The sequence below is a fragment of the Xylocopilactobacillus apis genome, from assembly GCF_033095965.1.
In the GTDB taxonomy this organism is placed as follows: domain Bacteria; phylum Bacillota; class Bacilli; order Lactobacillales; family Lactobacillaceae; genus Xylocopilactobacillus; species Xylocopilactobacillus apis.
Genome location: NZ_AP026801.1, coordinates 2,190,686 through 2,271,855, shown reverse-complemented (window position 1 = coordinate 2,271,855; position 81,170 = coordinate 2,190,686). Strand labels below are relative to the sequence as shown.

53 protein-coding genes and 1 pseudogene (1 of these 54 cut by a window edge) are annotated in these 81,170 nt (G+C 37.4%); 37 read left to right on the top strand and 17 right to left on the bottom strand.

Features of this window, described 5'->3' with window-relative positions; translation table 11 throughout:
* Positions 1 to 753: 753 nt before the first annotated feature.
* Positions 754 to 1,452 carry a response regulator transcription factor gene (locus R8749_RS10720; protein WP_317696728.1) on the bottom strand — a complete coding sequence of 233 codons (699 nt, stop codon included), beginning with the start codon at positions 1,450 to 1,452 and terminating at the stop codon, positions 754 to 756.
* Positions 1,453 to 1,537: 85 nt separating this feature from the next.
* On the opposite strand from R8749_RS10720, the gene R8749_RS10715 reads away from it, so the two are divergent.
* The 8 genes from R8749_RS10715 (at position 1,538) to R8749_RS10680 (ending at position 8,609) form a co-directional block, all read left to right on the top strand.
* The gene (locus R8749_RS10715; protein WP_317696726.1) at positions 1,538 to 2,143 is read left to right on the top strand and encodes a histidine phosphatase family protein; all 606 of its coding nucleotides are present in this window, start codon (positions 1,538 to 1,540) and stop codon (positions 2,141 to 2,143) included.
* 237 nt (positions 2,144 to 2,380) lie between these two features.
* Positions 2,381 to 2,521, top strand: coding sequence for a 50S ribosomal protein L34 (gene rpmH, locus R8749_RS10710; protein WP_317696724.1), 141 nt, complete (start codon positions 2,381 to 2,383; stop codon positions 2,519 to 2,521).
* Positions 2,522 to 2,576: 55 nt separating this feature from the next.
* Positions 2,577 to 2,942, top strand: coding sequence for a ribonuclease P protein component (gene rnpA / locus R8749_RS10705; protein WP_317696722.1), 366 nt, complete (start codon positions 2,577 to 2,579; stop codon positions 2,940 to 2,942).
* Positions 2,942 to 3,808 (top strand): membrane protein insertase YidC, encoded by an 867-nt coding sequence (yidC, locus tag R8749_RS10700; RefSeq protein WP_317696720.1) that lies wholly within the window; start codon positions 2,942 to 2,944, stop codon positions 3,806 to 3,808. Before rnpA ends, yidC begins: the two co-directional genes overlap by 1 nt.
* A gap of 33 nt (positions 3,809 to 3,841) precedes the next feature.
* A complete protein-coding gene (locus R8749_RS10695; protein ID WP_317696719.1) occupies positions 3,842 to 4,543 on the top strand; it encodes a Jag N-terminal domain-containing protein in 702 nt (233 codons plus the stop codon).
* A 107-nt stretch (positions 4,544 to 4,650) separates the two neighbouring features.
* Positions 4,651 to 6,018, top strand: coding sequence for a tRNA uridine-5-carboxymethylaminomethyl(34) synthesis GTPase MnmE (gene mnmE, locus R8749_RS10690; RefSeq protein ID WP_317696716.1), 1,368 nt, complete (start codon positions 4,651 to 4,653; stop codon positions 6,016 to 6,018).
* Positions 6,019 to 7,902 carry a tRNA uridine-5-carboxymethylaminomethyl(34) synthesis enzyme MnmG gene (gene mnmG, locus R8749_RS10685; protein WP_317696713.1) on the top strand — a complete coding sequence of 628 codons (1,884 nt, stop codon included), beginning with the start codon at positions 6,019 to 6,021 and terminating at the stop codon, positions 7,900 to 7,902.
* Positions 7,903 to 7,904: 2 nt separating this feature from the next.
* Entirely contained in the window at positions 7,905 to 8,609 is a 705-nt protein-coding gene (locus R8749_RS10680; RefSeq protein WP_317696711.1) for a DUF1003 domain-containing protein, read from the top strand.
* A gap of 101 nt (positions 8,610 to 8,710) precedes the next feature.
* Here the strand turns inward: R8749_RS10680 and R8749_RS10675 are convergent, their stop codons facing one another.
* Positions 8,711 to 9,640 (bottom strand): alpha/beta hydrolase, encoded by a 930-nt coding sequence (locus R8749_RS10675; protein ID WP_317696709.1) that lies wholly within the window; start codon positions 9,638 to 9,640, stop codon positions 8,711 to 8,713.
* A 106-nt stretch (positions 9,641 to 9,746) separates the two neighbouring features.
* On the opposite strand from R8749_RS10675, the gene R8749_RS10670 reads away from it, so the two are divergent.
* Positions 9,747 to 11,087 carry a replication-associated recombination protein A gene (locus R8749_RS10670; protein WP_317696707.1) on the top strand — a complete coding sequence of 447 codons (1,341 nt, stop codon included), beginning with the start codon at positions 9,747 to 9,749 and terminating at the stop codon, positions 11,085 to 11,087.
* A gap of 36 nt (positions 11,088 to 11,123) precedes the next feature.
* On the opposite strand, the gene R8749_RS10665 is transcribed toward R8749_RS10670, so the two are convergent.
* Together R8749_RS10665 and R8749_RS10660 are read right to left on the bottom strand one after the other, a co-directional pair.
* Complete coding sequence (locus R8749_RS10665) at positions 11,124 to 11,567, bottom strand: Hsp20/alpha crystallin family protein (RefSeq protein ID WP_317696705.1); 444 nt, start codon at positions 11,565 to 11,567, stop codon at positions 11,124 to 11,126.
* Between the two features lie 77 nt (positions 11,568 to 11,644).
* A complete protein-coding gene (locus tag R8749_RS10660; RefSeq protein ID WP_317696703.1) occupies positions 11,645 to 11,983 on the bottom strand; it encodes a hypothetical protein in 339 nt (112 codons plus the stop codon).
* Positions 11,984 to 12,036: 53 nt separating this feature from the next.
* Here R8749_RS10660 and R8749_RS10655 point away from each other — a divergent pair, with 53 nt between their 5' ends.
* The 12 genes from R8749_RS10655 to R8749_RS10605 all read left to right on the top strand — a co-directional run bounded on the left by R8749_RS10655 (position 12,037) and on the right by R8749_RS10605 (position 37,454).
* Positions 12,037 to 12,549, top strand: a complete 513-nt coding sequence (locus tag R8749_RS10655) for a hypothetical protein (protein ID WP_317696701.1) — start codon at positions 12,037 to 12,039, stop codon at positions 12,547 to 12,549.
* The gene (locus tag R8749_RS10650) at positions 12,542 to 13,381 is read left to right on the top strand and encodes an ATP-binding cassette domain-containing protein (protein WP_317696699.1); all 840 of its coding nucleotides are present in this window, start codon (positions 12,542 to 12,544) and stop codon (positions 13,379 to 13,381) included. Before R8749_RS10655 ends, R8749_RS10650 begins: the two co-directional genes overlap by 8 nt.
* 48 nt (positions 13,382 to 13,429) lie before the next feature.
* Complete coding sequence (locus tag R8749_RS10645; RefSeq protein WP_317696697.1) at positions 13,430 to 14,560, top strand: hypothetical protein; 1,131 nt, start codon at positions 13,430 to 13,432, stop codon at positions 14,558 to 14,560.
* The gene (locus tag R8749_RS10890; protein WP_425613199.1) at positions 14,554 to 15,462 is read left to right on the top strand and encodes a DNA/RNA non-specific endonuclease; all 909 of its coding nucleotides are present in this window, start codon (positions 14,554 to 14,556) and stop codon (positions 15,460 to 15,462) included. Before R8749_RS10645 ends, R8749_RS10890 begins: the two co-directional genes overlap by 7 nt.
* Before the next feature lie 1,424 nt (positions 15,463 to 16,886).
* Entirely contained in the window at positions 16,887 to 17,576 is a 690-nt protein-coding gene (locus R8749_RS10635; protein ID WP_317696695.1) for a 2,3-diphosphoglycerate-dependent phosphoglycerate mutase, read from the top strand.
* Between the two features lie 64 nt (positions 17,577 to 17,640).
* Positions 17,641 to 18,888, top strand: coding sequence for a tyrosine--tRNA ligase (tyrS, locus tag R8749_RS10630; protein ID WP_317698563.1), 1,248 nt, complete (start codon positions 17,641 to 17,643; stop codon positions 18,886 to 18,888).
* 265 nt (positions 18,889 to 19,153) lie between these two features.
* Positions 19,154 to 22,231 carry an immunoglobulin-like domain-containing protein gene (locus R8749_RS10625; RefSeq protein WP_317696693.1) on the top strand — a complete coding sequence of 1,026 codons (3,078 nt, stop codon included), beginning with the start codon at positions 19,154 to 19,156 and terminating at the stop codon, positions 22,229 to 22,231.
* A gap of 15 nt (positions 22,232 to 22,246) precedes the next feature.
* Positions 22,247 to 25,162 (top strand): immunoglobulin-like domain-containing protein, encoded by a 2,916-nt coding sequence (locus tag R8749_RS10620; protein ID WP_317696691.1) that lies wholly within the window; start codon positions 22,247 to 22,249, stop codon positions 25,160 to 25,162.
* Positions 25,163 to 25,287: 125 nt separating this feature from the next.
* A complete protein-coding gene (locus R8749_RS10615; protein WP_317696689.1) occupies positions 25,288 to 29,088 on the top strand; it encodes an immunoglobulin-like domain-containing protein in 3,801 nt (1,266 codons plus the stop codon).
* A gap of 539 nt (positions 29,089 to 29,627) precedes the next feature.
* Positions 29,628 to 30,227: a transposase gene (locus tag R8749_RS10610; RefSeq protein WP_317696686.1), complete on the top strand. Its 600-nt coding sequence runs from the start codon at positions 29,628 to 29,630 to the stop codon at positions 30,225 to 30,227.
* An 8-nt stretch (positions 30,228 to 30,235) separates the two neighbouring features.
* A complete protein-coding gene (locus tag R8749_RS10885) occupies positions 30,236 to 30,469 on the top strand; it encodes a transposase (RefSeq protein WP_425613233.1) in 234 nt (77 codons plus the stop codon).
* A 385-nt stretch (positions 30,470 to 30,854) separates the two neighbouring features.
* Positions 30,855 to 37,454, top strand: coding sequence for a bacterial Ig-like domain-containing protein (locus R8749_RS10605; RefSeq protein ID WP_317696684.1), 6,600 nt, complete (start codon positions 30,855 to 30,857; stop codon positions 37,452 to 37,454).
* A 217-nt stretch (positions 37,455 to 37,671) separates the two neighbouring features.
* Here R8749_RS10605 and R8749_RS10600 read toward each other — a convergent pair whose 3' ends face one another.
* Positions 37,672 to 37,848, bottom strand: coding sequence for a transposase domain-containing protein (locus tag R8749_RS10600; RefSeq protein WP_317696682.1), 177 nt, complete (start codon positions 37,846 to 37,848; stop codon positions 37,672 to 37,674).
* Between the two features lie 154 nt (positions 37,849 to 38,002).
* On the opposite strand from R8749_RS10600, the gene R8749_RS10595 reads away from it, so the two are divergent.
* Together R8749_RS10595 and istB are read left to right on the top strand one after the other, a co-directional pair.
* On the top strand, positions 38,003 to 39,436 hold the full coding sequence (locus R8749_RS10595) for an IS21 family transposase (protein WP_317696680.1): 1,434 nt from the start codon (positions 38,003 to 38,005) through the stop codon (positions 39,434 to 39,436).
* Positions 39,423 to 40,178, top strand: coding sequence for an IS21-like element helper ATPase IstB (gene istB, locus R8749_RS10590; RefSeq protein WP_317696678.1), 756 nt, complete (start codon positions 39,423 to 39,425; stop codon positions 40,176 to 40,178). The genes R8749_RS10595 and istB overlap by 14 nt, the downstream gene beginning before the upstream one ends.
* A gap of 410 nt (positions 40,179 to 40,588) precedes the next feature.
* On the opposite strand, the gene tnpB is transcribed toward istB, so the two are convergent.
* The 4 genes from tnpB to R8749_RS10875 form a co-directional block, all read right to left on the bottom strand.
* The gene (gene tnpB, locus R8749_RS10585) at positions 40,589 to 40,945 is read right to left on the bottom strand and encodes an IS66 family insertion sequence element accessory protein TnpB (RefSeq protein WP_317696676.1); all 357 of its coding nucleotides are present in this window, start codon (positions 40,943 to 40,945) and stop codon (positions 40,589 to 40,591) included.
* Positions 40,946 to 41,169: 224 nt separating this feature from the next.
* Complete coding sequence (locus tag R8749_RS10580; RefSeq protein WP_317696674.1) at positions 41,170 to 48,927, bottom strand: lectin-like domain-containing protein; 7,758 nt, start codon at positions 48,925 to 48,927, stop codon at positions 41,170 to 41,172.
* Positions 48,928 to 49,098: 171 nt separating this feature from the next.
* On the bottom strand, positions 49,099 to 49,722 hold the full coding sequence (locus R8749_RS10880; protein WP_425613198.1) for a glycosyltransferase family 2 protein: 624 nt from the start codon (positions 49,720 to 49,722) through the stop codon (positions 49,099 to 49,101).
* Complete coding sequence (locus R8749_RS10875) at positions 49,701 to 50,384, bottom strand: glycosyltransferase family 2 protein (RefSeq protein WP_425613197.1); 684 nt, start codon at positions 50,382 to 50,384, stop codon at positions 49,701 to 49,703. The genes R8749_RS10880 and R8749_RS10875 overlap by 22 nt, the downstream gene beginning before the upstream one ends.
* A 213-nt stretch (positions 50,385 to 50,597) precedes the next feature.
* Here R8749_RS10875 and R8749_RS10570 point away from each other — a divergent pair, with 213 nt between their 5' ends.
* From R8749_RS10570 to R8749_RS10545, 6 genes are all read left to right on the top strand, one after another.
* Positions 50,598 to 54,842 (top strand): immunoglobulin-like domain-containing protein, encoded by a 4,245-nt coding sequence (locus tag R8749_RS10570; RefSeq protein ID WP_317696672.1) that lies wholly within the window; start codon positions 50,598 to 50,600, stop codon positions 54,840 to 54,842.
* Between the two features lie 17 nt (positions 54,843 to 54,859).
* The gene (locus R8749_RS10565) at positions 54,860 to 55,051 is read left to right on the top strand and encodes a hypothetical protein (RefSeq protein ID WP_317696669.1); all 192 of its coding nucleotides are present in this window, start codon (positions 54,860 to 54,862) and stop codon (positions 55,049 to 55,051) included.
* A 274-nt stretch (positions 55,052 to 55,325) separates the two neighbouring features.
* Positions 55,326 to 59,816 (top strand): immunoglobulin-like domain-containing protein, encoded by a 4,491-nt coding sequence (locus R8749_RS10560; protein ID WP_317696667.1) that lies wholly within the window; start codon positions 55,326 to 55,328, stop codon positions 59,814 to 59,816.
* Between the two features lie 160 nt (positions 59,817 to 59,976).
* Entirely contained in the window at positions 59,977 to 60,303 is a 327-nt protein-coding gene (locus tag R8749_RS10555) for a helix-turn-helix domain-containing protein (protein WP_317696665.1), read from the top strand.
* Between the two features lie 23 nt (positions 60,304 to 60,326).
* On the top strand, positions 60,327 to 61,232 hold the full coding sequence (locus tag R8749_RS10550; RefSeq protein ID WP_317696662.1) for an IS3 family transposase: 906 nt from the start codon (positions 60,327 to 60,329) through the stop codon (positions 61,230 to 61,232).
* Between the two features lie 823 nt (positions 61,233 to 62,055).
* Complete coding sequence (locus R8749_RS10545) at positions 62,056 to 67,359, top strand: immunoglobulin-like domain-containing protein (protein WP_317696660.1); 5,304 nt, start codon at positions 62,056 to 62,058, stop codon at positions 67,357 to 67,359.
* Between the two features lie 548 nt (positions 67,360 to 67,907).
* On the opposite strand, the gene R8749_RS10540 is transcribed toward R8749_RS10545, so the two are convergent.
* Both R8749_RS10540 and R8749_RS10535 read right to left on the bottom strand, forming a co-directional pair.
* Complete coding sequence (locus tag R8749_RS10540; protein ID WP_317696594.1) at positions 67,908 to 68,366, bottom strand: DUF4411 family protein; 459 nt, start codon at positions 68,364 to 68,366, stop codon at positions 67,908 to 67,910.
* A gap of 7 nt (positions 68,367 to 68,373) precedes the next feature.
* Positions 68,374 to 69,549 (bottom strand): ImmA/IrrE family metallo-endopeptidase, encoded by a 1,176-nt coding sequence (locus tag R8749_RS10535; RefSeq protein ID WP_317696657.1) that lies wholly within the window; start codon positions 69,547 to 69,549, stop codon positions 68,374 to 68,376.
* Positions 69,550 to 69,668: 119 nt separating this feature from the next.
* On the opposite strand from R8749_RS10535, the gene R8749_RS10530 reads away from it, so the two are divergent.
* The 5 genes and pseudogenes from R8749_RS10530 to R8749_RS10510 all read left to right on the top strand — a co-directional run.
* Positions 69,669 to 70,676: an alpha-L-fucosidase gene (locus R8749_RS10530; RefSeq protein ID WP_317696591.1), complete on the top strand. Its 1,008-nt coding sequence runs from the start codon at positions 69,669 to 69,671 to the stop codon at positions 70,674 to 70,676.
* A 182-nt stretch (positions 70,677 to 70,858) separates the two neighbouring features.
* Positions 70,859 to 71,122 (top strand): hypothetical protein, encoded by a 264-nt coding sequence (locus R8749_RS10525; RefSeq protein ID WP_317696590.1) that lies wholly within the window; start codon positions 70,859 to 70,861, stop codon positions 71,120 to 71,122.
* Positions 71,115 to 71,624 (top strand): helix-turn-helix transcriptional regulator, encoded by a 510-nt coding sequence (locus R8749_RS10520; protein ID WP_317696654.1) that lies wholly within the window; start codon positions 71,115 to 71,117, stop codon positions 71,622 to 71,624. The genes R8749_RS10525 and R8749_RS10520 overlap by 8 nt, the downstream gene beginning before the upstream one ends.
* A gap of 74 nt (positions 71,625 to 71,698) precedes the next feature.
* The gene (locus tag R8749_RS10515; protein WP_317696651.1) at positions 71,699 to 72,211 is read left to right on the top strand and encodes an ImmA/IrrE family metallo-endopeptidase; all 513 of its coding nucleotides are present in this window, start codon (positions 71,699 to 71,701) and stop codon (positions 72,209 to 72,211) included.
* A gap of 108 nt (positions 72,212 to 72,319) precedes the next feature.
* A pseudogene (locus tag R8749_RS10510) lies at positions 72,320 to 72,583 on the top strand (family 1 glycosylhydrolase); the annotation flags it as partial.
* A 416-nt stretch (positions 72,584 to 72,999) separates the two neighbouring features.
* Here the strand turns inward: R8749_RS10510 and R8749_RS10505 are convergent.
* From R8749_RS10505 to R8749_RS10495, 3 genes are all read right to left on the bottom strand, one after another.
* Positions 73,000 to 73,650 carry a Panacea domain-containing protein gene (locus R8749_RS10505; protein ID WP_317696588.1) on the bottom strand — a complete coding sequence of 217 codons (651 nt, stop codon included), beginning with the start codon at positions 73,648 to 73,650 and terminating at the stop codon, positions 73,000 to 73,002.
* 194 nt (positions 73,651 to 73,844) lie between these two features.
* On the bottom strand, positions 73,845 to 74,336 hold the full coding sequence (locus tag R8749_RS10500) for a UTRA domain-containing protein (protein ID WP_317696586.1): 492 nt from the start codon (positions 74,334 to 74,336) through the stop codon (positions 73,845 to 73,847).
* Positions 74,337 to 74,425: 89 nt separating this feature from the next.
* The gene (locus tag R8749_RS10495) at positions 74,426 to 74,551 is read right to left on the bottom strand and encodes a hypothetical protein (protein ID WP_317696584.1); all 126 of its coding nucleotides are present in this window, start codon (positions 74,549 to 74,551) and stop codon (positions 74,426 to 74,428) included.
* A gap of 523 nt (positions 74,552 to 75,074) precedes the next feature.
* On the opposite strand from R8749_RS10495, the gene R8749_RS10490 reads away from it, so the two are divergent.
* On the top strand, positions 75,075 to 76,094 hold the full coding sequence (locus R8749_RS10490; RefSeq protein WP_317696582.1) for a hypothetical protein: 1,020 nt from the start codon (positions 75,075 to 75,077) through the stop codon (positions 76,092 to 76,094).
* A gap of 4 nt (positions 76,095 to 76,098) precedes the next feature.
* Here the strand turns inward: R8749_RS10490 and R8749_RS10485 are convergent, their stop codons facing one another.
* The 3 genes from R8749_RS10485 to R8749_RS10475 all read right to left on the bottom strand — a co-directional run bounded on the left by R8749_RS10485 (position 76,099) and on the right by R8749_RS10475 (position 80,011).
* Entirely contained in the window at positions 76,099 to 77,502 is a 1,404-nt protein-coding gene (locus R8749_RS10485) for a glycoside hydrolase family 1 protein (RefSeq protein WP_317696579.1), read from the bottom strand.
* Positions 77,502 to 79,388, bottom strand: coding sequence for a beta-glucoside-specific PTS transporter subunit IIABC (locus R8749_RS10480; RefSeq protein WP_317696577.1), 1,887 nt, complete (start codon positions 79,386 to 79,388; stop codon positions 77,502 to 77,504). Before R8749_RS10480 ends, R8749_RS10485 begins: the two co-directional genes overlap by 1 nt.
* A 152-nt stretch (positions 79,389 to 79,540) precedes the next feature.
* Positions 79,541 to 80,011 carry a hypothetical protein gene (locus R8749_RS10475; RefSeq protein ID WP_317696575.1) on the bottom strand — a complete coding sequence of 157 codons (471 nt, stop codon included), beginning with the start codon at positions 80,009 to 80,011 and terminating at the stop codon, positions 79,541 to 79,543.
* Positions 80,012 to 80,320: 309 nt separating this feature from the next.
* Between R8749_RS10475 and R8749_RS10470 the strand changes: the two genes are divergently transcribed.
* Together R8749_RS10470 and R8749_RS10465 are read left to right on the top strand one after the other, a co-directional pair.
* A complete protein-coding gene (locus R8749_RS10470) occupies positions 80,321 to 80,668 on the top strand; it encodes a hypothetical protein (protein WP_317696573.1) in 348 nt (115 codons plus the stop codon).
* A gap of 251 nt (positions 80,669 to 80,919) precedes the next feature.
* Positions 80,920 to 81,170, top strand: partial view of a hypothetical protein gene (locus tag R8749_RS10465; protein ID WP_317696571.1) — the 5' portion only. The gene runs 160 nt beyond the window's last position; the window shows 251 of its 411 coding nt (coding positions 1-251); the start codon lies at positions 80,920 to 80,922; the stop codon falls past the right edge of the window.

Here is an 81,170-nt window from a genome sequence, read left to right as displayed (position 1 = left end):
AAATCTACCCCTAATTTTAATGTGGATCAAAAAGCTGATTAGGATTGCTTACTAAAAAGCTACTAGAATCATTTTAATGTCCTGATATTTAAAGTCAAAAGAACATTAGTGCGAAACTTATCCACAGTAGCCTGTGGATATTCCTCAGAAAACCACAAGTTAAACAGAAAAGTTATCCACAAGCTCTCGAAAATTGTGAATGTTACAATTTTATTTCAATTATCAACAGGTTAAAAATTATAAATAAACCCTTGATTTATCAAGGGTTTATCAGATTTTTAAAAACTTTTTTCAACAGGTGGAAAACTTTTATCCACTCATGTGCAAATGTGGATAAATGTGGAAAACTTTGGGAATAACTTTGAAAAGTCGCGGGATTTCTAATTTTTTATGCACAGCTTTTCCACAGGGAAAAAGGTGAATTCTCGTTTTAAGTTGTGGATAACTAAAAAATCCTGCTGAAATTTTACTCAGCAGGATTTTGAATAAACAAAAAACCGATACGACGATTGCATCGGTTTTCAATTAGGGGAGAAATTATGAAAAATTCATGTAGTAGTTAGCTAAATTTCAACTAATCTTTGCTACATTATTACAGTGTAGCTGTTATTCATGAAGAAATTTATCCTATTTTTACTAAACTTTTTCGATTAAATGAACAAGTTTAGCCATAGAAAGTTTCTTACAACTAATCGTTGCTACAGTTATGTATTGTATACTACATCTACTAATAACACAACCTTTTATGAAAAATTATCCAGATATTTTGTACCCGACACCCCAAACAGTTTCAATGATTTTTTTGTTGCCGGTTTGCGCTTCAATTTTGTCTCGCAAATGAGACACATGAACCATAACAGTCTTCGGAGACAGCACCGTATCTTCTTTCCAGACCCGTTTGAAAATTTCCTCGGCTGAAAAAACACGATTTAAATTAGAAGCTAAAAGATACAAAATATCAAATTCCATGGCAGTTAAAGCAATTGATTTACCCTCAGGTGTTTTAACCGTATGTGAATCATAATTAATAATCAGTGAACCAATATCAATGACGTCAGGCTGTTCTTCGGTGACTTGATTTTCTGAACGCCGAATTAAAGATTTCACCCGCGCCATTACTTCTAAAGGATTAAAGGGTTTTGAAACGTAATCGTCAGCTCCAATGATTAAACCTTTAATTTTATCACGGTCAGCCGAACGGGCAGATACGACGAGGATCGGAATATTGCTGTCCTTACGGATTTGATGGATTACCTCCGTACCATCAACTTCCGGGAGCATCATATCAAGAATCATGAGGCTCGCTTCGGGATTTGTCTTCACTTTGTCAATTGCGTCTTGTCCATTTGAAACTGGAATAGTCGCATATCCTTCACGTTTGGCGTATATTTGTAATAGTTCCAGAATTTCTGGATCATCGTCAACGATGATTAAAGTTTGTTTTTCACTCATAATATAACTAACTATACAAAATTTTAATCCAAAAAAAAAGCGTTGACGTTATAATTAAGATATTTGTAAATTTTGAGGAAATAAGATGACAGAATTTTATTTTGTACGTCATGGTCAAACCTTTGCTAATGCTAAAGGTTTAAAACAAGGCACCATCGATGATGAAGAAACACATTTAAACGCAATTGGCCGCCAGCAGGTAAGAGAAGTTAGAGAACAATTTGATTTTTCTTTTGCCAATCGTTTTATTATCAGTCCCTTAACAAGAACCCGCCAGACAGCTGATATTTTAAATGTTGAGCTGCAGCTGCCGGTTGCAACAGACGAGCGGCTCTTAGAAATTTCTTACGGTTCTTGGGATGGGAAAAATAATAATGAGCTTCGTGCTCAATATCCCGATGTTTTCAATCCAGAGTTTAATGATGTAACTCCTGACTATGTGAAATATGCGACAGACGGTGAAACATTCGATTCAGTTATAAAAAGAGTCGGTGAGTTTATGGCTGATATTTCTTCTAAAGATCCAGATGATAAAATTATTGTTGTGACTCACGGATTTACAATTAAAGCAGCAGCAATTAATGCTTTAAATTTAAAAGATCCGATGGTGATCCCAGAGCCCGATAATCTTAGCGTGACCTTGATTAAAGTTATTAATCAGCATGCCTATCTTTACTATTATAATCGATGAAAAATTATCGGCGCTCTTCCACTTCTTGGATTGTTTTATTTTTACTTTTAATGGTGGGAATTGGTTTTTTTAGACCAAAACAAAGACTCGCCCAAGTATTAATAATGGGGGTTATGATCCTAATTCTAGGTGGGATTATTTATCGACTTTTAAAAGAAAAATAGGATAGTTATTGCGAATACACCATAAAAAGTGTAAAATCAAGTATTATTGTGAGTCTAATTAGGAGGTATAGAAATGACAACTAAAAGAACTTATCAGCCAAAGAAGAAGCACCGTGCTCGCGTTCATGGATTTATGAAGAGAATGCATACCGCAAACGGTCGTAAAGTTTTAGCACGTCGGCGCGCAAAGGGCCGTAAAGCTTTGGCAGCATAATGAAGCCACTGGATTGCAGTGGTTTTTTTAATCAGAAAGACGACTATTCGCAACAATGGCATTAAAAAAATCATATCGTATAAAAAGAGAAAATGAATTTCAATTGGTTTATGCATCGCAGAATAGTGTCGCTAATCGTTATTTTGTCGTTTATCGGATTGTAAAAGAAGGTCAATCACATTTTCGGGCAGGAATCTCTGTTGGTAAGAAAATTTCGAAGCTTTCAGTAGATCGAAATCGGATTAAAAGATACATTACTCAGGCATTATTTAATCATAGAGATGAACTGCCCAAAGAGATAGATTTCATCATTATTGCTCGAAAAAAGACGATTGAGCTTGATTCGTTTGGAGTCGAAAAGAATTTAATCCATTGTTTGAATTTAGCTCACCTGATCAGTCAGCAAGAGGAGACTAGTTAATGTTACATGCGATCAACTATTTTTGGGAACGCCGGAAAAAATTATTAGTTCCGCTATTCTTAGTCGGAATGGTTATTTTTCTGACGGCTTGTTCAACGAAGCCAATTACTAGTTCCAGTACTAATTTTTGGGATCGCTATATTGTTTATAATTTTTCACTGTTAGTAGTTTGGCTGTCTAAATTATTTGGCGGCAACTACGGAGTCGGGATCATTGTCTTTACCGTTTTGATTAACCTTTTGGTTGCACCACTTAGAATTTGGCAGACGAAGATGACGAATAAGCAGATGGAACTGCAGCCGGAAATCGATGCTCTGAAGAAGAAATATCCGGGAACGGACACGGAGTCTCGTCAAGCACTCCAAGAAGAAACGCAGAAGATTTATTCAGCTCATAATATTAATCCGATGGCTGGTTGTCTTCCGTTAGTGGTTCAGCTTCCGTTTATCTATGCGCTGGCTCAGGCAATTTATCGAACGCCGACTCTGCAGCAGGGAACATTTCTTTGGATGAAGCTTTCTAAGCCTGATCCGTACTACATCTTACCAATTTTGGCAGCGGTATTTACCTTAATTACAACCTGGCTTTCATCTTATGCTCAGCCGACGATGAATACAACTAATAAAATGATGATGCTGGTCATGCCTTTGATCATCTTTTTCTCAGCGATGAATTTATCTTCAGCAATTTCAGTTTACTGGGTTGCCGGAAATCTCTTCATGGTCTTCCAGACGTTGATTTTCCAGAATCCGTTTAAGATTCGAAAAGCCCGTCGGGATAAAGAATTGAAGCGAAAGAGACTTGAACGGGAGTTAGAGAAAGCTAAACGCGGCAAGGGCAAGTATCGCCACGGAAAGAAGAAGTAAAACAAACTCGGATTAAACGGGGGAGGTTTTGTTTTGGAAAATAATATTTATCATGGAAAAGATATTGAGGATGCAATTTCAGCTGCCTGCAGCAAACTCGGAGTTGATCGAACGGAGATTCACGTTGAAGTTGTTGATCCGGGTAAACGCGGCTTCTTAGGTTTCGGGCGCAAAGAAGCGACCATTAAGGTCAGCTTTTTAAAAGATTTAGTTGCTTCGATTGAAGATCCCGATCAGATTGATGATGAATTAACTAAACGTCCTTTTACTGAACAAGATGAGAAATCTGTTCAAGTCATTAAAAAGATGCTTGAAGACTTATTTGAAGAAGCGGGAATTATCGCAAGTGTTTCTTTTAGAGTTGAAGATGATCAGATCGTTTTTAAAATCGATAGTGAGGACTATAAGGGTCTAATTATTGGCAAAAAAGGAAAGACGATTAATTCTCTGCAGTCGATTGCGCAGACAATTTACTTTCATAATGCCGAGAATCGCTACTATATCGTTTTAGATATTGATGATTACCGCAGCGTTAGAGATGCTCAGATTATGACTTGGCTGGATCAGGCAATTAATTCAGTGCGGACGAGCGGGAAAAGCTATCGTTTTTCGCCGATGATTGCGGTTGAACGCAAGGTAATTATTAAGCGGCTCAGTCATTTAGATGATATTAGTTTTCGGGTGCGGGGAACTTTTCCGCGCAAATATATAGAAATTTCAAAGCGAGCCGCCTAGGCGGTTGACAATTAACAATTAATCAGTAACATATTTACTTAAGTAGTCAAAGTGCTTATCGATACACCACCAGTGTGCGTTGAGCGCTTTTTTTGTTGAGGTAAAAAATGAATTTTATGAATGATACAATTGCTGCAATCTCTACTCCTACCGGCCTAGGGGCAATTTCGATTGTCCGCTTATCAGGGGATAACGCGATCGAGGCAGTAATGGAACACTTTAAGGGGACCGATTTAAATCAGGTTCCGACTCATACCATTAATTATGGTCATATCTGTGATGCAGATGAGGTCATAGATGAGGTAATGGTTACAATTATGCGGGCTCCTAAAACATACACGAAAGAAGATATCGTGGAGATTAATTGTCACGGTGGTCCTTACGTAACACAAAAAGTTTTGAGTACAATTTTAGGCAGTAAAGTTCGCATGGCAGAACCCGGTGAGTTTACAAAAAGAGCATTTTTAAACGGACGGATCGACTTAACGGAAGCCGAAGCAGTGATGGATTTAATCAATTCGAAAACTACGCTGCAGGAAAATGCAGCCGTTGAAATGGTAGATGGGGCTTTTTCCCGAATGATTAAAGATCTGCGGGAACAAATGATCCAGGTGATCGCAAATGCTGAGGTAAACATCGATTATCCCGAATACGATGAAGAAGAGCTGACGCGCCAGAAAATGCAAAAAACAACCGAATCGGTTTTAAATCAGCTGCAGGAAGTAATTGATTACAGCGAGCACGGACAGGTTTTGAAATCTGGGATTAAGACGGCAATTATTGGAGCTCCTAATGTGGGTAAATCAAGCCTGCTTAATATGTTGTACCGAGGGAACCGCGCGATTGTGACTTCAATTCCGGGCACTACCCGCGATACTTTAGAAGAAGAGATCACAATCGGACAGTTAGTCCTTGATCTAATTGACACTGCAGGGATTCACCACACTGATGATTTAATTGAAAAGCTAGGCATTGAGAAGAGCCATCAGATGATCACCCGCGCCGATTTAGTTCTCTTGGTACTCGATGGTTCAAGACAATTGTCGGCTGAAGAAGTGCAGCTGATTAATGATACCAAGGATAAGCAGAGGATCGTCATTATCAATAAAACCGATCTCCCGCAAAAGATTGACCTAAGTCAGACGAATTTAGCACAAGAAGAAATTTTAAAAATTTCAGCTTTAAACGGGATTGGTTTTAAAGAACTCAAAGAACAGATTGAATCGATGTTTTTAGCCGGCATTGAAAATTCCAACGGTGAAGTATTACTTGCAAACGCTCGGCAGTTAGGTCTTTTAAATAAGACCCAGGAAGCATTACAGAGTGTATTAACAGGATTAGCCGATGATGTGCCACTTGATTTGGTTCTGATTGATTTTAACGAAGCATGGAAAAGTTTAGGTGAAATCATTGGGGAAAATGCACCCGATGAGTTAGTTAATGAATTATTTAGTAGATTTTGTTTAGGTAAATAGATGGAAAATATAAATAGCGATTTTCAAACAATCGTCGTCGGAGCAGGTCATGCCGGATGCGAGGCAGCTTTAGCAAGTGCCCGGATGGGTGTCAAGACGATGCTTTTAACAATTAATCTGGATATGGTGGCTTTTATGCCATGCAATCCTTCAATTGGAGGTCCCGCTAAAGGTACGGTAGTGCGGGAAATTGATGCATTGGGCGGAGAGATGGGGAAAACCATTGATAAGACCTATATCCAAATGCGAATGTTAAACGTGGGAAAAGGACCGGCAGTTAGAGCGCTTAGAGCACAAGCTGATAAAGAACTTTACCATCAGCAGATGAAAGAAACCTTAGAGAATACACCAAATTTGATTTTAAAGCAGGGGATGGCGGATCAGCTTATAGTTGAAGACAATGTCTGTAAAGGCATTGTTACGAGTACTGGCGTTAAGTACTATGCAAATGCAGTAATTTTGGCATGTGGAACGGCTGCCCGCGGTGAAATTTATATTGGTGAATTAAAGTACTCTTCGGGACCAAATAATTCAATTCCTTCAATTAAGTTAATGGAGTATCTAGAAGAGCTTGGTTTTGAAATGAAGAGGTTTAAAACGGGTACGCCGCCACGAGTCAATGCGAAGACGGTTAACTTTTCTGAAACGACTGAACAAAAAGGTGATGAGAAACCTAATCATTTTAGTTATACGACGCCGGATGCGATGTATCTGCAGAATCAAATCTCCTGCTGGATGACTTACACGAATAATACAACTCATGATATTATAAGACGCAATCTTGATCGTTCACCGATTTATTCTGGTACTATTTCGGGAGTTGGGCCACGTTATTGTCCATCGATTGAAACTAAGGTTGTTCGTTTTGCAGATAAGGATCGCCACCAACTTTTTATCGAACCTGAGGGTCGACATAATAACGAATATTATGTTGGTGACTTTTCAACATCAATGCCAGAAGATATTCAATTAAAAATGCTGCACTCAGTTAAGGGGTTAGAAAAAGCTCAAATGCTGCGACCGGGTTATGCAATTGAATATGATGTCATTGACCCTTGGCAGTTAAAGCACACCTTAGAAACAAAGCTGATTAAGAACTTGTATAGTGCCGGTCAAACTAATGGAACTTCGGGTTACGAGGAAGCAGCGGGTCAAGGTTTAATTGCGGGAATTAATGCTGCACTTTCTATTCAAGGTAAAAAACCATTTACTTTGTTGCGATCTGAAGCCTACATTGGAGTTTTAATTGATGATTTAGTTACCAAAGGAACTAATGAGCCTTATCGACTTTTAACTTCAAGAGCCGAGTATCGGCTGATTTTGCGTCATGATAATGCAGATTTACGATTAACACCTTATGGCTATCAATTAGGGCTCATTGATGAAGAACGTTATGAAATATTTAAGGACCATGAAAATCGAATCAACAAGGAAATAAATCGGTTAAAGGAAAACTATATTAATCCAAATCCTGAAATCAATGAATACTTAAAGAAGAAAGGTTTTTCCGATTTAACTGATCGAATTTCTGCCTTTAATTTATTAAAAAGGCAGCATACGAAGTACGCAGATTTAGCTCAATTTATTGGTGAATCACCGAATGAGATAACTGATAAAGAGATTGAGCAAATTGAGATTCAAGCGAAGTACGATGGGTATATTAAGAAAGAAGATGTCCTAATTAGTCGCTTAAAACGGATGGAAAATAAAAAAATCCCTGGTAATATTAATTACGAGGATTTATCTGGGTTAGCAACAGAAGCAAAGCAAAAGTTAGAGAAAGTAAGACCTACAACCTTAGCACAAGCTCAAAGAATTAGTGGGGTTAATCCTGCTGACTTAGCAATTTTATCAGTCTATGTTTCAAAGGGAAGGAAAGAATAATTATGGAAAAAATGGAAGTTTGTCTCGTTGACGGAAGTCGGCATCAATACGATCGAGGCTCTTATTTTTGGAACGTTAGGTCGGGAGTGCAGAACAGAATTAGACGAGATTATCCGAAAGTGCGAAATAACGATTTTATCTGCTATGAACATTTACTTCCATATCAAATTGAGACAATTCAAGCAATGATGAATGCTGATGAGAAACAAATGAATAAGATCAATCGCAAGCTTACCCGAACGATGGAAGACCAGGATTACCAAGTTACAGATGTTAATGAAACCCTTAAAGAAACTCAAACTTTTGGTCAGAAAATTGCTGATCAAGTGGCGGAAGTTGCTGGTAGTTGGGGGTTTATTATTTTTTATCTAGTGGTTTTATTTGCGTGGATTAGTATCAATGGGCTTCACTTATTTGGGATTAGTTTTGATCCATATCCATTTATTTTGCTTAACTTATTTCTTAGCTGTGTAGCAGCTCTGCAGGCACCAGTCATTATGATGAGTCAAAACCGAGCAGCATATCGCGATCGAATGAGCTCAGAAAATGATTATCACATTAATTTAAAAACCGAAGAAGAATTAAGAATTCTTCATGCGAAGATTGATCATTTAATGCAGCACCAATTTGAGCATAATATTGAAGTTCAAACGATGATTTTTGAGATTTTATCAGAGATGAGAATCTCAGCAAATGAAAAAAAGTGATTATTTCCTGGGAAATATTCAACCGTTTTCATAGTCGCACCAATAAGATAATATAAAATAATTATATAAGTTATAAAATAAAATGTTTCATGTGAAACATTTCAATTCATTGTTGATTTTATAAAATCAGCTACTTGTTTGTGATACTCTCTTGGATCGATACAAAAGGCCATCGTATGACCTGCATTTGGAACGATCCATATTTTTTTCTTACCGGGTATTGCATTATAATTTTTATAAGCCATATAAGTAGGAACATACTCGTCTTTTGCTCCGTGAATAATAAAAATTGGTAATGTTGACTTTTTAAGTTGTTTAACGCTATTTACAACATCAAAAGAAAATCCATTTTTTATTTTGTTAATTGAACTCATAATTTTTAAAATTGGTTTTACGGGTAACTTAGTTTGTTTATGAGCAAGATATTCAAATTCTTCATTAAGAGAAGAGTAACCACAATCGGCAATAATTCCTTTAACCTGAGTAGGCAACTTTTCACCTGCAAGCATTAAAACATTTGCACCACCCATTGATACTCCTAAGACATAAATTTGTGATTTAGGTCCAATTCGATGAAGGACCATATTAATCCAGGCTAGAAGGTCATAATGATCTAACCACCCAAAACTGATATAATTATCACAGCTATCTCCGTGACCTCGGCTATCGGGCATTAACACATTGAAGCCCATGTGATGAAACATGTGAGCTTGATTTGCCATAGTAATATTGTTTCCTTTGTAACCGTGTGAAATGATGACCGTGAATTTACTTGGGTTTTTGGCGGGAAGCCAGATAGCATTAAGCTTATGGTGATTAGTTTTTGATTTTAGTTGCCAATGTTCACGATTTGGTTGAGATTCAAGCCAGTCAAGATAATAGTAATAATCTTCAGCGTAACCAATAATATCTTTACCTGGTTCAGGAACAATGTCAGATCGTTTGAAAGCATAAGAATATAAAAGACGTGAAAGTAGATAAATAGAACTTGTCGTAATGATTGGAGCAGCTAATAGTAATTTTTTCTTCAAGTGTTGTTCTCCTTTTATTTAAATTAAAGAAAATCATATCTGATTTAAGGTAAAAAGTCTACGATGTTTCACGTGAAACATTTTGTAATTAATGAAAGATAATATAATGGAAGAAACTGGAAATTTATTTGCGCCAAAAGAACCTGAAGAGCCTCTAGCTGCAAGACTACGTCCAAGAAATTTTGATGAATTTGTTGGACAAGGAAACATTGTTTCCCAAGGAGCATTTGTTAGGAATTTAATTGAAAAGGACGAATTGACGTCGCTAATATTTTTTGGACCTGCTGGAACCGGGAAGACCACATTAGCTTCGATAATTGCTAGAATGACAAAAGCGAAATTTATAAGTATTTCAGCGGTCTCAAGTGGGTTGAAAGACCTAAAGGATATTGAAGAGAATGCCAAGAGGCTTAAGGCCGAAGGTAAGAAGACAATTCTTTTTATCGACGAAATCCATCGATTTAATAAAGCTCAACAAGACGCATTACTTCCTATTATAGAAGATGGAACAGTGATCTTAATTGGAGCGACGACTGAGAATCCATCTTTTGAATTAAATAGTGCACTTCTATCACGAAGTAAAGTTGTTGTATTTCAATTGTTAAATGATCAAGAGATAGAGACAATTTTAAAACGAGCCATTACAAGTTCTAGAGGGTATGGGGATCAAAACTTCACATTAACTGAAGATCAATTGAAACTTTTAGCAGGTGCTGCTAATGGTGATGCAAGAACCGCCCTTAATCTGATCGAAATGATATACATTAACGCAGAAAGAGTCGATGATAAGGTAGTTGTTAGTGACGATCTTTTTAACCAAATTATTAGTGGACGCCAACTAAGATATGATAAAGGTGGAGAAGAGTTCTACAATTTGATTTCAGCTTTACATAAGTCCATGCGTAATAGTGATGATGACTCAGCTCTTTACTGGCTTGCTCGATTACTTGAAGGTGGAGCTGATCCCTTGTATGTTGGTAGAAGAATTGTTAGATTTGCTTCAGAAGACATTGGTTTAGCGGATAGCAATGCCTTAAATGTCGCAATTAATGCTTTTCAGGCTTGTAAATATATTGGAATGCCAGAGTGCAATGTACATTTAGCTCATGCAGTAGTCTACTGCAGTTTAAGTCCAAAGTCTAACGCAATCGAAACGGCTTATAACGAAGCTAAAAGTGATGCCTTAAATCACTTCAATGATCCGGTGCCTTTACAGATTAGAAATGCTCCAACTAAGCTGATGAAAGAAATGGATTATGGGAAAGGTTATAAGTATGCTCATAACTATAAAGATAAGCTGACCAACTTGGATACTTGGCCAGAAACATTAGAACGAAAAGAGTACTATCGACCAGATGGCGATAACCAAGAGAAGTATTTTAAAGAACGAAAAGAAATGATTAAAGAGTGGCATCGAAAACATGATGTTTCACGTGAAACAAAATAAAAACCCCTCAGGTTTTATACCTCAGGGGCTTTATTTTTATTTAATTTCGATTCGTTTTGTATTCTTAGATTCTGCTGAAACTTTCGGTAAAGTGATATGAAGAACACCATCTTTATATTCAGCAGCAATTTTTTCTGGATTAATATCAGGGAAAGTATAGATTCTTTGAAAAGATCCAAACTTACGTTCTGAATGAATCAATCTTCCTTCTTTATCTTTCTCTTCATTAGTCTTTTCGTTGTGATAGGAAACTTTTAATTCATCGTTATGATAATCAATATTAATCTTATTCTTGTCTACGCCAGGGATATCAACAGCAACTTCATACTTATCTTTGCTTTCCTTAACATCAGTTAACATGTTAGTTAAAGTACGATGAGCAGGGAAATTGCGAGAGAATAAATCCCAATCATCATTAAAAAACGGATCTGCCGGAAAACCAAACCAATCATTATTTCTATTTGCTATTTCATTTGCCATTTTTAAAAACCCCTTTCTAACTTTTTACAATTACATTATAATCCTTTTAGCACTCATGTCAAGAGAGTGCTAAAAATTTATTTCCTGGGAAATATTTTTTTGACCCCAAAGTTAGATTTTAAAAATTCTGTAAGGTACAAAACTATCTCATCTGAATCTAGAGAAAGATCAATTTGAGCAGTTTCACCTATAAAAGTTATTTCGACAAATCCAAGAAATAAATTAGAAGATCGGTCGGCGACCCCATAAAATAATTTTTGATTGGCCATGACCAATCTCATTTGCTGATTTATAAATTTGGCTGTTTCAGATGCCGAACCAATTTTTAAAATAATATCTTTTAGAGGAAAAGCAGTGAGCCAATCCATTTTATAGTGTTCGGTTAATAGCGGGTGATATTTTTCGAAAGATTTCATTGATGCCTCCTGGTTTTATTAATTATAGAACATACTTGCCAACTGGTGGGTAATTGAATTATGATTCAAGTATGAAAAAAGAAGAAATAAAAAACCTCTATGAGGAGCTCGTTAAGGATCGCGAAGCTTATGAAGATAATTTAAAAAAGTATCCAGTAGAAAAGATTGAAACATTTATCAACGATTTAGGCATATTTGAAAAGCCGGTTGGAGAAATCATGATGATGAGTCAAGATGATTATTCACAAGATTTAAGTGACAATCGTTTTTCATTTGATTTTTCAGGACACAGAATGGATAAGCTGATGGATCGAATTATTATCAATCATACAGATGGATCGGTTAATGAGGGCAAAATTAATTTAACATACAGCCATGAAGATCCGTATGAAAGTGGTCAGTATAATGTCAAAACTGATTTCAATATCATTCAATACGGAATGGCAATTTTATCTGCCTTGTCAGAAATTGTTGAACCAGAGAAAATTGTTGAAGTTTTATCACCTGATGCAACGGTAAGTTTGATGTTAGCTTGTAAGGCAATTAAGGAAACGGGTCGTGGCTAATTTTTATTTAAAAGCCGTTGACCTCAAAAAAGATCTCAAAAAGGAGGTCCTTTTTTCTGGAGTCAGTCTTGAGGTTCAAGTTAAGAATTGGATTTTGATTACTGGAACATCTGGAAGTGGAAAAACGACTTTATTAAGAATGTTGTTTGGCGAAGCAAAATCTGATTTTGGATATATCGAAGTTAAGAAGCATCTTCGCCGGTTGAAAATTGAACATGATTTTATTCAACACAAAAAAACAATTGAGCAAAATCTCGAATCACTCGGACATAAGTTGGGAATGAAAGGAGATAATTTAAAAAATAGAATTATCGAACTGAGTGAGAAATTTGGTTTTCAAAAATATTTAAAAGAAAATGTTGGAACTCTTTCAGATAGTATTCGTCAACTAGGAGTTTTAGCTCAGGGATTTTTAGCGCCAATCGATTTATTAGCTTTTGATGAACCGTTAATTTTTCTAACCCAAAAAGAAATCCAAGCTTTCTTAAAAGAGGAACAAAATTTTCATGAAATAGGAACGGCAATTATAAATGTAGCAGCAAATGGTCGATCGTTTAAAAAAGATGCAACTAAGATTTATGAACTATCACATTCTAATTTGAAATTAGTCCACGATTCCGATTTTACAGATTTGGTTCGACCTCATTTGATTTTTGAACGAAGTGAATATGCGGAAGAAATTCCACAGTTTCTTTTGAGCAATGTTTGGGTGGTTAAAAATGATGCTCATCAACTTGAACTAATTGCCAAACCAGAAGAAGTAAATGAATTGACTTTGGAATTAATCAAACGCGGGTACACAATTAAATATTTACGAGAAGAAATAATTTAGCCAGCAAGATGTTGGCTTTTTTAGTTGGGGGGAGTCTATAATTAGAGTATGGAAAACTTAACAAAAGATCTATCAAAATTAAAATGGGGTCAGCATTATACTTCTGTTGAAAGTTTCTTTTCAATAATTTCAACATCGAAAATTAGACTGACGCGTTCGGAATTTTTAAACGATCCAACTGATACCAAAATTTCTAATATTTTTATTTCCAAATTTACCAAAGTTCATCGGGAAGAAATTGAAAAGATGGTTAAACAAATTGGGGGAGAGGAAGCAAATGTTGTCGAAGCAATTTATCATAAAGCACCGATTGAAAAATATCTGCGGTTTATTTTAAATCACGTCAACATTTACGTGATGGCATTAACTAGAGATGTCGATGCAATTCCCATGTGGAATTATTATGGCCGCGGAGGAATGGAATTATCTTTGGACATTCCCGGTTTTGTAAAAGATCTATCATCTTCTTTGGATCAAAATGGGAGAGCCTTAATTGGGTTGACCGATGTGACTTATGTTAATGAAAAAATGGATCTCACTAATATGGAATTACCCGAACGGTTAGGAAATTTCTTTTTAAGAACAGCTAATGAAAAAGATATTTTTAGTAAACATGAAGAGTTTTTAAAAAGGAATAATTTCGATACTTCAGTTTTTGATTTGACGAATGTCGGACAATATACGACTTACTTCATCAATAGTTATATTTATAGTTTGCGTTATTTAGCGTTGAACGTTAAATCTATTGATTCAGAGATGGATGCTGAGACAATTTTTCGCACGGTCTATAATAATGATCTTTACATTAAAGAGAAGTACGCTTGGAAATCAGATGTCTTGCTTTTCTTTTTAATGCTTTCAGCTGCTTTAAAAAATGATTCATATAATTTTGAACGTGAGATTCGAATTGTTTATTTTAACCCGAGTCTTGATTCAACTGATATTCTGACAAACAAATATGATGTAAAGATGCTGCAGGGTCAGCAATATATTCGTCCGTATATTGAACTGCCGATTCCCCACATCGCAGAAAATATTCATCGCATAACTTTATCTCCGCAGACGGAAAATTTGCCAATCGATCATCACGCTTATTTAGATGTCATTCAAGATTTTCTTCGACAGCATGATTTTGAAAAAATCAAGGTCGACTTTTCAAAGAGGAAGATTAGATGGTAAAGAAGTTTTTTCAGTCCGCCATTTTGGTGCTTGGATTATTTTTGGTCGGCTGCAGCGATACACAGATTTCGGCTCCCCAGACAAAAAGTTCTGAAACATATTCTAGTAAAAGTTCAAAACCAGTTGATCAGACCTATCAAGATTTACAGAAGTTAAATTATTCAAACGAACAGCAAATTACTGTTAACAATAATGAGCCTGGATTTACGGCAAGTGAATTAAAAGTTCAAACGCCTTGGCAGAAATATTCTGACTTAGATCGTTTGAATCGGGCGGTTGATGCAGAGGCACTTTTGAATAAATCTTTAATGCCAACTACCAAACGTGAACCGTTGGTTTGGAATCCGACCGGTTGGCACAACAAGAAAATGCCGAACGGAACTTTCCTTTACAATAGAAGTCATTTGATTGGTTATCAGTTTACCGGGCAAAACAATAACCCGAAAAATTTGATCACAGGAACAGTTAGTCTCAACAACCCGGAAATGTTAAATAATGAAGATACGGTTGCAGCTTATCTCAAAGAAAGTAGCGATCATTATGTTAGATATTCAGTACGACCGGTTTATCGAGGTGATGAATTGGTCCCCCGAGGAGTTTGGATGCGGGCTCAATCGTTGACCGATGATCGAATTCATTTTAATCTTTATATTTTTAATATTCAGGATGGGATGAAGATCGATTATCAAACAGGTTATAGTCAAGTTGTTGGTGAGCAGAATCAGCAGCCAGAAGTGCAGACCAATCAAAAAATCTGGGGTAATAAACGTTCGAAGGTTTATCATGTTCCTGGCCAAAGAACCTATGAAAGTGGTCAGAAGCAGGGGAATCCGAATAATCGAGTGTGGTTTAATTCAGAACAAGAAGCTCAGAATGCTGGATACCGAAGAGCAAAAAATTAACCCTCGCAGCTTGAAATTTGCTAGAGAGTTTTCAAGATAATAAAAAAAGCTAATCGTAAAGATTAGCTAAGCTGTTCTTCCAAACCACGATTGAAGTCATCGAGAATCGTAGTCTCGGTGGCTTCTTTTCAATTGCAAGTGGTATTAGGAAGATCATTACCCCTCAATTATTTAACTACGGAGGTGAGTGATCATGAAGAATTTGAAACAGAGGAACTTGGGCTTTGGACTTAGCGTCCATTATCGCAGCAGTCGGATTCTTAGTTATAAGAATCGCTAAGGCTTACGCGACAATCAAAAAAGCTAATCCAAAGGATTAGCTGAACAAGTTCTTCCAAACCACGATTGAAGTCATCGATAAAGCCCTCTCGATGACTTCTTTTCAATTACAGGAATTATTCTAACATGTGAGATAAAATCTTGCAACTGGATTGAAAAAAGAACGTTTGTACGATAAAATTATGTAATCGTGGAATTTGGAAGATCATCACCTCTCAATTTAAGAAAACTACGGAGGTGAGTGATCATGAAGAATTTGAAACGGAGGAACTTGGACTTTGGACTTAGCGTCCATTATCGTAGCAGTCGGATTCTTAGTAATAAGAGTCGCTAAGGCTTATGCGATAATAAAAAAAGCTAATCGTAAAGATTAGCTAGACAAGTTCTTCCAAACCACGATTGAAGTCATCGAGAGTTGCAGTCTCGATGGCTTCTTTTCAATTACAGGAAACATTTTAACATGTGGAATAAATTTTTGCAACTGAATTGGAAAAGAACAACAACAAAGAACTTGGGCTTTGGACCTAGCGTCCATTATCGCAGCAGTCGGATTCTTAGTTATAAGAGTCGCTAAGGCTTACGCGATAATAAAAAAAGCTAATCGTAAAGATTAGCTAAGCCGTTCTTCCAAACCACGATTGAAGTCATCGAGAATCGTAGTCTCGGTGGCTTCTTTTCAATTACAGGAATTATTCTAACATGTGAGATAAAATCTTGCAACTGGATTGAAAAAAGAACGTTTGTACGATAAAATTATGTAATCGTGGAATTTGGAAGATCATCACCTCTCAATTTAAGAAAACTACGGAGGTGAGTGATCATGAAGAATTTGAAACGGAGGAACTTGGGCTGGGAACAGCATTGATTATCGTAGCGGTCGGCTTTCTAGTTGATAGAATTGCCAAAGCATACGTACTAATCAAAAAAGCTAATCCAAAGGATTAGCTACAAAAGTTCTTCCAAACCACGATTGAAGTCATCGAGAGTCGTATTCTCGGTGGCCTCTTTTCAATTACAGGAAATATTCTAACATGTGAGGTGCATTTCTGCAACTTCTTCCAAACCTAAATTAGTTTCCAAAAACTTCCCTTTTTGGTGTATGATTTTTAATGTATTAACACTATTAATGAAGGAGTTTATTTTTTATGTCGAAATTAGTTTTAATTCGCCACGGCCAGAGCCAATGGAACTTGGAAAATCTATTCACTGGCTGGTGGGACGTTGATCTTTCAGATCAGGGTGTAAAAGAAGCTAAGCATGCAGGTGAATTGTTAAAAGAATCAGGAATTCAATTCGACCAAGCTTACACTTCAGTTTTAACTCGGGCAATCAGAACTTTACATTTTGCTCTTGAAGGTGCTGGTCAAGTATGGGTACCTGAGACTAAATCTTGGCGCTTAAACGAACGTCACTACGGTGATTTACAAGGCCAAAACAAGAAAGAAGCCGCTGAAAAATGGGGGGACGAACAAGTCCACATCTGGCGTCGTTCATATGATGTATTGCCTCCATTACAGCCAACAGATGCTAAGTACTCAATCGCGCATGATCGCCGTTATGCAGATCTCGATCCAAAACAAGTACCACAGGGTGAGAACTTAAAGATTTGTTTGGAACGTGTAATGCCATTCTGGGAAGATCATATCGCACCTGACCTTCTTAAAGGCAAAAACGTTATTATTGCTGCTCACGGTAACTCACTGCGTGCTTTGACTAAGTATCTGGAAAACATTTCAGACGAAGATATTTTAAATCTTGAAATTGGAACGGGTCAGCCAATCGTTTACGACCTCGATCAAGATCTTAAAGTAACACACAAAGAATTACTTAAGTAATTAGTCAGAACTCCGGTGACGGAGTTCTTTTTGGCAGAAAGGAGTTCAAGTGGCTGACAATATAATGGATGAACTTGAGTGGCGGGGAGCCGTCAATCAAGTCAGTGATGCCGAAGAACTAAAGAAGATTACCAGTGAGCGTAAAATCTCCCTCTATGAAGGAGTTGATCCGACTGGTCCGTCGCTGCACATTGGACATTTAGTGTCGCTCATGATTCTAAAAAGATTCCAGCAGTATGGACATAAGCCATTTATTGTAATCGGCGGCGGAACGGGATCAATTGGCGATCCTTCCGGGCGCAGTACCGAGCGAGTGCTTCAAAGCATGGACGTAATCCAGAAGAACGCCGAATCTCTCAATAAGCAGTTTGAGAAATTCTTCGGAAAAGATGGCTTTGAAATAGTTAATAATTATGACTGGTTAAGTAAAATTGATTTGCTGTCTTTCTTAAGAGATTATGCGAAACAATTTAGTATTAATACGATGATCGCTAAAGACTCGGTCCAAAATCGGCTCGCAACGGGCTTATCATTTACCGAATTCAGCTATCCGCTCCTTCAAGCAATTGATTTTCTTAACTTACGGCAAGACCATCATGTTGAATTACAAATCGGCGGTGGCGACCAGTGGGGCAACCTTACAACGGGTGTTGATTTCATTCACCGCCACATGGGAGCTGACACGACCGCATTTGCGCTGACTTGTCCTTTGATCTTAAGAGCAGACGGCACGAAGTTTGGTAAAACGGCAGACGGTCAGAGCGTCTGGGTTGACCCAGAATTGACAAGCCCGTATGAGTTCTATCAGTTCTGGTATAACCAGCCGGATTCGGTGGTTGTTAATTATCTGAAGTTCTTTACCTTCTTAGATGAAGAAAAGATCAAATACTTAGCTGAACAGGTCCAAGCAGCACCGGAAAAACGCGAAGCCCAGAAAGCTTTAGCCGAAGAAGTCACAACGTTTGTCCACGGTGATGATTCAACTAAGCAGGCTGAACGCATCAGTGTGGCTTTGTTCTCTGGGGAATACGGCGATTTAACAGCTGATGAAATTAAACAGGCGTTAGCTGATATGCCGCACGTTGAAATTAACGACCAGCCAGCAAACGTTGTTGAATGGTTAGTTGATCTAACAAAGATTGAACCAAGCCGCCGGCAGGCTCGGGAAGATATCAAAAATGGAGCGCTCGCAATTAACGGTGAGAAAATTACCGATCCCGAATTTAGCGTGGATCCCAAGGCTAAATATGACGGGCGTTACGTCGTCGTAAAGATTGGTAAAAAGCGTTATTATTTGGCACATGTTCAATAAAGAAACAATATTGTAATCTAACTTTAATGTTTAATTAGACGCTGATTTAAGCAGAAGAACGACGTTTTGACCAGTTTTAATGCAATTTTATTCAAAAAATGGATTAATAAGGCGTTTAGAATAGAAACTTTGCAATGGTTGCGTTCCTGCCTTATAATACATACGTTAGTACACTGAGATTCAGTATACATTTAATTAAATATATTTTGGATCATTCAGTTTATTAAGGAAATATTTCCTGATAAATATTTAGGAGGAAGAAATTTTGAAGAAATCTTCAAGAATTACAAATACTATTAAGTATTTTGGTATCAGTTCAGCAACACTGTTAGCTGCAGCTCCAGTTGTTGCACCGACTGTTACAAACGTTCTTGGTTGGTATGGCGCTAATTCAGTGTTTACCACTAAGACAAGCAATAAAGCCCACGCGGCTACAGAATTAGGTACGTTTGATCGTACAGGTTACTCTGAATACGATAACTTATTCCAAAATGGCGTCATGATGAGCCAGAGTAGTGGTTCACCAGAACCAGGAACAATGACTACTATTGAAACTGACATGTTTCAAAGTTCAGTAGGGCCCGCAGGTGTTAGTTACGCAACACTTGAAGGAATTCAAAAACTTGCTCAATTAACTGGCGGATACGGATCAGTACCGGAAGGAACTTTTGTTGGTGGAAAATTAACAACAGAGGATCTATCGCACTATTTATTTTCTAATACTGATGGGAGTATTAGAACTTCAATGGATGGTTTATCAAATAATGCTAATGGCTCGTTGCAGTTAAATGATTCTAGAGTAACCAAGCCGGATTTAACTACATGGAATGCTGGTGAGAGAGTTGCCGCTGGAGTACGTTATATTTCAAGCATGATTCACAATGGAACAATTAGTGGAATTTTAGGCAAATCAACTTTTGGAGATCCAAACAAAGCAACGGTTAAAGTTTACGTTGATGGTAAGAATGGAGCAACGACCCCTAGCGTTGAGGATTTGTTGCACGAAGGTACAATTACTATTACTTTAGTTGCTCAATCTGGGGATTATACTAACCGAACAGCTCAGGCCAATATTGTATTAAAAAATTCTAAAGTTTTGTTTAATGGCGCAAAAGCAGTTGAACTATCGGAACATGTTAGTGCAGATGTATTTTTAGGTAGTGGTTTCAATGGAAACTCGCTTCTTTCAAATATTAGCGATTTAGCTACAAATTTACCAAAATTGTCGAACTTACAACTTTCTGACACCAGCAGCGGAGTCCCTAAGGATGTTGGCTTTATTCCTAAAAATGCAGTTCCTTATCTTCAAACTGGTGGAAAACTAGATACAGACCCTGCAAGCTTAAAAAACGATTTCTTCCGTGGGATTTACACTGATTGGAATAAACTTGATAGTGCTTCTACTAAGCATGCCGACGATGCTACTTTTAAGCCCTGGCAAGATAATGATCCTAAAGCAGCTGACTATGTTGGTGGTCATGCAGCTTATCTAGAACGCAATGGGTATACTGGTGACGAAACTAAAGCTCTTCGAGTTGAAAATGAAAATGTTGGGGCATATGCAACTGGTAGTATTGTAGTTCCTGCCGGCACCACTTACGAACAAATTAAGAATTATATGAATACAATTAAGTTTAATGGTGCTCCTAGTTCGCAAGAATATGGTAATAACCCAGTTGCTAATCCCCTGGCAATGGGTTTTGATAATGTAAAAGCAAAACCTGGTAATCTATCCGGCTATACATGGGATCAAGTTTTCAATAAGCCTGAAATTTTAAAGAATTTTTCAGATAAAAATGGTGGAAACGGAACTACAGCAACCAGCTTAGATACTGCAGTAGCATCAAACAGTTTCTCAGTTGAAGTTCCAGTATATGGTGATATTTCTATTGCTAATTTTGCAAATGAACAGATGCATTATGATATTGATACAGGAGGTAACTATACGGTTCCGGCCTATCCAACTTATGATGCACCGCGCTCAACAAATCATTTAATCACTGACTATGGTGCTTCAAAAGATCGTGTGTTTGCAAGAGTTAACGTTATTGTTTATAACAAGAATTGGGAAAACTACACAATTGGTACAAAACCTTCGTTCTTGTTCTTCACAAAATCAACAACTACAAATACAATCTTCCCTACTATGTATGATGACGGCTCAATCCTTAACCAAAATGAATTGCCTGATAGCTTGAATAAAGCTTTGACATTCTCAGTTAACGATAGTCGTTTCACAAGTAATGGAACTTCTGGCTACAGTGCTCAGAAATTGGAAAGCTATATTGCGGAACAATTTGGGGCAGCAGTTAAGAATAAAGAAGTATTGATTTCTGATGAAGATAAAGCAACTTCTGAAAAGAAAATTAACTTAGACGCTTTACCAGCTGACACTGATTACCCTAATGCTAATAAGTATACGGTTAGATCTGATATTAAAGGAAGTAACATCAAAGTTGATGCTTCAAAGGTTGATCTTACAAAAGCTGGAGCTGGAACGTTAACGATTACTTATACAAACTCAAAGAATGAACATGGTATTGGTACTGAAACTTCAACAATTACAGTTCCATATCAAGTTGCAGTATCAGGCGATCCTGTATTCTACTTTGTAAAAGGTAATAATCAGACAATCAATGTTGGAGACAGCTTTGATCCAATGATGTTTAAAGTAACTCGCGATCAAGAAAGCATGAAAGAATTAATCGATTCTGGTAAGGTCTACGACGGTGCACCTTATGTTAATGATCCAACTAATACTGGTTTAAGCGTTACTGTAACTGGTAGTGTTGATACTAATAAGCCAGGTGATTACGCATTAACATATGTAGCTAAGAATCTTTCTTCTGGCGCAACAACAACAATGACAAGATATATCACAGTTCTTGCTCAATCAGGTAGTGATTACAATGTAACTGATTATAAAGCGACTGGTTATATCAACTATGTTCCAGGTTTTGGTATTAATGTTTATGACGCTCCTAATGGTACATTTACTGGTCAACGTCTACGTCATGGAACAGCTTGGAAGATCAGTCATCAAGCAGTTTCTAATAAAGACAGTAAAGATGTTTGGTATCAAGTTGGTAAGAACCAGTGGATCAAGGGTCAATATGTTTCAATGACACCAGTTGATAATATGACTCGCTACGATGCAGTTGGTCAAGTCGACTATGTTCCAGGATACAGCGTTAAAGTTTGGAAGAACTCTGACGGTACTGGCTGGACTGGTAAGTACCTCAAACATGGTACTAAATGGAAAGTTAAGGGCGAACAAAACGGATATTACAATCTTGGCGGTAACCAATGGGTTGCTAAAAAGTACATCGCACTTGATTACTAATTAGGAGGAGTAAACTTGAGAAAAAATTATATTAAGTATTTTGGCGTTGCTTCAACCACACTTTTGGCTGTTGCACCCGTTGCAGCACCGGTTGTCCAAAATGCCTTAAATGCAACTTTGACTAACAAAGTTTTTGCAACTGATAATACTGGGACTTACGTTCCGATGGATTTATCAGCCCAAAACGAATATGGCAAATTGCTGCAAAATAGTATTCAAAATGCTGAAGGACCGATTAGGTCTGTTAATGGTGTATTGGATAGACATAAAGGTACAGCGGATGGTGCAGACCCAGAATACTACCAGATAGAAGGAAATTACAATGCAGATACTGTTCAGGGATTGATTTTATTAGCTGAAATCTCTGCTAATAAGTATGATTTACCAAAGAATTTGTTTCTTAATACAGCAGGAGATACTGTTCAAGATATTGCTTCAAGTGATTTGTTGAAATATTTATTTACAAATACTGATGGCAGTGTTAGAACAAATACTAATGGCTTCTATTATGATGGAACACCTGCTTTAAAACTTAACGATAGTGCAGCTCCTGGAACATCAGTTAAGCAAATATATGATGCTGTAAGGTATCTTTCTAGTAAGTTAGGCAACCATAATATTTCTGACATTCTTGGAAAATCTTTTTTTGGTGATCCTAATCAAGCATCTATTTCAATTGCAGTAAATGGTACAAGTGATCCAACTCGATTAGATTTGTATAAAGTTCTTAAACAAGGACGAATTACAATAACATTGACTGCAAAGTCAGGACGGCTTGAAAACGGATCTTTTAGAACCGCTCAAGCATTCATGAATCTTAAAAACACAAACGTTTTGTTTAATAATAATAATGTTACATTATCTAAAGCAGTTGTTAATGCAGATGGAATAAGGGATAATTACCTTGGCACAAGCACATTAGAAGATTTTGGATTATTACAAGGTAATAGTAATGAACCAAAATTTGGCTTAATTCCTAGTATTTCAAGCTTATCAACTGATGAAAATAGCGGATATAATGCTTATATTGCATCAAGTGGAGAAGCAAACGGTGTTCCTTATAAGTACTCTGATAAATCAACGAATGGTTCGGCTTCTGCAGCTATTGGTGGATTGGACAAAGTCACTGGCATTGGGGCTTATTCTACTGAAACACTTGTTGTTCCAGAAGGAACATCCTTGGATACAATAATTAATAAATTACAAAAAATTCGCTTTAATGGTGCACCATCGATTTCAAGCTATTCACGTAATGTAGATGATCAACACATGTTAGCTTTTGATGATGTATTAGCAACTGATAATTCTGTTAATGGTTGGAAGTCAGCAATGACTGAAAGTAAAATACCTTTTGCTGATCTCGGAGGTGGACCAAAGAGTTCAACTGCTTTAGGGGACCTCTTAAGTTCTGGAACGGATCCAAAATCAATCGTTGCAGCCACTGGTTCTTATCAAGTTACTGGAGTAAATGTAACAGGTAATGTTTATTTACCAACCAAAGACAATACTGGAAATGGGTATACTTTTAAAGGTAGTAATTCTAGTAATGCATACATTACAGGAGTTCCTTCAACAACAACAGTGAATATTGTTGTATACCCTAACCCAGATTTCTGGGGAAAACAGTATTCAATCGGAACAGCTCCATCATTTGCATTATTTGCTCCAACAACTGCAGGTGCTGTAGTACCAACTTTCTATGATAATGGTCAGACAGTTAAAGAAACAGATCTTCCATACTCATTACAAAGTAAAGGTCTTAACTTAACAGTTGGCGATGCTAGATACTATGATCCAGCAAGCAAATCAAACAGTCAGAATAAACTTAACAGTTTGTTTAGAGCAGCATTTGGTAATGCAGTTTATAATCGTCAAATTTTGATTTCTGATGAAGATGTCAAAACATCGATTCAACCAATCGATACTAATACTTTAGTTAAAGATACAGATTTCCCTAATGCTAACTACTACACGAGAAGACCTGATAATAATACAACTCAAGCAGGAGATGGTGTTGGTTATACAGTAGATGCCTCAGCTCTTGATCTATCTAAAGCAGGAACTTATCCAGTTAAACTTACTTATACAAATAGTAAGAACGAGCATGGTGTAGGTGTTGAAACTTCCACTCTTACAATTCCAGTTACAGTGTTTGGCAGTGAAAGTCCAGCATTCTACTTTGTTGGTGGAAACGATCAAACACTTAAAGCCGGCGACAGCTTTGATCCAATGAACTTTAAAGTTGCTAAGAGCTTAGATGAAATCAAAGACTTAATTGCAAACGGTAAAGTTAACGATGGTGTTGACTACGTAAATAATCCAAGTGCAACTGGAATTGATGTTACAGTTACTGGTAATGTTGATACTAACGTTCCAGGAACATATACTTTAACTTATACAGCTACTAATGTTGCGACTGGTCAAGCTACTACAATGACTCGTACAATCAATGTTATCGCCGGAAGTAATGGAGATGGTGGAAATGCTACTCCAACTCCAACACCTGATGTTACTGATTTCAAAGCTGTTGGTTATGTAAATTATGTACCAGGCTATGGTATTAATGTATATGATGCACCTGCTGGCACTTATACGGGCCAAAAATTAGCTGATATGAGTGCTTGGAAAATCAGTCATAAGACTACTATTAATGGTAAGACTTGGTATCAAGTTGGTAAGAACCAATGGGTCGATGGTCAATACATCTCATTTACTCCAGTTAGTCATATGACTAAGCTTGAAGGTTTTGTGAAGATAAATTATGTTCCTGGCTACAGCATTAGAGTATTTGCTCAAGCTGATGATACAAAACCTACTAGTACGATGTTGAAGAATGGTACTAAGTGGCGTGTATTTGGCAGTATGAATGGCTATTATAATGTTGGTAAGAATCAATGGATTCCAGCCAAATATGCTTCATACAATAAATAACAAGAAATATTAAATTTATGTAACAACCTTTTCATTGTACGGATAGTTTTGCAATGTTCTGCACAATATTCTATAATGAACTGGTGAAATCTATATAGAAAGATCCGATTATTAGGAGGAAGATTTTGAAAAAAACTTTTGTTAAATATTTTGGTGTTGCATCTGCAACAGTACTTGCAGCAGCACCAGTAGTAACACCAGCTTTGATGACTGCGTCTAATTTGCAGGTAGTTAAAGCTGACATCTTACAAGACAACATTACGGCTGCTTTTAAGGCTGATAATTCTATTGTTCCATTAAGTGACGAAGCTTGGCAATCATTGACAAATAGCAATTACCCTAATTACAGCGTAGATGGTGTTCCTACTTCAGAGGCACCTAAAGATGAAGAATTTCTCGAAGATTTGGAAGCTAACGCTAAAAATGCAAGAGACGACTTAAAACAACAAATTATTAAAGAATGGACGGATTTTAATGATGCTACTTCAATAAATTCTGCAGCAGCACGAGGATTTTTTAATGCCGGTAGTACTGGTCTAGCATCTAGTGGTAATGCTGCTAGTGGTAGTGCTGTAGTAGGGAGAGCGGACAACATTAAAGTTAAATCTTATTCAATAGAGGATGGAAAGAAAACCGATATTGACAAGGATTTCAGAGGTTGGATGCAGATTTTTGATCCTTCAGGAACGCATAAAGATACTAGTGAACCTGGTATTGACCCAACTATTATATTTCCTAATGATTTATTTGATGCGTTAGGTGAAGCTAAACCAGACGATTTAACGAGTAGACTTACATCGTTTGTAAATGGTATTCCGTTATGGTACTTTGTAAATGGAAGTGCGAGTGATAGTACGGGCTTTATCCCTAATGAGGCGACTACATCTATTCATAATGGTAAGATTAATACATTTAAGCCTATCAAATCAAGTGATTCTGACACAACTGATAGTAATGGTCTAGTAACAGTTGCTCCAAATGGTGGGACAAAAGATGTAAGTAAACCGTCAGACCCATCCTTGTCGTATGTTGTTGATGACTTAACTTATTTACAAAAATATACAGATAATGAGTTATTAAATTTAGTGCCATCTGTAAATACAGGTAAAAACAAGGCTGGTACTCCGTTTTCTAATATTAAGGGTCGTTTTAATGGCCCTGAAGGAAGAGTTACTGCTTCTAGAAGTGCAAAACAGGGTAGTAAAGTTTGGTCAGAAATTCTTGGTGCTGTACTTAATCCTAAGGATAAAATGTTTCCTTTGAAAGATATGACTACAACAAACATCACTAATACAAGAATGATTGTTAACGGCAAGGATCCGTTAAAGAATGAATTTATCTCAAGAAGTGAGATTAAAAATGCTGAACGTGTTAGTATCCAATTTATTTTCAAAGATAATGCTGGAAATGAATGGAAGAGTCCTACAATCTGGCTATCACATGGTAACAAGTACACTGTTAATACGACAGGTTTAGGTAATATCACTCGTCTTCCTGGTGACTTCTATGCTCCTTCATTTGGCATTACTGGTGTTGATGAAAAAGGACACATTATGGATCCAAGCAAGTTCGTCGTTGTTCCTGCTGGTACTGATTTGGCTAACTATACTGATAAAGATGGAAATGTTGATGTTACTTCTTTAGCTTCATTAACAAACGGACTTTTAGGAACAGAAGCTGTTGCAAATGATGATCCATTTAAGACTGCTTTTCCTGGTTCAGGGTTGGGAACTGATAGGTATTGGTCAAACCCTAACTATTACTACTCTAAATTCGGTGTATACAATGATGCTGTAGACATCTACTATGCTGAAGGAAATATTACTCAACTTAAGTCTTCTGTAAGCATGTCACAAAGTGAAGCAAGATCATCAGCAGCGACCGCTGCATCAAAAGCAATAGATACTGCTGTTGCTGGATTAGGAACTACTGCTAAGATAAATGCTTCTGATTTTTATAATGTTATTCTCCCTGCAATTGAAGATTACGTAAATCCTGGTACAGATTCTGCTTCTCCATTACCAACAGTAGGAGGTAGTAGTGCTCCAGCACTAACAAGTGCTAACGGCTTGTCAATTGCTAGTGTTAATTTAGGTGGTTTTGTTGGTTCTGCGACTGTTGACGCTATTTTAAAAGATTCTGGTGGTTCAGGCGCTGGTTACAAACAGGCAGATTTACAAAATGCTAATTATGGTTATCCTGGAATTAATGGTTCTACAAATTCTGGTAGTCCTAAAATGAAGGGAACACTTTCAACTGTAGTTAAGAATATTGTAAGCGGATTAGATGTTAAATATTTCTTAGGTAAATCGTCAACTGTTCCTACAGATCGTTATCAAATTCCTGCTACAGGATTGGTTAAAGTGACTGCCAATGCTGGAAGAACTACGAAAGTAGACGTTCCTGGCAAGTACTTACCTCAAGTTACTCTTGATAATTATAAAGATACAAAGGCTAATTACTTTAGTAATGGCTCTACAATCAATAATTGGTATACTTATAACTTAACTTCTGCCTCTGCTTCAAACAATAATCCTTACTATCCTAATGGTGGTGTGATTATTACTGGTTCAGGTACAGGTTCTGCTTCTTCAGCAGCTAGTGCTTATCGTGCAACTGCAGTATTTGGTGCTAACCAAGTTACAAATGATCAGTTAAAGAACCAAGCTATTGACAGTATTCAAAAATTAATGAGTGCTAAACTTTCTAACCCTAATACTGAAAATGACAGTAAAGTTAATGGTCATTTTAACTCTTATCCGGGTTCAGGAACTTCAGGTGATGCAATGTATGCATACATTAAGAATGGTGCTATTCCTGCAAGTGATTTAACTGTTGATACTAGTAAAGTTGATACCACTAAAGCTGGTAAGTACACAATCGCTGTTACTTACAAACCATTAAATTCTATTAAGAAGAATACGGTTAATGGTGATCTCGGTCTTACAAATGCTAATATTTCAATCACTGATGCAAATGGTAACATTTTTGAAAATGGTAAAATTTCAAATAAGAAATTTATTACTTATGATGGAAGTGGTGCAGCTACAGGTGTTGATACTGGCAATGGTGTAAGTGTTAATGGTGATACACTATCATCATTTGATGCAGATCAAATCTTTGCTAATGGTGCTCCAGCTACTTATTACTTACCAGTTGAAATTACTGATGCCAATAGTTCAAATGTTGGTGCTCCAGTTATTGCCTTTACTAATGGTGGTGAAAACGTAACTATTGCTAAAGGTGGTTCATTCGATCAGTATAAGAACATGGTAATCTACGCTTATCCAGGTGGCCCTCAATGGAGCGCAAGTGATAATTCAGCTGTTGATGTTAAAGTAAGTGGTAAGATTGATACTAACGTTGAAGGTAAATATACCTTAATTTATACAGCTACAAATAAAGCTGGTAAATCATCTACGTTAACTCGTGTTATCACAGTTGGTAGTGGTGTTGAAAAACCAACTGAATACGACTTTAACATTGCTCAGGCTTACATTAACTATGTACCTGGTTACAATGTTCGTGAATACAGCTATCCAGGAAATGACTGGACTGGTTCACAGATTAAACATGGTACTACAGTATCAGTTACTAAGAGAGCTGTTTTCGATAATGGCGATACTTGGTATAAGTTAAATGATGGCAATTGGGTTAAATCGCAGTATGTTGTTGCTGGTCAATACCCAGGAGCTGTTACTGATGCTAAGGGTGTTGTTACAGTAAATTACGTTAAAGGTTACGGAATTGCTGTATACAAGGAACCAGGTTCAGGTAAGCTTGTATTTAACGCTAATGGAAAAGCTAAGAGATTGATGCATGGTACTTCATGGAAATCATTCAAGAAGCAAAATGTTAATGGTGTTACATATTACAATGTTGGTGGTAACCAATGGGTAAATGGAACATGGGTTGTTTTCCATTAATCAGTTAATTAAGAAGTCTCACATTATGTGAGGCTTCTTTATTAGGCTTTATAATATTGAGTGCTGATATGTAAATATCGGCGCTCTTTTTTCATCTATACCAATTTTAGGTTTTAGGCAAAATAAAAAAGAACTCCGTTCCTTATGTTACAATCAAATCGTCTAAAAAATAATTGAAAGCAGGTTTTCGAATGTTCTCTAGTAAGGATTTTATCTGTAATGTCCTTGGAATTAAAGATCCAAATATCACAATGGACGAAAACAATCCTTTTGAAATTCAAATGATTGGTAAGGTTTAAGCTGTCATCTATCATGCTGCTTTAACTTATAATCTTAAGTGCTGCTTTAACTGCGGCATTAAAGAACAAATCGTCAAGAATGGAACCAAGACATCAAGAAATCTTCTGCTTAACAACAATCGAAGGGTTACTTATCTTGATCTTAAAAAGCAAAGATTTCTCTGCCGCAAGTGTCTTAGTACTACAACTGCCAAGACGGAGATTGTTAAACGTTCCTGTCAAATTTCCAAAGACGTAAGAATGTCAGTTACTTTAGAAGCAATGCATAACAGCCCATTAAAAGATATTGCCGAACGGCACACAATTTCAGCATCTAGTGTTCAGCGCTTGATTATAGAAGCTAATCCAAATCTTTTGGGTAATCAGTGCAATCATTTACCAGAACACTTATTCTTTGATGAAGCTAAGACCGTCGGTGAGGGGTACAGTTTTGTAATGATGGACAGTCGGCAGCATCAGCTGCTGGAAATGTTACCGAGCCGCTTAACGAAAGATTTGGAACGTTACTTTGAGCGCTTTTCATTAGCTGAACGCCAAAGAGTTAAAACCATTGTGGTTGATTTAAATGCAGCGTATATAAGTTTTATCCCGCAGCTGTTTTTCAATGCTGAAATTATTATCGATCGGTTCCATCTAGTCCAGATGCCCAATCGTTCAGTGAATATGATCAGAACGAAGTTAATGAATAGTTTTGATAAGCGGAGTAAAGAATATCGGAAGCTGAAATTTAATTGGCGCTTAATCTTAAAATGTGCCAATGCTTTAGAGTGGCGCCATCCAACCTATCAGGTTCACCTGAGGTATTATGAGACCCAGTTAAACGTGGTCCCAAGTTATTAGAAGATACGATTAAGGGATATCATAAGTTAGGTAATGAGATGGACCAAACGATCGAAACGATGAAGAAACATTTAAGAGAAGTGTTAAACAGTTGTCGTTATCCAGATAGTAACGGCCCATTAGAGGGATTAAACGGAAAGATCAAGAAGATTAAGCGGACCAGTTATGGTTTTAGGAGTTGGGAGAACTTCAGATTAAGAGTTTATCTGGAATGCGGGATGCAGAAGACCGTGTTGGAGTGAGAGGAGGAAAGGATAAGATTATTTAGTGAACGTAAAAAATCCAAAAAGAGATAAGTAAGAGAAACTTAGCAGCAGATTTAAGAAAACAAGTTACAAAACGATTTGAGAAGCAAAAAACCAGCTAGACCAATTTAGATCTAGCTGGCTGGAAAATTACTCATCAACACTGGTTGACATAGAACCATCAAATTTAATAATTTGAATTAAAATAGTCCAATACAAGTTGCTAGGATAAAAGTAATTATTGATCTAACGAGTTATATTTAAGTGAATCAAAATTATATTTCTAGATAATCAAATTGCATTAATTTGCATTATTTTTATAATATTGTGATATAATACATAGGTAATTTTAAAATTATCCGATTATTAGGAGGAAGAATTATTGAAATTTAGAAGAAACAAATATGCATTAATGGACGAAAAGGTTCATTTTAAAATGTATAAATCAGGAAAAATCTGGGTAGTTGCAGGAATAACTACATTTGGATTTATTCTTGGTTTAGGCGCAGGTTCTGTTAGTACTAAAGCAGAAACTCAATCAATTATTGCAAAAGATCAGGCTTCACTGGCATCAAATACGATTAATTTTACTAATCCAAATACGATGTTTGCTAGCTCTGCTGCTCCAAAGATGACTTTCCAACAGGAATATATAACACCAAAAGGTCTTAATAATTCAGCACCAGTGTTTGGACAAATTAGAACTGGTAACACTACGGTTTTGAAGTATTTTTATGGAGATGGGACTAGTTTACCGTTAGCTACAGTTGGTTATAGTGATCCTACTGGGCAAATGAATCCTGGTGACACTAATACATCTCTAATGGGAGCATTACCGAACTTTAATGTTTTAGATACTAAGACTGGGAATAAAATAAGTAATGCACTTTATGATTCAGGCCGTTATCGTGGAAGAATTAAAATCGGAATCAATAACGACATGAAAACTCTTACCGGACCTAAGAATGGTAGTCAAAAATTATGGTATGTTGGTTCAGAACCTACCCCAGGGTTACCAAGTGAAGTAAGTAATCCAGAATTAAATCGAACATTAGTAGCAAAATACTCTTCTGATTATGTAATAAACGGTAAAACATATACTATTGATTATACTCAAACTTTCAAACCAATGGGAAGTTATGTAGACTATAATATTGAAGCTAGAAATGTTACAGGTTTGAATGAAGGTTCAAGCGATCCATCGAATGATTTAAAAGGTCTTTTCTTTGAGTCTGATTTTGATACGCTTTTTGAAGATGAATCAGTTTCATGGCCTGATTCAGCACCAATGTATTATTTAGCTGATAACGCTGGACTTTATAGTAAAGGCCATGGTTATAAATTAAAGTATTATTTCAACTCAAGTACTGCTCCGACTGGTTGGAAGAGTCCGAATTATGCTTATTCTGATGCTAAACATGTTTTTGGAAATGATGCAAATTCATTGGGAAGTAAAGTTGCACCAGGACAAACACCTCATAAGGAAGGTGAATTAGCAACCACTGCTGATGGTTCAGATTCAGGGTATGATCCAGGACTTTTCATGATTTGGAAGGGTGCTGATTTAGCTCAGGGTGCTAGTAGAAATCTTAGCTATCAAACTGGTCTTGATAAAGATGGTGAAACAGATGCTGTAATTACTCTTGATAAGAAAACTGATAATTTTGAGGGTGTTGATTATACAGTAACTGGTAAAATTCACAACGATAATAAGGATTCGTTACCATTGAAGTACTACTATCAGATTGATGGTAAAGAACCTGTTGAATTCCAGGGACCTGCATTGACTAATAGTACTGATGACAATATCTCATTTATTATTCCTGCTAAAAGCATTGGTAATGGTTCCAGTCACCAGGTTGCCGTTTATACTATCAATAGATATAATCGAACTTCACCAACTGCTATCATGCAGTTAATTTCTCAGGCAAAAATTTATTCTAAACCTGTATTTTTAGGTGTTGGAGATCAGTTTAATGAATATCTTGGATTTAATAGTGGAACTAAGGCAGATGGTAACACACTTCTTCAAGAAGAGTTAACCAGTGTATCAATTAAAAATTTAGCTGACGGCACAACTGTTAATAAAAACGATTATGGTACAATTACTCAAAAACCAGGAAGTTATGAAATTACCTATACATATAACTATATTGATGCTGATAAGAAACCTCAAACAATTTCAGCAAAATCTGTAGTAACAGTACTTGCTAAACCTACAATGGAAGTTGAACAACAAATTACTGTTGTAGCTGGCGATCAGTTTGACGAAAAAGCTGGAATTAAGAACGGTACCGACGAGAATGGCAAACTGATTGATAAGAAAAAAGTTACTGTAACATTTACAGATGCTTCAGGTAATAAAGTTACAAATCCGACTGCAACTTCTGGTGATTATACAATTAATTACGATTATTCATATCAAGTTGGGACTGAAACAAAACACTTAAACAAGACATCTAAACTTAAAGTACTTGCAGGTGCAAATATTGCTGCTGAGAAGACAGCTGTCATTGTAGCGGGTGATCCATTAGATACAAAGACTCTGATTACTAGTGCGACAGATGAAAATGGTAAACCGCTTGATAAGGACAGTGTTAAAGTAACGATCACTAGTAAAGATGGTAAGACGACAGTAACTGATATAACTAAAGCACCAGCAGGTGAATACACAATTAGTTATGACTATGTATATACGGTAGGGACGGAAGATAGACATGCACAATCAACGCCTACAGCTCTTACGATACTTAACAAGCCAACAATGACAGTTGAAGAAAGTCATACTATCGTAGCAGGTGATACATTAGATCCAAAAGCTAGCATCACAGGAACGGATGAACATGGAGCAACGCTTGATAAGGATAAAGTTAAAGTAACGATTACGAGTAAAGATGGTAAGACGCCAGTAGCAGATATAACAAAAGCACCGGCTGGAGATTATACAATTCATTATGATTATGAATATCCAGTTGGCACTGGTAAAGGAAATGTAACTGCAACATCTAGTGTGAAAGTACTTGTAGGAGCAAAAATTGAGGCTGAGAAGACAGCTGTCATTGTAGCAGGCAATCCATTAGATACAGAGGCTCTGATTACTAGTGCAACTGATGAAAATGGTAGCCAGCTTGATAAGGACAGCGTTAAAGTAACGATCACTAGTAAAGATGGTAAGACGCCAGTAAATGATATTACTCAAGCACCAGCTGGTGAATACACAATTAGTTATGACTATAAATATTATGCAGGTACAGCAGAGAAGCATGCTGAAGCAGCTACAGCTCTTACGATACTTCATAAGCCAACAATGACAGTTGAAGAAAGTCATACTATCGTAGCAGGTGATACATTAGATCCAAAAGCTAGCATCGTAGGAACGGATGAACATGGAGCAGCTCTTAATAAGGACAAAGTTACTGTAACGATTAAAGACGAAGCTGGAAATGTTATAACTGACCTAAGCAAGGCACCAGCAGGCGATTATACAATTGATTATGATTATGGATATCAAGTTGGTACAAGCGAGGGACACCAAAAAGCAACATCTAAGGTTACAGTACTTAAAGGTGCAAATATTGCTGCTGAGAAGACAGCTGTCATAGTAGCAGGTGATACATTAGATCCAAAGACCCTGATTACTAGTGCGACAGATGAAAATGGTAAACCGCTTGATAAGGACAGCGTTAAAGTAACGATCACTAGTAAAGATGGTAAGACGCCAGTAAATGATATTACTCAAGCACCAGCTGGTGAATACACAATTAGTTATGACTATAAATATTATGCAGGTACAGCAGAGAAGCATGCTGAAGCAGCTACAGCTCTTACGATACTTCATAAGCCAACAATGACAGTTGAAGAAAGTCATACTATCGTAGCAGGTGATACATTAGATCCAAAAGCTAGCATCACAGGAACGGATGAACATGGAGCAACGCTTGATAAGGATAAAGTTAAAGTAACGATTACGAGTAAAGATGGTAAGACGCCAGTAGCAGATATAACAAAAGCACCGGCTGGAGATTATACAATTCATTATGATTATGAATATCCAGTTGGCACTGGTAAAGGAAATGTAACTGCAACATCTAGTGTGAAAGTACTTGTAGGAGCAAAAATTGAGGCTGAGAAGACAGCTGTCATTGTAGCAGGCGATCCATTAGATACAGAGGCTCTGATTACTAGTGCAACTGATGAAAATGGTAGCCAGCTTGATAAGAAGAGTGTTAAAGTAACGATTACGAGTAAAGATGGTAAGACGCCAGTAGCAGATATAACAAAAGCCCCAGCAGGCGATTACACAATTAGTTATGACTATAAATATTATGCAGGTACAGCAGAGAAGCATGCTGAAGCAGCGACAGCGCTTACGATACTTCATAAGCCAACAATGACAGTTGAAGAAAGTCATACTATCGTAGCAGGTGATCCATTAGATCCAAAGACCCTGATTACTAGTGCGACGGATGAAAATGGCAACCAGATTGATAAAGACAAAGTTAAAGTAACGATTACGAGTAAAGATGGTAAGACGCCAGTAGCAGATATAACAAAAGCACCAGCAGGCGATTATACAATTCATTATGATTATGAATATCCAGTTGGCACTGGTAAAGGAAATGTAACTGCAACATCAGATCTAAAAGTGCTCTCTAAGCCGGGAATTCAAACAAAACCTCAAAAGATTTATGTTGGCGATCCGTTAGAACCAAAAGATGGTTTTGTTGGTGGAACGGATGAGAATAACAATGAATTAACTAAAGATAAAGTAAAAGCAACAGTTACGGATACAGATGGAAATGAAATTAAAGATATAAATAATATAAAAGCTGGTAGTTATGAAGTCCGTTACGAGTATGATTCTGGAATAGGTTCAGGTAATGGAAAGATAAGTAAGACTGATAAGCTTGAAATTATTGAACGCAAACACATCACTCTCAATTATGTTGATCAAAATGGTAACCCAATTGATGTTCAATTGTTGAATGGGTTAAAAAATGGTGAACAAAGTGGTCCATACGGATCCGAATTAGGATTTACACTAAAAACACAATTAACTCTTGGCAATAAAGCTTATTATGAATTTGAAAAAGCTAAAATAGAAGGAACAACAGAAACAGATCTTTCTAAATTGAAATTTGGCGATGATAACATTGTTGTTACATTAACCTATAAAGGATTATCAGCAAGTAGCATTAATGTTGAATTTAAAGATGTTAATGATGCAAGTGCTACATTTGATAAAGCTAATGTAAAAGGTAACGCTGGCGATAAGTTGGATGTTTCAAAGATTACATTACCGAATGGGTATCATGTTGCAAGTGATACAGAATTAAAAGGTAAGGGTAAAGACAAAGATGGGAACCCAATAAATCTTAAACAACCTGACGTAAGCTTTAAAAACGGTGATGATAGTACTATAGTTTACGTCGTAGGGAACACAGTTAAACAAAGTGATAAAAACGCAGTAACAGTTCATTACTATCTGCAGGACAAACTAGGCAACAATACAACAACATCAGTACTGCCAGACAGTAAGATCGGTGGACGTGTCGGACAAAAGGTTACTGCTTCAGCAGCAACAGCACCAGATGGATATGAAGTTGTTCCTGGTCAAGAACCTCAAGATTGGGTACTTAAAGCTGATGAAGGCAAAGCATTTACCTTCTATTACAAAGCAGCAACTTTACATAGTATCGGTGTGGATTTTGTAAATGCTAAGACAGGCAAAACAATAGTAAATAATGATCAGCCAGCAGGAAAAACTGGAGACATCTTAGATCTCAGCAGTAATAGTGATTACATTAAAGGTAAGATGCCAAAAGGTTATCACTACTCAACTCCTAGTGAATTAAACGGTAAGACTCAGCCAGAGAATTTAACTTATACGACAACTTCTCAAAAAGCGACAGTATATATAACTGGTGAATCCGATGAATCTATTGAAATTGCTTTTGTAGATATTGATAGTGGTGAAACACTTAACACCAATAAACCAACTGGCTACTATACAGGTGATACACTTGATCTTACACCAACAAGTAAGGAAATAGCGGGCAAAATCCCTGAAGGTTATCACTATGCAACAGAAAAGGAATTGAGTTCAAAAAGTAAGAGCCAACCGGCGAATCAGGAATATGATGGAGGATTACTGCATACAGTAATTGTATATATAGCAGCCAGCAAAGTCTCAGACGATTCAGAGAGTGCTGTAACCATTCACTACTATTTACAAGACAAGGATAACAAACCAACAGAAATACAAATAAGACCTGACAGAAAAGCTGGCGGAAGATTTAATGAAACTCTCCATTTAGATTCAGAAACAGAGACGATACCAGATGGCTATACTGCTGTTCCTAAAAAGCAAGATGTTAAAATAACATCAAGTAAAGGCCAGGAAGTTACTTTCTACTACAAAGGTAATGCAAGAACCAATATTAATATCGAGTTTAAAGATACTAAAGGAAATACTGTTCAAGCTGCAAAAACAAGCAGCAAAACATACTATAACGGAAACTCATTAGAGTTATTCGATAAAGACGGGAAGTTTGTTGATCAGGGTGGAGTTACTAAACCATCTGGATATGAAGTAACACCAGAAGCAAAACTAAAAGCCCTGGGACTTGAGCAGCCGACAATATGTAAACCGGGACAGACACTCGTAACAGTTTATGTAGATAAAGCTGCACAGAATCTTGTTGTCGAACATAGAGTTAGAAGCATTAATGGGGCCCTTGTACAAGGAATGAAAACTACGACTGATGTTTCTAGACCAGATGGAACATTTAGTATCGACGTCAATGAAAAGGTACATCGTGCTCCATCATCAAAATACAAGTTATCAGGGTATGCGTATGAACTAAATAATAATTCTAATACAACTATTGGACCTAGAGTTATTCCAGGTAATGGAATAATTACAGTGCGTGCCGATGAGGTAAAAGACGGTAAAATAACTCTTATCTACATGATTAGATAGAATTTTATGCCTTAAATTCTTTACCTATATAAATAATAAAGAAGAAATGACATCAAAATAAACACTGGTGGAAATCGAAGTATGATTTTCATCAGTGTTTTTTGAGTGGTAAGCACCAAATAACCGACGGGTAGAAAAAGGACCGATCATTCTGATATCTTTATCTTCAGAACAATCGGTCCTTCTCTTTATTATTTGATTTCTCGTTTGGCTTAGGTTATTGCTTACACCTCGCTTGGACTTCTGCTGCCCACGGTAAATAATCCTCCAGCTCTTCCGCTGATGGATTGCCATAATATTTTGGCAGTTCAGAAAATATATACGTCAGGTATTTTTCAAAGTTAAGCCCGTTTAAGCGTGTTGTTTCAGCTAAGCTTAAAATGAAGAATGCCATCAAAATAGGCCACCCGTGCCAAGTTTTAGGCCACTCTCTGCCACATAATGAGCCACCCTTTGCCACGAAATAGGCCACTACTAGAAAAACCTCCTGTATACTCTAGTTGTATGCGTGAAATCACATGCAATTATATATATGGAGGTTTTCTTTTTTGAAAATATTATTTCGAAAGATTCTTGAACTTCATGCTCAAAATGTTTCACAGCGAAAAATCGCGGTGATTACCGGCAACTCTAGAACCAAAGTTTCTGAAGTTATCCACTTGGCTGAAGAACAAAATTATGGGCTCTTTAAACCCAGTACGGTACGCAAATATGTTAAAGAACTTCGCGAAAAGTACAAAATTGAAAAGAAAATTAAACAGCGCCAATATGCTGCTGTCCCCGAATTACCAATGGGGCTCCAGGGACAGATGGATTTTGGTGAAACAACCCAGCTGACTACCACCGGAACACGCATTAAGCTCTACTTCTTTGCTTTTGTGTTATCCCATTCCCGCTATAAATACTTGGAATGGCAGCGAACACCCTTTACTACAGATGATTTAGTTCGCTGTCTCCTTCACACTTTTCAGTTTCTAGGCGGTAAACCAAAACAAATTGTTTTTGATCAAGATCGAATCATCATGGTTGATGAAAACAGTGGTGATCTAGTTTTTACTCAAGCTTTTCAAGCCTTTAAAGCAAGTGAACACCTTGAAGTTTATGCCTGTCGCGGGAGTGATCCCGAGTCTAAAGGCAAAATAGAGAATGTGGTTCAGTTTGTGAAAAAGGGTTTCGCCCGTGGTCGGGTATTTACTAACCTTGAGTCTTGGAATGAAGAAAGCTGTGCTTGGCTTAAAAGGCGGGGTAACGGCAAACAGCATAATGGAACTAAAAAGATTCCGGCAATCGTGTTTGAAACAGAACGGGCTCATTTACAGCCAATAGCTTATAATCACGAAATAACGGCAAAGGAAGTAATCAAACGAGCTGTGCGTGAGGATAACACCATTATGTATCGGAGTAATCGTTATAGTGTTCCTCTTGGAACGTATGATTGTAATCAAAAAAAGGAGGTGGTCTTAGAGATTAAAGAAGATAAATTAAACATCGTTGATTTAAAGACTGGTGAAATTTTAGCTGATCACCAACTCACTCAGGCTAGCGGAAAACTCATTCAGCGCAGCTGTGACCGCCGTAATTCTGGAATTGAATTAACGCGCTTAACGGCCGAAGCAATTAAACTTTTTCCCAATGCGAAACCAGCACACAAGTTTATCAAACTCCTTGCAGCCAAGTACCCGCGTTATCTCCGCGATCAGCTGAATATAATTTTAAAGTTAGGTGGTGATTATTCAGATAAAGAAATGAATCAAGCATTACATTATTGTCTCAAAAATCAATTGATTAGTGCTAATGATTTGAAAGCAGCAATTAAAAAGCTCCCGCAGTATCAAAAACATTTAGCAGCAGTTAAGACTGAAACAAAAAGTCTTCCCTTAGCTAAAGAAACTAAAGTAAAACTAAAGCCGTACCAGCCTGAAGTTAGATCGCTGGAAGTTTATACCAATATTTTGAAAGGAGATGGTGATGGAACAGATTAAAGAGATTCAGACGATTATGAAAGAACTTAGATTAAGCGCTGCTGCTAAAGTTATCCCTGAATTAGTACAGACCGCTAATGTTGATCAAGCAAGTTACAGTGATTTCCTCTTATCAGTCATGCACAAAGAACAAAAAGAGCGTGCTGAGAAAGCACGCTTACGACGATTTACTTGGGCAACTCTTCCCTATCAACGCTCCTTAGATGAATTTGAAGTTAATATTCAACCTGCCCTAAGCCAAAAGCAATTTAACGAATTACGAGAGCTCAATTGGGTTGATCAAAGTTATAACTTAATTCTTCTCGGTCCAACCGGAGTCGGCAAAACTTTTTTATCAGTTGGTCTATGCGTTGAAGCAATTAATAACGGCTACAGTGCCATCTTCATCACGATGGGAGATTTAATCAAAGTCCTCAAAACTGAAACCATCTCCCGTCAATCACAAATTCGTCTCAAGCACTTATTAAAGGCCAATTTAATTGTACTTGATGACTTAATGTTTATGGCTTTAGACCAAGATGAAGCTAATCTCCTTTTTTATTTCATCAACAAGTTATATGAACAAACTTCATTCATTATTACATCCAATAAGAGTCCTGAACAATGGAGTGAAGTAATTGGTGATGAAGTCATTACGGGAGCTATTTTGGATCGAATTGTCCAAAAGTCTCAAGTAATTGAGATGATTGGAGATAGTTATCGGGTAACTCATCGGCAAACCATCTTTAAAGACAATAAATAGAAATAAAAATAAGAAGGGTCAGCTTAACAGCCTTAAAATAATGGGAATTTTAGCGCCAAATTTAATTAAGCTCTTCAGATCCGCAAGAATAAAGACATTGGATTAAGAACTACCATTATTTTAAATGAAGGAGGGAACAGAAACAAGTTTAAAAGTTGAACAAGTATCAATTTAAATGGAAATTTAAAGGAGGGGTTGACCAAAGAAATGGTTAACGTTAATTAGCAAAACATAGGTAAAACTGGGCAAAATTATCGAGCATAAACTGGTAAAACGTTATTGACAACTACACAGCGCCTTTTACCTACATTGTATTACCGCCTTGCACAACAATAACATACATCAAGAGAAAGAAAAAGACCTTGAACCGCATTAATTCAAGATCTGTGAGTATTTTAAGACTTTAATTATTAGTAGAAATATCCTGCTTCAGCTGGTTTTATTGTCGAGACAACACTGAGACCGTTTAAGAGATCACCTAATTGTTTTTGATTTAACTTTAACAGTTCTTCTGGTTCATTAGGCCATTGTAATCTTCCGTGATCAACCCGCTTATAAAGCAGGATAAAGCCGTCAGATTCATGATAGAGAGCTTTAAAGCGGTCCCGTCGATTGCCGCAGAAGAGAAAAAGTTCAGGCTGGAAGGGATCAAGATCAAACTGCTCATGAACGATCGCAGCTAACCCGTCAATTCCTTTGCGAAGATCAGTTTTACCACAGATTAAATAGACGGCTTTTAAAGCTTGAAAGTTAATTAACCGATTCAAGACTGACCTCACTTTGTAAGAAGAAGTTATCCATCGTAAATACCTCAATCATTTAATTGAGATCATCATAAAGGAAAAAGCACCATCAACCTAGATGTCGGTTATTTGGTGCTTACCACTCAAAAAACACTGATGAAAATCATACTTCGATTTCCACCAGTGTTTATTTTGATGTCATTTCTTCTTTATTATTTATATAGGTAAAGAATTTAAGGCATAAAATTCTATCTAATCATGTAGATAAGAGTTATTTTACCGTCTTTTACCTCATCGGCACGCACTGTAATTATTCCATTACCTGGAATAACTCTAGGTCCAATAGTTGTATTAGAATTATTATTTAGTTCATACGCATACCCTGATAACTTGTATTTTGATGATGGAGCACGATGTACCTTTTCATTGACGTCGATACTAAATGTTCCATCTGGTCTAGAAACATCAGTCGTAGTTTTCATTCCTTGTACAAGGGCCCCATTAATGCTTCTAACTCTATGTTCGACAACAAGATTCTGTGCAGCTTTATCTACATAAACTGTTACGAGTGTCTGTCCCGGTTTACATATTGTCGGCTGCTCAAGTCCCAGGGCTTTTAGTTTTGCTTCTGGTGTTACTTCATATCCAGATGGTTTAGTAACTCCACCCTGATCAACAAACTTCCCGTCTTTATCGAATAACTCTAATGAGTTTCCGTTATAGTATGTTTTGCTGCTTGTTTTTGCAGCTTGAACAGTATTTCCTTTAGTATCTTTAAACTCGATATTAATATTGGTTCTTGCATTACCTTTGTAGTAGAAAGTAACTTCCTGGCCTTTACTTGATGTTATTTTAACATCTTGCTTTTTAGGAACAGCAGTATAGCCATCTGGTATCGTCTCTGTTTCTGAATCTAAATGGAGAGTTTCATTAAATCTTCCGCCAGCTTTTCTGTCAGGTCTTATTTGTATTTCTGTTGGTTTGTTATCCTTGTCTTGTAAATAGTAGTGAATGGTTACAGCACTCTCTGAATCGTCTGAGACTTTGCTGGCTGCTATATATACAATTACTGTATGCAGTAATCCTCCATCATATTCCTGATTCGCCGGTTGGCTCTTACTTTTTGAACTCAATTCCTTTTCTGTTGCATAGTGATAACCTTCAGGGATTTTGCCCGCTATTTCCTTACTTGTTGGTGTAAGATCAAGTGTATCACCTGTATAGTAGCCAGTTGGTTTATTGGTGTTAAGTGTTTCACCACTATCAATATCTACAAAAGCAATTTCAATAGATTCATCGGATTCACCAGTTATATATACTGTCGCTTTTTGAGAAGTTGTCGTATAAGTTAAATTCTCTGGCTGAGTCTTACCGTTTAATTCACTAGGAGTTGAGTAGTGATAACCTTTTGGCATCTTACCTTTAATGTAATCACTATTACTGCTGAGATCTAAGATGTCTCCAGTTTTTCCTGCTGGCTGATCATTATTTACTATTGTTTTGCCTGTCTTAGCATTTACAAAATCCACACCGATACTATGTAAAGTTGCTGCTTTGTAATAGAAGGTAAATGCTTTGCCTTCATCAGCTTTAAGTACCCAATCTTGAGGTTCTTGACCAGGAACAACTTCATATCCATCTGGTGCTGTTGCTGCTGAAGCAGTAACCTTTTGTCCGACACGTCCACCGATCTTACTGTCTGGCAGTACTGATGTTGTTGTATTGTTGCCTAGTTTGTCCTGCAGATAGTAATGAACTGTTACTGCGTTTTTGTCTGTGGTGTTTACTCTGTTTCCTACGACATAAACATTTTCTGTTTGAACGTCATCAGTATATGTAGGGTTCTTAGGCTGCTCAAGTCCTAACTTATTTAATTCATCTGTTGTGGCATAATGGTAACCATTTGGTAACTTGCCAGCAAGATCTTTACTATTTTCACTTAGGTCTAATTCGTCACCTGTTATATGTCCAGAAGGTGTAATTGTGCCAACAGTTTCCTTAGTATTAGCATCTATAAAATTAATAGTGATGTTATTTTGAGCATCTGCCGTGTAATAGAAGGTAACTTCACCAGGTTTACTGGCTTCAAAAGTATATTTCTGATCCTCGCTTACGATCGTATAGCCAGGAATTTCTTGTTCTTTAGCTTTAGCAGAGATTATAGTTTGAGTACCAACGCGACCACCAACTTTACGATCAGGTTTTAAGGATGTCGTTGTTTCCTTTCCATCCTTATCCTTCAAATAGTAGTGAATTGTTAATGCATTAGAATCTGTATCTTTAACATCATTACCTATAACATATACTTTTTCGGTTTGTTCTTTAGTGGTATATGTTATTTCTTTTGGTTGTTCAAATCCTAAGTCCTTTAATTCATCTGCTGTGGCATAGTGGAACCCATCCGGGATTTTACCTAGATCTTTACTATTTTCACTTAGATCTAATTTATCACCAGTTACGTGACCCGTAGGCTTAATAGAACCAACAGTTTCTTTAGTATTTGCGTCAACAAAATCGATGGTAATGTTGTCTTGGGTATTAGCTGTGTAATAGTAAGTAATTTCTTTACCACCGTCTGCATTTAATTCCCATTTAACAGTTTCTTGACCAGGAACAATCGTGTAGCCGTCGGGCGCTTTTTGATCATCATCTTCAGGACTGATAGTAAGAGTATCACCAACTAAACCGCCTTTAAATGTGTCGGTCATTCCCGGAACATTAGTTGTAGTATCTTTGAGGTAATGATGGATTTTAACACCATTTGCATCATGTCCGTCGATCTCATCTCCGGCAACATAAATTGTGACATCTTGTCCTTTTGCTTTAAAGGTTGGATTTTCAGTTGGTTGAGTCTTGCCGTTCAGTTCAGTTTCTTTAGCGTAGTGATAGCCTTTAGGCATCTTACCTTTGATGTAATCTCCAGTAGCTGAGATATCTAAAATATCATCAGTTTTACCAACAGGATTGTCATGAGCTACTTCGTTATCATTCTTCGCATTGACAAAATGAATGGTTAAGTTGTTTTGCTCATTAGCGGTGTAATAGAAGATAATTTCCTTACCCTCATCTGCCTTTAATTCCCATTTAACAGTTTCCTGACCAGGAACAATTGTATATCCGTCTGGCGCAGTTTGATCATCATCTTCAGGACTGATAGTAAGAGTATCACCAACTAAACCGCCTTTAAATGTGTCGCTCATACCAGGAACAGTCTTGGTAGTACCTTGGAGATAATGATGGATCTTGATGCCATTATCGGCAGTTCCGTCATCTGCAACTTTGTCACCAGCAATATAAACAGTTACATCTTGTGGTGTTGCTTTATATTCTGGATTTTCTGGCTGAGTCTTGCCGTTTAGTTCATCACCTGTTGCGTAGTGATAGCCTTTAGGCATCTTATCTTTAAGATAATCTCCAGCAGCCGAAAGATTTAAAGTATCACCAGTCTTACCAGCAGGATTATCATGAGTTACTTCGTTATCATTTTTTGCATTAACAAAATGAACAGTTAAGTTACTTAGTTCATTAGCAGTGTAGTAGAAGATAATTTCCTTACCTTCATTTGCCTTTAGATCCCATTTAACAGTTTCTTGACCAGGAACAATTGTATATCCGTCTGGAGCTTTTTGATCATTATCTTCAGGGCTTACAGTGATAGTATCACCAACAAAACCACCCTTAAGTGTGTCACTCATTCCGGGAACGGTTGTTGTAGTTCCTTGGAGATAGTGGTGAATTTTGATGCCGTTTGCAGCATTGTTTTCAACTTTATCACCAGCGATATAAACAGTTACATCTTGTGGTGTTGCTTTATATTCTGGGTTCTCTGGCTGAGCCTTGCCGTTTAGTTCATCACCCGTTGCGTAGTGATAGCCTTTAGGCATCTTATCTTTAAGATAATCTCCGGCAGCCGAAAGATTTAAAGTATCACCAGTCTTACCAGCAGGATTATCAGTAGTTACTTCATTATCATTCTTCGCATTGACAAAATGAACAGTTAGATTAGTTTGCTCATCAGCGGTGTAGTAGAAGATAATTTCCTTACCTTCATTTGCCTTTAGTTCCCATTTAACAGTTTCTTGACCAGGAACGATCGTGTATCCTTTCGGAGCTTTTTGATCATCATCTTTAGGGCTTACAGTAATTGTATCACCAACGAAACCACCCTTAAGTGTATCGCTCATACCAGGAACAGTCTTGGTAGTACCTTGGATGTAATGATGGATTTTGACGGCATTCTCAGCGCTGTTCTCAACCTTGTCTCCTGCAAGATAGACTTTAATATCTTGACCAGTTGGGCCATACTCAGGATTCTTTGGCTGAGTCTTACCATTTAATTCATCACCATCAGCATAATGATAACCATCAGGGATCTGGCCTTTAACGTAATCGCTATTAGCGGTTAGATCTAAGATATCTCCTGTATGATGACCGGTTGGAGTATCTGTCTTGATAACGTTGTCGTTTTTGGCGTTAACAAAGTCAACTTTAATATTATCTTGCGTATTTGCGGTGTAGTAGATAATAATCTCTTTACCGCCATTTGGACTAAGCTGCCATTCTACTGGCTGCTGACCAGGCACAAGGGTATACCCTTTAGGTGCGGCGTGTTCTTGAGCGCCAGGATATACGATAATTTTGTCTCCAATTTTTCCTCCGACAAATCCGTCAGTCATACCAGGAACGGTTTTTGTAGTTCCTTGGAGGTAATGATGAACTTTGATTCCGCAATCAGCATTGACGGTTTCACTGACCTCATCACCAGCAATATAAACATTCACATTACCAGGATCCATCGGATGGAAGGTAGGATTTGGAGTCTGTGGTCGACCCATTAATTCATCATCTGTAGCATAATGATAGCCTTTAGGCATCTTGCTCTTAACGTAATTACTGTTTTCAGAAATATCCAATACATCATCAACATAACCAATAGGGTTATCTGTGAGAACTGTTTCATTATTCTTTGCATTTGTGAAGTTAACCGTAATATTTGAGAGCTGATCAGGATCGTAATAGAAGCTGATATCTTGAACTGTATCACCGTTAAGTTCGATAGTTACTGGCTGCTGGTTAGGGACAGGAGTGTATCCGGTTGTTGGAATTGGAAGACTGTTTTGATCATATGGGTCAATTTTAATAATGTCTCCAACGTATCCAAAAATTTGTTTCGGATACGCATTTGGAATCTCTTGCTGGGTTCTATTGTTAATAAAGTGAATAAGAGCTCCGCCTTGACCGTATTGAATTTCATCACCAGCTAAATAAACCGTAACTTCCTGGGGAGTATCCTTATAAGTAGGATTTTCCGGCTGAATTTTTCCATTTAATTCATCGGCAGTTTTTGCATAGTGATAGCCTTTAGGAATCTTTCCTTTAACATAATCACTAGTTTCTGTTAAGTCTAAAGTATCGTCAGTTTTGCCGACCGGTTTATCCGTAACGACTGTTTTACTAGTTCTGGCATTCACAAATTTAACAGTTAAATTTGTTTGGTCGTTAGCTGTGTAATAGAAACTTATTTCGCCAGGCTTTACTGGATCAAATGTGTATTTTTGATCCTTTTGGTCAGCTGCTAAAGTGTATCCTGCAGGTGCAGCTTGTGCTGGATCTGCTGTTGCGATTGTAAGTTCAGTTCCAACTCGACCACCTACTTTACGATCTGGTTTTAAAGATTTAGTGGTATTTGTGCCGCTTTTATCTCTTAGATAGTAGTGGATTGTTAAAGCATTAGCATCCGTAGCTTTTACTTCATTACCAACCACGTAAACTTTTTCAGTCTGAGGAGTATTAGTATAAGTTGGATTACTTGGCTGTTTAAAACCTTTGTCCTTTAGTTCATCCTCTGTTGCATAGTGGAAGCCATCTGGTAACTTGGCAAGTCCGCTGCCGCCTTTACTGATGTCTAACTCATCACCAGTATAATAATCTCCCGGTTTATCAGTGCCAACGGTTTTGCTAGTGTTAGCATCTACGTATTCAATTGAGATGTTGTTTTGTAGATTAGCAGTGTAATAGAAGGTAAATTCTTTACCACTATTTGGAGTTAGCGTCCATGACTGACTTGTCTGATTAGGCGCTAACGTATAACCGGCTGGAGCTGCCGCTGGTTGAACTGTAACCGTTTCGCCAATTTGACCGCCAATGTGAGCATCATTTAAAACAGGAGTTTTAGTTTCAGTTCCAGTTTTATCTTTAAGATAGTAATGAACTGTTACCGCGTTGGTATCAGTGGCAGGGAGCACTGCACCTTTGTAAACTAATGTTATAACTTGGTCAAAGTCGCCAAAAGTTATTTTGGCTGGAGTAGTTAGAGGCTTTTGATCCAAATTAGCATGGTCAAAAGTGTAATATTCCTTGTTGTTGAGCGTTAGAGATCTAATCGGATCAACAACAATTGATGTGCCATAATCACCAGAATGTTCACCATTTTTGATGTCATCGGCTAATCCAGTCAATAAGCTGCTGTCAATAGGATTTCCTTTTTGGTCAACATAATTAAGGGTGATATGTTTACGGGCAACGACTTTCACAGTTGATTTAGCAGTAACTGTTGGAAGTGGAGTGTTCTGGAACCCATTTGGTGCATAGGTGTAAGAAATGTCATAACTTCCCGGAGTATTTGTATCAACTGTACCGCTGTGCTGAATCTGTCCATAGGAGAGGGCAGAGCCGTCTTTTGCGGTACCACTGTCGAAGCCATCTTTTGGATCGAGCGTTTGACCCTCGTAGATTGTAATATCTTTACCTTTTAAAGAAGATTTATTCTTTTCAAACTTGTAGGTAATTGTTTGGGGCTGTTCAGTGGCTGTGATTGAAGCCGTCGTTGCATCAAATGAAGTATCAGCCGTTGTTGCACCAGTTGAGATAGAAGCGCTAGCTAAATAATATTCGCCGCCTTTTTCAACGCTCTTGATTTTGTCAATTGCATCAGTTAAGGAGATCTGATCACCAACTTTAGCGTTTGCTTGTGCTGTTGGGGTCGTGATATCTTTGCCGTCAGGTCCAACAAATTTGGTGTTAGCAACCCCGTAACCGGTGTAAGCAAAACTTTCTAACTTAAACTGCTGTAAGTTACGATTGCCGCCGGTAACGCCAGCGATTGCAAATGATAGTGAAGTAGTACCTTGAGGGATCCAAGCATCGAGGCTCTTCTTCCAAGTTTTACCATCATATGTAACAGTTAAGACGTGATCTGAACCAGTATAATTAGCTTCAAATGGAAGGAACTGGTTATTTATTGGTTCAGTAATTTTAGTTGCTGGAGCGTCAGATCCATCGTAAGTGTAGACAGTAGAGCGGCCGCTTATGATTTTGTCATAAGCAAATGAACCAAAAGACTGATTGCTTGCAGTATGGAATCTAACTGGATCTTGATCGTAGGAACTGGTTCCATAGGCTCCGGCAGGATCCCAATAAGTATCCAGCTTAAATCCGAATCCATCAGGAAGTCCAGCGATTCCCAAACAGCCGCCGGCAGCTCCGATTAAATCATTGCTTCCCGTATGGAAAGCAATCCCGATTCCGTCTGCTCCGCCTTGACCAGCTGATTTATTACCTAGGTTTACTTGACCCTTTAAACTAAAGTTATCATTAACACTGATTTTAGTTTTTAACGTTGCGTTACCTGTTTTGGCAGCAAGATCGGGTGTTAGAGTTAGAATACCGTTAACTGCATCCCATTTTGCATCACCGTTCATGTTAAAGTAATTTTGGAAATTACTAGGTGTTACGTTGATTGATCCAAATTCAGCTTGACTCGAAATGTCTTGAGCGCTTACAGATGGATTGGAAGTAATCAAATTATCAGCTAAACTCTTGTTATTGCTATAAGCTGATGGCCATTGAGGCACTGCATCAGCTTTTACTGAGCTAGCAGCTGTTCCAATTCCGAGCACTAAGCCGAATGTTGTAATTCCGGCAACAACCCATTTTTTGCCGGACTTGTACATCTTATAATGAACTTTTTCGTCCATAAGGATGTACTTTTTATTTCTAAATTTCAAAGAAAATTCCTCCTAAAGTATAAATGTAACAGCTTTATTTTATCATTAAATGGATTTAAGTATGAAAAGTATTATTTTATATCAATCGCTTAAATTTGATGTTAATTTAATAAATAAAAGCATTTCTTTTATAAAAGCGTATCGCGTTAAAAGGATCTATTTAGTATATTTTTAATTTCGCTTTGGGCTGATCCAGGTGCCTGATCCATAACCTAGAATTGTTTGAATAGCTGGAATAAAGGTTACAACTATAGTCAAAGCGTTCATAATCCACCAAATCAGCATGTAAAGGGGAGCAAAGAGAAGATACCTAAATTTTTGTCGGTTATTATCAATGACCAAAGAGGTAAGTAATTGAAGAATTCCCGCAATCATTTCAAAGCAGATAAAGACTAAAGCTGTTGTTAAAAGGTGAACCAAACTTGCAAACTTTTGCGTAATGATCATTTTGGCAGTAATGATTAATAAGAAAAAAGTCAAAATCCAAAACAGAAACGACCAAATGATGCTTAGAGTTTGGTCGATGAACATCAGCGTTAGTCCAAAATTTTTAAAAGGGTGGAGAAAGACACTCTTGAAGTTGGTTAACCATACTTCAGTTCCGCCTTTAGCCCACCGCTTACGCTGCTGGTAAAGCGATTTTGCTGTCTCGGGGACGGCTGTGTAAAAAGTTATATCCGGTGCAAAGATGGAAATCCAGCCATTGAGCTGGTGATCCCAGGCGGCGCTGATATCTTCTGTTGCACGATCTTGGCGAAATAAACCGACATCAATTAATGCATCTTTCCTATACATGGTACTTGCACCACTGTATGCGTAAATGCCCCGAATACTCCCAATTCAGTTCTTTTGATGGTACCCACGATACTTGAGAATTCTACGAGCTGGGACTTTGCAACTAACTTATCACGATTATGAATATCTATGTTTCCAGTTACAGCAGCAATATTAGCAGCATCACTTCGAATAAAGTAGTTGACATATTTTTTTAAAGCGTCGGTCTCAGGGATGGAATCAGCATCATTACTTAGAATAAGCTCACCTTTTGCAAAAGCTAAACCGATATTTAAGGCGTGAGCTTTACCCTTATTATCTTCAATCCGAATGACTTTTAGATTTGAATACTGATTTTGCAGATTTTTTAAAATTTTAAGAGTTTGATCATTTGATCCATCGTCGATTACGATAACTTCAAAGTTTGAGTAGTTTAGTTTATTTATCAAGTAGTCAACGGTTTTTTTGATCGTCACTTCCTCGTTGTGCGCAGGAATCATAATTGAGATCATGGGTTCAATCTCACTTGGAAGCTTAATCCAGTCAAGCTGCTGATGCTTGAAAATATATTTATAGCACAGCACGCCTACTGACCAACCGATTCCGCCGATGATCGGATAGAAAATTATAATGAAGAGAACGATATTCAAAATTGTTACATTTAAATGCCAGAAATTTAACACGGATTTGCTCCAAAATTTAGAAAATGATTAAAACGAAATAAGAAAATATATAATAACTTCATTTTAATTAGAATTATTCTAAAAATCTTAGATTTATCCAAGTATTAAATAAAATTTATCTTTTTAGATAAGAATTTTATAAGTAATATATGGATATTTTGATTATTAATAAGATACAATATAGCTTGGACTCTATTCCAAAAGGAGAATTTAATGAAATTTAAAATTGCTGGTTTGGCCAGTACAGCATTGCTGCTGATTTCGCCAATTGCTGGTGCGATGACATCAGTGGCAAATGCCAATACTGTCCATGCCGATAACAACTGGGATTACGATGTTGATAATCCCGGACTTGGATCGTACGATGCGCTATTGCAGAACGCGGGTCCAACTGACGGAATCGTTGATTGGTATCCTACCAAAGCTGCTGTCGGAGAAAATCCAACACCGCAGGACTTGGTACAGAATTTAATCGACCTTTCAATTGCTACCAACGATGCAACTTCAAATGCGCGGAAGGTATTATTTAATGATACAACTGGCAGTTATAATGGGACGCATCCCGAGTATGCGGATACTTTCGATAAGTACGGTCTAGCCTTAGGATTTATCGCGCAGATTTTGAACATGAATAATAGCAAGTCTGGTCTTGGTGCTAAGCTGGAACAAGGCGCTGATCCGAGCGGCAGCATGGATTTAGCTGGCAGCGACGGCAAAAGTATTATTACTGAAAGGATTCAGAAAAATCCCAAAGACCATGCCAGCAGTATCGGCAAAAACATTTCGGATGTTTTAGGAACTGCATTTTTTGGCAACGCTGATGATGCCTATGCTCAGATTTATGTGAATGGATATGACAACGTTTCGCAAAATGCTGAGAATATCATTCGCGAAGCAACTTCGAGTATTACAATTGTTGCTCAAAGTAAGTCAACTGGCAAAAAAGCAACCGCTGTTTTTAAGTTAAACAACAAGACTTTGCCTAAATTAGCTGACGGAAGTCTGCTTAACAACTATATTGACGGCAGTATGTATGCTTTGGAAAAAGATAACAACGGTAAGGATATTGCCGGCCTTAACCTAACTACTGCGACTAAATCAGAGATTGATAATATTAAGTTTTCTAAGAAGTCTACTTTCTGGGCAGATGGAAATGGTGATGGCACGATCGTTGTCCCTCGCGGAACCACTGCAAAGCAAATTGCTGATCTAATCGCCAAGAAAAAACTTGACGGCAACAATTCGTACCGCGAAACTGCCCCAATGAAGGCAATCCAAAATGCTGACGGAACTCCTCTTGAGGGGATTTCAGGGACTCATGGGTATAATCACTTAATTGAAAATGCCGGTGCTGGGGGAAGCTTGTCTTCATATAATAATAATATTGTTAATGGTATATTTCATAGTTTGAAAGGACCTGACGGGGATACCGGTCATTTTGTGGAATCAAGTAACGATTTTAATGGTAATAATCAGTGGTTTGGTGGCACTATAAATGGTTCAGTTCGAAACGCTGAAAGTATGGTTGATACAAACTCAATCTTTATCGATTGGAATTCTAATAAATCAGCCTCAATAATTCCAAACGCAAACATTTCTGAAGCTAATCCGTTTGGAATTGATCCGTATGTTCTTAAAATTCCGGATTCTATGAAACCAAATAAGGCATTTGATGTTCCGAATACTGCGGCGCTTGATAATGACACTAATAAAAAGAGCAATATTGGTAAAGTAGGACATTTATTCAAACCAGCAAGTTTTATTAAAGAATCATATGATGCTAATCATTTTGTAAACGGTGATCCTGAGTTTAAGGATTCAGATTCAAGTAAGATCGCTCAAAGTATTGTAAGTAACGGTAGCTTTTCAGGTACTAATTCAAACGCAAGTATCAAGAAGAGTTTTACTTATGAAGCACCAGTTAATACTTGGATGTATAAATCATATAATAATCCTTATTCGACAGTTGTAAGTAGCCAGGGTGCTGAGAAACTCAATAGTGATAGTACAACTGAAGATACCATTACTCCTCAGGAAGCAGTTGATTTAGCTGATCCAAATAACGATAAGCCAAATCTTAATTCTGCAACTACTTTGAAGTTGAATCCAGGTCAAGCAGAGGTTGTTTATACCGGTGAAAAAAACGGAAACAAGGTTTACTATTATGTAGGTACATATGATGAAGGAACAGACACTTTAACGATTGATTTACCTAATACAGCGGTAGGCTCTATCACGATTGAGGATAACGACGCCTATCCTTATGGAGCACTTATGAAATATGGTGCTGTTGGGACAGATGGTGCAGATTTAGTATTACCACCATCACCACCAACTCAAGGAGGAATAGCTAAATTACCAAACCCAGGTGAGCCATTGTCTGGGGTATATAGAGCATCAGAATTTAATACTGGAGGAGCATATAGTTTAGATTTTGGTACAAATTTATCTTCATCAGCAACCGACCGAGATAGAACACTTGCTCCATATGTTAAAAAGAAGCTTTCAAAAAATCAATCAATGTTCTTTGTTCAAACTTGGGATAAAAACGTTGTTACTAAAAGTGGTGAATTTAAACCTTTGATTTATAATACTAATTTTGGAAATATCTCTGGGTCGGGGGGATCTAGTACTTTTTTAGGCAAAGTTGATTCACCAAATTTTGAATCAAAATACTACATCGAAGGTGTTATTGAGGTAAATTCATCAGGAACAGCGGTTTCTAAATATACTATAAACGACCATGCTGTTCAAAGCAGCGATACTAAGAAGGCATCATTTAACTCTAATCTTTACAACTATGTTCATAGTGGTTTTGCTGATACGGATATTAACAACGTTACTAACAAAACCAAAAACAACAGTCGGTTTTTCGTATCACAGGACTTCTCCGTTGGACCTGTATCAAGTGATTTGGTTTCTAAAACTGGTGACAGTGCAGTAGATAGTGATCCAAATAAGATTCTTGAGACAGTTGCTAAGAATAGCGATCCGACAAAAGCTGGAACACTAAATGATGATACTGAACCGGCTAAAGCAGAGTTCACCGCAGAAAACGGCTACAAATTAGTTACTCTTGACGAAGCTGCTGAAAAGCAGGGGACAACAGTAGATGCTTTGGCTAATGAAGTTGCTAAGACGACTGGTAAATCCTTAGACCTCGTCAAGAGAACTAAATGGCTTGAAGCATCGTTACCTCGCCTTAGAGATAACGCTGGAACAGCCCGCATCAATGTTGTGGTTTACGACAAAGAAGCAGTTCCTGCACCTACCAAGCAAGATACAAAACCATCGTTCTCGACGACGGACGTGAGCGGCGGCAATGATCCATTCAACGTCAGTTTTAGACCATACACGACCACTTATGATGACGGCGCAGTTTTGAAATCATCAGATGTGCCGGATAATTTCAAAAATCTTTTAACAAAAACTTTAGTTGCTGGAAACCCTGACTTGGTTGACAGCACGGGAAAAGTATTCACAAACAAATTGCAGCAAGTGCTCATTAGCTCGTTTCTAGGCAGCTGGCAGCAAAATGACGGCAGCTTCAAGCAGACTGACTCGACACGTGGCGTGAGTTCACCGCTCTACATGTACGGAGGTTTTGGCATCAGCAACTCTGACACAAAGAACTCTTATACGCAGTGGCCAAAAGGCTACACTGATAACAGCGGAGACTACAACAGTGCTGTGAACAGCTTCTCAGGCGACTTCTATCGCGGAGGGGCAGATCTGAAAACAGCTGATGGCAAGAGCGCCATTAAGGGAATTCCGTTTTCTGCAATAACGGTGGACACCACTAAGCTGGATCTCACAAAAGCTGGTACTTACCCGGTAGTTTATACTTACACTAACCCGGATAATGCGAAGGACACCGCAAGCATTACCGTGCCGGTCAACGTAACTGATTCATCAGCACCAGTTTTCGCGTTCCAAGGTTCAACGAATTCAACAATCAACGTTGGTGACAGTTTTAATGAAAAAGAATACAAAGTTGTCGGCTCATGGGCAATTTTCAACAACTATGGTGGAGATTACTCGAAGCTTCCTAACTTTGAAGGCATTGCGAAAAATGGCGACGGAACCCCGCAAGTAACCATCACGGGTCATGTTGATACTCGTACTCCTGGAATTTATCAGCTAACCTACAAGGCAACAAGCATCACCGGATCCACTACGACCATGATCAGAAACATTACGGTGCTGGCTAAAGATAATGCGTCTGACTGGAGCGTTACGCCTAATAAGATGGTAGGATATATCAACTATGTGCCAGGCTATGGCATTATGGTGTACAATGCCCCGCAGGTGGAGCAACCGGTCAAAGGTTATCCCACGGAACAGCGTGGAAGATCAGTCAAAAAGCTGTTAATTCAAAAGGTGAAGTCTACTACGCAGTCGGCGGCAGCCAGTGGATTAATGGGAAGTATGTGTCGTTCACGCCAATTAACACGATGACACCGCTTCGAGGCGAAGTGCAGATCGTCTACAAGAAAGGCTACGGCGTTAATCTTTGGAAGAGCGCAGGCACGACGAACGGATTCTACCCCGGACGCAAGTTAATGCATGGCAGCAAGTGGAAGACTTCTGGCAAGCAGAATGGCTTTTACAAGATTGGCAAGGATCAATGGGTCCAAGGCGAATACGCTGGATATAGAGCTTACTAATATAATGGATAGAACTCGATAATTTCTGAGTTCTATTTTTTATGCTGAAATTTTAAACTTTGTTACTTAATTGTAAACTTCATGGCCGATCAATAAGCTGCATGCACGTGGAACTCTAGTTAAAAAAGGACACGAGTGCGATTATTTTTTTGAGAGTTACAATTCAAAAATCAAAAAGTTGAAAGTTAATGCCTTATATTAGTAAAATCTATGGTTGATTTACTAGTGAATGCGTTATAATAGAGGTTGAACTCTATTCAAAAAGGAGAATTTAATGAAATTTAAAATTGCTGGCTTGGCCAGTACGGCTTTGTTGCTGCTATCCCCAGTTGCTGGGGCAATGAGTGCAGTGGCAAATGCTAATACTGTCCATGCTGTAAATAATTGGGATTACGATGTTGATAATCCCGGTGTTAGCTCGTACGATGCGCTTTTGCAGAATGCGGGCCCTGTTGATGGAATCGTTGATTGGTATCCTACCAAGGGTGCTCTAGGTGAAAATCCTAGTGCCCAGAAATTAGTTAAGCAGTTAATCGACCTTTCGATCGCTACTAACGATTCTAGCTCGAATGCACGTAAGATTTTATTCAGTGATACGACGGGAAGTCTTAATACTATTCGTCCAGAATACAAAGATACTTATAATAATTATGAGCTAGCGTTTGGATTTATCGCTCAGATTTTGAACATGAACAATACTAAAACTGGTCTTGGTGCTAAGCTCGAACAGAACGCTGAACCTAGTGGTGAAGATGGCGACACAAATAGAGGTAAGGATGACCCTGTTGCTATCGACGGTAATTTAACAAAAGATCCAAAAGATAACGCTAGCAGCATCGGTAAAAATATTTCTGATGTCTTAGGCGGCGCATTCTTTGGTAACGCTGATGATGCTTATGCTCAGGTTTATTTGAACGGTTATGATAACGTTTCACAAAACGAAGCAAACATCATGCGTGAAGCTACTACAAGCATTACGATTGTTGCTCAGAGTAAGTCTACTGGCAAAAAAGCTACTGCTGTATTTAAGCTGAACAACAAGACTTTGCCTAAGGCAGCTACTGGCTCTAAGCTTAACAACTACGTTGATAACAGCCTTTATGCTTTAGAAAAAGACAACGGTGGTAAAGATATTGCAGGCTTGAATTTAACAACCGCAACTAAATCTGAAATCGATAGTATCAAGTTCTCTAAACAATCTACTTTCTGGGCAGACGGTAACGGCGATGGCACGATCGTGATTCCTCGTGGAACTACTGCTAAGCAAGTTGCTGATATGATTGCTAAGAAGAAACTTGATGGCACTAATTCATATCGTGAAACTGCTCCGATGAAGGCTGTGCAGGGTGGAGATCATGCTTATAACCACTTATACGAACCTGATAAAAATTCTGTTGCTTCTCCTGGTGGTGCAGGAACAGCTAACACTGTTTCAATTCCAACTGATGGTAAATTTAACTTTGCCAAAAAGATTACGTACGGAATGAACGGTCCTTCTGCATCTAGTGAATCTAACCCGCAATATCGTGAATACAATAATGTGTTTAATGCAACATCGGGTTTTACTGGGCCTACTAATTCCTCTTCTGATCCAATTATTACAGACACAAATGGATCTAAAGATGCTTGGTTTGGTGGAAGTGCTGAAGCTAATAATGCATCAGGCCATATGTTAGATACAAATAAAATGTTTGATGGAACCTTTAGTAATAGTTCAGCGACAACCGTTCCTAATGCAAGTTCCTCAGAAGCTAATCCATTTGTGAACGATCCTAACGCTCTTAAACCTGAAACTTATATGAATAGCAAGAGTTCGACAGGGGTTCAAAATGTTGCAGGAGTTAAAGATCCAAAATCATTAAGTAATGTTGGTAAGGTTGGACATTTATTCCAGCCTGCAAGTTACGTAAAAGAAGCATATGATGCTAATCATTTTGTAAACGACAATCCTCAATTTAAGGATTCAGATTCAAGCAAAATTGCTCAGAGCATTGCAAATAATGGTAGCTTTGCTAGCACTGATCCTAATGCCGGGATCAAGAAGAGCTTTACTTATGAAGCACCAGTTAACACTTGGATGTACAAGTCATACAACAACCCTTACTCTACAGTTGTAAGTAGTCAGGGTGCTGAAAAACCTTATAGCGGTGCTACTACTGAAACAACTATTAAGCCACAAGAAGCAGTTGATTTAGCTGATCCTAATAATGACAAGCCAAATCTTGATGCTGATACAACGGTGAAATTACCAGCTGCTGGTACAGCGAAAGTTATACAAACTGGTGAACATACTTATTATTATGTAGGTTTATTGGATGGTTCAGGACATTTAGATGCTGAAGCTGGTACTACTACTTTGAAAATTGGGAGTTCAGCTTCTGATGGAGTTTTACAAAAATTTGGTGTTGTAGGTACTGATGGATCTAATTTAGGTGGTGTTAATGCTGCTGCTGCTGAGTCCCCTAGAGCTGCACTAACACCAGGATTAGGAGGAAATGTGTATCGTAAGCCTAACTTCAGTGCTGACAAAAGTTCTACTGATAATTTAAGCTTTGGTACTGGACCAATTGCAGATCCTACTGACGCAAAACTTGCTGCTGCTTTAAAAGCAAACAAAGTATCTAAAGGTAATTCGCAGTTTTTTGTACAAACATGGGATAAAAATGTTGTTTCAGCAAGTGGTTCTACTCCTCTGATTTATAATGTGAACGCGATAAGAACTCCTGCAACGACTTTAACTGCTGATACTTTAGATAAAGTTGACGGTCCAAACTTTGAATCTAAATATTATGTTGAGGGTGTGATTGACTTAGAGGCACCAGATATTAGATACAGCATAAATGAGCATATAGTTCAAAGCAGTGATTCTAAAAAGGCTTCATTTAACTCTAATCTTTACAACAATCCTAATAGTGAATTTTCTAAAGATGCAGATACAAAACACAAAAATAATAGTCGCTTCTTCGTATCGCAAGACTTCTCTGTTGGGCCTGTATCTAGCGATATGGTTTCTAAGACTGGTGACAGCACTGTAGATAGTGATCCTAATAAGATTCTTGATACAGTTGCTAAGAATAGTGATCCTACAAAAGCAAATGATCTAACTGGGGCACCTAATGGTAAAGATGCTAAAGCAGAATTCACCGCAGAAAAAGGCTACAAGCTAGTTACTCTTGACGATGCAGCTAAAAACCAAGGTACAACTGTTGATGCTTTAGCTAACGAAGTTGCTAAAGTTACTGGTAAATCAGTAGATACTGTTAAGAATACTAAGTGGTTAGAAGCATCCCTTCCTCGTGTTAAAGAAAATGCTGGAACAGCCCGCATCAATGTCGTAGTTTATGATAAAGAAGCAGTACCAGCTCCAACTAAGCAGGACACCAAACCATCATTCTCAACAACAGATGTATCTGGCGGCAATGATCCATTTAATGTTAACCTTCGTCCATATACAACTACTTATGATGATGGTGCAGTATTAACTACTGCTAACGTTCCTCAGAACTTCAAGAACTTATTAACTAAGACATTAGTAGCCGGCAACCCAGATTTAGTTGACGCTACTGGAAAAGTTTCAACCAACAAATTACAGCAGATTCTAGTTAGTTCATTCCTTGGCAGCTGGCAGCAGAATGACGGCAGCTTCAAGCAGACTGACTCAGGTGCTGGTGTAAGTTCACCACTATACATGTATGGCGGTTTTGGGATTAGTAACTCTGATACGAAGAACTCATACTCACAGTGGCCGTTAGGTTATACTGACAACAGTGGTGATTATAACAATGCAGTAAGTAACTTCTCAGGTGACTTCTACCGGGGAGCAGCAGATCTTAAGACAGCCGACGGTAAGAGCACGATTAAAGGTGTGCCATTCACTGCCGTAACCGCAGATGTGAGCAAGTTAGATGTAACAAAAGCTGGAACCTACCCAGTAGTTTATACTTACACTAATCCTGATAATGCCAAAGATACCGCAAGCATTACGGTACCAGTAACAGTAAGTGATGCCTCAGCTCCAGTATTTGCATTCCAGGGAAGCACTGATTCAACAATTAATGTTGGCGACAGCTTCAATGAACATGAATACAAAGTAGTAGGATCATGGTCAATCTTCAACAATTACGGCGGAGATTACTCCAAACTTCCTAACTGTGAAGGAATTGCGAAGAATGGTGACGGTACACCACAGGTAACAATTACCGGACATGTTGATACCCATACCCCAGGTATTTATCAGTTAACCTACAAGGCAACAAGTATCAGTGGTGCAAGTACAACAATGATCAGAAACATCACAGTACTGCCAAAAGAAGCAACAACTGACTGGACAATCACTGACATGAAGGCAGTAGGGTATATCAACTATGTACCAGGCTATGGCATTATGGTATACAATGCTCCAGCAGGCGGAGCAACTGGTCAGAGATTAGCCCATGCAACTGCGTGGAAGATCAGTCAGAAAGCAGTTAATACCAAGGGAGACGTGTTCTACCGCGTAGGCAATGCTCAATGGATTAACGGCAAGTACGTATCCTTCAGTCCAATCAGTACGATGACTCCATTAAGAGGAGAAGTACAGATTGTGTACAAGAAGGGATACGGCGTAAACCTCTGGAAGAGTGCAGGCACAACTAACGGCTACTATGCAGGAAGAAAGTTAATGCATGGCAGCAAGTGGAAGACATCTGGCAAACAGAACGGCTTCTACAAGGTTGGGAATGACCAATGGATCCAAGGTGACTACGCAAGTTACAAAGCATATTAATTAATAGAGTAGAATTCGAGCAATCGAGTTCTATTTTTTTGACCAAAAATGACTTAATCCCCAGCAGTTGCACAGTGTAAATAAATTTTTGAATAACGATCAAATTATGAAATTATAATCGATATAATGAATTTATAGTTTTTATTAACAAGGAGACTAAATGTTGGGGGTCAAAAAGACAGTGGGATTTGATTTTAATCGAAAATTAGAGGTTGTGAAGTGGACGCTTAATCACCAAATGGATTATCGACAAGCGGTGGAAAAGTTTGACCTATCTTATCAGCAGGTTTATACGTGGGTGGCAAAGTACCGAAAAGATGGGGATCGTGGTCTGATTGATCGAAGAGGGCGCAAAATTCCTTTTGACGAGATGAATGAAGTTCAGCGCTTAAATTGTGAGGTTAAGTTGCTAAGAGTCCAGCTGCAGGATCGAAACCTGATGGAATTGATGCGAAAAAAATCCGAAATAGTCGAAGGGAGGGGTTAACTCCGACAACTGAGATCTACGAAATGATCAAAGACTTACATCATGAATATCTTGGTCAAGATACAGAAGAATTAGGAATTGTATCAATCAGCCGCTTAACGACTCTTGCGCATGTCAGCCGGCGCGCTTATTATTACTGGCTCAATGGTGGACGCAAGGAAAGCCAGAAAAGTGATTTTAATGCTTTATTGTTAGGAAGGATTAAAGTTATTTTTCAAGCGAGCAGGCAAACTAAAGGCTATCTGAGTATGACGGCAGAATTAAATGTGTGGCTGCAGGATCATCAACTGCCAACTGTTAACCATAAGCGCGTTCGTCGCTTGATGCGAGAGGCGGGGTTGCGGTCGGTGATTCGAAAGAAGCTTCCTGCAGAAAGCAAAATTGAGGCCGAGTATGTGGTTGATAACAAGCTTAACCGCAATTTTGAACGCAAGGGGATTAACGAAGTGTGGGCGAGTGATTCCACTTTTTTAACTTACGGCGAACATCATGAGAAAGGTGTTTGGCTTTGTGGCGTGTTAGATTTATACAGTGGTGAAATCTTAGGATGGTCGTTAAGTTTGAACAAGACTACAGATGCTGCAATTGCTGCTTTTGACCAGGCCTTTCAAATTTTCCCGGACGCTCATCCGCTAGTGCATTCAGATCGCGGATCTGCTTATACTTCGTTTAAGTTTCGTGATTATTTGAAAGAACACCAGGTTGAACAAAGTATGTCTCGGCCTGGGAATCCGCACGATAATGCAGTTATTGAGTCTTTTTGGAGCCAGTTCAAGACAGAGTGGATGGAGCAGTGTGAGCAAGATATTTCGACTCTGGAGAACCTGAATGATTATATAAAAGAAGGGATTCATTATTTTATGACGGAAAGACGTACTCAGAAGAATAATGGTTTGACGCCGCTTGAACTGCGCAAGCTGGCAGCTTAGTTATTTTACCTGTGCACTTTAACGGTCCTAGAGCACTGGAGTAGCGAGTACAGCTCTTCTGCTGCTGTCTCCTATCTCTAGTGCTTTTACCGCTGCTGCTCAGGCAGTTAATGTTCACGCTGACGGTAATAATTGGGATTACGATGTTGATAACCCTAATTTAAGTGAATATGACCAGCTACTTCAAAACGCTGGACCTAGTGACGGTTCAGTCGACTGGTACCCCGCTCAGCGTTTTGCCAGCAGTAAAAATATTAATGCGTCTCTATTAGTTAAACAATTAGTCGATCTATCGATCGCTACCAATGACTCTACTTCTGACGCTCGGAAAATTCTTTTTAATGATACTACCGGCGATAATGCTAATCAAAGTTATAAAGATACTTACGATAAATATAACCTCGCTCTTGGCTTTATCTCCCAGATCCTAGCATTCAAAAATGCTCGGGTTGGGAAAGGTGCTTATCTTAAACAAGGCTTTGAATCGCCTGATGGAATACAAGTTGGGAATTTTGATCCTAATGAGGATAAATTCGCTGATACTGGCGAAACTCCGAGAGATATCATCCGCCAAATTCCGCAGTCTAAAGACGGCGTTAATATCTCTGACGTTTTAGGTACTGCCTTCTTTGGCAATCCTGATGATGCCTATGCGCAGCTTTATATTAATGGCTATGATAACGTTTCGCAAAATACGGAAAATATTATTCGCGAAACGACTTCTTCCATTACGATCGTTGCCCAGAGCAAAGCTACTGGTAAAAAAGCGACTGCCGTTTTTAAACTTAACAACAAGACTTTTAATCAGCTGCCTGATAAGGTTTTGTTAGAGAACAGAATCGATAAGTCGCCCGCATTTTCCGGTACTTGGGGCACTAAATATATTCCTGAGTCTGAGAAAGCTGAAGCTAATTCTAAAGGCTTGTCGCGGTTAGGGGACTCTACCAACGGGGCCTTTAATCAGACCACCAATCTTAGAAATGGCTTGACCGATGATCAGAAGTTTCAGCTCACCGGTGGTGGGTCGACTGCTTGGGTTGATCCCAAATCTGGTGATGGGACGATCGTCGTGCCGCGCGGGACGAGCGCTGATGTCATTGCCAAGAAGATTTATCAGCTTCAATACCAAAGCAACTTCTCTATCCGCAACGTTGCTCCGATGAAGGCTATTCATGGCGATGAATTTAGTACTCACCCTTCCGGCAGCTTGTCTACTAAGGATAACTCTTACAACGTCCAGTTTAATCCTAAAGGAACTGTTGGAACTAATGATGTTGATAAATTTGCAGCAACTAACGATAATCTGACGCCTGTTAACAATGATAATTTTAGCTATATTGATCCTGTTTCGAGCGATACAGTTTTAAAAGCTGAAGGTGTTAATAACTACCTTGCGGTCGCTGATCCGAGACAAAAAGAAGATGGATCTCAGGCTGGGCTGAAGACTGATTTCAGCAACAAGCTTCTTCATACCCCGCTTGACACTAACTCTACTGGAAATGATGGGATTGGCCAAGATTATGACAATACCGTAGCTAAAAGGATCCCTAATCAGGCTGATACTAGTGCAGATGGGATTGATACGCCGATCGGGGCCAGTCATATGGATACTGATAAATTCGGGCATGGACTTCCAAATACTGTAAACTTTTGGCCTGCTTATGATGTTAATACTTCTTTAGGTGCCGGAGTTAATGGTCTTGGTGTTAATGACGCTATTAATAAAGATCAGGCAAAATATGATAAAACTAATAATTACTATGAAGTGCCCACCTATCCATTTGGAGGACCAGACACAGCTTCAACGTTTGGGGGTGGAGATGCAGAATCAATTACTTTAGATCCAACATCTGCGGAAAATCAGCTTGGTAATGTTGTTCATGCTTTTGAGCCAAAGGACGGCAAGAAAGATGCTGCTTCTCCATTCATGGTCCGTGAAGCTTGGGACAGTACTCACGGCATCTTCGGGACTGCTCCTTTTACGGGTACAACGGAACAGCAGATTAAGGATAAGGTTGCAGCTAACGGTTCATTTACTGACACAACCGGTAAGTCAATCAAGAAGAGCTTTACCTATGAAGCACCTTTAAACAACATGGTCTTCAAGTCTTACCGTAATCCTTACAGTACGGTCATCTCTACTGCTTTGCCTTTTGCGAAAGATAATGCTGAATTTACTACCGGGAAGTATGATGACGGCAGTACATTCCCTACTGGGGGACTTGATAATCCTGCAGGATTAGCTGAACCGCTTGTAACACATCCTGGTGATATGAATAATTCCACTAATAGTTTCAGTGGTGAGTATAGTAATGAAACTGATGGCAATACATTACTATCAACGCTCCCATATACGAACCCGTGGTATGTCAATTATAGGGGTACTGCCAATACTATTGGTAGTATGGACTATAATGACAAGATTACTGATATCAAGGGAAATGCAGAAGTAAATATTCAGGGCGCTCCAAACGCTACGGCTAAGTCTCTGCACTTAAATGGTCTTACTTGGGAATCTAAACGAATTTGGGATACCGATGGTAATGGTGTTGTTGATACAACTGACACTAATACTAAAAAAATGGGTATTTATAATGCAAATAAACATGTTCAAAAAGTTGATGACTCAACTTTGAGCCAAGGATATGGGCCCAGTGGAAATATGAAAGTAGATGTGACTTCTGATCTAAGTATACCTCCAGCAGGTTCGACTCCTAATGAAAATAATACATATAATAGATGGATTGAGACAGATGGAAATAAATTAAAGGGAAAAGAATTACATAATGAAATATTTACCACTGCTGATACGGCTCATTCAGTGCCAAATTGGGGAGGGGGAACTCATCATCCTCATGACCATAATGGAACCATAGCTGATAATGAATTGAAGCAAGTTCAAGATGCTAACAATAATGATGGGTTTAATTTAGACGACAATGGAAAGCCATTTTTGAAACCAGGTTCATTTGTTCGTAGTACATTGGTTGGAATACCGTGGTCGGGTTCGATAGGATCTTCATATAACAATGCTGCTGAAACAGGGGGATTTGTAGTACCTAGTTCGGAGGTACCAAATCCAAACAATACTTCAGGAGAACAAGTAACAGGTAGTGGACCCTATTATGGTAATGGAAATATTGTGGTAAAATCTGCGACACAAACCCATCATGAGGTCCATAAACAGTTTGCCAAGAATGTTGGATATGTACTGATTAACGCAAGTGGTTTGAGTGAAGCTCAAAGCAGAAAGTTATCTAAATATCAAATTCCTGATGGAAAAAGGGGAACGGATTCAAATAATTATTTAAACTATATATCAAATTCTAATGATTTCGGAGATACTGAGCGTCCTTATATTTCTCCAGTAAATGATGATCTTACCTATCGTGGTGGATTACTTGGGGTAATGAGTATTCATGGAGACCAAAGTAAGCCAGGAATGACTATTGATCATTATACAGCTGCTGATACAGATGCTACTGATCCAAATCCAAACTTATATTTTATTAGTCAAGGTAGTACAGCAAGTCCATCATTAGCTGGAAGCATCTATAATTCGATATTACAGAATGCTTCTAATGCTGATCCAATTTTCTTGGAAACACCTGGTCTTACACCTGATGAAAATAATGTCAGAGTAGATAAAGATAATGGTCAATTTGCTTCAGATACAGACTTGCATTATGGTTTGGCTTGGAACGATTCGTCAGATTTACCGCAGGTTAAAATCAAACGTTCACTTAACGTTCAGTATTTAGTTCCAGTTTCAGTTGCTAGAAACGTTAAAACTACATGGGAACAAACTGTGGATACTAGATACGAACAAACTTCTGATGCTCCTTCTCCTACACACGGTTATTTCTATGATATTAAACAAACCGTTAAGACAGACTACGATAACTATAATCTGTATTTAGGAGATGTAAAATTAGGTTCTTCACAAAGCGCAGATAGACCTATTGACGGTGTACTTACAAATACTTCTGATACCAATTCATCATATTATAATAATTATAATGCTGTTAATACAAAAACCGATTCGCTTGCTAAACTTCGTCCAGTAAACAACCAGATCGCCTATACTCGTATTGACAAGAGTTATCCTCATTATGATTCAGAGCTGTTTGATAAAGGTTCAAATACTGATGATATCAGTGCTAATAAATCATCAGTTAGTGGAAATAAGTGGATTGGCGAATCTAACGAAATTTCAGCTGATTCCAACAAAGAAAAAGATGCTGAAGCTTCAAAGAAGATCGGTACTTCTGATGATTATTCAATCGGAATTGTTAAAGCTCCTGATAAATTCTTCAAAACCACTGGCGGTGTTCCAAATGATCCGAAAAAAGGTTTAGAAGCTAATGATCAAAATGTTGTTCAATCAACCGAAAATGCAGCTGACGGCAAACAAGGAATCAACAAGACGATGGACGTTGATGCCAATGACAACGGAATGGCAATCAGTGATCCTGACAGCTACACAACATTAGCTAAAGCATATAATGTTAATATTAGTGGTGATGGTGATAAAGCTAAAGTTACTCCTAATGATAAAGATAACAGTTCTAATAAGTGGGATCGTGTTAAGTTAGTTGAACAGTTAATGCAGAACGGCGGAGATGCAGGTGCATTCTACTACATTCCATCCCTTCCTCGTCTTTACAGCAATTGGGGCAAAGCCAGAGTAAACGTAGTAGTTTATGATCAGGCAGCAGTTCCAGCTCCAACTAAACAAGACACAAAACCATCATTCTCAACAACAGATGTATCTGGCGGAAACGATCCATTTAATGTCAGTCTTCGTCCATATACCACAACATATGATGATGGTGCAGTATTAACTACTGCTAACGTTCCACAGAACTTCAAAAACTTATTAAGTAGAACACTAGTAGCTGGTAACCCTGACTTAGTAGACAATACAGGTAAAGTAGCAGCTAATAAATTACAGCAGATCTTAGTTAGTTCATTCTTAGGCAGCTGGCAGCAGAATGACGGCAGCTTCAAGCAGACTGACTCAGGACGAGGTGTAAGTTCACCGCTCTACATGTATGGCGGCTTTGGAATCAGTAACTCTGATACGAAGAACTCATACTCACAATGGCCGAAAGGTTATGTTGATGGAACCGGTGACTACAGCAATGCCGTAAACAGCTTCCCAGGGGACTTCTACCGTGGCGGAGCAGATCTAAGACTTACTGACGGCAGCGGAAAGATCAATGGAATTCCAATGACCTCCTTAAGTGCAGATATCAGTAAAGTAGATGTCACAAAACCGGGAACTTATCCAGTAGTTTATACCTACACTAATCCAAGCAATGCCAAAGATACCGCAAGCATTACGGTCCCAGTTACGGTAACTGATTCAAGTGCACCTGTATTTGCCTTCCAGGGCAGTACCGACAGTACCATTAATGTTGGCGACAGCTTTAATGAGAATGAGTACAAGGTCGTAGGGTCATGGACAATCTTTAACAATTACGGCGGAGATTACTCGAAGCTTCCTAACTTTGAAGGAATCGCAAAGAGCAGTGACGGAACACCTCAGGTAACGATTACGGGACATGTTGATACTCATACGCCTGGTATTTACCAGTTAACGTATAAGGCAACAAGTATCAGCGGTGCAACAACTACAATGGTTAGAAACATTACCGTACTGGCTAAAGAGAATGCAGCTGAATGGACATTAACCCCTAATAAGATGGTTGGGTACATCAATTATGTACCAGGCTATGGCATTATGGTATACAATGCACCAGCAGGCAAAGCAACCGGTCAGAGATTAGCACATGGTACAGCATGGAAGATCAGCCAGAGAGCAGTTAATACAAAGGGAGAAGTTTACTATGCAGTAGGCAAGAACCAGTGGATTAACGGCAAGTACGTGTCATTCACGCCAATTAACACGATTACCCCACTACGAGGCGAAGTACAGATCGTCTACAAGAAGGGATACGGAGTTAACTTGTGGAAGAGTGCAGGTACAACGAACGGCTTCTATCCAGGACGTAAGTTGCAGCATGGTAGCAAGTGGAAGACATCTGGTAAACAGAATGGCTTCTACAAGGTTGGTAAGGATCAGTGGATCCAAGGCGACTATGCGAGTTACAAAGCTTACTAAGAGCTAAAGAAATAGAACTCAGTTGATTCTGGGTTCTTTTTTTGCGCATATTACAGCGGGTATTTTTTGAAGATCAAAGTAAAAAATGTTTTAAAATAAAATTGATTTTATTGCAGTGCTAAATTATTATACTTGTAGTTGATCTAACAAGTTATTTTAGAACTTCTATAACTTGTTTTTAGGGAGTGTTTTTGGTAGGAAACACTCTTTTTTGTTTTAATAATTGAAAAGTTAAGTATAATATCTTATAGAGATCAAGTTCGGAGGGCCCGAGGAGTAGGTGCCGAACTAACGAAATCCTAGAATCTGTGAAAATCGGATCTAGGGTTTTCGTTTTTTATGAGAAATATTAGGTATACAAAAATTTCAAAATATAAAGAAAAAAAAGCCTCAAGCCACTGGACGCCAGTGTGAGACTTTCTCTGTAGAGAACAGAACGAGCGTTGCGACGCACAACTGTTTTCTGTTCCACCATGAAGAACATGTTATCAAATCAGTTTTTGTTTTGTCAACTTTTATTAAATATTATTTTTTTCTGCTAACAAAGATTAAAATGACAATTCCATTTCTTTTAAAAGTTCGTACATCGGAATTGTTGAAACTTCGTATCTATTTGCGACTGCACTGATTTTAGGTTCTTTGTTGGAGAAAGATTTTTTATCAGGAAGAGAAGTTCGTAAATTTCCATCTAGTGTAACAATCGTAAAATCATTTACTTTTGCAATTGCAATTAACCACGGATCAGCTTTTTCTGGTTTTTGCCATTCCGCAAAACCTGCTTCTGACCAGCGAGAACAATTTCTAACCCACTTAATTAATTTATTATAAACACTAATTATTTCTTCATTAATTTCGATTTCGTTTTTCTGGTGTTTTTCTTTTACCCAGGTTACAAGTTCATCCGGGTATTCAATTTCATTGTTCACGTAATCAATTATTTGAACTTCGTGTCTTTTGTTGAGCTCAATCCATAGTTTCGAAAAAACTTCGGGATTATACCATTTCATGTGAGCGTCAATCAAAGAGATAATCAATTCCCAAAACTTTATTTACAAAATTATAGTAACTTTTCAAACCAACTCCTAACATTGAAGCAGCAGTTCTTAACGGCAGTTCACCACTAGATTCACTATTAATGACCGCACTCGCGTATCTACGGTCAACTCTCGAAAGAGCTGTAGTGTAGAAGTCCCTTTTTTCACTTTCCTTTTTCTCTGATTTTATAACCAGATTTTTAGATTGTTGTTCTTTTGCCCATTTAATTAATTCATTGCAATTATCACTAATATTAAGTTCTTTAGCTCTGATTGCGGTAGAAACTAAGCTAGTATGAAATTTATTGCTTAAGCGCTTAAGATTTTCTTGACTAGAAATACCGTCATTAATGTAATCTTTAAAAACATTCTCTGGCATCAGGATATTCACAGTAACTTGGTTAATCCAACGTTCTTTTTTGATTTGAGAATCTGGTCCGACATTTAGAATTTCGTTCTCTCCAACTAAAATATGAATTAGTTCATGCAATAAAGAAAATATTTTGCCTCGAACGCTGTCACATGAATTAATGAAAATCATTGGAGCAATCTCGTCGTATAAAGCAAAAGCTCGAAATTCATTAACATCAAGTGTTCGGTGGGTATCATTTCCAACAATTCCATTTTGCATGACTGTAATGCCTAGGGAGCTAATGCTTTTACGAATCACATTAAATGTATCAATATCAGTTCTGCTTCGTTGGTAAACTTTTGAAAAATCTAAAAGTTCAGTAATTTTATTTGCAACAGTTTGGGGATTATTATCGAATGTAAATTTGGGAATTGATTGAAATAGGATTTCACCGTTTTGTTCAATAAGGTAGTCTTTCAACCATTCTTGACGTGTTTGCATGCTGTGGATTGTGTCAATTAAACGTCTGCTGGGGTATACCTCTAAGTTGTTGATAGTTCTAAAATTGACAAATGAATTCTCTTCTTTAGGAATTTGTTCATCCATTAAGTAAACAAAGGGGATTTTAGTATCATTACTAAAATTTTGAAGCTGTTTCAAAGTAGGGTAGTCTTCTTCTTTTTGAGGGTTCTGCCATCGATCAAGTTTATATTTTTTCTCTAATTGAGAATAATCTTTTTCACCGTGCTGAATTGCCCAGACAATGACTTCCCATTTTACGTGAATTCTTATTCTTTTATTCAATGAGCTACCCCCCTTTCATTTTTTATTTAGTATAATTGATAAAAATTCTTAAAGCAAAAAGATATTGTTAAGTAATAATTAATGCTTGACTTATTTAGCAAACGTTTTACTCTAAAGCCATGAATAAAAACATTGAATGGTTTAAAGAAGCTCGATACGGCATGATGATCCACTGGGGTTTATATTCACTTTTGGCAGGTGAATACAAAGGAAAATCAGCCGGAAATTATGCGGAGTGGATTCAGTCGCGCTTACAAATTCCAAACGCTGAATACGAGAAGTTAACGTCAATTTTTAATCCGATTTACTTTGATGCCAGAGAGATTGTTGCCCTCGCCAAGAACTGTGGAATGCAGTACTTGGTAGTGACGACCAAGCATCATGATGGTTTTGCGATGTATCACTCGTTGGTGGATTCTTACAATATCTATGATGCAACACCATTTCATCGCGATGTCATTGCTGAATTTGCTTCAGCATGCGATAGTGCTGGGTTAAAGTTTGGAGTGTATTATTCGCAGGATTTAGATTGGCATGAACCTAATGGGGGAGGCTATACAGCAAACGATGTTGAGTCCGCGGGGACTACTTGGGATAACAGTTGGGATTTTGTGCAACATGATAAAGATTTTTCTCAATGCTTTCACGATAAAATTTTGCCCCAGATCAAAGAAATTATGACAAATTATGGCGAGATTGCGACAGCGTGGTTCGATGTTCCAATGACTTTAAACTTGGAGCAAAGTCAGGAAATTTATGATGTTGTTAAGAGTCTGCAGCCCAATTGCTTAATTAATTCTCGTTTAGGTAATGGCAAATATGACTACGTTTCGCTTGGTGATAACGAGATTCCTGCGCGTAAAAATGAAGCGAAAGATGTTGATTACAATGCGTTAGGCGGGTTTAAACCATCACCTAACGGTCTATACGAAACTGCGGCAACGATGAATGACTCGTGGGGATTTTCCTATCGTGATCAGAATTGGAAGTCACCGACAGAGATTCATCAGTCTAAGAATCATTTGAACCACTTAGGGATCAATTACCTGTTAAATGTGGGACTTGATGGACTAGGACGCGTGCCAGTACCGGCAGCGGAGATTTTGCGGGAGGAAGTAAGGATTTAAATATAACTATAAAGTATTTTTATATATAATATTTGGAATTTTGTTTCTTTTTTGGTAACATTAATTAAAAACGGATGGACCTATAAGATCGAAGTAAGGTATAAAAATAAAAAATTGGGAAACGATGCAAAGATCTAAAATGTGCTAGAAAAAAATTCGGAAGTAGAAACGCAGATGGTCTTTTGTCTCTTGTTAATTTATTAGAAAGTGCTGAAAATTTACAAGATATTAATCTTTTTAGAATTTATAATCTACATAAATTATCTCATGATCGTAAAGATAAATATGCATTGGATATAAATGGTCGTAGAAGCGGTTATCGATTAATAATTCAACCAATTAATATAGATGGTACTAAATTTATAAATAAAGGTGATAATTTAATAGAATTTTATCGAGAAGTTGAAATAATTGGAGTTGAGGAGGTGTCAAATCATTATGAATAAAATAAGCGTTGGAAATTTGATTGCCTTTCATCCGGGTTATTATATTTTAGAGTATTTAAATCATGAAGGAATGACACAAGAGGAACTCGCAGAAAGGTTAAATACAAATAAGAAAAAAGTTAGTGAATTAGTAAATGGCAAAATTAATCTAGATGATGAATTAATTACAAATTTATCACTAGCCTTAGGGACATCAGAAACTGTTTGGCGTAATCTCAATAATAAGTACAAAGAGGTAAAAGCCAAAATCGATGCCGAAAGAAATCTAGAAAGTGAACGCCCAATTTTAGAACAAATGGATTATTCCTATTGGGTTAAACTAGATTGCGTAAAAAACACGAGAGATTTTAAAGAAAAAGTCGAAGAATTAAAGAGACATTTTAGAATCTCTACTTTAAAGGTTCTTAGTAAAAAAATTTTTTGGTTCAGTATCGGACTTCTGTCAAAGAGGTTGAATCCAAGAATATTATTAATTCTAATGCTTGGGTACAAACGGCATTAAATATCGCTGTTCAAAAAAATGTATCTTCAATAGATCTAGATTATTTAAAAACAAAGTTACCGGATATAAGGAAAATGACGAAACAAAATCCAGAAGTTTTTTTGCCTGAACTTAATCGTATTTTCGAAAATTCTGGTGTGGCTTTTGTAATTCTCCCAAATTTAAAAAATTGTGGTATTAATGGAGCTGTTAAATGGATTGGCAAAGATCGGATTTTGTTGGCAGTTAATGATCGTAGTAAATATGCGGATCAATTTTGGTTTACATTATTTCATGAAATAAAACATGTTTTTCAGAGAAAAAAAGGACACATGATCGTAACGCCGATTGGAGATAATGGGATTACTAATAATTTGGATTTAGATCGTTTAGAAAAAGAAGCAGATCAATTTGCTCAAAATCATTTGATTAATCCTGCAGATTATAAAGCTTTCATTAAAGAAAATGATTTTTCTCGTCGAGCAGTATTAGAATTTTCTGAAGGTATTCAAATTCATCCGGGAGTTGTAGTAGGTAGATTACAAAGAGAGAAGTATCTAGATTACAGACACTTAAATGACTTAAAAATTCAATATCATTTCGACTAAAAGGAATTCAGTTTATCTGGATTCTTTTGTAATTATCTCGAACTTTCGTAAATGATATTGAGCAGCATTTCAGTAAAAATTACAGGGATTGACTGGAGATCAACTGCTGATTATCGAATCGATTATTTAAAAGATCATCTTTCAGCAATGGCGGATGCAATTAATATTGATCATATTCCTTGTTTAGGCTATACGATGTGGGGTCCAATCGAGTTAGTGTCATTATCAACAGGCGAAATGAAGAAACGCTACGGCTTTTTTTATGTAGATATGGACGATCTAGGACACGGTACCTTAAATAGAACTCTAAAGAAATTTTATCAGTGGATGAAACATGTTGTTGAAACCAATGGTGAAGCTTTAGACGAATAGAAAAAACGCTAATGAATTCAAGATCTGATTTCATTGGCGTTTTCTATTGGGGGAGCACTTAAACATCAAGATATGGCATTAAACGTTTTAACACCATTTTAAGTAATTGTTTAAAATATAATCCAAATCTTTTGGATTGAGCTTTTGTCCTTTACACATTAAATTAAAAGTCTGAAATTCATCGTATAAGATAAGTTTTCTAGAATCCAGTTTGACAAAACTAGATTTCGGGAATGGAGGATAGTTGTTACTCAATAAGTAGTTACTTTTAAATATTAATTTATTTTCTTTCCCCGCACTAGAGGAAACGTTCAGTACGTGAACGCCATTTTCTAAAACTTTAACTATTAGGTATGGTCGGCTATATGCAGGCATACTACCGTCAGCAAAACAAGTTTTACCCCAATAAGCTTCTATTACATAATCACCAAATGTCCGTCATCAATCGAAACCGTATATGATTCTTCATCTGCTTCAAATGAATCTAGTTGAGGGAGAATTTCATCAATATTGATCTCTTTTGGATCGTAAAAGAAGGTTACACCATTAATTAGTTCTTTAGTTTGGTTAATTTGCCGGTTATTTTGATAAGTATTTAAAACTTCTTTCATTTTATCAACTTCTAAATCTAAATCCTTATTTGTTATTTCAGCTAATTCTTTATGATGATAACCATTTTCGTTTGTTGACGCTTGATAACGCTTTTTCCAAAAATTGAATTGATGGTTTAATTCAGAAAGTTCTCTAGCAGTTAAATTTCCAAAGATATCAATAGTTTTATTTAAAACATCGTACTCTTTTTGAGAAAAATCAGGATCAAAATTTATTGAATCTTGTTTGAAAGAATTATAGTCATTTTTGTATTTTTGGCGAACTTCTTCAATTACGGTACCGTTTTCGAAAGCACACATTTTTTCAGGAAACAACAATTCTTTGTTTTCGGCATAATTAATAAAATTTGCGAAAAAAAGAAGCTTTTGTAGTTTCATATTTCCATCAAAAGTATCAGGGTGAGAATCAAAACCATTTTTTAAAAAGAATTTGGCATAATCAGTTACATTCCTCATTTTGATTTCCTCCATTTTGGCAATGCTTAAGCATTTATATTATATCAGTAAAAATATCTGTATTATAGAAATAAAAAAATAACATTAATAAGTATTGTTATTGGAGGATATTCGGGATCTTATCTCGTAAGTTATTTTTCAGTTGAAGTAAAACGAAACCCTTCCTTTTCAAAAATCGAAAAAGAAGGGCTTTTCTATGAATTGATTGATTCAATTTTGACTCCCCAATACAGCGGATCTTTATAAGTTATAGAGTATTCTAAACCTTCTGTATGGCTTGTGGGAAGAAAAGTAGTTTTTTTGTTGCGAATAAATAATTTGCTTTTTTGATCGCAGTTAAAGTAATTTAAAATTTGAGAATCTTCTACAACAATTGCTTTACAGATCTGAGAGTAATGCATCTTATATGGATCAAGGTCACAATCTTCAATAATTCGCTGATATATTGAAGCATAGTAGTCAAGAGGAGCATGAGGGCGCATTTTTAAATGTTTGCCATTGATATAACTAATTATGTATTCAGTTATGTTATTGCCAACTGAACAGAGCTGTTTAATTTCTATATACTTCTCGTTCGACGTTAAGTGAAGCTTAGCTTGAATGTCGTTACTGTTCTTTTCTTTTACTGATAATACTTTTGTGCTTTCAGGTATTTTATTATTCACGTTTAATTTACTAATTTGCACTAGCTGCTGGTGATCTTCTTTTGAAACAAAAGTGCCTTTTCCTTGAAGTCTTACAACGTATTTTTTCTCTTGTAGTAAATTTAAAACTTTTACCGCTGTGGTTGAACTAACGTGATAACGATTACATATCTCGGCTTCACTATAAAACTAAAAGTACCATTATTAATTTCATTAATTAAATGGTTTGATATTTCTTGATATTTTGGGGTTGTCATTCGTAAGCTCCTTAGTTTCTGTTTTAAAGCAAGATTAACTTGAGCATTTAACAATCCACTACTAACTAGGTAAATATTATCTAAATTAAGTTAGTAATTTCTATAGCTTGAGTTATATTCGTTCAATTATAATTTTAAACCAAGTAATAACAAAAAATTGATTCACAATTATAATTATTCTTGACACGAATCATTCTAATTTAGCTCTTAGATATTTTGCCCCAATGACCATTTAATTTCAAGAGGGTTTAAATAAACGTTAGAAATGGTTTTATTGAAGTTAGGACAATGTTTCGTTTGCCTATCTTCTTTGATGTTCGTGAAAATGTAATAGTAGCTATCTAATATATAATTAATTAAATCGGACTTTAGATCATTTATATTATTAATCAAGTATAAATTAAATCGGTTCAATGAGATCTTAATCTCAAAAAATTAAAATTTATTTAAAAAAATTACTTTAAATTTAATTACGATTTATGAAATAATAAAAGGAATTTTTAATTTTTGAAGGGGAAAATTAATGGGTACGTCAGATGGTAATGGACCACATGATCATACAGACATCACAAAAATGCTAGAAGTGAGAGAACAATATGGATTAAATTATGACGAAGAATTATATCAATTGATAAATAAGATCTATAAAAAATTAAAGAAAGAAAAACTTAGTGTAAAAGCTTTTTCAACTTCCCTTATTTTTTATTACGCAATGATCATTTGTTATGTAGCTTTGTTTATTTTGTTAGGCCTATTTTCAAATAAAATTACAGTAGAAAAAAACTCTAAATCTTTTAAATTTCCTTATTTTCCATTTAAATTGAACAAAAATATCTTTTTTTCAGTTAATTTTTGGCTAGATACATTAATTGTAATGTTTTTAATATTTACAATTCTTTTTATATTTTTTATTTTTAAAGATATAAAAAATTTGCGTAATTCAGATAAACGAGATAATTATTACAAGTTATTAAATTCAGCAATTAATAGGGGTGAAGGAAATGCTTATGAGTTCAAAACATTATTAAGATTTACGTATAATTCAATAAAACAAAGTAACTTTACGATAAAAATTAATATTGATGATCCCAAAAGTTATATAGAAATTTTTTCTAATTATTTTTCAAGAAGTGCTAAAAGAAATAAGAATTTTCGATATGCGGGATGGATAATAATTTCCATAATATTAATACCCATGTTTCTTGATATTTTTAATAAGTTAAAACATATCGAAGTACAAGTATTTATTCTTATTATTTCAAGTATACTTTTGGGAATACTCTTTTTCACTCTTGTTTACTCAGATCCGGTGTTATTGGAAAAAATTTTTATTCCCAATTTAGCAAAAGAATCAGACGTAATTGACCTTTTAACTATTTATTTTTATTACTATCAAAAAATTAAGGACCAGGTTGAAAGTGAATCTGGAGAAAAAGAGGATTTAAATTCTGAAACAAAACTGGCAAATGGTAAAGATAAATCTTCAAACAAAGTTAAAGGATCTGCTGATGACCCTAAAAAAATATCAAATGATAAAAATTAAACCACTAGTCACTCAACCCATTATTTTTAATCACTTTCCTATACCAGTAAAAACTGTCTTTAGGGATTCTCTTTAAATCCTTAAGATCGAAATCAGTACGATCAACGTATATAAAACCATAACGCTTTTTAAATCCTTGGTGAGAACTTAGTAAATCCATTGCTGACCAAGGACAATAGCCAAAGAGCTCGACGCCGTCTTGAATGGCATCATAGCATGCTTCAATGTGGTCATGAAGATAGCTAATTCGGTAAGGGTCTTTGACCTCGCCATCACTAGTCAGCTTGTCAGCAGTACCAAGACCGTTTTCGGTAATGATCATTGGCAGGCGAAATTGACGGTGATATTCATTAAGTAAAATTCTTAGGCCTGTCGGGTCAATTTGTGCTCCATACTCGCTTGCTTTAAGTTCAGGATTTGGCATGATCTTAAAATAGCCGGCCAGGTCAAAATCAATATCTCTAACTCTAGTGCCGAATGGATGCTCTTCATCAATCGGGAAATATCCTGCCATTAAGGTTCGGTAGTAATTCACAGCGATAAAATCAGGTTTAGCATTCTTAAGGATGTCAGTATCGGTTGGTTCGGTTTTTGGCGCGATGTCCATTTTATTTAAATATTCTTTGTAATAACCCGGATACTCCCCGTAACAATACATCTCCAGCGCGTAGTTGGTTTTAAAATTATCATTCATCTTAGCAGCCCAGACGTCCATTGGGCGACTTGTTGCAGGATAGGTCATCGTTGAAGATACCGCGGGACCAATTTTTGCATCTGAAATCATTTCGTGGCAGTTGTTAATGGCTTGAGCGCTTGCTAAAAACATATGGTAGTCCATTTGAGCCCGAACTCTTTCACAGTCTTCTTTTGGTGTGTCCCACATATTCATCCGTTCGTCCACGCGAATCATCAAGTTTTGTTCATTAATTGGCTGCCAGTATTTGACCCGATCACCAAACGCTTGAAAACAAGTTTGGGCATAACGACTAAAAGCATGAACGCAAGCGCGGTTTTCCCAGCCGTTATACTTTTTCGCTAAAGCCAGTGGCAGATCAAAGTGATAAAGCGTGACCAAAGGGATCATGCCTTCTTTAATGAGACAATCGATAACTCGATTATAGAAGTCAATTCCTTTTTGGTTAATTTCGCCATCTCCGTCAGGAATTATTCGGCTCCAAGCAATTGAAAAGCGGTAAGCCTTCATCCCCATTTTCTTCATTAACTTGATGTCATCTTCATAGTGGTGATAAAAATCACTGGCCACAGTAGTATCAGCCTGCTTATTAGAGAGCTTAAACGAATTGAAGTCGGCAACACTTTCGCCTTTGCCATCCTCATTCCATGCTCCTTCAATTTGAAAAGCCGAGGAAGAAGCGCCCCACAAGAAATCTTCTTTAAATTTTTTCATTAGTTCTCCTTTTTGATGAATAAAAGTTCGTCATTTTGATTAACTTCTTTAGCAGCAGTTGCGCCAATTGCTGCATAGTCTTTTGAGTTGGTAATAATAATTGAAGTGGTCAGGTCAAATCCTTCTTTTTTGATCGCTGAAGAATCAAAGCTGACGATCTGTTCACCCTGTTTAAGGTGCTGATCGACGTCGACTGCTTTTTTAAAATACTTGCCTTTTAGTTCGACGGTATCAATGCCGATATGGATTAACATTTCTACGCCGTTATCTAAGGTCAAGCCAATTGCGTGCATCGTTGGATAAAGCACATTTACTGTACAGTCCATCGGGGCTGCAACTTCGCCAATTGTGGGATCAACGGCGATGCCTTTACCCATGGCGCCGCTCGCAAAAACTTCGTCGTTCACTTCTTCCAGCGGGATAACTTTTCCGGCAACGGGTGAGAGAATTTGAATGTCACTTTCGGTAGGCGCGACTTGATCATCAACGACGTCTTGGGCTGCAATTGACCTGGTTTCATTTTCTTCAGGTAAATCTTTAAATCCCAAAATCATTGTCATTGCACAGGCACCAAAAAAGGCAATCATACATCCCAGAATATACGTAATAAATCCTTTGGCTCCTGCACTCGCATAGACGGGGATCGTCAAAACACCCTGATTGGCAAAAGCATTTCCGAAAGATCCGCCCCAGCCCATTAAACCACCGCCGATAGCACCGCTGATTACCGCATAGACCATTGGCTTTTTAAGCCGTAAGTTAGCTCCGTAAATTGCCGGTTCGGTAATTCCAAAGAGGGCAGTGACGGTAGCTGAGGCTGCGACAGTTTTCAAATTTTTATTTTTGGTTTTGAAAAATACTCCTAAAGCAGCGCCAGCTTGTGAAAAGTTTGCAGCTCCCGCAAAAGCTAACAAGTTCTGCCGCCCCGTTTTGGCAACATCGTTAATTCCAATGGGAATAATTGCTCGATGAGCTCCGAAGATAACCAAGACGCACCAGATTCCTCCGATGAAAGCACCAAGCAGAATTGGACTAATATGCATGATGAAATAATAAAGCCAGTTGACGAAGTTACCGAGGTAAATTCCGATTGGGCCAAAGACCATTAAGGTTAGAGGAATCATGATAATCAGAGAAAGCGTTGGCACCATGATGATCTTTAAGACTTCCGGCATGATTTTGGTAATAAAGCGTTCAACGTAAGAAAGAATGAAGACCGCGATAATAATTGGAATAACAGAAGAGGTGTAGTTAGCTTTTGTGATGCCAATCCCAAATAGAGTTACGGCGGATTTGCCGGTCATTAAAGTCACGATTGTCGGATAGCAAAGCGTGGCGCCGATAATCATGGCGATGTAATCATTAGTTTTGAACACTTTGGCCGCTGAGCGGGCTAAGATAATTGGCATGAAGTAGAAAAGAGCATCAGAAGCCGCATTTAAAATGATATAAGTATTGAATGTTTTGATGTCAGTATGGTACATGTTGGTGCCGATAATCGCAGCAACGGCGAGAATTCCTTTAAGCATGCCAGAAGCGGCAATGGCGGGAATTGTTGGGGTGAAAATCGCCGCAATAACGTTTAAGATTTTAGTCCAGATGCTGACCTTTTCTTCTTTGTCAGGCTGATCATTTTGGAGTTCACCTAATAACGGCATGATCGCTTCAGCAACTGCATCTACCTTGTTGCCGAGGACGACTTGAAATTGACCGCTGGCTTCTACGACCTGGATGACTCCTTCAATGTTAGAAATTGCGTCTTTGTTGGCTTTGCTTTTATCTTTTAAGACGAATCGCAGTCGGGTAAAACAATGGGTCAGCTCAGAGACGTTTTCTTTGCCACCCACATCATCTAAAATTTGTTGTGCAGTTTTTTGATAATCCAAGATCACTTTCTCCTTTGTAAAAAAAACGAGACCAAAAACACCTAAGTCAGTTTTCACTTAGCTGAGTTCGATCTCGTTTTCTTTAGTGTGTAATATTAAGAAATTTAACACGCTTACTAAATAAAAGCAAGATTTTTTGAATTCAAATTCTGTTATTTATTCACAACTTCAAAGAAGGAGGTCGTTAGCGGAGCATACTTTTGAGATGAATCTTTATGATCGATTGCAAAAGAATGAAGATGCTGGGAGTCACTTTTAAAAAGTCGGTAATCTAAAATATTAACTTGAAAAGTTGGTCGTAGTTCTGAAACGTCTTCGGCGCCTCGTTCTTCAAAGTTTTTAGTTAATTCGGTTAAGCAGTAATATTCAACCTCGCTTTCTGAAGAGAGATCTTCACTCTTTAGGACTTGGACCCGGATGATTACATCGGCGCCATCTTTTAAATGAGCAAGGGCACTTACTCCTTTGTATTTAGAGTAATCAGGATTTTCCAGCGTAAAGTTTTCTACGTCAAGATCTAACATGTCCTTGGCAAATCCGATAAGGATATTAGGGTGCATGGGGTTACAGAAAGTTTTTCTTAAAAAGTCATTGTTTAAAGGTAAAGCTCTTTTGTTTGTCATTGCAAACTCCTTAAAATTTTTTTGGATTTTTCGCGTCCATATAAACATTACGCAGCTTTTTCTTTTTGGGAAAAACTAACGTAAAATTAAGAAAAATAAAGGTAAGGATAAACAACGACAAAAGAAAAAAAGATCGAATTAATTAGAGCAGGCAAAGAAGGAAATCATAGTGTTTGGGTTGAAGGAACCAAAAATATGTTAATTATGAAGGTTTTATTGGGATTATTCGGTTAATGAGAGATAAGCTGCCTGATCTCGATCCTGAATTATTTTCAGCGGATATGCATCAGATTATTCAAGAGGTGCAGCTTGATCCAGATCGTTTTACGAAAGACAAATGGAACGGATCAAAAAATTGAAATTCCTCAGCTGCGGGTTAAAGATCTGTTAACGGAAGAGAAAAAGACGTTAAAGATTCCTCTTGAGACAATAAGGAAGGTTACCGATTATTCAGAATGTCTTGAAATCATTACGGAGACAGAAGTTTTAATTAAGGGACCTTATGACGCTATTTCTGACGCAGCTCCTAAACATATAATTGCTGAGGTACTAGCTAAAATGCAAATCAATTATTTACTTTACAATTATGAGTCGAACGAAACTGCAATTTTTAAAATTATTGACGATGCAAGCAGGAAAGGGAAAAATAATAACTAAATTAAAAGTAATGGAATTTAAAAGCTGATGGAATGAAAAAGAAAACAAAAATTGGAATCGTTTTAGTGATTTTTGCTGCTGCTTTTTGTGTGTACGTTTGGCACGAATGGCCTTATTGACAGCTCAATTCTGATTTAGAACCAGTTAGTGCGGGCTTTTCAAGAGAATCGAGTACTCGCTGGAGCATCGGCTATCTAAAGCCGTTAAACATTAAGGTTTCTGGTAAGAATTACAAATATTCGATCATCACAGTGGGCTACAACGTTGATGGGAAAATGGTCCCCACTTATATGAGATTTTATTTAGAGAATTATAAATTCATGAGATGGTTCACGGTCTCTTTTGAAACGCCAACCGTTACATTTTCCTATGAAGATGGCCCTGGTGGCGAAGGGGTTGAGTCGCGGGCAGAAATTGATCTGGAATATAACGTGAATAAATCTAATAAAACAGGTGAATTAATTGATGATAATTATCGATTTGATGAAAAACAGAAGCAAAA

Excerpts from the sequence above, each read along its gene's own strand:
- R8749_RS10720 (WP_317696728.1), bottom strand. The coding sequence starts at position 1,452 with ATGAGTGAAAAACAAACTTTAATCATCGTTGACGATGATCCAGAAATT.
- R8749_RS10715 (WP_317696726.1), top strand. The coding sequence starts at position 1,538 with ATGACAGAATTTTATTTTGTACGTCATGGTCAAACCTTTGCTAATGCT.
- rpmH (WP_317696724.1), top strand. The coding sequence starts at position 2,381 with ATGACAACTAAAAGAACTTATCAGCCAAAGAAGAAGCACCGTGCTCGC.
- rnpA (WP_317696722.1), top strand. The coding sequence starts at position 2,577 with ATGGCATTAAAAAAATCATATCGTATAAAAAGAGAAAATGAATTTCAA.
- yidC (WP_317696720.1), top strand. The coding sequence starts at position 2,942 with ATGTTACATGCGATCAACTATTTTTGGGAACGCCGGAAAAAATTATTA.
- mnmE (WP_317696716.1), top strand. The coding sequence starts at position 4,651 with ATGAATTTTATGAATGATACAATTGCTGCAATCTCTACTCCTACCGGC.
- mnmG (WP_317696713.1), top strand. The coding sequence starts at position 6,019 with ATGGAAAATATAAATAGCGATTTTCAAACAATCGTCGTCGGAGCAGGT.
- R8749_RS10680 (WP_317696711.1), top strand. The coding sequence starts at position 7,905 with ATGGAAAAAATGGAAGTTTGTCTCGTTGACGGAAGTCGGCATCAATAC.
- R8749_RS10670 (WP_317696707.1), top strand. The coding sequence starts at position 9,747 with ATGGAAGAAACTGGAAATTTATTTGCGCCAAAAGAACCTGAAGAGCCT.
- R8749_RS10665 (WP_317696705.1), bottom strand. The coding sequence starts at position 11,567 with ATGGCAAATGAAATAGCAAATAGAAATAATGATTGGTTTGGTTTTCCG.
- R8749_RS10660 (WP_317696703.1), bottom strand. The coding sequence starts at position 11,983 with ATGAAATCTTTCGAAAAATATCACCCGCTATTAACCGAACACTATAAA.
- R8749_RS10645 (WP_317696697.1), top strand. The coding sequence starts at position 13,430 with ATGGAAAACTTAACAAAAGATCTATCAAAATTAAAATGGGGTCAGCAT.
- R8749_RS10890 (WP_425613199.1), top strand. The coding sequence starts at position 14,554 with ATGGTAAAGAAGTTTTTTCAGTCCGCCATTTTGGTGCTTGGATTATTT.
- R8749_RS10635 (WP_317696695.1), top strand. The coding sequence starts at position 16,887 with ATGTCGAAATTAGTTTTAATTCGCCACGGCCAGAGCCAATGGAACTTG.
- tyrS (WP_317698563.1), top strand. The coding sequence starts at position 17,641 with ATGGATGAACTTGAGTGGCGGGGAGCCGTCAATCAAGTCAGTGATGCC.
- R8749_RS10610 (WP_317696686.1), top strand. The coding sequence starts at position 29,628 with ATGTCAGTTACTTTAGAAGCAATGCATAACAGCCCATTAAAAGATATT.
- R8749_RS10600 (WP_317696682.1), bottom strand. The coding sequence starts at position 37,848 with ATGGCATTCTTCATTTTAAGCTTAGCTGAAACAACACGCTTAAACGGG.
- istB (WP_317696678.1), top strand. The coding sequence starts at position 39,423 with ATGGAACAGATTAAAGAGATTCAGACGATTATGAAAGAACTTAGATTA.
- R8749_RS10880 (WP_425613198.1), bottom strand. The coding sequence starts at position 49,722 with ATGTATAGGAAAGATGCATTAATTGATGTCGGTTTATTTCGCCAAGAT.
- R8749_RS10570 (WP_317696672.1), top strand. The coding sequence starts at position 50,598 with ATGAAATTTAAAATTGCTGGTTTGGCCAGTACAGCATTGCTGCTGATT.
- R8749_RS10560 (WP_317696667.1), top strand. The coding sequence starts at position 55,326 with ATGAAATTTAAAATTGCTGGCTTGGCCAGTACGGCTTTGTTGCTGCTA.
- R8749_RS10555 (WP_317696665.1), top strand. The coding sequence starts at position 59,977 with ATGTTGGGGGTCAAAAAGACAGTGGGATTTGATTTTAATCGAAAATTA.
- R8749_RS10550 (WP_317696662.1), top strand. The coding sequence starts at position 60,327 with ATGATCAAAGACTTACATCATGAATATCTTGGTCAAGATACAGAAGAA.
- R8749_RS10540 (WP_317696594.1), bottom strand. The coding sequence starts at position 68,366 with ATGAAATGGTATAATCCCGAAGTTTTTTCGAAACTATGGATTGAGCTC.
- R8749_RS10530 (WP_317696591.1), top strand. The coding sequence starts at position 69,669 with ATGAATAAAAACATTGAATGGTTTAAAGAAGCTCGATACGGCATGATG.
- R8749_RS10520 (WP_317696654.1), top strand. The coding sequence starts at position 71,115 with ATGAATAAAATAAGCGTTGGAAATTTGATTGCCTTTCATCCGGGTTAT.
- R8749_RS10515 (WP_317696651.1), top strand. The coding sequence starts at position 71,699 with ATGACGAAACAAAATCCAGAAGTTTTTTTGCCTGAACTTAATCGTATT.
- R8749_RS10505 (WP_317696588.1), bottom strand. The coding sequence starts at position 73,650 with ATGAGGAATGTAACTGATTATGCCAAATTCTTTTTAAAAAATGGTTTT.
- R8749_RS10495 (WP_317696584.1), bottom strand. The coding sequence starts at position 74,551 with ATGACAACCCCAAAATATCAAGAAATATCAAACCATTTAATTAATGAA.
- R8749_RS10490 (WP_317696582.1), top strand. The coding sequence starts at position 75,075 with ATGGGTACGTCAGATGGTAATGGACCACATGATCATACAGACATCACA.
- R8749_RS10485 (WP_317696579.1), bottom strand. The coding sequence starts at position 77,502 with ATGAAAAAATTTAAAGAAGATTTCTTGTGGGGCGCTTCTTCCTCGGCT.
- R8749_RS10475 (WP_317696575.1), bottom strand. The coding sequence starts at position 80,011 with ATGACAAACAAAAGAGCTTTACCTTTAAACAATGACTTTTTAAGAAAA.